The 115,343-nt window shown below is 61.7% G+C and carries 95 protein-coding genes and 1 tRNA gene (1 of these 96 running past the window's edge); 56 read left to right on the top strand and 40 right to left on the bottom strand.

From position 1 onward, the window contains the following. Positions 1-198, bottom strand: partial view of a polysaccharide biosynthesis/export family protein gene (locus NKI59_RS18945; RefSeq protein WP_352706001.1) — the start only. It extends 1,794 nt beyond the left edge of the window; the window shows 198 of its 1,992 coding nt (coding positions 1-198); its start codon is at positions 196-198; its stop codon lies off the left edge, out of view. Between the two features lie 1,111 nt (positions 199-1,309). On the opposite strand from NKI59_RS18945, the gene NKI59_RS18940 reads away from it, so the two are divergent. Beyond that, positions 1,310-2,128 carry a LuxR C-terminal-related transcriptional regulator gene (locus NKI59_RS18940; RefSeq protein WP_352623056.1) on the top strand — a complete coding sequence of 273 codons (819 nt, stop codon included), beginning with the start codon at positions 1,310-1,312 and terminating at the stop codon, positions 2,126-2,128. A 336-nt stretch (positions 2,129-2,464) separates the two neighbouring features. Continuing rightward, complete coding sequence (locus tag NKI59_RS18935; RefSeq protein WP_352623057.1) at positions 2,465-2,731, top strand: hypothetical protein; 267 nt, start codon at positions 2,465-2,467, stop codon at positions 2,729-2,731. Positions 2,732-2,845: 114 nt separating this feature from the next. On the opposite strand, the gene NKI59_RS18930 is transcribed toward NKI59_RS18935, so the two are convergent. The 4 genes from NKI59_RS18930 to NKI59_RS18915 all read right to left on the bottom strand — a co-directional run bounded on the left by NKI59_RS18930 (position 2,846) and on the right by NKI59_RS18915 (position 7,166). Then, on the bottom strand, positions 2,846-3,604 hold the full coding sequence (locus tag NKI59_RS18930) for a LuxR C-terminal-related transcriptional regulator (RefSeq protein ID WP_352623058.1): 759 nt from the start codon (positions 3,602-3,604) through the stop codon (positions 2,846-2,848). 550 nt (positions 3,605-4,154) lie between these two features. Further along, entirely contained in the window at positions 4,155-4,811 is a 657-nt protein-coding gene (locus tag NKI59_RS18925) for a Crp/Fnr family transcriptional regulator (protein WP_352623059.1), read from the bottom strand. A gap of 329 nt (positions 4,812-5,140) precedes the next feature. Further along, on the bottom strand, positions 5,141-6,097 hold the full coding sequence (locus NKI59_RS18920; protein WP_352705998.1) for an FAD-binding oxidoreductase: 957 nt from the start codon (positions 6,095-6,097) through the stop codon (positions 5,141-5,143). Between the two features lie 211 nt (positions 6,098-6,308). Further along, positions 6,309-7,166, bottom strand: coding sequence for a LysR family transcriptional regulator (locus NKI59_RS18915; protein ID WP_292653663.1), 858 nt, complete (start codon positions 7,164-7,166; stop codon positions 6,309-6,311). Between the two features lie 133 nt (positions 7,167-7,299). On the opposite strand from NKI59_RS18915, the gene NKI59_RS18910 reads away from it, so the two are divergent. The 6 genes from NKI59_RS18910 to NKI59_RS18885 all read left to right on the top strand — a co-directional run bounded on the left by NKI59_RS18910 (position 7,300) and on the right by NKI59_RS18885 (position 14,113). After that, positions 7,300-8,382 carry an amidohydrolase family protein gene (locus tag NKI59_RS18910; protein WP_352591395.1) on the top strand — a complete coding sequence of 361 codons (1,083 nt, stop codon included), beginning with the start codon at positions 7,300-7,302 and terminating at the stop codon, positions 8,380-8,382. An 11-nt stretch (positions 8,383-8,393) separates the two neighbouring features. Then, complete coding sequence (locus NKI59_RS18905) at positions 8,394-8,747, top strand: Rieske (2Fe-2S) protein (protein ID WP_352591398.1); 354 nt, start codon at positions 8,394-8,396, stop codon at positions 8,745-8,747. Positions 8,748-8,859: 112 nt separating this feature from the next. Beyond that, positions 8,860-10,467 (top strand): ABC transporter substrate-binding protein, encoded by a 1,608-nt coding sequence (locus tag NKI59_RS18900; RefSeq protein WP_352705996.1) that lies wholly within the window; start codon positions 8,860-8,862, stop codon positions 10,465-10,467. Between the two features lie 100 nt (positions 10,468-10,567). Beyond that, positions 10,568-11,614, top strand: a complete 1,047-nt coding sequence (locus NKI59_RS18895) for an ABC transporter permease (RefSeq protein ID WP_352705994.1) — start codon at positions 10,568-10,570, stop codon at positions 11,612-11,614. Next, on the top strand, positions 11,611-12,495 hold the full coding sequence (locus NKI59_RS18890) for an ABC transporter permease (protein WP_352449149.1): 885 nt from the start codon (positions 11,611-11,613) through the stop codon (positions 12,493-12,495). The genes NKI59_RS18895 and NKI59_RS18890 overlap by 4 nt, the downstream gene beginning before the upstream one ends. Beyond that, a complete protein-coding gene (locus NKI59_RS18885; protein ID WP_352706033.1) occupies positions 12,485-14,113 on the top strand; it encodes an ABC transporter ATP-binding protein in 1,629 nt (542 codons plus the stop codon). The genes NKI59_RS18890 and NKI59_RS18885 overlap by 11 nt, the downstream gene beginning before the upstream one ends. A gap of 209 nt (positions 14,114-14,322) precedes the next feature. Here NKI59_RS18885 and NKI59_RS18880 read toward each other — a convergent pair whose 3' ends face one another. Beyond that, the gene (locus tag NKI59_RS18880) at positions 14,323-15,363 is read right to left on the bottom strand and encodes an EscU/YscU/HrcU family type III secretion system export apparatus switch protein (protein ID WP_352705991.1); all 1,041 of its coding nucleotides are present in this window, start codon (positions 15,361-15,363) and stop codon (positions 14,323-14,325) included. Positions 15,364-15,447: 84 nt separating this feature from the next. Between NKI59_RS18880 and NKI59_RS18875 the strand changes: the two genes are divergently transcribed. Continuing rightward, entirely contained in the window at positions 15,448-16,251 is an 804-nt protein-coding gene (locus NKI59_RS18875) for a tetratricopeptide repeat protein (RefSeq protein ID WP_352705989.1), read from the top strand. Positions 16,252-16,334: 83 nt separating this feature from the next. Here NKI59_RS18875 and NKI59_RS18870 read toward each other — a convergent pair whose 3' ends face one another. From NKI59_RS18870 to NKI59_RS18840, 7 genes are all read right to left on the bottom strand, one after another. Next, entirely contained in the window at positions 16,335-16,784 is a 450-nt protein-coding gene (locus tag NKI59_RS18870) for a hypothetical protein (protein ID WP_352705987.1), read from the bottom strand. A 12-nt stretch (positions 16,785-16,796) separates the two neighbouring features. Beyond that, on the bottom strand, positions 16,797-18,155 hold the full coding sequence (locus tag NKI59_RS18865) for a type II and III secretion system protein family protein (RefSeq protein WP_352705984.1): 1,359 nt from the start codon (positions 18,153-18,155) through the stop codon (positions 16,797-16,799). Between the two features lie 44 nt (positions 18,156-18,199). Beyond that, on the bottom strand, positions 18,200-20,368 hold the full coding sequence (gene sctV, locus NKI59_RS18860; protein ID WP_352705982.1) for a type III secretion system export apparatus subunit SctV: 2,169 nt from the start codon (positions 20,366-20,368) through the stop codon (positions 18,200-18,202). Further along, positions 20,365-20,676, bottom strand: coding sequence for a tetratricopeptide repeat protein (locus tag NKI59_RS18855; RefSeq protein WP_352705979.1), 312 nt, complete (start codon positions 20,674-20,676; stop codon positions 20,365-20,367). The genes sctV and NKI59_RS18855 overlap by 4 nt, the downstream gene beginning before the upstream one ends. A 4-nt stretch (positions 20,677-20,680) precedes the next feature. Next, complete coding sequence (locus NKI59_RS18850) at positions 20,681-21,136, bottom strand: hypothetical protein (protein WP_352705977.1); 456 nt, start codon at positions 21,134-21,136, stop codon at positions 20,681-20,683. Continuing rightward, positions 21,133-22,152 carry a SctD/MshK family protein gene (locus NKI59_RS18845; RefSeq protein ID WP_352705974.1) on the bottom strand — a complete coding sequence of 340 codons (1,020 nt, stop codon included), beginning with the start codon at positions 22,150-22,152 and terminating at the stop codon, positions 21,133-21,135. The genes NKI59_RS18850 and NKI59_RS18845 overlap by 4 nt, the downstream gene beginning before the upstream one ends. Positions 22,153-22,273: 121 nt before the next feature. Continuing rightward, a complete protein-coding gene (locus NKI59_RS18840) occupies positions 22,274-22,456 on the bottom strand; it encodes a hypothetical protein (protein WP_126092905.1) in 183 nt (60 codons plus the stop codon). Positions 22,457-22,640: 184 nt separating this feature from the next. On the opposite strand from NKI59_RS18840, the gene NKI59_RS18835 reads away from it, so the two are divergent. Together NKI59_RS18835 and NKI59_RS18830 are read left to right on the top strand one after the other, a co-directional pair. Next, the gene (locus NKI59_RS18835; protein WP_352705971.1) at positions 22,641-23,531 is read left to right on the top strand and encodes a MurR/RpiR family transcriptional regulator; all 891 of its coding nucleotides are present in this window, start codon (positions 22,641-22,643) and stop codon (positions 23,529-23,531) included. Positions 23,532-23,607: 76 nt separating this feature from the next. Further along, positions 23,608-33,516 (top strand): LysM peptidoglycan-binding domain-containing protein, encoded by a 9,909-nt coding sequence (locus NKI59_RS18830; RefSeq protein ID WP_352705969.1) that lies wholly within the window; start codon positions 23,608-23,610, stop codon positions 33,514-33,516. Here the strand turns inward: NKI59_RS18830 and NKI59_RS18825 are convergent. Together NKI59_RS18825 and NKI59_RS18820 are read right to left on the bottom strand one after the other, a co-directional pair. Continuing rightward, on the bottom strand, positions 33,500-34,465 hold the full coding sequence (locus tag NKI59_RS18825; RefSeq protein ID WP_352705966.1) for a LysR family transcriptional regulator: 966 nt from the start codon (positions 34,463-34,465) through the stop codon (positions 33,500-33,502). The genes NKI59_RS18830 and NKI59_RS18825 overlap by 17 nt on opposite strands. A gap of 3 nt (positions 34,466-34,468) precedes the next feature. Beyond that, positions 34,469-35,191 carry a L,D-transpeptidase gene (locus NKI59_RS18820; protein WP_352705964.1) on the bottom strand — a complete coding sequence of 241 codons (723 nt, stop codon included), beginning with the start codon at positions 35,189-35,191 and terminating at the stop codon, positions 34,469-34,471. A gap of 288 nt (positions 35,192-35,479) precedes the next feature. Here NKI59_RS18820 and NKI59_RS18815 point away from each other — a divergent pair, with 288 nt between their 5' ends. The 12 genes from NKI59_RS18815 to NKI59_RS18760 all read left to right on the top strand — a co-directional run bounded on the left by NKI59_RS18815 (position 35,480) and on the right by NKI59_RS18760 (position 44,532). Then, a complete protein-coding gene (locus NKI59_RS18815; RefSeq protein WP_352705962.1) occupies positions 35,480-36,070 on the top strand; it encodes a type III secretion protein in 591 nt (196 codons plus the stop codon). Between the two features lie 17 nt (positions 36,071-36,087). After that, on the top strand, positions 36,088-36,717 hold the full coding sequence (locus tag NKI59_RS18810) for a hypothetical protein (RefSeq protein ID WP_352705959.1): 630 nt from the start codon (positions 36,088-36,090) through the stop codon (positions 36,715-36,717). Between the two features lie 22 nt (positions 36,718-36,739). Further along, positions 36,740-37,567 (top strand): type III secretion system inner membrane ring lipoprotein SctJ, encoded by an 828-nt coding sequence (sctJ, locus tag NKI59_RS18805; RefSeq protein ID WP_352705957.1) that lies wholly within the window; start codon positions 36,740-36,742, stop codon positions 37,565-37,567. Beyond that, entirely contained in the window at positions 37,564-38,184 is a 621-nt protein-coding gene (locus NKI59_RS18800) for a SctK family type III secretion system sorting platform protein (protein ID WP_352705955.1), read from the top strand. Before sctJ ends, NKI59_RS18800 begins: the two co-directional genes overlap by 4 nt. Positions 38,185-38,189: 5 nt before the next feature. Beyond that, positions 38,190-38,804 (top strand): type III secretion system stator protein SctL, encoded by a 615-nt coding sequence (sctL, locus tag NKI59_RS18795; protein WP_352618689.1) that lies wholly within the window; start codon positions 38,190-38,192, stop codon positions 38,802-38,804. Further along, positions 38,801-40,159: a FliI/YscN family ATPase gene (locus NKI59_RS18790; protein ID WP_352705953.1), complete on the top strand. Its 1,359-nt coding sequence runs from the start codon at positions 38,801-38,803 to the stop codon at positions 40,157-40,159. The genes sctL and NKI59_RS18790 overlap by 4 nt, the downstream gene beginning before the upstream one ends. Beyond that, positions 40,146-40,628, top strand: coding sequence for a hypothetical protein (locus NKI59_RS18785; protein ID WP_352705951.1), 483 nt, complete (start codon positions 40,146-40,148; stop codon positions 40,626-40,628). Before NKI59_RS18790 ends, NKI59_RS18785 begins: the two co-directional genes overlap by 14 nt. Before the next feature lie 20 nt (positions 40,629-40,648). Continuing rightward, the gene (sctQ, locus tag NKI59_RS18780) at positions 40,649-41,770 is read left to right on the top strand and encodes a type III secretion system cytoplasmic ring protein SctQ (protein WP_352705949.1); all 1,122 of its coding nucleotides are present in this window, start codon (positions 40,649-40,651) and stop codon (positions 41,768-41,770) included. Then, positions 41,763-42,416: a type III secretion system export apparatus subunit SctR gene (gene sctR, locus NKI59_RS18775; protein WP_352454246.1), complete on the top strand. Its 654-nt coding sequence runs from the start codon at positions 41,763-41,765 to the stop codon at positions 42,414-42,416. The genes sctQ and sctR overlap by 8 nt, the downstream gene beginning before the upstream one ends. 17 nt (positions 42,417-42,433) lie before the next feature. Further along, positions 42,434-42,703, top strand: coding sequence for an EscS/YscS/HrcS family type III secretion system export apparatus protein (locus tag NKI59_RS18770; RefSeq protein WP_352454247.1), 270 nt, complete (start codon positions 42,434-42,436; stop codon positions 42,701-42,703). A gap of 9 nt (positions 42,704-42,712) precedes the next feature. After that, entirely contained in the window at positions 42,713-43,528 is an 816-nt protein-coding gene (gene sctT / locus NKI59_RS18765; protein ID WP_352705947.1) for a type III secretion system export apparatus subunit SctT, read from the top strand. A 203-nt stretch (positions 43,529-43,731) separates the two neighbouring features. Next, entirely contained in the window at positions 43,732-44,532 is an 801-nt protein-coding gene (locus tag NKI59_RS18760) for a D-glutamate cyclase family protein (protein WP_352705945.1), read from the top strand. A gap of 300 nt (positions 44,533-44,832) precedes the next feature. Here the strand turns inward: NKI59_RS18760 and NKI59_RS18755 are convergent, their stop codons facing one another. Beyond that, positions 44,833-45,633: an IclR family transcriptional regulator gene (locus NKI59_RS18755; RefSeq protein WP_352591475.1), complete on the bottom strand. Its 801-nt coding sequence runs from the start codon at positions 45,631-45,633 to the stop codon at positions 44,833-44,835. Positions 45,634-45,872: 239 nt separating this feature from the next. Here NKI59_RS18755 and NKI59_RS18750 point away from each other — a divergent pair, with 239 nt between their 5' ends. The 4 genes from NKI59_RS18750 to NKI59_RS18735 are packed head-to-tail and all read left to right on the top strand — an operon-like array spanning position 45,873 to position 50,382. After that, a complete protein-coding gene (locus NKI59_RS18750; RefSeq protein WP_352470927.1) occupies positions 45,873-46,925 on the top strand; it encodes an ABC transporter substrate-binding protein in 1,053 nt (350 codons plus the stop codon). A gap of 18 nt (positions 46,926-46,943) precedes the next feature. Then, a complete protein-coding gene (locus tag NKI59_RS18745) occupies positions 46,944-48,452 on the top strand; it encodes a sugar ABC transporter ATP-binding protein (RefSeq protein WP_352591478.1) in 1,509 nt (502 codons plus the stop codon). Then, positions 48,449-49,414, top strand: coding sequence for an ABC transporter permease (locus NKI59_RS18740; RefSeq protein WP_352705943.1), 966 nt, complete (start codon positions 48,449-48,451; stop codon positions 49,412-49,414). The genes NKI59_RS18745 and NKI59_RS18740 overlap by 4 nt, the downstream gene beginning before the upstream one ends. Continuing rightward, a complete protein-coding gene (locus NKI59_RS18735; protein ID WP_352705940.1) occupies positions 49,411-50,382 on the top strand; it encodes an ABC transporter permease in 972 nt (323 codons plus the stop codon). Before NKI59_RS18740 ends, NKI59_RS18735 begins: the two co-directional genes overlap by 4 nt. Here NKI59_RS18735 and NKI59_RS18730 read toward each other — a convergent pair. Then, the gene (locus NKI59_RS18730) at positions 50,356-51,297 is read right to left on the bottom strand and encodes an amidohydrolase family protein (protein ID WP_352705938.1); all 942 of its coding nucleotides are present in this window, start codon (positions 51,295-51,297) and stop codon (positions 50,356-50,358) included. The genes NKI59_RS18735 and NKI59_RS18730 overlap by 27 nt on opposite strands. A 77-nt stretch (positions 51,298-51,374) precedes the next feature. Here NKI59_RS18730 and NKI59_RS18725 point away from each other — a divergent pair, with 77 nt between their 5' ends. From NKI59_RS18725 to NKI59_RS18700, 6 genes are all read left to right on the top strand, one after another. Beyond that, on the top strand, positions 51,375-52,694 hold the full coding sequence (locus tag NKI59_RS18725) for an alanine racemase (protein ID WP_352705936.1): 1,320 nt from the start codon (positions 51,375-51,377) through the stop codon (positions 52,692-52,694). Positions 52,695-52,743: 49 nt separating this feature from the next. Then, positions 52,744-53,088 (top strand): RidA family protein, encoded by a 345-nt coding sequence (locus NKI59_RS18720; protein ID WP_352591491.1) that lies wholly within the window; start codon positions 52,744-52,746, stop codon positions 53,086-53,088. A 9-nt stretch (positions 53,089-53,097) separates the two neighbouring features. Continuing rightward, positions 53,098-54,105 carry a succinylglutamate desuccinylase/aspartoacylase family protein gene (locus tag NKI59_RS18715; protein WP_352576835.1) on the top strand — a complete coding sequence of 336 codons (1,008 nt, stop codon included), beginning with the start codon at positions 53,098-53,100 and terminating at the stop codon, positions 54,103-54,105. Positions 54,106-54,160: 55 nt separating this feature from the next. After that, positions 54,161-55,339 carry a hypothetical protein gene (locus tag NKI59_RS18710; protein WP_352705934.1) on the top strand — a complete coding sequence of 393 codons (1,179 nt, stop codon included), beginning with the start codon at positions 54,161-54,163 and terminating at the stop codon, positions 55,337-55,339. A gap of 368 nt (positions 55,340-55,707) precedes the next feature. Continuing rightward, entirely contained in the window at positions 55,708-55,860 is a 153-nt protein-coding gene (locus NKI59_RS35110; protein ID WP_502896956.1) for a helix-turn-helix domain-containing protein, read from the top strand. Beyond that, positions 55,860-57,167, top strand: a complete 1,308-nt coding sequence (locus NKI59_RS18700; protein ID WP_352705931.1) for a type II toxin-antitoxin system HipA family toxin — start codon at positions 55,860-55,862, stop codon at positions 57,165-57,167. The genes NKI59_RS35110 and NKI59_RS18700 overlap by 1 nt, the downstream gene beginning before the upstream one ends. A 288-nt stretch (positions 57,168-57,455) precedes the next feature. Here the strand turns inward: NKI59_RS18700 and NKI59_RS18695 are convergent, their stop codons facing one another. Next, positions 57,456-57,899, bottom strand: a complete 444-nt coding sequence (locus NKI59_RS18695) for a MarR family winged helix-turn-helix transcriptional regulator (protein WP_352705929.1) — start codon at positions 57,897-57,899, stop codon at positions 57,456-57,458. 97 nt (positions 57,900-57,996) lie between these two features. Here NKI59_RS18695 and NKI59_RS18690 point away from each other — a divergent pair, with 97 nt between their 5' ends. After that, complete coding sequence (locus tag NKI59_RS18690; protein ID WP_352705927.1) at positions 57,997-59,598, top strand: FAD-dependent monooxygenase; 1,602 nt, start codon at positions 57,997-57,999, stop codon at positions 59,596-59,598. A 232-nt stretch (positions 59,599-59,830) separates the two neighbouring features. Here the strand turns inward: NKI59_RS18690 and NKI59_RS18685 are convergent, their stop codons facing one another. After that, a complete protein-coding gene (locus NKI59_RS18685; protein ID WP_352705925.1) occupies positions 59,831-60,304 on the bottom strand; it encodes a phosphatidylglycerophosphatase A family protein in 474 nt (157 codons plus the stop codon). 273 nt (positions 60,305-60,577) lie between these two features. Here NKI59_RS18685 and NKI59_RS18680 point away from each other — a divergent pair, with 273 nt between their 5' ends. After that, entirely contained in the window at positions 60,578-61,204 is a 627-nt protein-coding gene (locus NKI59_RS18680; protein ID WP_352591510.1) for a CDP-alcohol phosphatidyltransferase family protein, read from the top strand. Between the two features lie 59 nt (positions 61,205-61,263). Here the strand turns inward: NKI59_RS18680 and NKI59_RS18675 are convergent, their stop codons facing one another. From NKI59_RS18675 to NKI59_RS18650, 6 genes are all read right to left on the bottom strand, one after another. Further along, complete coding sequence (locus NKI59_RS18675) at positions 61,264-62,283, bottom strand: LLM class flavin-dependent oxidoreductase (protein ID WP_352591513.1); 1,020 nt, start codon at positions 62,281-62,283, stop codon at positions 61,264-61,266. A gap of 154 nt (positions 62,284-62,437) precedes the next feature. After that, positions 62,438-62,644, bottom strand: a complete 207-nt coding sequence (locus tag NKI59_RS18670; RefSeq protein ID WP_352591516.1) for a hypothetical protein — start codon at positions 62,642-62,644, stop codon at positions 62,438-62,440. A gap of 18 nt (positions 62,645-62,662) precedes the next feature. Then, positions 62,663-63,805: a DegT/DnrJ/EryC1/StrS family aminotransferase gene (locus tag NKI59_RS18665; protein ID WP_352705923.1), complete on the bottom strand. Its 1,143-nt coding sequence runs from the start codon at positions 63,803-63,805 to the stop codon at positions 62,663-62,665. 253 nt (positions 63,806-64,058) lie between these two features. Next, positions 64,059-64,982, bottom strand: a complete 924-nt coding sequence (locus NKI59_RS18660) for a carbohydrate kinase family protein (protein ID WP_352591522.1) — start codon at positions 64,980-64,982, stop codon at positions 64,059-64,061. Continuing rightward, positions 64,979-65,425: an RbsD/FucU family protein gene (locus tag NKI59_RS18655; RefSeq protein WP_352591525.1), complete on the bottom strand. Its 447-nt coding sequence runs from the start codon at positions 65,423-65,425 to the stop codon at positions 64,979-64,981. The genes NKI59_RS18660 and NKI59_RS18655 overlap by 4 nt, the downstream gene beginning before the upstream one ends. A gap of 2 nt (positions 65,426-65,427) precedes the next feature. After that, positions 65,428-66,657 (bottom strand): ROK family transcriptional regulator, encoded by a 1,230-nt coding sequence (locus NKI59_RS18650; protein WP_352591528.1) that lies wholly within the window; start codon positions 66,655-66,657, stop codon positions 65,428-65,430. A gap of 267 nt (positions 66,658-66,924) precedes the next feature. Between NKI59_RS18650 and NKI59_RS18645 the strand changes: the two genes are divergently transcribed. The 10 genes from NKI59_RS18645 (at position 66,925) to bglA (ending at position 82,939) form a co-directional block, all read left to right on the top strand. After that, positions 66,925-67,902: a sugar ABC transporter substrate-binding protein gene (locus NKI59_RS18645; RefSeq protein WP_502896960.1), complete on the top strand. Its 978-nt coding sequence runs from the start codon at positions 66,925-66,927 to the stop codon at positions 67,900-67,902. Positions 67,903-68,056: 154 nt separating this feature from the next. Beyond that, positions 68,057-69,118 (top strand): ABC transporter permease, encoded by a 1,062-nt coding sequence (locus NKI59_RS18640; protein WP_292653631.1) that lies wholly within the window; start codon positions 68,057-68,059, stop codon positions 69,116-69,118. Positions 69,119-69,120: 2 nt separating this feature from the next. Then, positions 69,121-69,903: an ATP-binding cassette domain-containing protein gene (locus tag NKI59_RS18635; RefSeq protein ID WP_352470952.1), complete on the top strand. Its 783-nt coding sequence runs from the start codon at positions 69,121-69,123 to the stop codon at positions 69,901-69,903. Positions 69,904-70,077: 174 nt separating this feature from the next. Beyond that, on the top strand, positions 70,078-72,546 hold the full coding sequence (locus NKI59_RS18630; protein WP_352705920.1) for a glycogen/starch/alpha-glucan phosphorylase: 2,469 nt from the start codon (positions 70,078-70,080) through the stop codon (positions 72,544-72,546). 146 nt (positions 72,547-72,692) lie between these two features. After that, positions 72,693-74,906 (top strand): 1,4-alpha-glucan branching protein GlgB, encoded by a 2,214-nt coding sequence (glgB, locus tag NKI59_RS18625; RefSeq protein WP_352692674.1) that lies wholly within the window; start codon positions 72,693-72,695, stop codon positions 74,904-74,906. 35 nt (positions 74,907-74,941) lie between these two features. Continuing rightward, positions 74,942-76,207, top strand: a complete 1,266-nt coding sequence (gene glgC / locus NKI59_RS18620; protein ID WP_352490794.1) for a glucose-1-phosphate adenylyltransferase — start codon at positions 74,942-74,944, stop codon at positions 76,205-76,207. 3 nt (positions 76,208-76,210) lie between these two features. Beyond that, a complete protein-coding gene (gene glgA, locus NKI59_RS18615) occupies positions 76,211-77,656 on the top strand; it encodes a glycogen synthase GlgA (RefSeq protein WP_352705918.1) in 1,446 nt (481 codons plus the stop codon). Positions 77,657-77,659: 3 nt separating this feature from the next. Continuing rightward, entirely contained in the window at positions 77,660-79,288 is a 1,629-nt protein-coding gene (locus NKI59_RS18610) for an alpha-D-glucose phosphate-specific phosphoglucomutase (RefSeq protein WP_352591541.1), read from the top strand. Then, positions 79,288-81,321, top strand: coding sequence for a glycogen debranching protein GlgX (gene glgX / locus NKI59_RS18605; RefSeq protein WP_352591544.1), 2,034 nt, complete (start codon positions 79,288-79,290; stop codon positions 81,319-81,321). The genes NKI59_RS18610 and glgX overlap by 1 nt, the downstream gene beginning before the upstream one ends. Continuing rightward, on the top strand, positions 81,314-82,939 hold the full coding sequence (gene bglA / locus NKI59_RS18600; protein WP_352624584.1) for a beta-galactosidase BglA: 1,626 nt from the start codon (positions 81,314-81,316) through the stop codon (positions 82,937-82,939). The genes glgX and bglA overlap by 8 nt, the downstream gene beginning before the upstream one ends. Positions 82,940-82,955: 16 nt before the next feature. On the opposite strand, the gene NKI59_RS18595 is transcribed toward bglA, so the two are convergent. After that, complete coding sequence (locus NKI59_RS18595; protein WP_352591550.1) at positions 82,956-84,740, bottom strand: pilus assembly protein TadG-related protein; 1,785 nt, start codon at positions 84,738-84,740, stop codon at positions 82,956-82,958. 1 nt (position 84,741) lies between these two features. Then, complete coding sequence (locus tag NKI59_RS18590; RefSeq protein ID WP_352454277.1) at positions 84,742-85,221, bottom strand: TadE/TadG family type IV pilus assembly protein; 480 nt, start codon at positions 85,219-85,221, stop codon at positions 84,742-84,744. A gap of 381 nt (positions 85,222-85,602) precedes the next feature. Between NKI59_RS18590 and NKI59_RS18585 the strand changes: the two genes are divergently transcribed. The 4 genes from NKI59_RS18585 to NKI59_RS18570 all read left to right on the top strand — a co-directional run bounded on the left by NKI59_RS18585 (position 85,603) and on the right by NKI59_RS18570 (position 91,015). Further along, positions 85,603-87,195 (top strand): peptide ABC transporter substrate-binding protein, encoded by a 1,593-nt coding sequence (locus NKI59_RS18585; protein ID WP_352454278.1) that lies wholly within the window; start codon positions 85,603-85,605, stop codon positions 87,193-87,195. Positions 87,196-87,359: 164 nt separating this feature from the next. Further along, on the top strand, positions 87,360-88,283 hold the full coding sequence (locus tag NKI59_RS18580; RefSeq protein ID WP_352705915.1) for an ABC transporter permease subunit: 924 nt from the start codon (positions 87,360-87,362) through the stop codon (positions 88,281-88,283). Then, the gene (locus NKI59_RS18575) at positions 88,276-89,394 is read left to right on the top strand and encodes an ABC transporter permease (RefSeq protein ID WP_352591559.1); all 1,119 of its coding nucleotides are present in this window, start codon (positions 88,276-88,278) and stop codon (positions 89,392-89,394) included. Before NKI59_RS18580 ends, NKI59_RS18575 begins: the two co-directional genes overlap by 8 nt. Position 89,395: 1 nt before the next feature. Next, positions 89,396-91,015 (top strand): ABC transporter ATP-binding protein, encoded by a 1,620-nt coding sequence (locus NKI59_RS18570; RefSeq protein WP_352705913.1) that lies wholly within the window; start codon positions 89,396-89,398, stop codon positions 91,013-91,015. On the opposite strand, the gene NKI59_RS18565 is transcribed toward NKI59_RS18570, so the two are convergent. Next, on the bottom strand, positions 90,990-92,015 hold the full coding sequence (locus tag NKI59_RS18565) for a site-specific integrase (RefSeq protein ID WP_352705911.1): 1,026 nt from the start codon (positions 92,013-92,015) through the stop codon (positions 90,990-90,992). The two genes, NKI59_RS18570 and NKI59_RS18565, sit on opposite strands and share 26 nt — an antisense overlap. 502 nt (positions 92,016-92,517) lie before the next feature. After that, positions 92,518-92,594 (bottom strand) — tRNA-Pro (locus tag NKI59_RS18560). 205 nt (positions 92,595-92,799) lie between these two features. Here NKI59_RS18560 and NKI59_RS18555 point away from each other — a divergent pair. Then, positions 92,800-94,314, top strand: coding sequence for a phosphomannomutase/phosphoglucomutase (locus tag NKI59_RS18555; protein ID WP_502901078.1), 1,515 nt, complete (start codon positions 92,800-92,802; stop codon positions 94,312-94,314). Positions 94,315-94,331: 17 nt separating this feature from the next. Further along, positions 94,332-96,602 (top strand): AGE family epimerase/isomerase, encoded by a 2,271-nt coding sequence (locus tag NKI59_RS18550; protein ID WP_352705906.1) that lies wholly within the window; start codon positions 94,332-94,334, stop codon positions 96,600-96,602. Here NKI59_RS18550 and betB read toward each other — a convergent pair. Genes betB through betI form a run of 5 tightly spaced genes read right to left on the bottom strand, consistent with a single transcriptional unit; the run spans position 96,566 to position 102,868 of the window. Then, positions 96,566-98,029, bottom strand: coding sequence for a betaine-aldehyde dehydrogenase (gene betB / locus NKI59_RS18545; protein ID WP_352705904.1), 1,464 nt, complete (start codon positions 98,027-98,029; stop codon positions 96,566-96,568). The two genes, NKI59_RS18550 and betB, sit on opposite strands and share 37 nt — an antisense overlap. Before the next feature lie 59 nt (positions 98,030-98,088). Next, positions 98,089-99,741 carry a choline dehydrogenase gene (betA, locus tag NKI59_RS18540; protein ID WP_352705902.1) on the bottom strand — a complete coding sequence of 551 codons (1,653 nt, stop codon included), beginning with the start codon at positions 99,739-99,741 and terminating at the stop codon, positions 98,089-98,091. Positions 99,742-99,744: 3 nt separating this feature from the next. After that, positions 99,745-100,752 (bottom strand): threonine/serine dehydratase family protein, encoded by a 1,008-nt coding sequence (locus NKI59_RS18535; protein WP_502897384.1) that lies wholly within the window; start codon positions 100,750-100,752, stop codon positions 99,745-99,747. Continuing rightward, positions 100,752-102,281: a choline-sulfatase gene (betC, locus tag NKI59_RS18530; protein ID WP_352705899.1), complete on the bottom strand. Its 1,530-nt coding sequence runs from the start codon at positions 102,279-102,281 to the stop codon at positions 100,752-100,754. The genes NKI59_RS18535 and betC overlap by 1 nt, the downstream gene beginning before the upstream one ends. Beyond that, positions 102,278-102,868 carry a choline-binding transcriptional repressor BetI gene (betI, locus tag NKI59_RS18525; RefSeq protein WP_352449081.1) on the bottom strand — a complete coding sequence of 197 codons (591 nt, stop codon included), beginning with the start codon at positions 102,866-102,868 and terminating at the stop codon, positions 102,278-102,280. The genes betC and betI overlap by 4 nt, the downstream gene beginning before the upstream one ends. A 224-nt stretch (positions 102,869-103,092) precedes the next feature. Here betI and NKI59_RS18520 point away from each other — a divergent pair, with 224 nt between their 5' ends. Then, positions 103,093-104,259, top strand: coding sequence for an acetyl-CoA acetyltransferase (locus NKI59_RS18520; protein WP_352705897.1), 1,167 nt, complete (start codon positions 103,093-103,095; stop codon positions 104,257-104,259). 26 nt (positions 104,260-104,285) lie between these two features. Next, positions 104,286-105,290 carry an asparaginase gene (locus tag NKI59_RS18515; RefSeq protein WP_352705895.1) on the top strand — a complete coding sequence of 335 codons (1,005 nt, stop codon included), beginning with the start codon at positions 104,286-104,288 and terminating at the stop codon, positions 105,288-105,290. Here NKI59_RS18515 and NKI59_RS18510 read toward each other — a convergent pair. Beyond that, positions 105,283-106,659, bottom strand: a complete 1,377-nt coding sequence (locus tag NKI59_RS18510) for a TIGR03808 family TAT-translocated repetitive protein (RefSeq protein ID WP_352705893.1) — start codon at positions 106,657-106,659, stop codon at positions 105,283-105,285. The two genes, NKI59_RS18515 and NKI59_RS18510, sit on opposite strands and share 8 nt — an antisense overlap. 153 nt (positions 106,660-106,812) lie before the next feature. Then, on the bottom strand, positions 106,813-107,508 hold the full coding sequence (locus NKI59_RS18505; RefSeq protein WP_352705891.1) for a TetR/AcrR family transcriptional regulator: 696 nt from the start codon (positions 107,506-107,508) through the stop codon (positions 106,813-106,815). A 51-nt stretch (positions 107,509-107,559) separates the two neighbouring features. Between NKI59_RS18505 and NKI59_RS18500 the strand changes: the two genes are divergently transcribed. Next, positions 107,560-108,438 carry a class I SAM-dependent methyltransferase gene (locus tag NKI59_RS18500; RefSeq protein WP_352705888.1) on the top strand — a complete coding sequence of 293 codons (879 nt, stop codon included), beginning with the start codon at positions 107,560-107,562 and terminating at the stop codon, positions 108,436-108,438. Positions 108,439-108,579: 141 nt separating this feature from the next. Further along, entirely contained in the window at positions 108,580-109,053 is a 474-nt protein-coding gene (locus tag NKI59_RS18495) for a GreA/GreB family elongation factor (protein WP_352501759.1), read from the top strand. Here NKI59_RS18495 and NKI59_RS18490 read toward each other — a convergent pair. The 4 genes from NKI59_RS18490 to NKI59_RS18475 all read right to left on the bottom strand — a co-directional run bounded on the left by NKI59_RS18490 (position 109,050) and on the right by NKI59_RS18475 (position 113,293). Further along, the gene (locus NKI59_RS18490) at positions 109,050-109,439 is read right to left on the bottom strand and encodes a type II toxin-antitoxin system death-on-curing family toxin (protein WP_352468519.1); all 390 of its coding nucleotides are present in this window, start codon (positions 109,437-109,439) and stop codon (positions 109,050-109,052) included. The two genes, NKI59_RS18495 and NKI59_RS18490, sit on opposite strands and share 4 nt — an antisense overlap. Further along, positions 109,436-109,657, bottom strand: coding sequence for an AbrB/MazE/SpoVT family DNA-binding domain-containing protein (locus tag NKI59_RS18485; RefSeq protein WP_095496758.1), 222 nt, complete (start codon positions 109,655-109,657; stop codon positions 109,436-109,438). The genes NKI59_RS18490 and NKI59_RS18485 overlap by 4 nt, the downstream gene beginning before the upstream one ends. Before the next feature lie 73 nt (positions 109,658-109,730). Further along, a complete protein-coding gene (gene scpA / locus NKI59_RS18480) occupies positions 109,731-111,854 on the bottom strand; it encodes a methylmalonyl-CoA mutase (protein ID WP_352705886.1) in 2,124 nt (707 codons plus the stop codon). Then, entirely contained in the window at positions 111,851-113,293 is a 1,443-nt protein-coding gene (locus tag NKI59_RS18475; RefSeq protein ID WP_352705884.1) for a methylmalonyl-CoA mutase subunit beta, read from the bottom strand. Before NKI59_RS18475 ends, scpA begins: the two co-directional genes overlap by 4 nt. A 275-nt stretch (positions 113,294-113,568) precedes the next feature. Between NKI59_RS18475 and NKI59_RS18470 the strand changes: the two genes are divergently transcribed. Next, positions 113,569-115,104 (top strand): helicase HerA-like C-terminal domain-containing protein, encoded by a 1,536-nt coding sequence (locus tag NKI59_RS18470; RefSeq protein WP_352705881.1) that lies wholly within the window; start codon positions 113,569-113,571, stop codon positions 115,102-115,104. The last annotated feature ends 239 nt before the right edge of the window (positions 115,105-115,343 follow it).

Below are 115,343 nucleotides of genomic sequence, written 5' to 3'. Positions count from 1 at the left end.
GGGTCGGGAGACTTCCTTGACCTGTGCCACGGCTCTGGAAACAATCTCTAGTGCCCCTAAGTTTTTGGCCGCGGCCCCGCCTAAGGCGGCGACCCCGGAGAGCCCGAAGACAAGCAGGATGGCCTTCAATCCCCTGCGCTGGGCCGCCTGTGACGAGGGAGCGACGGGCTCGCAATTGAATTCTGTATTAACGGCCATGGCGTGTGGCTTTCTGTTTCGATGGTGGCCATCCCGCCCGATGCGTCCGATCCGGTCGAGCAAGGCTCGACCGGATCGTGACCCTTCACCGCCGGCAGCACAACTGTCCCTTTGTGGGCACTCCATTCGGATAAAGGAGAATCTGGGGCAAACTCGTCCAACCGGATTGCTGCGCTCCAGGAGAGCTTCCTCGATGGTGACAGGACAAACGCGATCGAACGAAACGGGGGGCCGGAAACTTGGTTTGCCGACGTGCGTCTCTGTGGCTCCGACATGCATTGGCAGGATAGCTGGGCCGTTTCCCACTATGTTGTCCGGGCCCAGAAGAACGACGCGACGAAGCCGTCAGTCTTGGCAATCCTATCGGGTAATCATAGCGAAACTGGCCGCATCGCGTTTCTTTCGTCGGCTCTCACGTCTGGCTAGAATTCCGGCCCCGACAAAGCAAGATCCCTTGCAGCGTTACCCTAAATCGGCCGCGGCAGGCAACGCGTCCATTGCGGGCCGCAGGGGTGCTGCAAAGGAGCGACTTGGCAGACTTCCCCATTTTTTTAAGCCGAAAAGCATCTGCGCTGTGTGTCAGTGCTGCGTCGCGCGCTTGACTCACACCCAGTTCGCTTCGCCACGGCCGGCCGCGGCACGCATTGCCTCAGCTGCTGAAGCTCGGCGTGTGCGGCGTGTGCTCAGATCAGCGTGCCCGCGTCAGTGTCGGCTTCACCCGGCCCTGCGCGACATCCCCGAGTGGTCGACTGCCGCGGGGCGGCTCGCCTGAGCCCGCCGCTCGCCGCATAAACCGCGACCCTCTCCCGCCAGATCGGAGGCACCACCACGCCCACCGGAAAACAAGCCCTGGCAATCCTCACGGCCGCGCAGTCCTTTGCTACGATGGCCGCCTCCCTGAGCTGCTGAAACCAAGAGCTCGTGCCCTTGACCAAAAGCCCCAGGTTGAAGAATTCGGATACGCCTCGATGATGCTGCCCTACGCCTAAAGATGGTATTTGGGTGTAAGGGTTTCCGAGCGTAACATTAAGAACACAAGAAACTGTGCGGCTGGCGCTTTGGAGCATCCCAATCGACATGTGTATCCCAATCGCGCCGAGCGAGAGCGATAATGACAAGAAAATCTTTCATAACGGTGCTTGTCGAGCCGAGCGAGTTGCTTCGAGAAGCGCTTAGTCGAACCCTGAATGCGGCAAATTTTCGTATTCTTTTCTCCGCGGCGACTGTTCACGATCTTCTGCAGAAGCCGCTACCCCAGCACCGTTCCATCTTGCTCATCATAGATGTCGGCGATACTGATGCGGATGCTGAGTTCGCACAAATTGCAGACTTTAAAGCGATCTACCCGACCAGCCATGTCGTTGCGCTAGCCGATCACTGTCGAACGACCAATATAATCTCAGCTTTTCGTGCCGGGGCTAACGGGTATCTGACAAAGGTCGCTGCTTACGACACGTTCATTAAAGCTCTCGAATTGGTTACGCTAGGGCAAATCGTGTTGCCTACGGAAACTTCGATGGTAATTGAAGATTTCAGACAAGGGTTGAGAAATGATGCTGTAGCTGCTGAGTTACCGAGCGCTGCAGTTAAAGTGGAGATTGAAGGTGAAGAACTAGTGATTTTGTCAAATCGGGAGAAGTCCATTCTGCGTCGCTTGATCGGAGGGGAATCCAACAAAGTCATCGCGCGCGAGATTAATATCGCCGAGGCTACAGTGAAGGTACACGTCAAGGCCATCCTTCGAAAGATTCGGGTTCGCAACCGAACACAGGCCGCAGTTTGGGCAATGAAGCATGGTATGGTTACTCCAGCGTCTGGCGACGGCCCGACGGGGAACGACACGATAGAACCTCAGTCAGCTCACCATCCGCATGACCTGCCTGAAGCACAAAACGGATACCTCTTTCTCGATGATGATCATCCAATATGACCTGCGATAGATCTTCGTTCGGGCTGGCGCATCCATGTGCCAGACTTCGTTGCCGATCAACAAGGCATAGGGCTCAAATCGTTCCCGGGCTGGGCGAAGGAGCGCGGTGGAGACCGCACGCATCATGCGGACGGCGCCGATGTGACCACGACCCGGCCCTTTGTATTGGCGGCGGTCGTCTCAGATCCGGTTTCGTTACGCGTTGTCGCCTGTACTCAATAGCGTCGATTGCCGAATTAGATCGCCTCAAACGGCTCGAACTCACTGCGTGATTTGACAACAAATTGCAAAGCTCACGGATTTTATTGCCATTTTGAATCTGAGGAATTCATCAAAATGGGCGAAGCGAAGACTGTTTCTGGATTGTCATTCAGCGAAGTCCGGATCGGAACGGTTGAAGGCGGAGAATCCGGGGTGCTGGTGTGGAAACGCGACCAATTGGTGGCGGTCCTTACCCAAATCGACGAGGAAGCATATTCCACGAAAGGCAAATGGTTCCTCGAAACGGGATTCGGGCTGCTGAGCGGGCAGCACAAGAATTTCGATACGATCGAGGAGGCCATAGGATGGGTAGGAAGCCACACCTTCCCCGAGCCTGCTTAGACAGCCGATTAGCCGCCGATTCCGCCCTTCGACTTTCACAATACATGTTTGATAGGGCAAATAGCCGAACATGGCCACAGGATTCACCCAAGGTGGGCAGTGTTATGCTTGGGCTCACTCTTCAGGCAGAGTTCCTTCTGAGAGAAGATCGTTGACCTTGCAGGCGACTTCCGTGCGGTTGGTCGCCTTTAGCTTCTTCATGATATTGCGGATGTGGACCTTCACCGTGCTTTCGCGCAAATTCAGTTCGTAGGCGATGATCTTGTTCGCCTTGCCGCGCCGGAGCGCTAGCGCAACCTCGGCCTGCCTAAGCGTGAAAATGCCCGCCAAAGGCTCCGTGTCGCGGCGGCCCGACTCTATCAGGTGCCGCATAGCAAGGACACTGCTCGCCGGCACGAAGATGCCTCCCGCTGCCGCGAGGTTGATTGCCTCGACACAGACATCGATTCCAACAGAGGTCGGAATGTAGCCGCGTGCACCGCATTCGAGAGCGGTCAGTATCTGGGCAAGGTCTTCTGTCTCGGCCAGGACGACCACAGGGACCGATTTGAACTCGGATGAAATGTGCCTGATCTCGTCAGCGAGGCCATAATCTGTAACCTTCCGACTGCCAAGGTTGAAGAGTATGGCTGCAAGGGGAGGGGCAGAGCTCTTTCCGACGCGCCATTCCTCGACGGAACGCCACGCGGTGACATCCATACCGAGTTCGTGGTCCACGAGAGCCGATGCGAGACACTCGCGGTCTAGTGCCCTTCCGTCCAGAATGAGGAGGCATTCCCTGCCTGTCTGCCCGCGGACGGTTTCCGTTCCACCGGACGGGACTCCGGATCGATTTGCCGAAGTGTAATTGTGCAGTCCTGCTGTGGAGCCCATATCAATACCCGCTCTTCCACACAAGCCGCCTTGCGCCGGCCGATATGGTTTCCGCATTCTCTGGCATTGAAAAACTTGGTATTGCGCCTTGTGAAACGTCGAGGCTCGATTACTCCATTTGCGTCCTGTTTAGTTCCCGACCCAGCAGACACCCAACTTGGGTAAGTGTAGGGTTTATTTATAAGCAGTCTCTAACATAGGTTGCTTTTTTCATAATTTTCAGGGAACCGACGCCAACCCGGACCAAAAGGGCTGCAATCCGCCTGAAGACGCATGCACAGGACCACTTGGCCATCTCACCTAGCAGGCAGCCGAATGTTGATCGGCTGGTACCTGCGGCGATTCCCGTGGTAGACCAGAACTCCTGAAGGTGCCGTTGACATGGTTAGCGCACAGCGCTGATAGCCATGGCTCAACAATTTAGCTTGAGCCCCACCCCAGGATCTGCCGCAGTAAAAGGGGCTCCGCGCATATTTCAGCAACACACCGGCCTCGGTGCGACAGGCCGAGTTGCCGCCCGTCATGATAATCTCTTCAAGAGAGATAGCCGCTACCTGAGATACTCGCTGTCGAATCCGGCTGTTTCGACCAGCTTCTTGCGATTGATCACTTCTACATGGCCTGACTTGAAAGAGACGAGATCGGCCTTGCGGAGCTCCCTTAACGTTCGGTTGACGTGAACCGTGGTCATGCCGAGTATGTCGGCCAGTTCATGCTGGGCAAGAGGACACTCATACCTTCCATGCGCCGACAGCCCAACCCTGGAGAGCCTCACCTCCAACTCTAGCAGGAAGTGGGCGGTACGCCTCATCGCGTTCCGCCGCCCGGTATTCATGAGATGTTCGGCAAGGATGGCGTTCAGGCGCGCCAGGGAGCAGGCGATCTTCTTCCCGATTCGGCCTTCCGACAGGATGGCCTCGACCAGTTCCTTACTGGAAATTTCATAAACAGCTAGTTCGGTTATGGACGCCAGCGACGCAAGACGGGGTCCGTCCAAGCCACGGAAACCGACGACATCCCCCTTGAGGGGAGTGTCTATGATCTGCCGCTCTCCGTCCGGCAGTGCCTGATAAAGTATGCCCCAGCCCGATTTTACAATGAATATCTCACTGTTGTCGTCCTCCTGGCGGCATATCACCGAATGGGGTTTATAGATTTTTGCGGTAACACCGAGAAAATTGTTGTTTCCCCACTCATTCTTCGACAACGTCCCCCCTATGGGATGAGAGCACATGAACTGCAATAGTGTCTGCATGGAGGATCGCAAGTTTGCTTCCGTTTCCGCAAGACTGACAATAGTATCCCCCGTATAGAATCGACAGAACGACCTCTTACCCTAACGGCGGGTTGGCCTACTGTCCTCGTCTGTTTGAATGAGGTAACTGCCTCTAACTTAGAGTGTTCGGGGGCGGTCAAGTCTCCGGGTAAGGCCGGACAACATGCTCCGAAATGCCAATCACTTGCGGCGCAGCAGTGCGGCTTGATTGTGCAACGCAAAGGCTGATCCGATTTGTCCCGCGATGCGGTATGTGACAATTAGAGATCAAGCAAAACGTCGCCTTGCGGCCGGCTGCAGCACGCCAGGACGTAGCCTGCCGATTTGTCCTCCAAGGTCAGCCCGCCTACGTCATCCATGACGACTTCGCCGGACAGCTTGGCGATCCGACAGGTCCCGCAAACTCCCTGCTGGCAAGCGGTCGGGACGTAGACGCCACATTGGCGCGCCGCTTCGAGCAAGGTCTCTCCGGGCGCGCAGTCATGCGCAATGCCAGACCTGACGAAGCGGACCGAAGACGAAACCTTTGAAGCCGGTACCGAACGCGAACTGTTGCCGCCTCCGAAGCTCTCCTCATGATACTGTGAACGGGCGAGGCCGATTGCCTCCAGGCAGCCGCGTGCCGTCTTCATGTAGGATTCCGGCCCACAGGCGAAAATGGTGCGGCTATGGAGATCGGGAACCAGGTTCAGGAGCATTTGACTGCCAATGCGTCCAGTTGGACCCCTCCATGCCGCGTCTTCCTGACTGCAAATGCAAGTCACTTTAACATTGGGAAAGCGAGCGGCAAGTGCGTCCAGTTCAAGCCGAAAGATGATGTCTTCCGGCGTTCTCGCACTGTGAATGAAGCGGATATCCTGGTCGGCTGCGCGGTCGGTAAATGCGCGCAGCATCGACATGACGGGAGTTATCCCGCTGCCACCTGAAAGGAAGAGGGACTTTGCATGCGGCAGATCGTCGAGATTGAACGAGCCGAGCGGCCCTTCGATCTCGATCCCGTCGCCCGGCATCAAATTGTCATGCAGCCAATTCGAAACGAGCCCGGCCGGCGTCCGTTTGACGGTGATCTGTAGGTCGAGCGGTCGCGTCGGCGGTGACGAAACGGAGTAGGAGCGCGTCACCGCGGCACCGTTGATCCTAAGGTGTACCAGAACATACTGGCCAGCGCTGAAGCAGAACATCCGATCTGAAGTGGGTGTGAGAACGAATGTTTTCACATCGTGCGTTTCGTCGATCACGCGCCGGCAGAGCACAGGCTGCGGTGTTGTCTGTGCCCAATGCCGGTGACGCTTTGTTGGGACGAAGCCGGAGGCTGCAAAGGCCGCGTATGCATTCATCAGTCAACTCGGGTTTGAAGTCGAGCCAAGATGCCACGTCAAACCCCGCTGAACAGCCGCGCAATCCTGCCTTTATGATCGGTAATTTCGATTAGACTTCCAGTGACATTACAGCAACCTGGAGAGCTCGGATGCCTTTGCGAATAATTGGTTCATGTTTGCGGCGCGCGAGTATCGCGGTGTGGACTGGCTGGTGCAGCGTCGGCGCTCCCTCGACGAGAAACGATGGGAGCTCGGCCGTGAACCGGCGCGCATCGTCGCTACGCATATAGCAGGTGCCGCCCGTTCGTCGGAGCATGATCTCCGCCAGAGTTTCCGATCCCGTCGAAAGCCGACAGATCGCCAACTCGGCCAGCAGCTCTGCGTGCGTCTTTTCCAGCACGGCGGTGTAGCCCGGGCGAATGTAGGTTTCAGGGTCGACGTCGGACAGCGTTCTGGCAGCCGTCGAAACCATCACATATTCCTCGACCATCAGATGCTCGTAGGCGATCTCAGGCAGGTAACGAGGCGCATAAAGCACGGCGATATCAAGATTTCCCATGCTTAGGTCGCTGACCATCTGGTTCGAATAATCCGACTCGACATGGATCGAGGATTTGGGAAGCGCCTGGCACAGTGTCTCGACCCATCCCGGCAGGACCGAACGGGTCATGCCTACTTGAGCGGCGATGCGCAAGGTGCCCTCGAAACGGTTGAACGCTCGCACGTCGTGGCGAGCTTGCGACCACGTCGACAGCAGGGATCTGGCGTACGCTTCGAACCGCCGCCCTGCGGCTGTCGGCTCAGCACCGGCACGCCCGCGCTGAAAGAGCTCCGACCCGATCGCACTCTCCAGATTCTTGATGCGGGTGCTGATCGTCGACTGGGTCAATCCCAACCGATCGGCGGTGCGATTGAAGTTTCGCGACTCGATAATGTCGAGAAAGGTTTCGATGTGATCTAGCTGCACATGACCTCCGATCGAAAAAGTCGATCATATTGGGCCGGATCATAAGCTTGATCAAACAATACTCAAGGCGGAAGCTGCACACGGTGAAATCGGCCGGCAGATCGACCAGGCTGAAGCTACGGAGCTGAGCAACGTGTTCATAGTCGACTGCGATTGTCACAATTACTGGTCAAGCGCGACCGTATTGGAGCCTTACCTTTCCGGCCTATGGAAGGACATGTTCGTCGAAGGCGAGAAGACAGGTCCCGTTGGCGCCTTCCCGCATGGCCATCGTCCCTGGTTTCATCCGCAGGACTTCTCCCGCAAGGACGTCCGTCCGAAAACAGAAGCCGACAACTATCTCATCATGAAGGAAAAACACCTCGACAAGTACAAGGTCGATGTGGCGATCCTGACCGGCGACGAGCCGATCGAGGCTTCCACCCTCGCCAATCCCTATTATGCCAGCGCCCTCGTCAGCGCCTACAATGACTATCAGATCGACCACTGGCTGCCGAAGGACGATCGCTTCATGGGCTCGATCATCGTCGCGCCACAGGATCCGAAGCTCGCGGCCGCCGAGATACGCCGTCTGGGCAATCACCCGCGCATGGTTCAGGTTCTCGCTTCGCAAGGCTCCGTCAAGCCCTATGGCGATCCGTTTTACCATCCAATTTATGAGGCTTGCGCCGAGGTGGGGCTGCCCTTTGCCATTCATCTGGGCGGCCATGGCGGCGTGAATTCGACCGCGATTGCTCCGGCCCCGACGACATTCTTCTGGGAGACCCATGCCATCCTGCACATGTCGGCGATTTCACATGTCGCAAGCATGATTGCGCATGGCGTCTTCGAGAAATGGCCGGATCTCTACTTCGTAGTCATCGAGTGCGGCGTCGCCTGGGTGCCGTCGGTATTATGGCGCCTGGACGCCGATTACAAAGCTCTACGCAAAGAGACGCCATGGCTGAAGATGCTGCCGTCCGAATACTGCCGGCGCAACATCCGCTTTTCCACGCAGCCGCTGGAGCAGCCCGCAAATATTCAGCATCTCTGGTCCACTCTCGAGGCGATGGACGGCGAAAATACGCTGATGTTTGCCTCCGATTATCCGCATTGGGATTACGACGACGCCAACACGCTGCAAATCCCTCCCGCCTGGAAGAGCAAGATCATGGGGCTGAATGCGTTGGAGGTCTACAAACGCATCCCCCGCGCGCAAGCGGCGAATGCCGCCTGAGGAAGCAGACGATGCCTGAGAAGACATATATTTGCCGTGTCGACGAGATCGAAACCGGATCTCCCTTCATCACCAAGATCCGCAGCCTTTCGGTCGGGGTTTTCCGCATCGGAGATTCATTCCACGCGCTGCTGAATGTTTGTCCGCACCGCGGCGCTCCGCTTTGCGAGGGGCCGCAATGCGGAACAACTGCACCGGTCGAAGGGGCGCAATTCATCTATCACCGCGAAAACGAGATCGTGCGCTGCGCCTGGCATGGCTGGGAATTCGACATCAAATCAGGCGCGGCCCTGGTCGATCCGTCCGTTCGCGCGCGCACATTTCCAGTCACCGTCGAGGCGGGCAGCATCTATGTGACAGCCTGATCGAGGTGCGGATTTGAGCGGTCAGAAGAAAGGGTGATCGCGGCTGACGAGCAGATTTCTTCACAGGTGCTTGACGAACAATAACGCGGAAAATCCGCAATGGGAGAGTCAAATGTCAGAATCTGAATACAAGCTTGGTATCGCTCAAAGCCAGACTGGCCGCGGCAAGATTTCCCGTCGCGACTTCATTCATCTTGGGCTGGCCGCTGGGCTGACGCTTACCGCTGCGGACAAGCTCTTCGTCAGCACGGCCCGGGCCGAACCGCTGCAGGGCGGCTTCGCCAAGCTCGGCATGGCACATGGGGCAACAACGGATTCGATCGATCCGGCCGGCTACCCGGACACATTCACACAAACCGTGTTCTCGGGCTCGATGTCCAACAGCCTCACCGAGGTCGACGCCAAAGGCAACGTCCAGCCGGACCTTGCCGAGAGCTTTGAATCGTCGGATGGCGCCAAAACCTGGGTCTTCAAGCTGCGCAAGGGCGCAACCTTCCACAACGGCAAGAATGTGACGGCGGACGACGTCGTGACTTCGCTGCGCTACCATATGGGCGACGAAACCAAATCGGCGGCGAAGCCGCTGCTTGAACCGGTCGCCAGCATCAAGGCGGACGGCCCGGAGACGGTTGTCTTCACGTTGAAGAGCGGCAATGCCGACTTCCCCTACATCATGAGTGACTACCATCTGGTCATCATGCCGGCCAAGGACGGCAAGGCGGATTGGGGATCGGGCGTTCGCACCGGTGCTTTCGTGCTTGAGAACTTCCAGCCCGGAGTTTCGGCCAAGCTCAAGCGCAATCCGAACTACTTCAAAAATGGCAAACCCTATCTCGACGAGGTGGAGTTCATCGCCATCACCGATCTCGCCGCTCGCATGGCCGCATTATCGACAGGGGAGGTGGACTATATTGGCCGCGCCGACCTCAAGACCCTCGGCATGTTGAAACGCAATCCCAAGGTGGAGATCGTCGAGGTCACCGGCTATGGCCACTATACCTTGCCGATGAATGTCACGATGGCGCCGTTCGACAATCCGGACGTCCGAATGGCTTTGAAATGGGCGATCAATCGTCAGGAGATCGTCGACAAGATCTTTCTCGGCCACGCCACCGTGGCCAACGACAACCCGATCGCGCCGGCAATCAAATTCGCCACGAATCCGCAGCCGCAACACAGTTTCGATCCGGAGAAAGCCAAGCATTATCTGAAAAAGGCCGGAATGGAAAAACTGAAGGTGGATCTCTCGGTCGCCGATGCCGCTTTTGCAGGCGCTGTGGACGCGGCTGCGCTCATCCGCGAAACGGCAGCCCAGTGCGGCATCGACGTAAACGTCGTGCGTGAGGCCGAGGACGCCTATTGGGACAATGTCTGGCTCAAGAAACCTTGGTGCGCTTCCTATTGGAGCGGTCGCGCGACCGCCGACTGGATGTTCACACAAGCCTTCGCCGCGGACTCCAGCTGGAACGAGTCGTTCTGGAAAAATCCTCGCTTCAACGAGTTGCTTGTCCAGGCGCGCGCCGAGACGGACGATGCCAAGCGGTCGGCAATGTATGCCGAGATGCAGCAACTGACCCATGATGATGGCGGCAGCATCGTGCTGGTCTTCAACAATTTCGTCAGCGCCAAATCCAATAAGCTCGCACATGGCGAGGTGGCGCCGAACTGGGAGAACGATGGACTGAAGATGGCCGAACGCTGGTGGATCGCCACTGCGTGAGAGTGCGGGCCGGACCCGCGATGGTTGCGAGGGTCCGGTTGGCCCCGGTGTGCCCTGCCGGATGTGGCAGGGCAGCGGCCGCAACGGGAAACGCGTGCAAATGAACCCCGTCGCAAGAACGGTTCTGCAGCGCCTTGGCCTCGGCCTGGTCACGCTGTTCATCGTGTCCATCATCATCTTTTCTGCGATTGCAATGCTTCCGGGCGACTTCGCCAAGGCGATGCTCGGGCAATCCGCCACACCCGAAACGGTCGCCGCCTTCCAGCGAGAAATTGGCATCGACCGTCCGCCTGTCGAGCGCTACTTCGTCTGGGTCGGGCAGATGCTCCACGGGGATTTCGGCTCTTCGTTCGCGAGCCGCACCGGGTATCGGCGCACTGTCGCCGAGATCATCGCGCCGCGCCTCTACAATACGATGTTCCTCGCATCGATGACCGCGCTGATCGCAGTTCCGCTGGCCCTGGGACTTGGCATCCTCGCTGCGCTCTACCGCAATGGCTGGTTCGACCGGCTGGTGAACGCAGTGACGCTGACAACCATTTCGTTCCCGGAGTTTTTCGTCGCCTATATGCTAGCCTACCTGGTCATCTCGCGCGACACGTTCATCGGATCCGAGTTCGCACAATCCCTGCCGCACTGGCTCGCAGTGTCACTGAACTGGATGCTCAACGCAGTTCCCAAGTTCCCGACATTGTCGAATGTGAACGACCAGACGCCATTCTGGGAGCATGTCTGGAGAGTAGCCTTGCCGGCAATCACACTTACGCTCGTCATCGTCGCCCACATGATGCGCATGACACGAGCCGCGATCATCAACATGCTGGCAAGCCCCTATATCGACATGGCGCGGCTGAAGGGAATGTCGCCCATGGCCATCGTACTCAGGCATGCGTTGCCCAACGCCTGGGCTCCGATCGTCACGGTGGTAGCGTTCAATCTCGCTTATCTGGTCGTCGGAGTGGTCGTGGTCGAAGTGGTGTTCGTCTATCCCGGCATTGGTCAGCTGATGGTTGATGCGGTCAAATCCAGGGATGTTCCGGTTGTCCAGGCCTGCGCCCTGATTTTCGCGGCGACCTACATCCTGCTCAATCTGACCGCCGACATCATTTCGATCGCCACCAATCCAAGGCTCTTGCATCCACGATGACCAGCTACGAACCCATCGCTCAGGTTCACAGGCTGAGGCGCTCGCGCGCCACCCGGGCCAAAACGGCGCTGAAGAAGGCACCCTTCAGTGCCTGGTTCGGCATCCTCGTCATCATCGGCTATGTCATCGTTGCGGTGTTCGCGCATTGGATCGCCCCATACGGCGAAACGCAGGTCTTCAGCGAAGCCTTCGCACCGTGGAGCCAGCAGTTCAAACTGGGAACCGACCAGCTCGGCCGCGATATGCTCACACGCTTGATTTACGGTGCACGCAACACCATCGGTATCGCCGTCGCGACCACACTGCTGTCCTTCGCCGTCGGCGTCTCGCTAGGCCTTCTAGCCGCATTGTACAGGGGATGGCTCGACCAGATACTGTCGCGTGCGGTGGACGTGTTGATGTCGATCCCAAGCCTGATCTTCGCCCTGGTGCTGCTTTCGATCTTCGGGTCGTCGATCACCAGCCTGATAATCATCATTGCGCTGCTCGATTCCACCCGTGTCTTTCGGCTCGCACGCGCCGTCGGGCTTAACGTGGCAGTGATGGAATATGTCGAAGTGGCGCGATTGCGCGGCGAAGGCCCGAAATGGATCATCGCCAAGGAAATCCTTCCCAACGTGATGCCGCCGCTGGTCGCGGAGTTCGGCTTGCGATTTTGCTTCGTATTCCTCACGATCGCGGCACTGTCCTTCCTGGGCGTCGGTATTCAGCCGCCGACCGCTGATTGGGGGTCGATGGTGCGCGAGAATGCAACCCTGATCACCTACGGCGATGTCACGCCGCTGCTGCCGGCCGGCGCGATTGCCCTCCTCACGGTATCCGTCAATTTCGTCGTCGACTGGTTCCTGCACGCAACAAGCGGGTTGCGGGATGAAAGGTAGCGGTCCGGCCTCGCGCGAAAAAGGCAAGGATCTACTTCAGATCCGCAATCTCCATGTGGAGGGCTTCTCGGACGAGCGATGGCATCCCATTGTCCGCGGGGTCGATCTGGCGCTGAAGCGGGGGGAGGTTCTTGGCCTGATCGGCGAGTCAGGCGCCGGCAAATCCACCATTGGCCTCGCCGCGATGGGTTACGCCAAGCCGGGCTGCCGTATCACACAGGGCTCGATCCTGTTCGACGGGATCGATCTTCTGGCACTCAGCGAAACAGGGCGGCGTCGCCTCAGAGGCTCCCGTATCGCCTATGTCGCACAAAGCGCCGCGGCCTCTTTCAATCCGGCCCACCGGCTCCTCGATCAGACTGTCGAAACTGTGGTGGCGCATGGGATTGCCAGCCGAGAGAAAGCGAACCGGAGTGCCGTCGATCTTTATCGGCGTCTTCAGCTTCCAGACCCGGAGACCATCGGCTTTCGCTATCCTCATCAGGTTTCCGGCGGACAGTTGCAACGGGCAATGACCGCTATGGCGATGGCCTGTCGTCCGGACCTCATCGTCTTCGACGAGCCAACGACGGCGCTCGATGTGACGACGCAGGTCGAAGTTCTCGCCTCCATTCGCAATGTCGTGGAGGAATTCAACACGGCTGCAATTTATGTGACGCATGATCTGGCGGTGGTGGCGCAAATGGCGGACCGCATCATGGTTTTGCGCGATGGACTTACCGTGGAGGAGGCTGAAACACGCCAGATGCTCGCCTCGCCCAGCCAGGAATATACCAAAACGCTCTGGGCCGTGCGCAAGCTCGCCAAGCCCGAAGTTCCGGCCGATGAATATCTGCTTACGATAGACAACGTCACCGCGGCTTACGCGCGGAGGGTCAAGGTGCTCCAGGATGTCTCCATCAAAGTTCCACGTGGACGAACAGTGGCTGTGGTCGGCGAATCCGGTTCCGGGAAATCGACGCTCGCTCGCGTCGTTACCGGCCTGTTGCCGCCGCTTTCGGGGTCGATTTCCTTTGCCGGCCAGGCCCTTTCCAAGACCCTGGAGACCCGCCCAAAAGAGATTCTGCGTCGCATACAGATGATTTATCAAATGCCCGACAACGCGCTAAATCCGCGCCAGACGGTCGAAGAAGTCATAGCTCGGCCGCTTGAATTCTATCTTGGCCTCAAGGGAGCGCAGCGGGATCGGCGGATCGGCGAACTCATGCACATGGTCGAGATGAGCGAAACTTACTTGGATCGTCTGCCGGCCGAACTGTCGGGGGGCCAGAAGCAGCGCGTTTGCATCGCCCGGGCGTTGGCCGCCGATCCGGAACTCATCATCTGCGACGAAATCACATCCGCCCTCGACCAGATTGTGCAGGAGGAAATCCTGAAGCTCTTGATGCGGCTTCAGCGCGAGCTCGCCATGAGCTACATTTTCATCACCCATGACATTGCCACCGTGCGAGCGATCGCCGACGAAATTGTGGTCATGCACCAGGGGAAAGTCGTTGAGCAGGGATTGAAGAGCGAAATTCTCACGCCGCCGCATGCCCCCTATACTGAACGGCTTTTATCCTCCGTGCCGGAAATGGATCCGGATTGGCTGACAAGGCTGCTGGCCAGCCGGGGCTGAGGACGCATTGTTATTCAACGCGAATGAACGCCAAGCTGCGGATCGGGCGGCATGACAGGTCCACCGAAACGCCCTCATTGAATCGGCCTGCTCGGTCTTCCGCCGTGCCGCCTTGACGCTGACGGATGCGCGACCAGCGGACTTCCGCTTCGCTTCCACCAGCCGACAGGGCTAGACTGGCATAGAACGACAATCGCAGGATTTTGGCTTCAAGTGAGCCCGTGCCGGACGAGGTGGCGAACGACCGGGGAAAACATCTGCTGGCCGATATAAGACCCGATGTTCGCATCTTCGAAGATCGCTTGGGCGGTGACGGCATCCTCGACTATGGGGATACCTGCCTCGCGCGCTTGAGCCATCATATCTTCGGCCGCACGGCCCTGACCCTTGCCGACAATTGTCGGCACAGGCGTTTCGCCCTTGACGTAGCGCAACGCCACGGCGCGCTCGCCTGACACCAAGACGATGACCGCGTTTTTCACACCCAGCTTCGCAGGCTGCATCACTGCTTCGCGCCGCTGTCGCTGCTGTTCACGGCGGATCAACGGATCGCCTTCGAGATCCTTGTGTTCGCGCTTGTATTCGGTTGTCGTCATGCGCATGTCCCGTAGGAACAGCCAGCGCTGAATAGGAACATCGATCAAGCCGATGACGATAAAGGCCAGGGCGGCGGCAGTCCCGAGAGGTGTCATCACCGCCTTGATGATCGGCTCCAGGCATGTCTGACCACAGCCTGGCGCATCGAAGAGAGGCTGTAGCCAGGCGATCAGGATGAATACGAAAAGGCTTGCCAGGAACACCACCTTGACGAGGCCCTTGGCGAACTCGATGACATTGCGGAGCGACAGGATCTTCTGAAGGCCCTTCGCCGGGTTTATGCGATCGAACTGCGGCTTGAGCGGCTCGAACGAGAAGACCGGCCCGAACGTGGCCAGCATGCCGAAGGCTACGGTGAGAACCACAACGATGCCGACTAGCGGCAATGTGGCAAGCATCAGCAATGAGAACGAGTGGTGGATGGCCCGCAGGCTGACCTCCTCGAAAGAGCCGCCGGGCACCGTCACAGTCTGCACGAGTTCCGAAAGATATTTGAAGAGCAGCGGCCAGCAAAAATAGAGATAGCCAAGCGCTGCGAAAAGAGTGAAGCCGGATACCAGGTCGCGGCTTTGCGAAACCTGGCCCTTGCGGCGGGCGTCACGAAGCTTCTTGTCGGACGCCGGTAATTTCTTTTCCTCAGCTTCTTCGGCCATGTTGCAATCTTACCGCACTATCGTGGTTCCAGTCGGCCGATGCCCTGTGTAAGGTGGGACAGGCTTGAATACGGAGAGGTGGATTTGCGGTTGCGTGTCGTATTCATGCCAGTCGTCGTCGCGCTGGCGCTGAGCGGTTGCCAGACGACCCAAACCGGCTCCGTGCAGGCCAAGGCGCAGGGCCCATCGTCTCAATCCGAGCGCCTGATCAAGCTTGCCGATGATATTGATGCGCGCGGAGAAAGTGATACCGCCATCGCGCTCTACCAGCGCGCCGCAGCAATGCCGGGCGCTAAGGCGAGCGCGTTCGTCAAGACAGGCGACGCTTACATGCGGGCAGGCTATCCTGCCGATGCCGCCAAAGCTTATCGGGCCGCGCTCGCCAAAGCTCCCAATGACGGGGGAGCAATGCTTGGGCTTGGCTCGGCGATGATGGAGGTAGGCGATATCGATGCAGGCATGCGCGCGCTTGCGCAGGCAGCGCCGCTGGTCAACACCAGCGGCGCCTACAACCGATTGGGCGTTGCGCAGACTTTCGCCGGGCAGACAGGGCAGGCGCAGGAGACTTTCGCCCAGGCGTTGAGACTTGCGCCGGGCGATCTTGACGTCGAGACCAACATGGCATTGGCGGCAGCCCTCGAAGACAATTCCGCTGCGGCGCTGCCGCTGGTGCAGAAAATTGCCGCCGCTCCCAATGCGCAATTGCACCACAAGCGCAACATTGTGGTGGTGTACGGGCTTCTTGGCCAGGCCGACCAGGTCAAGGCCTCGCCGCCAATCGGGCTGACGACCAAGGAGGTGGCCACCCTGCTTGCCCGCGCAAGAACCATTCGGCTGAAGGGCAGCACTCAGGCCAAAGCGAAGGCGCTCGGCTCCATCCTCGGCTAGCGAATCGGGCCGGAGGGCCTGAAGCGATCTTCCGCCAAGCGCGACGCGTAGGGTGACACTACGCGGGCGAATACCGCGCCGGCTCACTCGACTGGGAGCGTTGTCTGCGGCACCGACGGCGCGCTGTTGGCGCCGCCTATCGGAGCCTCCTCGCCATCGAGGTAGCGACGGGCCGCGCGCGCGGTCGGTGCCGCCGCCGCCGGGCCCATGCGGCGGCCTTCTACGAGGTCACGCTGGCTTTCGGACATCCGCTGAAGATTGAAGGCATTGGCGCAACCGGGCGGCAGATGGGAGCCGACGCCGGAGACGATCGTCAGATTCGTCTTGGCAGCAGAGTTGTCGTCGTCGGCTGGCTCGGCCAGACAGGCATCGGGAGCAAGAACTGAGCCGCCGATACCTTTCTCCGAGCCGCCTGCATCCGTCGAAACATAGTTGTAGCCAGGCGAATAATCCTGCCGCTGTTGCGGGCTGCTCGCGCAGCCGGCCAGAACCAGCGCTGGAACAACGCAGAAAAATGCGATGGGGGGTGTCATATCCGGTCCTCGTTACTTGATGATCAGACCCGTCGCCGACGCGTCATTGGCGTGCTTGCGGCTGCGGTGCTTGGCTGCCGGACGATCAAGCGGCGTGGCGAGGCTGTCGCGCACCGGTTCCACCAGATAGGGCGTAATCAAAATGACCAGTTCGGTCTCTTCGTGCTGGAAACGCTGTGATTGAAAAAGCGGCCCAAGCACCGGTACATCGCCCAGCACCGGAAACTTTTCCAGATTGCGCGAAGTCCGCTGCTGGAAAAGGCCGGCGATCGCAAATGTCTGACCGCTCGCCACTTCGACCGTGGTGTCGGCCTTGCGCACGACGAAACTCGGCATGGCGAAACCGTTGGCGCTTACGGATCCGGTCTCAGATAGAGAACTAACTTCCGGTTGGACATGGAGCGCGATGCGATTTCGGCCGATCAGCGTCGGGGTGAAGCCGAGGGACACGCCGAAGGGCTTGTATTGGACGGTGACGACGTCGGTTCCTTGCGGGATCGGAACCGGAATTTCGCCACCGGCGAGAAAGCTTGCCGTCTGACCGGTCATGGCCGTCAGGTTCGGTTCGGCCAGTATCTTGACGATGCCGTTGCGTTGCAGGGCTTCGATCAGAATGTCGAAGTTCAGGCCATGCGCCTGGTCCATGTTCAAACCGAAATTCCCGTTGCCCGAGGGCACACCGTTGTCCTGGAACATGTTGAATTCGAAGCCGCCGCTCCTGTAGCCGACGGACCAGTCGACTCCGTAGGACTGCAGTTCCGTGCGCGAGACCTCGGCGAAGCGAACCCGAATGTTGACTTGCTGTGAGCCCTGCACGGTCATGTTGTTCAGCGGCGGCTGTTCCGGTGGCGAGAAGGTCCGGGCGACATTGTCCAGATCCGTTGCCTCATCGACGCCTCGCGCCTCGCCTGTTGCAACGATACGGGTCCCGAAAATGTGGAGATTTGTCGCCGAACTCGGCTGCATTGCTTGTTTGGCCTCGGTAGCAGGCGTGACATCGGGGGTGACGCGGAACTGGGCCGTTGCCTCGATCCGTTCATCGGCCGTGATCGCAATGAGGTTGGTCAGGCCGGGTTTGAGGCCGAACACATAGACCATGCTCGGCGACACGACCTGAAGGTCCGCGATCGTGGTGTCGGCAATCAGCACGGATTCCACCGGTTCATTGAACCGCAATAAGCGTCCTTGCCCGACCGGCAAGCCGACCGTTGGTTTGCTCGGCAACGCTGATATGTTCTGTGCCGTCGCATCGGCCAGTGGGAGCAACAACGCCAGCAGGACGCCAATCGTCGCGATAGCGAGCCGGCCTAAATCTGCCCGCCGGGCGAAAGCGGCTGATCCTATCCCTGCCGCGGTGTTGTGGATGGTCATGCCATTTCTCTCCTGAATCCCCAATGTCGTCCGTCCGGCTGGCGTCAGGAGGGCGCCTCCTGCGCGGCATTCGCCTGAGCCGACGGGAGCGAATGGGAGACGACGCGCGCGCCGGCTTTGCCGGAGCGGACGGCGATCGTGGCCAGCGGCTGGACGTTGAATTCGTGTGCGAGTTCCTGGAAGGATAGGACCGGAAGCTCGATGCCATTGTGTGCGAGCAGGCTGCGCATGTGACGGCGCACATCCATCGCGGCGAGGACGACCGGTGAAACATCGGTGGCGTTCTGCGACCGGGCTCGCTCGATTTCGGTGACCAAAGCCTGCGCATCATCGTCCGACAGATTCAGGAAGGTGCCGGTCGATGTGCTTTGCACCGCGTTTCGCAGGATGCCTTCGGCCGACCGCTGCAGCACATAGGCCGCGATGATGTTGTTGCGGCCGGCAAAGCGGAAGCTGATCTGGCGCTTCAAGGATGTGCGGACATGTTCCGTCAGCAAGAGGACGTCCTGTTCGCGTGGGCCCCATTCGATGAGTGCCTCGAGGATAAGGCGCAGATTGCGGATCGGGACGTTTTCCCCGACGAGCCGGCGGAGCACTTCCGCGATCTTCTGGAGCGGCACGGTCTCCTGCGCCTCCCTGACCAGATCCGCATAATCCGGTTCCATGTCCGAGAGCAGCCTGCGTGTCTCCTGAATCCCGACGAAATGGCCGGCATAAAGACGAAGTGCATGGCCGGTCCATTTGGTCGCTATTTGCACCGGCGTTGAGAAGACGAACCCGGCTCCCTTCAGTGCTGACAGGTAGCTGTCATCGGCCCATACGAATTTACGCAGACCGGCAATCGGAGAACCTTTTTCGTAAGGTATTTCGAGCAGATCGAGATGCGTCGTGTCCGCTTCGACAAGAACACGGTTGGCAGGAATCTCAGCATCCAGGATGGGCGCACCTTCCAGATCGACGCGGACGCTTCGTTGCGAAAGCATCTCGTCGACCTGCATGCCGATGGCCGGAACGTCGACACCGAGATCACCGAAGAGTTCACGGCGCACGCCGTCGGCGAGCGCGGCAAATTCGAGCTCCGGGACTAAGTGTGCGAGCTCGGTTCCGAAGCGCACGAGGACGCGGTAGGATGGAGACAGTGTTGCGGTGGAGATTGCCGAAAGCGACGCGGAATTCCCCCGCTGTGCAGGCGAGGCGGTATGGCCGATGTCTTGAGGCTCGGACTCCTGGGCGGAGCGGCGATTGATTGCATAGGCGCCGGCGCCGCAGCAGCCACCAAGGACCAGGAAGGCGATGGAGGGGAAGCCTGGCACCATGGCAAGGCCGACCATGATCACGGCTGCGAGTGCGAGCGCGCGGGAGTCGCGCAGCAGCTGGCTGGTTATTTGCTGGCCAAGATCGCCCGTTCCGTCCGCGCTGCCGACGCGCGTCACCATTGTGCCGGCGGCCACAGCGACGAGCAATGCGGGTATCTGCGCCACCAGGCCATCACCCACGGTGAGCAGCGTGTAGGTCGCAGCCGCGTCGCCGAGCGACATGTCGTGCTGCAGCGTGCCGACTGCGAAACCACCTATCAAGTTGACCAGAATGATCACAATGCCTGCAATCACGTCTCCCTTGACGAATTTCATGGCGCCGTCCATTGCGCCAAACAGCTGGCTCTCGCGCTCCAGCTGCTGGCGCAGATGGCGTGCCTCCGCCTGGTCGATGTCGCCGTTGCGCAGCTCGGCATCGATGCTCATCTGCTTGCCCGGCAGCGCATCGAGCGTGAAGCGCGCGGCCACCTCGGCGACGCGTTCGGCACCTCGCGCAACAACGATGAACTGCGCAACGGTGATGATCAGGAAGATGACGAGGCCCACGGCAATGCTGCCGCCAACGACGAAGGTGCCGAAGGCGGTAATGATCTCGCCTGCGTCGGCCTGGAGCAGGATCAGTCGCGTGGTCGTGATCGTGATCGCCAGCCGGAACAAAGTGGCGATGAGGATGACCGACGGCAGTGACGAAAACTGCAGCGGATGAGAGACGTAGAATGAGGCCAGCAGAATAAGCACGCTGATGGCGATGTTTGCAGTGATGAGACCGTCGACGAGAAACGTCGGCAATGGAATGAGCATCATTACCACCGCGACGAGCATCAGAATGGCAATGACCAGATCACTGCGGCGTGACAGCCTGGCAAGGAATTGCATCAGGCGTTCCGAGACGGTCATCGGATGCCTCGTTGCGACAGGAAGCTAAGCAAGGCACTGCGCGCCTCGGTCTTGCGCCCGGCCACGAGCAAGGCGCGGCTCTTCAGCAATGTAAGCACCGGGTGATCCATTCCTTCCAAGGTCTCCAGCCTGGCAATCGTGGCAAGCGCCTTTTCCGCCTCGCCATCGAGTATGAGAAGGTGGGCCAACGTTCTGAGGACGCCGGCATTTCCCGGCGAGAGCTGTGCAGCAATAAGCAGGTAGGCCGCGCCCCGCTTTGCCTGCCCGTGGCACCCGTAGAGATAGCCCAGGACATGCAAAAGATGCACGGTGTCACGCGGGTCGGTCAGAGTTCGATCCTTCCTGCATGCGACCAAGCAGATCGCGATGACACTCGATTTCATCCTCCATCAGCGTTTTGGCGAGCGTCTTGAGTTGCTCTCCGCCCTCCAGGCTTGGGACCAGGTGCGTTACAAGATCCTGGAGAATGGGCACGGAGCGACGCAGGATGGCCGGTTCGGGAATATTGGGCATGACGAAATTGGCGAGTATCTCATCGAGCGACTCGCCGGCCGCACCTTGAGAAGCCTGGAATTCCGCCGTTTCCGGCCCTTCTGCACCAGCGGCTGATCTCGCCCCCTGAGTACCGTTGGCTGCTTTTTTGCCGACCCCGTTTGTCCGTCGGCGGCTGATGGCCTGGCCACGCACGCTTTCCGCCTGCCGCGCCTCGCGGCCCGCCGTGTCAATCCGTGCCGTGTCGAATCGTGCCGCTTCAAGCCGGCGGTTCACGGATATTTCAGCGCGACCGTGGCGCCGCCCTTGGTCAGGAGAAGTTCGGTTTCGCCGATGTGTTTGACGGCCCAGCCGTCGTCGGTGAATGCACCTTCGTGATAGCGCGCGCCGTCGGTTGCGATGACGTAGGGCCGCTCGCCGTACCAGATCGCCTGCAGCCTCAGCCGCGGCGCCTGCGGCGCATTGCCAACCATGACGTTGGAGATGAGGGGAAGGTGAGCGCCGAACGACTGATCGAACCAGGATTGCGTTTGTGCCCAGACATCACTCTTGTCATTCGGGATCATACCCGAGACCACGAGGCGTCCATTTGATTCCAGAACCGTTAATGTGCTTATGCCGGATTGCTCGAGGCGCAGCTTGAGCTGCCTTTCCACTTCTGCGGCAGTCTGGATTTGTGCTGGCGATGAAGCATCCAGGACTTTTTTCCCTGCCTGACCGGCCAAAGCCACTCTGATTGGTTGCTCGTCTTGAGAGGAAGAGGACGCCTTTGCGCCAATCTCTTGCTTGGCGAAAGAGAACCCGTTCGCGGCGACGGAAACTGCCAGGACCGCACAGAGAACGCTGCTCGCGACCAGCAGCGGGCGATTGGCAAAAGACCCAAAAGACCAGCGATTGGATGCGCTGCGCAGGCTGATCAGCCGGATCCGCGCTTCGCCTAAGCTTATGGCGAGCGGCAGCCTGCAGCGGCTGCCATGTCCCTCACGGATGGTCTCGCCCGTGGCCAACATGACATCGCCGCCGACGGCTTCGATTTCAACTTGGGCGCCCTTGCGCCGCAGCCTTGCATGAATCGGTGCGATGCCGGCATCCCGCAGGACAATGTCCGACTCAGTGCTGGAGCCGATCGTATATTGCGGCTCGACCAGACTGACTTCGGCGCCGGCGTGAAATCCGTGGGTCACGCTCAGCGCTATGGAATGACCGGTGTCCGGGGAGGGGGCGATGATCGATCGAAGTCGGCGCGCCGGCACTGCTGCTTCCGGATATTTGCTGATAGGACGAGCGGTCATGCCACTTCATCTCCCGCCGAATGACCATTTCCAACCCAGCCTGATGACGGCTCTGAAAATTGCGCCGTGCAGGTACGCCGCCGGGTGCTTGCGGCGGCGCATGGTTCGAGAATCCGACGCCTTAGGCCTTTTCAGCCGACTGGCCGAGTGTCCTGGCGGTGCTCATCAGCATGTCATGCTGGGATTTGGCGATTTCTTTCGTGATCTCCAGGCCAAACATGCGCTCCTGGTGCTTGATCATCTTGTCCAGGTTCTGTTCCGGCGACCCTGCAGAGCCGGACGTAATGGGAGGGGTAGCAGCCATCATTGTCTCCTTGAGGGACTATCCAAGTTGCAAACTCCGGACTCACATCGCTGCAGTCCGGAGGGTTGCGAAGGCAGCTTAAAGCAGCATGGCCGAAAATGAAAGTCCAGTTGGAATATTTGAGACACTTCGGTTCCAACTGTTGCGTCGCCTGGGTTCAAGGAGTACCTTGGCAGGTGGGTGAATGGGGTATTTCAGAATGGAAAAAGGTCCTTTGGCCGAGCTTTTGGTCGAACGGTTCGAGACTATGCCACCGCAGTTGCGGGTCGCCGCACGTTTCGTGCTGGATCATCCCAAGGATGTCGCACTGATGTCGATGCGCGAGCAGGCGCACCAGGCCGGCGTTTCGCACAGCACGATGATGCGGCTGGCGCGATGGATTGGCCTTGAAGGCTACGAAGATATGCGCAGCCTTTATGCGCGCGCGCTGCGCGAGACCATCGCGGGCGAGCCGGCGCGACAGGGTATCGGACAGCATGGCGGTCCGGGATATTCGACTGCCGGCGTCGTTGCCGACACGCTCGCCGCCCAGATCTCAAGCCTTGGCGAATACGGCAACGCCATGCAGTTCATCGCGGCAGCCGGTCTGCTCGCCCGGTCACGCGATCTGTTCGCTGTCGGCTCGCGCGCCGCCTATCCGGTCGCGAGCCACTTCGTTCACATCATGTCCTTGCTGGCTGGCACCGACTGCAAGGTGACGCTTGTCGGCGAGATGGCCGGACCGGGCCTGGATGCCCTCCAGCACGCGGGACGCGGCGCGGTACTTCTTGCGGTGGGCCTATCGCCCTACGAGCGCACGACGATCGACGTTGCGCGCCAGTCGGCTCGGCAGGGCATCGGCGTGGTGGCGATCACCGATAGCAGCGTGTCGCCGCTGACACAGATCGCGCGGGAAACAATTGTCGTTACGTCAAATTCGCAGTCGTTCTTCCGAAGCATGGCGCCGGCGTTCGCCGCCGTCGAGATTCTGGCGGCGCTGGCGGCAGCGCAGTCTGAAACGAACGCCGCAGAACGGGTAAAACAGTCGGAAGAGCAGCTTGCTGCTTTCGGCATTTATTGGAAGCCCCCTCGATAACATCCGAAAGGTTGCGATCGGGCGGGCGTGACGGCAGCCAGGCTGCCGGCAACGTTAATTTCCGGAGGTCGTCCTCATGGTTCGCCCGATAACGCCCACCAAGCCGCCGGTCCAGCCGCAAAAGGTCAATGCCAAGGCAAACGCCGCGCAGATAGCGCGGCTGGAGGCCCAGGCTGCCAAGCTGCGGGAGCAGATCAGGCTTGCCAACAGGATGGGCGAGCGGGATTGGGCGGCACAGGCCCGCCAGGAACTGGCCCATGTTGACGTGCAACTGGATTCGCTTCAGTCGCCGCCGGTTGCGGCTTCGGCAGCGCCGAGGGTCAACGTCGTCAACGCCAGCAACGCCACATCCGTCAATGGCAGGACCGTGACGCCGGCTCTCTACACGCAGACCGATCTCGCGGCACTGGCCGCGACACCGGTGAAACTGGATGGCAGCACGCCCGAAGACAACGCCGCGGAAGCGACAGCTGCGCGCAATATTGTCAGCGACGTTACCGGCGGCAAAAGCATCGACCAGATTGCATCTGCCCGGGGCATGACGCGCGAACAGGTTATCGCCGCGCTCAGGTCCGGCGGGATGACCGTTTCGGCCGCTGACCCGAGCGGCAATGGCGACGTGCTGACGACGAAAATCACGGATGCCAGCGGCCGCACCATCACGCAATATTACGACTACCAGCACGACAGCTACTACACGAGCGTGGAGCAACCCAACGGCACGGCAACCACCACGCCGATCCGGGATGGGCTCGGCCGCAAGGAAACCAGCAGCTATAATCCCGACACCGGTGCCATCACGACGCGTTACGAAGACGATCTGGGCACCGGAACCGTCACCGAGCGGACCACCTTGCCGAACGGCGCTTCGGTGGAAACCGTTACACCCGGGAACGGGCCGGCCTTGCCGGTCACGACCGTCAACGGTCCAGATGGTCGCAAGACCGTCCTGGCTGCATCTCAGGATCCGGGCGGGGCAACCACCCAGGGCATCAAGGATGATCTCGCGGACGGCAAGAGCATCGAGCAAATCGCGCAGGAAAGGGGTCTGACCAACGAGCAGGTGATCGCTGAGCTGAACGCCGCGGGCTATCAGGTCACGACGCGCGAACCGACGAGCGACAATGGTGACGTGCAGTCGGTTGAAGTCGTCGATCCGCACACCGGCGTCAAGACCGTCTACTATCACGACTACCAGCATGATGAGCGCACCGTCGTGACGACGTCTGACGGCAAGGAAACGACGGGGTCGGAGGACGGGAACGGCAGGACGCGCAATAGCGTTCGCAACACCGAAACGGGCGAGACCACAACCACAATCGTTGATCCGAAGGCCGGAACGGAAACCACGATCGTCACCGACAAGGACGGTCGGGTGACGACAACGACCACCGAGGAGATCAATGGCGGCGAGCCCGTCGAGTACGAGGTCAAGCCAGGCGACAATCTGACCCTGATTGCGCAGCAATATGGCGTGTCGATGGACGATCTGAGAAGAACGAACCCCGAGCTCTTCAATTCGCCTCGTGACCCCGACATCATTCACCCGGGCGAAAAGGTTACCATCGAAAACGGTGCCCGCACGACCGTGGAAGTCACCTTCAACGGTTATACGCTGACCACGAGCCCTGATGGCAGCATGACGCTGCACAACAACACCACCGGGACCGACCTGAAGATCGAAGCAGGAAGTACGCAGGAGGCGTTGGCCAGGACGCTGTTGGCGGTGAACCCCAACAGCAGTGATGCCACGGAGGCAAAAGAGGGCGAGGTCGTAAAGACCTTCATTGAAGGGCTGCTGGCGGGTGAAACCTTGCCCAGTCTCATCGACGCGGCAGAAGAAGCCGGACAAAACAAGCAGGACCTGATCGAGAGATATGGTCTAGGTACCGTCGCCACGCCCAAACTGGACGGCGAGAACAGGGTTGTCGATCCATTCGGCGATCCGCCGCAGGGTAACGCACCCTCCGGCGGAAAGTGGACGCCGATGAAGATCGATGGCGTCTGGACCTGGGTCCATCCCGAGGTCGCCCAGGCCATCATTGCTGAGAACATCGCGCTGTCCCAAATTACTGAAACGCGAGCTCTGGCCGGTCAGCGGCAGGAACAGTTCAACGTCTATATGCTCGACCCCGCCTACAAGGATGCTGTTGATGGGGCGCAGACAGTTATAAACGAGGCGTTGGCACCCCATGGTCTGCAATGGACCCCGCAGAAACCGGAAGGCACGCTTGCCGATGCGCAGGAGCGGCTTACCAAGGCCAACACCTTGCTGCAGAACGCGCAGGATGCCCGTGGCGAATATGAGACTGCCGGGCGGATTCTTGCCGACGCCATCACCCAGCAGAGCGAACTTGCGCCGCTGATTGATCCCAATGCAGACGTTGCATCCGCGCAAGGGCAGCCAGGTCCCAATCGGCAAACGCAGTATGCGCAAGGCCTCGCGGATCATGCAGCTGTCGATCAGCTGTTCTCCGAAGTCGGCCTGCATCTGAGCAAGGGCGACAAGCTCACCATCGACTTCCTGGTGGGGCAAGCCGAGCTTGACGGCATTCCGACCGACTCGAAGGAATATCAGGACCTCAAGGCGCTGCAGACGACAGCAGGCAATCAGCTCGAATTGGCCGAAGCCTATCAAAGCTACTTCAACGCCCATGCCGATGCCACGCAAGTAGGTGCGCAGCAGACAGACCTCGAGCAGAGACTGCTCGCCGAATACAATAGCGAGCACCAGTTTCTGTTCGAACAGGGAAAGAAACATCAAAGGGTCAGTGGCGATTATCTGGGTCTCTTCCAATCGCAAAAACTTGAGGTCCGCGACGGCCAGCTGTGGGTGGTCAACCAGTTCGAAGAGGGCACCACCGAGCAGCAGCTCACCTACAATCTGAGCGAAACGAACGTCAGGGATGAGTACCGCGATCGGCAACTCAACAAGGACTGGCAGCAGCTTTTGGGCGGCAGCAGTTCCACCGGGCCGGTGTGCACGGCAAATGGCCTGGAAGCGGTGAGGGCCAGCGAGGCGCAGGCGGCGCAGAATCTCAACGATGTCCTGGATCGGCAGCTCGGCGACAGCATTGAAGACCTGAACTCCGAGCTGTCAACGCTGCAGACCAACTTCAACAATGCGTTGACGGAGCACGGGCCAGGAACAGTCGATGCTCCTGAAGGCACCCTGCCCAATGGCGTGCAGCCTGTCGAGATCAACGTCGGCGGACAGACAATCAAGGTGGCGCCGGAGGTTGCCCAGACATACAACGAGATAGGGATCGATGCGTTGACCCAGAGCGGGAAGGCAGTCTGGATCGACCTGGATACAAAAGATGACGATGCCAGCGGACGCTGGGTTGATCCCGAACTAGCGGTCGCCAAACTCAAGCTGGACGCGACAAGGCTTCAGATAACGCAGGCCGAGGAGCTGCGCGGGCTGGTGCAAGGCTTCAGCGACTATCATGAGCTTCGGTCCAGCGATCCCTCGTTGCTGGTTGACCGCAACAGCACGGTGGATATGACCTATCTAGACGAGCATGAGCAGCAGACGCTTGACGGCATCTATCAGCCGAAGTTCCAGCAACTGCTCGACAGCGGCTACGACAACGAGTTCCGTGAACAGCGCGGCACGGCCCTTGAGGAGACGGTCGCCAGAACGCTCGGCATAGATCGTTCGACCGAGGAAGGTCGCGAGGCGATCGAGAATGTGACGGAAGAGATCCGCGATATCGGCGGCGACAATCCTTACGTGCGCAGCGTGCCGATTTTCTATGTTGACGATGAGGTCGGGACACAGCAGGTCGCGCTGTTTGCTGTGCGTGACGGAGACGGCAACACTCGCTATGTCGACGTGACCGGCAAAAAGTTCGACGACCTCGGAGATTTCCAGGACAACAACAACCAGTTCGGCGAAGATGGCAAGCTCGTCGTCCCCAAGGGTCTGGAGATGAAGGCCGGAGATGACGGCAGGATCGAACTGGAAGTCGTCAAGTCGCGCAATGTTTCTGCTTGGGACAAGGTCGTCGATCCGCTGGTTGGCATCGGGACGGGTATAGCCACCATTCTGTCGTTCACGCCGGCCGCGCCGATTGCAGCACCCTTGGCCTATACGGGCGCTGCCTATCTCGGCACCCGAGCGGTCATAAATCAGGTCAACCATCTGGAACATGGCGGCGAGTGGGACGATACCGAGTCGCTGATGAATGTCGCCAGCGTGGCAACCACGGTTCTGCCGATGGCTTCCAGCGGTCTGCGCACCATTGGATTAGCAGGAAGGGAAATGACGGCCGCCGGATTGGCGGGAAAGGAAATGACGGCCCTGCAGGCCTTCCGTGGCAGCATAGGCGCAACACGGTCCAGCTCGCCCCTGGCGCTCGAAACCCGAACCTACATGCAGTCGACCGCCGGCCTGAACAAGCTGGCGTGGGGAATGGATGTCGGCTCCGTGATTGCCGGTGCGCCTTTGCTGGCGACATCCGCCTATGATCTCGCCGTCAACGGAGACCAGATGAACGGTCTTCAGCTTGCCAACGCGCTTACGGGCCTTGGCACCGGCATTGCCGGCACGGGCCTCGGCATTCACGGTCTGCGGACACTGCGACCTGGAACGGGCACGCAGGCAAGCGCCAATGGTCCCGGCGCCAACCAGCCACCGGGCAGCGGCGGACCGCACCAGCCGCCGCCATGGTCCGACGGCAGAGGACCACGGCAGTCGCCTCCGGCGCTGGAACCCGGCCCCTCCGGACGTCCGATGAATGTCTATGAAATTGGCGCCGACGGCGTCTACAGGCCGACGGGGGAGCGGGTCTTCCAGGATCCTAACCATCCTGTGATACCCGGAGAAGTGATCAAGACCAGCGATGCCAGCGGTGACGGTCCGACGATGCTGCCGGGCCGCGATCCGCATGGATCGACCGGGCGCAATTCAGGGCATCCCGCTGATAGCGATCCCATCATTGTGCCGAACAAGCCGGCAGGAAAAGACGACACGATGCGCCTCGTCTGGGATCCGGAGACGCGCAGCTTCACCGGCATGCCGGAACCCGACACAAGCGGGCACATCTACACCAGTGGCAAGGATGCCAAGACTCCCTCAGCCTATCTTGACGGGCTGAGCGTCGAGCAGCTTGTAGCGCGATACAAGGCAGAAAAGAGCTATTATTCGAACCGCGAGTTGGCCGAGCGCTACGGCCCGGATGGCGTTCAGATACCGCGCACGCCGCTCCGCGACATACTGCCCGACTTCCGCATCGGCATCACATTCCGGACGCGCTTGAATACGGGCCAGGCCTTCGACATCGGCTCGCCGACGGTGGCGGCCGTCGGCTTCGGTATTGGGACAAAGACCGATTTCGGCATGATCGGATGGTCGGTCGTCGACAGCATCAGCCAGCGCAGCCTGACGCCATTGACGGATGCGCTCGGCACTCAAGGTGTCGTATCCTACCGGGCACGGGAATACAGGAACATCACCGGCCTTCAGGCCGGCGTCTGGCCGGTGTCCAATCAGACCGCTTTCCCGGTTCGCGCCAGCGATCTTTCGGCGGCTGCGAGCAAGGCGCTATTCAGCGATGCGACTGGCTACAACGCCAAGCCGCTGGATGCTGCCATCGTCGGCATGACGCCAGACGGCGAAGGCACCGTGATCGAGATGACCTACACGCCTTCGCTCGAAGGCCAGGAGGCCACGCTCGTACCTGGCCAGCACGATTTCCTTGGCGTGCCGGCGGAAAACAGCGCTGGTCACGTCAAGCTGGAAGGCGCGCTTCCCTTCGACCGTGTCATGACCGAAACAAAGGTCGGACTGCGGCTGCCGATCGTGGCCAATCATGTCGGGGCGGTCGACCAGATGCCGCGCGTCGGCTTCGAGAAGCGCCCAGAAGTGCCCGTCAAGGACACGCTCCAGCCGGGTGACATCGTGTCGAAGCAGACCTACGATCAGATCCGGTCCGCTCTCGGCTCGACAAGCCTGAAGATCCAGTTCGCGGTCAAGGATCCGACGAAGGCGTCCGAACTCATCGCAGCGATCGGACAGGGTGATGGCATCCGGTCGATCCGTGACCTCGTCAAGTCTGGTCAGATTGATCCGTCGAACACAGTTTCGTTTGTTGATGAACCGACGCTAAGCGGATTGCGGCTTTCAGCGGTACCGGGCAAGGCGCCCACGGCAGACATCGTTTTGCTGACCGGTGAGAAGGCACGCGTCGTCAATCCCGAGGCGATGCTGGTCGACATCATCTTCAACGACCGCAACAGGCTTCCCGGTGTGCTGGGTTTCAATCCCGACCGGACGGCAACTTCAGCGGCCTACAAGGTGAAATCGACGGTACAGTCATGGCTGCCGGCGCGCTTCAGTTCCGACGGGACGCCGCAGCCCCGTTATATGCCGAGCGCCGGCAACATCTATCAGAACCTGTACGGTTCGCACGGCACGCCGGCGACACGCTACACGCTTTCACTGTCGACACCTCCTCTGCCTGCCGGGGCGGTGGCTTTCAGTGCTGAAGTGAGAATCCAGTACAAGTCCAAGGCTGCCAAGGTCGCTCCTTCAATCGCCAAGGATGAAACAGCGACGCTGACCTTCGATCGAGCCGATGGACAGAATGAAACGCTGACGGTCCCGGCCTGGCTTGCTCATGCCTTAGAAACCTCGCGTGACGGCGCGACGACAGCCATTCCGAAGGGTGGCAAGGCCTCCCTGGAGCAGTTCCTCGGCGAACTGGAGAAGAAGGCGAGACCCGACCAGCGCGCGGCGATAGAGCAATTCCGGACGGAATTCGGCCCGTCGATCGTCGATGGCGGCTTCATGCGCCCGAACGTTGCCGACGGCGTGCTGACGTTGCTCTCCTCGCAGGTGGGCAGCCGCCGAAGCGGACCGATCCAGATAAGGGACGAGAACGGGCAGTCCGTGACGGCAACCCGTTACGGACCGCTGCCAAAGAGCCCGGAGAATGTGTATGTGCCGCCTGCTGATGCTCCGACAGCACGGGGCGACGAACCGGAGTTGATGCACAAGTCACATATTCTGTTCCGGGATCGGGAAACCGGAGAGCCCTATGTTCTACCCTGGATACGTGGTGCTTCCGACGACCATGTGCCGGGCAGTCCGGGACAGCCGGAGGGAGAAGCCGTGCCTCCGGAGGCAACGCCAGCCAGGAAGGCGATCGAAGCTGCCCCGCCAACCACCTACTCGCTTCAACAGGTCCGCAACATGCGGCAGCCTGAAAAGTGGAAAGCCGGCGAGATCTACACGCGCGAACTCAATGGTTCGACCGGCGAAGCCCATTTCCCAGTCGCTGCCGATCCCACGGGTGTTCACCCCGTCCTTGGCGAAGGTGGACGATACGTGGACGCGCCGGTGTTCAAGAGCCAGGACGAGATCGAGGCGATCGAGGTCAAGACCTACCATCGCTGGACGACGATCAACGGCGTTGCCCAGATGCGCGAAGTACCGCTCACGTCGAAATTGCAGGAGCAGATCAACAAGGATGTGGCGCTGCGAAATGAAAACCCGGGCTACCAACCGCGCTGGGTTTTCCTCGATGCCCCGCCTTCTGCGGAATTGCAGCGGGCGCTCGACGATGCGGGAATTGTCGGCAACATTTTTGGACACAACAAGCCAGCCACGGCAACACCTCAACCTCAGGCGACATCAAACGAGGTCGCTCCGGGTCGAACCTTGCGTCTCCAGGACAAGAACGGCGAGGTGATCGTCGCAGCAATGCTGGGCACCGAACCGAGGAGTCCGGAACAGGTGTATGTGCCGCCTTCCGACGGACCGCGCGCGCCGGCCGATGCGCCGGAGGTGGCGGACAAGACGCACATACTGGTGTACGACCCCAATACGGGCGAAGCCGTTGTCCTGCCCTGGACTCGCGGTGCTTCCGACGGCCATGCGCCGGGGAGCCTTGGGCAACCGGAGGAAGGCAATCGGCCTGTCGCCGCGGAACCAGGATATGCGGAACCGGTGCGGGCGCCGACGGGGCCGGAGGTCAGGGCGCTTTCAGCCGATCAGATTTCCGAACTGACCGGCACGCAATTGCACGCCATCAAGCCGGAGCACATCGCCAAGCTGGCGCCTGAGCAGGTTGCTGCACTGAGCCCCGAGCAGACCGGGCAGCTGACGTTTGATCAACTTGCGGCGCTTCGACCGAAGCAGTTGCGGGCGCTGAGTGCCGAACAGCTCCAGGCGATCAGGCCAAGCAGATTGCAGGCCGTTGCCCCTGGCCGTATCAGCGGTTTGCGACCGGATCAGGTCGCTGCCTTTTCACCCGAGCAGCTTGCTGCCTTGACCATTGAGCAAGTGCGCAAGCTGACACCCGACCAGATCGCCAAGCTCAGTGATGAGCAGCGCAATGCGCTTACGTCGGAACAAGTCGCCGCCATGAGACCTGCCCAATTCGGCCATCTCGATGCGACCCAGTTCGCGGCGTTGGACCCTGATCTCGTCGCAGCACGCGATCCCGCGGCAACCGCAAAGCTGTCGCCGGACCACATCTCGGCGCTTACGCGGGAGCAGCTTGGCGCTCTGACCATTCATCAGATCGAGGCGCTGACGAAGCAACAGATAGCGGCGCTGACGCCGAAGCAGCTTGGCGAGTTAAGCCCCGGCCAGTTGCGCAAGTTCACGCCTAAGCAGTTTGCCTGGATGCCGACGGAGCAAACGAACGCGTTTTCCGTGCTGCAACTGACGACCTATCGGGCGACCCATAAAAGGGCGATGACGCCGGATCAGGCCACCAGCGTCGATCTGGCCCTCAGCCATGCCAGGATGCGGGAAAACGCTCAGGCGCTCGCCACCTTCGGCGGCATGTCGACCACCTCCTACGTGTTGTGGAGTTCGTTGCCGCCGACCTGGACCGCCACCGCCGGGGCTGTTGCATTTGGGGTGCGAGGTTTCGTTTTCGGCGCGCAGGCGCTCTTGCCCAACGCAACCGCAAATCACAAGCCGTTCGGGCGATTCCTCAACGCGCTCGGCGGGGCCACATTCATTGCCGCAGCGCCAGGTGCCGCAACCGGGATGATCCAGGGCAAGGATCTTGTCGTCAACAGCACGTTCACGCTGGGCAACGTCGTCTACGGCACGAAGTCGATGCTGCAGTCGTTCACCGGCAGACCGGTGATCCGAAACCTGGCCGAATATCTGGCTGGACCGGGCTATGTGCTTGGCTGCGCCGTCTATACGGTGCACTCCTGGCCGGCGCCGATCGCCACAGTCGCCGGCACCATGTTCACCTTCGGCTGCGCGGAATTCTGGGCGTCGGCCATAAGGACGGACCGGATGAATCGCCGTTCAGTGCCGCGAACCGATGCTGATATGGCGGCGGCGGAAAAGTCCGACAAGAGATGGGCTGCATGGGATCGGTGGACTCTGGGCATCACCTTCGGTGTTGGAATGCTTCTCTTCTCGCTGGACGCCCTGCTCGCGGAGCCTTGGGAGGGCGCGAAGACGCCCCCTGCACCCGGTCCGAAAAAACCGGATGGCGATGCCTCGTCCCAGCAATCCGATGATCCTTCGGATGATCCAGGTGGGCCGCAGACCCCGGTGGAAGATTTCCCGCAACTGGTCGTGGTCACCGATGATGGCCTGAATTTGCGGACCCGGCCTGACGGGGATTCGACCGTGGGAACCGTTCTGCAATCCGGCACATTCGTCCAACAGACCGCGAAGCCGTCGGCCGATCCGTCAGGGGAGACCTGGATACCTGTCCAAGGTTTCGGACCGGACGGCGAAATGCATAGCGGCTGGGTTTCCGGCGACTATGTCGAGGCTCATGCCGAGGGCAGCAGCAATCCTGAGGGCCGCACGAACCCAACGCTGGAGAAAGACGGTTATCAGTGGGTCGAGGTCAGGGATGGCGACAGCATTCGCCTGATAGCCAAGACCCATTCTGCGGATGTGGCGGACACGGTTGTGCTCAACATGGATCATATTCTGAGCCCGGACGTGATCTTCTCAGGCGACCGCGTCTATCTGCCGATCACCTCGATCGGCTGAGAAACCGCGGGCCGAGCCTATCGTCCATTGACTCCTGCGCCTTGTCGGTTCTCGCGGCATACGCGTTTGCGACACTGGCGGCGAGTTTTGCCGCCCGCTCAGCTGCCGGATTGGACGGTTCGGAGGAGTAGGAGGCGGTAAACTGCAGATCTGACGGATGCCATTCGCAGTCGACAATGCGCAGTTTACCGCTTGCGGTATAGTCCTGGACGACTTCCTCAGGGAGAGAGGCGATGCCGATACCAGTGAGTGTCATTTTGATGGAAGCGGCCAGCGAATTAGCGGGAAAGATACGCGGCGTCTCTTCCAGTTCGCCGGTCAGCTTGCGGTAAAGTTCGCTGTAGGGTCTGGTGGTCCGCGCATAGCTGATGATTGGGAATTGCATCAGATCAGTCAGCGTCAGCTTGCGCCGCGGAGGCAGTTTCAGGTGCGGCGAGCAGACCCACACGAGGGGAAAGGACGGCATCTCGATGTTCTCGATGCTATGTTCCAAAATTGGGCCCATCAGCACCGCAAGATCGAGTCGGTGCGACATGAGTTCGTTGCGAAGGGTGGTCGTCGCATCAACGACGATATCGGTATCGACAAGCGGATAGTTTGCTTGCAGCTCCCGGAGGAAATCCGGTAGCCAGGTGTGAACGATCGTTTCGGCAACCCCGAGCCTAAGCACCCCTGCCGTCTCTGAAAGCGAGCTGGCCGTCAGTTGCAGCCGTTCCGCTACCCGCAGGACCCGTTGAGCAGACGGCAGAAGCCGTTGTCCCTGGGCTGTCAGCCTGACATTGCCGCTCTGCCGCTCGAACAGCTTGGCACCTAGCGCTTCTTCCAGCCCGGCAATTCGGTTGGATACTGCGGGCTGCGTGGTGTTGAGTCGTTCGGCAGCCTTTCGAAAGCTTCCGAAAGTCGCCACCAGTAGAAAGGTTTCGAGCTGCTTGATGTTGAAAGGGATCACAATTCAATGCCGGACAATAATCTGAGCGCCGACCTTTACGCGGTCATACAGGTCAATGACGTCTTGATTGGTCATGCGAATGCAACCAGAGGAGTTGGCTTGTCCGACGGTCCACGGCTGATTGGTGCCGTGGACGCGATAAAGCGTGTTTCCGATATACAGTGCCCGTGCGCCCAAAGGGTTGTTCGGGCCTCCGGCCACGTGCGCAGGCAAGATACGGCCTTTTGATGCTTCTCTGGATCGCATTTCGGCCGGTGGCCGCCAATCTGGCCAGTCCTTCTTTTTCGAAATCGTGTCGCGACCGGACCACTCCAGCCCCTCCTTGCCGACCCCCACCGCGTATCGTAGCGCTTTGCCGCCCCCCAGCATGTAATAGAGACGCCGCTCCGTGGTGTTGATCACAATCGACCCCTTCGGCTGAGCCTCGCTGAATGTCACGACCTGCCTGGGAATCTCTGACTCCTCGGGCGTGAATTCTCCGCCCGCCGTCAGGCCGGAAGCGCTAGGCGAGACCAGTACATTTCTTCCCCGATCGTATGTCCAACTTCTAGGGTCATAACCGCTGTTCGATTGGGCCTGCGCCGACGCGATTGCGGCAATCGAGGCCACCGCGACCAGAACCGATGCACTCAATGCGTCGATGAGACGCGTTGCCGCAAACCTCTTGCCTCGAGCAACGCCTGCGGGCACGTCCAACTTCGCGAGCAGGCTGTTGGTTTCCGTCACCGAGACCACTCCTTTCCACATTGAACCAATGACCCCGAACCCGGTGGCAATCGATTCCTACCCGCACTGTATCGTCTTGCGGTTCATTCGCAACATTTGGCACAGCTCGTTGATATGAAATCCAATTGGACTTCCCCTTTTCGAGTGTCCACGATAGAATGACATCAGCGGACAAGCTATGAAGCAAGCGAGGCGGGGCATTACTCGTGGGTCGCTTTCGATAGGACCAATGTGACGGGACCCAGTATCAACCATGCTGATCGGTTATCTGGAGGCAGAGCTGCCCTTGTGGCCTGCCGGCTTGCCGTCGTCCTGGCGCTCGGCTTTGGCTCCCAGCCTGCGTTTGCTGCCGAACCGCGCTGGCCCCCTGGCCCTTACAAATACATCACGATCGATCAGTCGGTGACAGACGCGCTGGTTGAGCTCGGCCGCAACATGCGGGTGCCGATGCGTGTCAGCAAGCTGGTAAAGGGGCGCCTGAGCGCCGGCATGCCGGTCGGAACAGCCCGCGAGTTCCTCGAAGAGATATGCAATCGATACGGATTGATCTGGCATTTCGACGGCATCGTCATGAACGTCGCGACCGAAGCCGAAGTCCAGACGGAAATGATTCCGCTTGATGCCAACATGGCTGCTGGCGCGGAAGACAGGCTTTCACGGCTGGGCGTCAGTGACCCGCGGTTTCCAATAAAGGTCTCCAAGCAAGACGATGTCATCTCGGTATCGGGTCCGCCATCCTACATCGAGCTCGTCAGGAGAACCCTCGGGGTGCCTGCCACGCCGAGCGCCAAGCAGGAGACCGGCAAAGCTGTGTCGGTTCGCGTTTTCCGCGGAAAGCAGGCGGAGGCGCAGATTGTCCCCTCCGTCAAACCGAACTAGGACAGGAGGGCAGATTCTTGCAAATCGCACCGATTGGAGCCCTCGAGGCTACGCTTGCAAACTTAACCACCAGCATAAGTTCGCAGCAGCAAATCACCGTCGGCGCGGCAGCCCAGCCCGGCAACCGAATGGTGGGCGCCAAGCAAGAAAAGCACGATGCCGCGAAGGTCAATACACCTGAGCGCAGTGATGTCGCCACGCGGGCAGGTCAGCAGGTGGCGCAGACGCCCGGCGCCAATCCGGCAATAGGCGGCCAGGCTTTCAAGCCGGAGAAGACCGAGCCAATCCTCGAGCACAAACTCTTCGACTACATGGCCGAGACGGAGAAGGCTGCAGGTGGGGTGTTCACGGATCCATCGGCCCTTTTCGGTTCTGCCGTCAAGTCGCTGGAAGGAACCATGCAGCAGGTACAGAAGGCTCTTGGCCAGGCTAACGCCCCCGAAAGTGCTGAAACGGCCGCCGCGCAGGATCGCGCCGACAAGATGGCTCTGTCCGGCAAGGAAGGCGAAGACTCCCGAGCCAAGAATGCAGAGCAACTCCTGGAACGATCGATTTCGGTGATGTGGGCGGCCGCCAATCTCGAGGTGGTTACGAGCAGCGTGACGGCTGTCACGTCGTCCACCAGCACGCTGATCAAGCAACAGTAAGCGCCGCGGAGTGTTCGCGCCCATGCCAACCTCGCTGCGGCGTTTAACGCGATTGGATCGATGCGGCGCCAGGTTTCGCGTTGCGCTCGTTGTCATGGGTATGCTTGTGCTCCAGGCGTGTTCGGTGGAGTTGTATTCCAACCTCAACCAGCGGCAGGCCAACGAGATCGTGGCCACGCTCATGCGTCACGGGATTCCAGCCCAACGCGAGGCAGGCAAGGACGGCAAGATGACGGTTTCGGTACAGAAGGGCCGCTTCGCCGAAGCTATGGCAATTCTCGACGAGAGCGGCTTGCCCAAACAGGAATTCCAGACGCTCGGCGAGGTGTTCAAGAGGGATGGGCTTGTATCCTCGCCGGTGGAAGAGCGGGCAACGATGATCTACGGCTTGAGCCAGGAGCTGTCGCAGACGATCTCGGACATCGACGGCGTGCTTTCGGCTCGCGTTCATCTCGTCCTGCCCGAAAACGATCCACTGAGGCAGCAACTGCTACCGTCGTCCGCCTCCGTGTTCATCCGGCATCGCGCATCCGTTCCGATGAATGAGCTCATCCCGCAGGTCAAGATGCTGGTGGCCAAGGGCATCGCCGGACTGACCTATGACAATGTTTCGGTCACCCTCATTCCGGTTGCAGCGACGGCTCCCAACCAGGAAACCGGCGAGGCCGGTCTCACCACCTTCCTCGGCCTGTGGCTGCATCCAGACAGCGTCGCCGCCGCGATGTCACTGTTTTATGGCATGGCGGCGGCCATATTCGTGCTGGCTGGTCGGTTGGCCTACATGCAGTGGTATCGACGGCCCGGCGTCTACGCGCTCGATGCTCCCGCAATGCCGGTGAAGAAAACATGACCCAGCCCGGCTCGGAGCAAACTGCCAGCCCGGAATGGCAGGCATTCATCTCCAAACCCGCGTCCTATGTGGATGCGGCTTGGCTCGCGGAGTGCTTTGACGGCGCGGTCGGCGAGGCTGCCTGCGAGCGCATGCTGCGCTCGCAACGCTTGCAGGAGCGACTGTCGAAGCTTCTGCTCGATCGGCATAGGCTCTCTCCAGTGGTCGAAGAGCCGGCCGATGAGGTGGATCGAGCGATCGCCTTGTCGTCTGGCGAAGAGCTGGAGGAACTTGCACTTCGCTCGGGCGCGATCTACTGGGCTGGGAGTCTGGCCGCTGTCATTGTGGGGCGCGAAGCGGCCGCATTGCAGGCGGCGCTTGGGGCTGATCTGTGCGCTTTCGCCCTCGCCAACCGCGATCTGGCCGGCCCGATTGAGCGATTGGGGCCGCTGGAAGACATTTCCGGTCGCGTCTACGGCGACGGCCTGAGTTGCCTTGGCGCCTGGTGTCAGATCATGCCGGGCGATACGAGCATGCGGGTGCGTCTCAAGCTGGTGCCGCAAGAGCTCATCCACCAGCCGTCAGCCGAACAATTTGCCGAGGTCGGCCCCGCAATTGTTCGACGAGCGATGAGCTAGACGAGATGATCGAATCGGGCAAAGCGTCGGAAGCTCTGAGGCGTCCCTACGCTCGGATCCTGCGGGCCGCCGAGGTGCGCGCTCTCCAGGATGGGCATGCGTTTCTCGATGAAGCAAGGCGTGATGCGCAGCAGTTGCGCGACGCCGCTCGGCGAGCCTATGCGGCCGAATATGCGCAGGGCTATGACGACGGCAAAACGCAAGGCGATGCCGAGGCCACGCGGCTAGTCAGCGAGACGGCGGTCAAGGTGGATCGCTATTTTGGTGGGCTGGAATCCGAAGTCATTGGCCTTGCCGTCGATATCGTCAGGCGAATTCTGGGAGAATTCGACGTCGGCGCGCTTGTCGCCAAAGCCGCAAGACAGGCGGTGACTGAAATCCGCCGCGCCAAGTACCTGAAACTCCGAGTTCATTCCGCGTCCATCGAAAGGGTTCGTGATGAGCTGGACGCAGTCTTGCGCGAGAGTGATCTGGCGATGACGGTTGAGATCGACGCGGATGACGCGCTGGCTCCGGACGCCTGCATCGTTTCGACCGACTTTGCCGTCGTCGACGCGAGCATCGACGCGCAGCTCAAAGCCATAGCTGCCGCGATTGCGCCGAAGACGGAGGTCCGATGACCGCGCCCGCCGCTGATATCGAAAGCCGTCTGGCCTCCATCATTCCGAATTTGCGTTCGGGCCTGCGCGACGATACCGGCCGGCCCAGGAAGGGGCGTGTACGGCGTGTCGCCGGCACCGTCATTCATGCGACTGTGGAGGAGGCCCGTATCGGCGAGATATGCGAACTCGTCGACCCTAGGACCGGAAGGGTGACCAAGGCGGAAGTCGTCGGCCTCATGGACGAAATGGCGATCCTTGTTCCGCTGGGCGATTTGGCCGGTCTTTCAAACCTGACTGAGGTCGTGGCGACCGGAAAAGACCAGCAGGTGCCCGTCGGCCCCAGCCTTCTTGGTCGCGTGATCAGCGCGCTTGGCGAGCCATTGGACGGCAAGCCGCTTTCGCCGGACGGCATCGCCGGCAGCTATCCGGTCAATGCCTATCCGCCATCTCCGCTGGAGCGCGGCTTGATTTCCCAGCCGATCCAACTCGGAATACGCGCGCTCGATGCGCTGCTCACCTGCGCGCGCGGCCAGCGCGTCGGAATCTTTGGCGAACCGGGCGTGGGAAAGTCGATCCTGCTTTCCGATATCGTCAGCGGCACCGATGCCGATGTCGCGGTGGTCGCCCTTGTTGGAGAGCGCGGACGTGAGGTACGCGAATTCCTCGAACAACAGCTCGGGCCCGAGGGCAGGGCGAGGGCCATTGTCGTTGTTGCGACCTCCGACCGTCCCGCCATTGAGCGTGTCAAGGCTGCCTATGTGGCGACCAGCATTGCCGAATATTTTCGCGACCAGGGCAAACATGTGTTGCTTGCAATGGACAACCTAACCCGGTTTGCCCGTGCGCACCGAGAGATTGGCCTGGCCGCGGGCGAGCCGCCGACGCGTCGCGGCTTTCCGTCTTCGCTGTTTGCGGTCTTGCCCCGTCTGCTCGAGCGGTCAGGCACGGGTCGCGTCGGATCCATCACCAGCCTCTACAGCGTTCTTCTTGAAGGCGACGGTACGCTGGACCCTGTCGCCGAGGAAGTTCAGGCCCTCCTTGATGGCCACGTCTTCTTGTCGAGCGAGCTTGCGCAGCGCAACCATTTCCCGGCCATTGATGTCCTGCGCAGCCGAAGCCGCCTCATGGATGCGGTTGTGGCGCCGGAACATCGGTCCGACGCCGGCCACCTGCGTGAACTGCTTGCCCGCTACGCTGACATCGAGCTTCTCCTGCGCGTCGGTGAATACGAAAAAGGCAGCGATCCCGTGGCGGACGAGGCAGTGGCGAAGATCGATGTCATCAACGCCTTTCTGCGTCAGGCGTCCGCCACTCATGAGTGCCTGGAGAGGACACGCCAACTCATGCGGGAGATCGTCGGTGAAAGATCGTGAGATGATCACTCGATTACGCGAGCTCAGACGCCGCCGTGAGGACCGTGCAAGGGAAGAGGTGATCAAACGGCACGCCGCTTTGGACCGGGCCGCGAGGGAGGGTCGGCAGGCGGCCAGTGCGGTCACGGAGCACCTGCAGCGCACGGTCGATGCCGAATATGCAGCGTTCGGCTCGCTTATTGGGCATCCGATAAAAGCTGCCAGCCTTCACCAGCTACAGGGCCGGTTTGAAATCGCCGCCAGAAAAACCGAGCAATTGCGTGAAAACGAGAAGATGGCCGGCGTCGCCGAGCAGCAACGGCAAGCGGAACTGTCGGCAGCTCGCAATGATCATCGTGAGGCCATGAAAGCTCTGACGAAGCTGGACGGGGTATTGGAGCATCTGATCAACCGCACCGCACGACGTTGCCTGGCGCTTGCCGAGCTTTCCGAGGAAGAAGAGCGCGGTCCAACGCGCCTGCCCACATAGCCCATTTTGTGATCGTGAATATGGATGTGATGCCCCAAGCCTTTGCGTCGGGAAAAACGAGAGCGCAGGTAAAGCCGGCAAAACGCAAAGCCTCACGGTCGAGCGTTGGCGAGCGGCTGGTGCTGAACTCTGTTGCGTCTGTCGACGTTGAGGCATTGAACGCCTTCTACCGCCGGCGCGCGCACGCGGAAATCACGATCGCGGGCAGGGCGGTGCCGATTGCCGCCGTCTGGCCGGCGCCGAACCCTGCGGGCCAGCGGTGGTACACCATTGCGTTCTCCGTCGGAGACACGATGGGCAAATTGCGCCTGCCGCTTTCCGTGGTCGAAAGAGGCTTCGCCAGGGCAGACGAACTGGTCGACATGAAGCGGCTGGCCCCCGCCCACGCCGCACTGCTGCTGGAATCCGCGTTTGAAGAGGATCTCGAATGGATTGAGGCCAAGCTGGGCGACACTATCGCGCTCACCTCGGTCACACAAACAGAAGCAGTTTCGGTTTCGGGCGAGACCCCGTTGGCTTTTGTCCTGACCGACAGCCAGGAGACGATTGACTGCGTCTTGAACACGAGTGACGCCAGCCTGGCGGTTCGGATCGGCCGTCTTTTTGACGAGATCGCTAAGGCCAGACCGCCGATCCCGGCCGAATTTCCTTTGCCGATCTGCCTTCGGCGTGGCGCACTCAAAGTAACCCTTGGCGAGCTGAAAAGCCTCCAGGCTGGCGACGTGGTGCTTTTCAGGAATGAGGCGGAAGAACGCAACGCGGCACTCATCATTGCCGAGCACCTTTATGCATCGGTGGCCCTGACTGCCGCCGGGCCGCAATTGCTTGCCGCGCCGACCCCCGTCGCCGGATCCAATTGGGAGTGGACCATGAATCAGAACTCGCCGCCGTCAGTTGGCCAGACCTTGGAAGAGTCAACTCTGGACGAGTTGCCGGTTGTACTCGCTTTCGAAATCGGCCGCACGGCAATGCCTCTCGGAGAGGTGAGGCAGCTTGCGCCCGGCGCCATCGTTCCGCTCGCCGATGTAACGGAGGCGATTGTCGACATCATCGCCAGCGGTAAACGTGTTGGCAGTGGCGAGATCGTGCGGATTGGGGAAAGCCTGGGCGTGCGGATCCTTCGTATGTTCGATAATGCTTGAGAATTCGCCCAATCTCCTTGGTATTCTGATCGCCGTCGGCTTCGTCGGGTTGCTGCCTCTGGCGGTGGTCACGATGACGGGGTTCTTGAAGATTTCGGTCGTGCTGTTTCTCATCCGCAATGCACTCGGCGTCCAGCAGATGCCACCCAATCTGGTGCTGTACGGCATAGCGCTTGTGCTCACCGTCTATGTCACGACACCGTTGCTGAGCGAGATGTCTGGCCGACTTCAAGAAGGGCAAGTTCAGTTCCAGACGACCGATGACCTCGCCAGGGCAGCGCAACTGGTCAGGGAACCACTGCAGCGACACCTTATGAAATTCACTCAGCCGCAGGAGCGGCAGTTTTTTCTCGATGGAACGAGCCGCCTTTGGCCGGAACAGGCGCGGCAGAACCTGAAGGACGACGATCTCTCGATCCTTGTTCCGGCCTTTGTTGCGTCCGAGCTTACCCGAGCCTTCGAGATCGGTTTCCTGCTTTACCTTCCTTTCCTCATCATCGACATCGTTGTCGCCAATATCCTGATGACGCTCGGCATGATCATGGTCTCGCCGGTCCTTATTTCGATTCCCCTGAAACTGTTCCTTTTCGTCGCCATAGATGGCTGGTCGCGCCTGATGCATGGCCTGATCCTGAGTTACGGCTGACGACATGGCGGGTGCGCATGAACAATGACTTCATCCTGGCGAAGGTCCAAAGCGCGCTTTTGACGGTGCTGTTCGCGTCCAGCCCAGCGATCATTGCGGCACTGGCGGTCGGCATCCTCGTCGGCCTTGCCCAGGCGCTGACACAGATTCAGGACCAGTCGCTGCCGCAGACGATCAAGCTTGTCGTGATCCTGCTGGTCATCATCGTCTTAGGTCCTGTGCTTGGCCAGCAGATCGCGCAGCAGGCATCGACGGCTCTGGACGAATTCCCCGTCGTCACACGTTGAGGCACGCAGGTGCCGGTCGAACCACTCTTCGCGTCTGTCAAAGACCTTCAGGTCTATCTCTTGGCAGGCGCTTTCGCGCTCGCACGCGTGGGTGGTTTCATGCTTCTGATGCCGCTGTTTTCGCGTGTGCCGCTATCAGGGCTTCTGCGCAATGGCGTGGCATTGGCGCTGGCAGTTCCAATCTTTCCAATGGTCGTGAGCAAGCTGACGAACAGCGACATCACGACCACGATGATCGCAGCCTACATTCTCAAGGAGGTTGTGGTCGGTGTAACGCTCGGGCTGTGTATGGGGATACCGTTCTGGGCAGCAGAGGCTGCCGGTGACATCCTCGACCTGCAGCGGGGCTCTACGATGGGGACGCTGATCGACCCTATGATGACGCACGAGACGAGTGCTACCGGCACCTTGCTCGCGGTCATCATGGTCACAATCTACCTGGCTGCCGGCGGCCTGCAGCTTTCCCTGACCAGTCTCTACGAGAGCTACGGCCTGTGGCCGATCGACAGTCTTCTGCCTGTATTCAGCAAGGATGCTGCGGGAATATTTCTGCGTCTGCTGAATCGCATCATCGCGATGGCGCTGACCCTCGTTTTCCCGCTCATCATCAGCATGCTCCTGTCCGACATTGTGCTGGCTTTCCTGGCGCGGGCCTCTCCGCACCTGAATGTTTTTGCACTGTCGCTGATCGTGAAGACGCTGGTGTTCAGTCTCGTCTTTGTACTCTATGCGGCTTTCCTGCTCTTCTACATGAACCGCGATCTTGGTTTCCTGCATGAGGCAAGCCGACAGATAGAAGCGATCGGCTGCCGCGAGTGTCAATGAGAATAAATATGAGCAAAAGCTAATAAAAAGCGCCATCCTTCGCCGGCCAATAAATACGATTTATCAATGAGGAAAGATTCTGATGATTTGACAAGCGGCAGACCTGCCGATGATCTTACGCGCTCTCGACGTGTCGTTGAAACGCGCATCCGTTGGAAGCCATGGCTCGCCCGATCACTTTACCGATCTACGAGGATTTGCGAATGGTCGATGCAGGCAGATTGCGCAGACTCGTCAGGATGGGTGCCTATGAAGGGCATACAGGAGGGCTTGCGCGCGGCAAGCTCCAGGCCAACGTCGTGATTGTGCCGCGCAGCTTTGCCGCCGATTTCTATCAGTTTTGTGTCCGCAATCCGAAACCCTGCCCTTTGGTCGGTGTGAGCCGTGCGGGCAGCCCATTTCTGCCTGCGCTGGGCGATATCGATATCCGGACCGATGCACCACAGTACAGCATCTATCACTTCGGCGAGATGATCCGCCAGACCACAGACATCATCGACCTGTGGCGAGATGACTTTGCGGCCTTCGCGCTCGGCAGTTCGCTCACCGTCGAGGCCGCACTTGTCGAACGAGGCGTGAAACTCCGGCGTATCGGCCGTGGAAAAACCGCCCCCAAGTTCCGCACCAAGATCGAGACGTCCCAAGTCGGACCGTTCGGTGGCGAAATGGTCGTCTCCATGCGTCCGATACGGCATAGCGAAGTCGACAAGGTTCGCGTGCTCACCGCGCGCTTTCCGCATGCGCACGGGTCTCCCATCCATGTCGGAGAGCCCACGACGGTCGGCATCCGAAATTTGATGGCTCCCGACTGGGGTGATGCTGTCGAAGTCTTGGACGGGGAGATCCCTGTATTCTGGGCGAGCAGCCTGACCGCCCAAGACGCTCTTGCTCGTGCCGAACTCGCGATCTCCATCACAGTCTCGCCGGGCCATATGCTGATCACGGACGTGGATGCACGAGCGCTGTCTTGGATTAATTTCGAACTTGGCGCGAGCTTGCAATGATCGTGCTCAAGTCGGAGCTTGCCTGATCCAACGGCTCCGAATCACTTCGACTGCAGGGCGGACGCGAGGATAGCTACCCTTTGCCGCCGGATTCTGGACCTCGCATCCGTCGCGACCTCGCCCGACTGAAGATACTCATTAGGAGGTCAATGTTGTCGGGCGACCCGTACTAAATTAGAAGATCTGGTAGCAGGAGCGCGCTGCCGCCTTTGCCATACTCACCGGAGTACCAGTTCCGGCTTCGCTGCTGCGGCTGAACGAACGGAGCCTAATCCCGGATCTTCGCGTGCCGATTTTTTACTAGCTTCCCGCCAACGACAACCCACGGGCGCGCTCGCATAGCAGGGCAAGCAATTCGCTGCGCCGCGCTTCCGGTGTGTCGACGGGCAACACGAAGCAAAGCGTCTTGTTGATGGCCCCGTTGCCGTCGCGGATGGGCGCGGCCATGCACCACGTGAAGCGGTCGGCCAGAGCAGCCGTCTCGCTGAAACCTTGCTGGCGCGCCAGAGCGACATCGCCGAAGAACTCGGCTGGCGCAATGACGCGGCCGTCGGGAAGCGTGTAGTCGCCAGGCGGAATGAAGTCCCGTATTTCCTGTTCGCTCATATGGCCGAGCAGCAGCCTTCCGGACGCCGTCCACGGTATCGGCACCTCGACTCCGACATCGCTTGAAATCCGGAACGGGCCAGGCGAGTCCCGGCAATCAAGGACGACATATTTGGTCCCGCGCAGGCCGCACAGTTGGACGGTCTCGCCCGTCTCCGCGCCTAGTCTGTCCAGGGTTTCGATGATGCGCCGGTAATGGGCATTATGATGTGAGTAGGCCCAGCCGAACAGATGCATCGCCTTTCCGAAATAGACATAGCCTTCCGTTCCGACGTTCTCGAGCATTTCGGCTTCCAGCAGGCTGTTGACGATTTCATAAGTGGTTGAACGCGGCGCGCCGATCATCTTGGCGATGTCGCCGACGCGCATCGGCGCGCGGTGCCGCAGAAGGGCCTCGAGTAGCATGATGACGCGGTCGATCCCGCGACGCCGTTCGCCATTGCGCGGCTCGGCGCCGGCTTCCGTTTCAATTAGACCAGTGACGCCATCGCTCATGTAGGCCGCACCCGCGCAAAAATCATTCGGCCCTCGTCTCAAGACGCTTGAAAGATGTCAAGGCTCAGTCTAGCATCCCATTTGTCCGATATATAGGCCTATTGTCTGAAATATCGGACAATAACGAGCCAAGCGCAGTAAGTCCTGACGAGAAAAACGGGCGGTTTCCGATGCGGCAACCGGCGGGTTTTCTCGTCCCGACCCCGCACGTCCAAGCATAACTTCAGAAGGGAACAATCATGACGAAATCATCGTTTTTCGCATCCGCCAGTGCCCTTTGCCTCGGCCTTCTCCTCAGCCTCGGCGCCGGTTCGCAAGCCAACGCCGCCGCTAAATGCATCAAGGGCGATCGCAAAGCACCATATACGATCGGCTGGGCCAATATCTATTCAGTGCCGACCTGGATGAAGCAGACACAGGGCACGATAGAAGCCGAAGTCGAGACTTTGAAGAAGCAAGGCTTGGTCGACAAGCTCGTCGTGACCGATGCCCAGGGCGACGCCAACGTCCAGATTCAGCAGATCCAGTCGATGATCGATTCCGATGTCGATGCCATCATCTTGATCGCTGGTTCGTCGACCGCGCCGGCGCGCGTGCTGGCGGACGCCTGCGCCAAGGGCATCGCCATCATCAACTTCGACAGCCTCGTCGATACCGACCAGGTGACCGCCAAGGTCAACACCGATTCCTCACAGTGGGGCGATCAGGCGGCCAAGTTCTTGATCGACGCCATCGGCGGCAAGGGCAAGATCCTCATCCTCAATGGCCCAGCCGGCGTTTCGGTCAGCGACGACCGGCGCAAAGGCGCCGATGCCGAGCTTAAGGCCCATCCCGATGTGAAGGTGCTTGCCGAGACGAACACGCCCTACAATGTCGCGCCCGCCCAGGAGGCCGTCACCAGCCTGCTTTTCGCCAACCCCGAAATCGATGGCATCCTGTCGCTGGGCGGCGCGTTGTCGGCGGGCGCCGTGCTCGCGCTCGACAAGCAGGGCCGCGACCAGGTGCCGATCACCGGCGAGAATGCGCGCCAGTTCCTCGAACTGTGGAAGGAAAAGGGCCTGAAGAGCTGGGCGACGATGCAGCCGAACTGGCTCGGCGCCTTCGCCACCTACACCGCCGTCCAGGCACTGGAAGGCGAGGATGTGCCGGCTTTCGTCAAGATCCCGTTGCCGGTGATCGACAATTCCAACATCGACGAATACCTCGCCCGGGCGAAGGATTTCCCGGCTGACGGGTATATCTATTCGCCGTATGATGAGGATCTATTTAAGAAGCTGCTGGCCCAGAAATAAGCCTGAAGGGTTGTAGCATTGACAACCACGGCTCCGCTTCTCGCCGCGCGGGGGGTGTCGAAGTCCTTCTTCGGCAACCCCGTTCTGCGCAACGTTTCCATCGCTCTCCAGCCGGGCCGCGTGCATGCGCTGCTGGGCGAGAACGGCGCAGGTAAGTCGACACTGATCAACCTTTTGTCCGGCGCCTTGCGCCCGGACGGCGGGGCGATCGAGGTCGATGGGCGCCCGGTCTCGCGCATGACCCCCGCTAATGCGCGACAGGCCGGGATCGCTGTTGTCCAGCAGGAACTGAGCCTGACGGCCAGCTTGTCCATTGCCGAAAACATCGGGCTCGGTGCCTATCCCAAACGGTTCGGCTTGATCGACTACAACGAGCTTGCCGTCCGGGCCAAAGCCGCATGCGATCTTGTCGGGCTTTACGAACCGCTGTCTACGCCGGTGGGGCACCTGTCCCTCGGCCGCCGGCAGATGGTGGAGATCGCCAAGGCGCTTTACCGCCGGCCGCGCGTGCTCATTCTCGACGAACCCACCTCATCGCTATCGGCAACTGAGACAAAAATCCTCACCGACCTGCTGGAGAGGCTTCGGGGCGAGGGCATCGCTATTCTCTACATCTCACACCGACTGAACGAGGTGATGACGCTGTGCCAGCATGTCACCGTGCTCAAGGACGGGACCTGCACGGCGGACTGCTCGCTGGAAGGAACCGATGCCGCCGGGCTGGTACGGCTGATGGTCGGCCGCGACCCCGGCGATCTCTTTCCACGATGGCGGCCTTCGCCATCGCCGGCCGACGCCATCTCGGTTCGTAAATTTTCGGCCGGCCTGATGCGCGACGTCGATCTCGACATCAGGACGGGCGAGGTGCTTGGCATTGGCGGCCTGGTCGGGCAGGGGCAGGAAGATCTGCTGCTTGGCCTCTACGGCGCGATCCCCGCCAGGACGGTATCCGCGACGGTTAACGGTGTTTCGGGTTTGCCCCGCGGCGTGCCGAACGCCAATGCGCTCGGCCTCGCTTATGTCCCGGCTGACCGCAAGCGCGAAGGCTTGCACCTGATCCATCCCATCATCACCAATATGATGCTGCCCGCCTTCGCAAGGCTGCCGGCGCTGAAGCTGCGCAGCCGGCGTGCCGAGCGCGATATGGCAAAGGGTCTCGCCGCCCAGCTTGCCATCAAGGGCGACCTCGACCGCCCGGCGCAGGCACTCTCAGGTGGCAACCAGCAGAAGGTCGCGCTGGCGAAATGGATGCCACACGAGCCGCTTGTGCTTCTCCTCAATGACCCGACGCGCGGCGTCGATGTCGAGACCAAGCGTGAGATCTACATGATGCTTCGCAAACTCGCCGCCGCCGGCAAGGCGATCGTGCTGCTCAGTTCCGACACACCCGAACTGGTGCACCTTTGCGACCGCGTCGGCGTGGTCCGCGAAGGCCGCATCGTGGCCATGCTCGAGCGCGAGGCACTGAGCGAGGAAGCCATCGTTTCCGCCGCAATGGGCGCCGAACAGCAGAAAGTTGCGGCATGAGCGCGGTTGCATCCTCAAGCCAAGCCGGCGCGCTCTACTGGCCGGTTCAGCTGCGCCGCAATGTCGGCGTGCGCAGCCTGTTCGCTGTGGTCCTGGCGTTCGTCATTGCCTACGGTTCCCTGTTTCCCGGCCTCTTGACAGCGTCCGGTTTCGCCAAATTCACCCAGAGCTGGTTTCCGCTGGCGCTGGTCGCCATGGCCCAGGCGATCCTCATGCTCACCGGCGGCATAAGCCTGGCCGTCGGCGCCATGGTCAGCCTGGGCGCGGTGATCGCTGCGACGACGATGACTGGGCCGCTGGGCGTAGCCGGCGGTGCCGCTGCGGTGGCGCTGACCGGTCTCGGCATGGGTGCCGCGATCGGGTTCATCGTCGTGAAACTTCGGTTGCCGGCAATCGTGGTGACGCTCGCTGGCTCCTTCATTATCGGCGGCGCTGCGCTGCTCATCCTGCCGAGGCCGGGCGGCGCCATACCCGAGTGGCTGTCGGACCTGCTTGCCGGCAACACGCCGGCGGCATTCGTGCTGCTGGTACTCATCGTGCTTTTGTGGAAACTCTATCTCGCCACGCCGCTTGGTTTGAGCATCTATGCTGCAGGCGAAAATCCCGTCGGCGCCTACCGCTCCAGCGTGCCGGTCGACGGTGCCCGGATCGCCGCCTACGCGATTAGCGGCCTGCTTTGCACAGGCGCCGGCCTGTTCATCGCCGCGCAAACGGGTTCGGGCGATCCAGTCATCGGCACGGCGTTCACGCTGAATTCCATTGCCGCCGCAGTGCTCGGCGGCATCGGTTTCCTGGGCGGCCAGGGTACCATGCGCGGCGCTCTTGCGGGCAGCCTGCTGCTCAGCCTGATGATCAGTGTCATGTTCTTCCTCGGCTTCACGCCGGTCGCCCAATATGTCGCCCAGGGCCTCATCATCATCGGGGCGGTCGCCATCCCGCAATTCCGCAAGGTGCAGCAATGACAGGACGGAAAGACAGCGTGAGCGGCAGGCGCGCACTGACGATTCTGCGCAGCCGGCCCTTCCTTACGATCGCTATAGTTGCGGCGGTATGGATCGCGGCGAGCTTCGCTTCACGTGGCTTCGGCGCTTATGGGCATTTGCGCTATTTGGTTGAATTGGGCGCGGTGATCGGCCTGGTCGCGGCGGGCCAAACTTTCGTGGTGATTGCCGGCGGCATCGACCTTTCCGTCGCGGCGATCGTCACGGTTAGCGCTGTCAGCCTGCCGCTGCTTTCGTGGCAGGCGGATCCGACAGGGCTCACCGCCGTTCTTGCAGTTCTCACGTTGACGAGCGCAATCGGTCTGGTGAACGGGCTGGGCGTGGCGCTGTTGCGCGTTCATCCAATGATCATGACACTGGCGATGGCGACATTCCTGCAAGGTCTGCTGATCATCATCGCCGGCGGCAGTGCCGTGACCGCCGAGAACCCGCTGGTCCGCTGGCTCGGCAATGCGCGGCCGGTCGGTATTCCGGCAGGCGTGCTTTTGTGGATGGTCATTTCAGTGATCGTTCTGACCACGATGCATGCGACATCCCTTGGCGCCCGGATATTCGCGATAGGCGCCAATCCGCTCGCCGCGGCGCTGTCCGGGGTTCCCGTCGCCTCGACCACGCTGGCGGTCTACGGCATCAGCGGCTTCTGTGCGGGACTTGCCGGTGTGTTGGTCCTCGGCATGAACGGACAAGGCTATGTCGGTATCGGCGATCCTTATCTGCTCGCCTCGATTGCCGCCGTGGTGCTTGGCGGCACCTCGATCCTCGGCGGGCTCGGCACCTATGCCGGCACCATCCCCGGCGCCATCCTGCTGGTTACGATCACGGCGCTGATCACCGTGGTCAACGCATCCCCCGGCTGGCGCAGTATCCTGTTCGGGTCGCTGATCCTGGGGCTGCTGCTTCTCTCAGGCAGAGAGCAGGCCCGCCGATGACATATCGTCCAGTCGATAAATGCGCCGTGCATTGCCGTAGAACAGTGCCGTCTGCTCGTCCGCGGAAAGCTCTCCTGCAATGGCCTTGAAGCTGTCATACACCGCATCGAACGATGCATGCAGGCCGGCGACCGGAAAGTCGCTGCCGAACATCGCGCGCCGCGTACCGAAACAGTCGATGCAATGCATGACAACCGACCTTAGGCTGTCGAGCGTCCAATCATGATCGTAGGCGACCAGATCCGATATCTTGATAGCGACGTTCTCGCGCTCCGACAAAAGCCGCAGCCCTTCGCGCCACACCCGCATCCCGTCCGCATCGCGATCGACCGGGCTGCCGCAATGGTTGAGAACAAAGAGCTGGTCCGGAAAGGCCGCTGCGAGGCGCGCCGCGCCGGTGAGCTGGCGCGGAAACACCATCAGGTCGAAAACCAGCCGGCGGCGCCCAAGCAGGGACAGGCCGGCACGCCAGGCCGGATCGTCCATGATGCCGTCGCGGGCGGCAAAACGACGGGCGGGATTCGGATCCCAGCTCAATATGTCGCGTACGCCGACGACACGGTCGAATGCCGCCTGCGCCTGGACCAGCGCCGGCGCTTGGCGGTTCGCCAGAGGTACGTGAACGACGTAACGGGCGGCCACGCCGCGCGACTTGTCGAGGGTTTCAAGCCACCGCGTTTCACCGACGCAGTCATCCCCGGCCCAACCGGCTTCAACATGGACGGTGGCGACGACACTGTGCTGGCCGGCGTCGCGCAAATAATCTTCAGGAAGGTAGTTTCGCCGCAAGGGGCCAAGCTCGCCCAGACCGCCGCGTTCGCCAGCCGTGGGCGTGAGCCAGGGATGGCGGCCGAGGCCGAGATCCCAAAGGTGATGGTGGGCATCGATGATCGGTCCGCAGTAACGCTTTGGCACGTATCTCTCTCATGGTGTGGCCGGCATCGGAAATCGATCCGGACTTCATCCTGCGAAAGCGAAAGGACTAGCATCGGATGACCGAAAACTCACCCGTACTGTCGCTCGCGACCCGTGAAAATTTCCTGCTCGACGATCGTATCCGCGGCGTGCCGCCTGGCACCCTCGGGCTGGACAGCAGCTTTGTCGCATCTGAGCGCTGGCATCCAGCGCATGGACGTATGTCGTTGCCGGTGTTGACCCTCGACGAGGAGGCCTTCATCGCCAATCGTGACCTGTTCCTGGGGTATGCGCGAGAACAGGGCGCCGTGATCGCCCCGCATGCCAAGACCCCGATGGCGCCTGACCTTGCCCGGTCGCTGATCGAGGCCGGAGCATGGGGCACGACCGTCGCCGACATAAGGCAGGCCACAGTGATGCTCAGAGCCGGGCTCTCTCGGCTGATCATCGCCAATGAGGTCGGCGGACCAGGTGGTGCGAACCGACTTGCTGTCCTTGTCGGCGCCTGGCCAAGCGCCGAGTTCTACGTTTTTGCCGACTCTTTCGACGCAGTGAATGCGCTTGCTGAAGCTTGGCGCGCCAATGCGACGCTGCCGCCATTGCGCGTGCTCGTCGAACTTGGTGTGGGGAGGGCAGGCGCCCGGACCACCGGCGAAGCCGAGGCGATCGCCGACGCGATTGTAGCAGCCGGAGGGCGGCTGCTGATCGCCGGCGTCGCAGCCTACGAAGGTGCCGCGGCGCAAGCCGATCCTGGCCGCACCGATGAGGCGATATCCGCCCTGTTGGCAATAACAGCCGATATGTTCCTGCGGCTCCGCGCCCGCGTCGGCGGCGACACCCCGCTGATCGTCACCGCCGGCGGCTCGGTGTACTTCGACAAGGTGGTCGCAGCGCTTTCGCCCCTCGTCTCCAGGGACGGCAATGCCACGTTGGTGCTGCGCAGCGGCGCCATCTTCTTTCACGACCATGGCGTCTACGACAGGTCGCTCGGCGCACTCGATGCCCGCGACGGTTTTGCGATCGGCGGCGTCAGTGCTTCCGCACGAAATTCCTTCCAACCGGCTTTGCGCCTGTGGGCCGAGGTACTGTCGCGGCCGGAGCCCAGCCTTGCTATCTGCGGTATGGGCATGCGCGACGTGTCGTTCGACCAGGGCTTTCCGAAGGTCGTGACCATCTTTCGTGCCGGCAAGCAGCTGCCGAAAGCGCGTGCCGAGGTGTTCAAGCTCAACGACCAGCACGCCTTCCTTACAATTGCGTCGGGCGACGATATTGCCGTTGGTGACGTCGTTGAATTCGGCATCTCGCACCCCTGCACCTGTCTCGATCGCTATCGCGTGATTTTCGGCGCCGACGCGGACGGGTATGTCCGCCACGCCTTTCCCACCTATTTCGGCTGACCAGATATCGCGGCCACTTCCAAAAAAGAGAACCTCGAAAGGATCTGATATGATCAAGTACTTCCAGTCCGGCTCCCGCATGTCCCAGGCGGTCGTCTATGGCGGCCTCGTGCACATCGCAGGCCAGGTGGCAGACGACCGCAAGGCCGGCATCGAGGGTCAGACGCGCGACGTACTCTCCAAGGTCGAGGCGCTCCTCGTCGAGGCCGGCAGCAGCAAGTCGAGGCTAGTGGCGATCAACATCTTCCTGCCGCAGATCGCCGACTTCGATGCCATGAACAGCATCTACGATGCCTGGGTGGATCCTGCGCGCCTGCCGGCGCGCGCCTGTGTCGAGGCGCGTCTCGCCGATCCCGACCTCCGCATAGAGGTCACTGCGATCGCAGCTGTCTGAGCCGCCGCCATGCACACCGGCCTCAGCCATACGCTCGACTTCGACCGGGACGGCAAGACACTCGGCCATCTCAGCATTCCGTTTTCGATCGACCGTTCGCCCTATTTCCAGGTCAAGGTCCCGATCTGCCTTGTCCGCAACGGCGAGGGCCCGTCGGTGCTTCTGATGGCCGGCAATCACGGCGACGAATACGAAGGCGAGCTGTCGCTCGCAAAGCTGGTGCGCCGGCTCGATCCCAAGCGGATCAAGGGTCGCGTCACCATCCTGCCGATGGCGAACGTGCCGGCGGTGATCGCCGCAAAGCGCTGCTCGCCACTCGACGGCGGCAATCTCAACCGCGCCTTTCCGGGCGACCCGTCAGGCACGCCAACAAGCCGGCTTGCCAATTTCCTGGAGATGGAACTGTTTCCCCGCCACGACGTCATCTTCGACATTCATTCTGGCGGCACCTCGATGGAGCATCTGCCGACCGCGCTTGTCGAGCACAATACCGATCCCGACCGGCACCGGCGCGGTGTAGAGCTAATGCGGACGCTCAGCATGCCATATGGGTTCGTGGCCGACAACGGCCAGGCCTCACCGACCTCCATGGGTGCGGCGCGCCGGGCCGGCGCCATCGGCGTCAGCGGAGAGTTCGGCGGCGGTGGCACTGTCACGGTCGATACGATGGAGATTACAGCCCGCGCACTCGACGCCCTGATGGCCGCCTTGGGAGTGGTTGAGGCGCCGGTTCTTGCACCCGCAACCGGGCCTTCGGCGCCGACGCGGCTTCTTTCGTTGTCTCGGCACAGTCAGGGCCTTTATGCCACAAGCCGTGGTTGGTTCGAGCCGGCAGTCAGGCTGGGCGACAGCGTGACTTCAGGCCAACTGGCGGGCTGGTACCACGACCTCGAACGGCTCGACCTCGCCGAGCAAGCCCTGCACTTTGTCGAAAGCGGCATTGTGCTTTCGCGGCGGCTGCACACGATGTGCGAGGCGGGAGACTGCCTCATGCAGGTCGCCGAGCCGGTCGACTGATAAGAAGCCCTCCCGACCATACGCCAATATCGGGATCAAGACTGAGGATAACCGGATGCAACTGTCCATGTGGACCTATCCTTGGGATGTCCAGGATCTGGGCTTGGAGACGGTCGAGCGCGATCTTGTCAAGCGTGCCGGGCTCAACATGATCAGTCTGGCGACTTCCTATCACGCTGGCCGGTTCCTGCAGCCGCGCAGCCCGCGCCGGAAAGCCTATTTTCCGGAAGACGGAACCATCTATTTTAAGCCAGATGCGGCACACTGGGCCGACCTTGCCATCCAGCCCAAGGTGGCGGACGTGATCATGGAAGGCGGCGATGTGCTTGGCGACCTTGTGCGCCGGCGCGAGGTGGGCGGGCTCGGCGTTTCGTGCTGGACGGTCTGCTTGCACAACACCCGGCTCGGCATGCTTCATCCGCAGGCCGTAACCCGCAACGCCTTCGGCGATGCCAACTACTACAATCTCTGCCCATCACATCCGGAAGCACGCGCTTATGTCCGCGCGCTGATCGCCGATATCTCGCACAGCTACAGGCCGGACCGGATCGAGCTTGAAAGCCCGTCCTTCATGGGCTTCGCCCACGAATACCATCATGAGAAAGATGGTGTCGGGCTGACGCCGGAAGACGATTTTCTGTTGTCGATCTGTTTCTGTCCGTCTTGCCTTGCGCGCGCGGCCGAGGCCGGCGTTGACGGCGAAGTAGCGCGCAAGCTCGTCGGGCAATGGATCGTCGAGACCTGCGAGCGCGCCGTGCCCGAACGGCGCTTTCCAGACTTTCCGAGGAGCGGCCCCGACACTTTTTTGCCATGGCCGGAACTCCATGGCTACCTGCTGTGGCGGTTCGAACCGGTGACCAGCCTGGTCGCCGAACTGCGCGATGTGGCCAATCCGGCGACCCGCGTTGTCATCATCGATTTGAAAGACGGTTGGCTTGGCGGCTGCGATCTCGCGGCGCTCGGCAAGGTCTGTGACGGGGCGATCCTGTGTGCCTACGACATGCAGCCCGGCGATGTCGCCAGCCTGATGGCGGCCGGACGCGCAGCCCTTGGCGTGGAAAACTTCCTCGGCGCCGGCTACCGGCTGTTCTATCCGGAAATGGCAAGCCCCGACATCCTCACCGCCAAGGTGAAAGCTGCGACGGCGCCGGATGTCGACGGCATCAATTTTTACAATTATGGCCTTGTCCCTGCCGCACGACTCGATTGGGTGAGTGCCGCAACATCCGTTTGAAAAACCGATCCGTTGCCGCAGTCTGCTAGGACTGACCTCACTTTGCCTTGGAGCTTTATGAGCATGCCGACTATTCGCTTCGGTCACATTGGCCGGCGGCGGCCGGACAAGCTGAAAGCATGGCCATGACGGTCCATGCGGATCGAAGATCATACGCCCGACCATATTTGCTGCATATACGCTTCCGAGTATACAGAGTTTGATACGGAAAAGCGTATATTGAAATTTATCTGCGCGAGCGTATAATACCATGGCCAGAGAGGTACGCTGTGGACCAAATCGCCCGAACACCCAAGCAGATTGGAGATGCCGTCCGCCGGCAGCGTCGCAAGCTCCGCCTGAACCAGACCAATGTCGGGGACCAAACGATGCTGCGTCAGGCGACCATCTCGGCCGTCGAGAGTGGCGCGCCTGGGACCCAGCTCGGAACGCTTTGCGACATTCTCGCAGCGCTCGACCTCGAATTCGTCGTCCGCCCTCGGACCAAGGCAAAGCCGGCCGAGATCGAGGACATCTTCTGATGGCTCGTCCGCGGCGGCACATCCCGCTGAATGTCTTCTTGAACAGCCGTCTCGTCGGGCGGCTGAATAGACAATCCAGCGGCGCGATCGATTTTCAGTACGATCCGTCCTGGCTTGCTTGGGAGCACGCGCTGCCCGTCTCGCTATCACTGCCTCTGCGTGAAGATCGTTATATCGGTTCGCCCGTCATTGCTGTCTTTGACAATCTCCTGCCCGACAACGTCCCCATTCGCCGCCGTATGGCGGAGCGTGTTCATGCTCAAGGAATAGACGCCTACGACCTGCTTGCCGCTGTCGGACGCGATTGTGTCGGCGCATTGCAATTCCTGCCGGATGGTGCCGAGCCAGGCCCCGCTGGTATTGTCAACGGCAAACCCGTTGACGATACCGAGATTGCTCATCTTCTCCGCAATCTGGCATCGGCTCCCCTTGGGCTTGGCGAGGACGAGGACTTCCGGATCTCGATCGCTGGCGCTCAGGAAAAGACTGCGCTCTTGTTCTGGCAAGGACGTTGGTACAAGCCGCTGGCGACGACTGCCACGACGCACATCCTCAAACCACAGATTGGACGGTTGCCAAATGGCATCGACCTTTCCTTCAGTGTCGAGAACGAATTTTTCTGCCTCAAGCTGACAACCGCCCTAGGGCTCCCGAGCGCCGTCGTCGCAATCGAGGAGTTCGAAGGCAATCACGTGCTCGCGGTCGAGCGGTTCGATCGCCGATGGACCAGTGACAATCGTCTCCTGCGTTTGCCCCAGGAAGACTGCTGCCAGGCCCTTTCTGTGCCGCCGTCACTGAAATACGAATCCGACGGCGGGCCTGGCGTTCCGGCTATCCTCAATTTGATGAAGGGAAGCGACCAACCGGAGGTAGATCAAGCTGCGGTTTTAAAAGCCCTGGTTGCCTTTTGGCTTCTCGGCGCCACAGATGGGCACGCCAAGAATTTTAGCGTCTTTCTTTCTCCCGGCGGCCGGTTCCGCATAACGCCGCTCTATGATGTGATTTCAGCGCAGCCCAGCCTTGATGCGGGACAGATCAAGCACAACAAAATGAAACTGGCGATGGCCATTGGTGACACACGCCACTACCTCGTCGACAGCGTCATGCCACGCCATTTTATCCAGACCGCCGCCAAAGCAGGGATCGGTCCGAAACCCGTCAAGGCGATCTTTGATGAGCTGCGCCAACAGGCGCTAGCGGCGGTCGAACTGGTTTCTGCATCGCTCCCAAAGGATTTTCCTGCGGAAGTCGCTGATGCCATCGGCAATGGGGTCAGGGCTCGTGTACGCAGACTGGAAGAGGCGTGATGCTGAAAGTCGAGACGCAACCAGACTGACGTCGCCATTGCGACAACGTTCAAATGGTCTTCTTCAGCAGCAGCAGCATCCCGGCGGCCACGGCCGCCGCTGCGTCGTCCAGCATGATGCCGAACCCATCCCTTACCTTCTCATGCGCGATAGTATGGGCCAAGGTTTGACCACGTCAAAAAAACCGGAAAGCAAGGAACCTGCCGATTACCAGAGCGGCTCGAGCGGCAGCATGGAAAGTGTGACGCGGCGCTACCCGATCCTAGCCAGTGCCTTTCCGGGATAGGATCAACTCACGGATTTGCCAGCCTGTAACTTTCTGACCAGGCCGACCAGCTGATCCAGATCCGCGCGTGTAAGCGCAAGCATCTCGGCAGGGGGCTTGTGATATTCCCTTGTCAATTCCTCAATGGTTGCAGCACCCTTGGCCGTAAGCTTGACAAGTTTGACACGGCGATCGCTTGGCGACGGAACACGTGCGGCGAGCCCCGCCTGCTCAAGCCGGTCGACCAGCCAGGTCGCCGTCGATGGATCGCACTGCCATTGAGCAGCCAATGCGCCGATCGGCTTGCCCGCGTCTTTGTCGAGGGTGAAGAGGGCGCGGGAGTCGTTGGGCGTCAGGCCCAATTTCCGCTGGATCTCCAACCGGTCCGGCGCGGACCGGATCAGGAAATCAAACATCAGGCGCCATGCCTCGGTGGCGTGCTGCAAGCGATCTTGGCTCGGTCTCATTCCACGCTCCTTCGAGTCTTGACACATACTTGGACCAATCATATGATTTGATCAATCAAAATGTTTTTGTGGTCAAAGCAATGAGAGGAGATCCGAGATGACCAATACCACGGTTCTCGTCGTCGGAGGCGGCCTGAACGGTCTGACGGCGGCCGCCCTATTGGCTCACAACGACATTACGTGTGTCCTCGTCGAGCGTCATCCCGACACGTCAATCCAGTACAAGTTTGCCGGCATCTCCCCGCGCAGCATGGAGATTTTCCGAAGCCTCGGCCTCGAGGAGGAGATTCGTACAAATCGGACGGGGGACCAGCGGGCAGGCGCTATTGCGCGCGCCAGGAATCTCGCCGATCCGGAGATTCAATGGGGCGGACCGGCGTGGCCGGATGCAAGTGCCCTCAGCCCCACGCAACCGGCGACGTGTAATCAGCACGTCCTGGAACCGATTCTGCGCCGCTACGCCGAGCGGAACGGTGCAGACGTGCGTTTTAGCACGGAGTTGGTGACTTTCGATGAGGACGAGACCGTCGTCCGCGCGGAAATTCGCGATATCGCGACTTACGCAAAGGAGGTCATCTCGGCCGACTATCTGATCGTCGCGGACGGTGCGAACGGTTCCCTGCGAGAGAGGCTGGAGATCAGCCGCAGCGGGGCAGGCGGCCTTCAGAACTGGATGAATGTAGTCTTTGACATGGACATGCCTCCGACGATAGGCGGCAAGCGCTTCACGTCGTGCTTCGTGACGGACCTCAACGGGACCTTCACGCCCAGGGAGGGTGGACGATGGCTTCTGGCGCTCCAGTACTTTCCCGAAAAGGGCGAGAAACCACAGGATTTTGATGAAGCCAAGTGCAGGGAACTGATCATACGAGGTGCGGGCCGGTCGGACATCACGACGAGGCTTGTCGATGCGCGCTCCTGGGAAGTGGCCGCCCTCACAGCGCGCCAATTCCGCCGAGGCCGCGCGTTTCTTGTGGGGGATGCCGCACATGTGATGCCCCCAACAGGCGCTTTCGGTGGCAATTCAGGTATCCACGACGCCCATAACCTTGCCTGGAAGCTTGCGATGGTAGCACGCGGGCATGCCGATCCCTCGTTGCTGGATAGCTATGACATGGAGCGCCGGCCGGTCATCGAGGCTACGTTGGCGCAAGCGCTCGCCCGCCTACAGAAATGGTTCGACGATCCGTCGAAGCGGTTGCCTCCTCCTGTTGCGATCGTCGAGGATTACGACGTGGTATTTGGCCAACGCTACACTGCAGGCATCGTGGCTCGGGAATCCACACCGGACGATCACCCGTTCCAAAAATCCGCCGAGCTGTCGGGTCGCCCTGGCACGCGTTTACCGCATTTCGCGGTCGGGCGCGCCGGCCAGCGGATTTCGAGTCTCGATTTGTGCGATCGCGATCTTCTTCTCCTCTGCGCCGACGAAGCATGGTGTCAGGCCGCTGACGCCGTAAGCCAACGCCTCCGTATGCCGCTGACCTGCCACGCCTTGGGTGCCAATGGGGATCTGATTGACTTGGACCATCGGTGGCCTTCCGCGCTCGGGGTTGAAAGCGGCGGTGCCGCCTTGGTCAGGCCGGACGGCTTTGTCGCGTGGCGGTCAATGCACGGTGTGCCTGATCGCGTACAGGTGCTGATCGAAACACTTGACGGGTTTGGTTTCCGTACGCAGGCACACGAACACCATCGGTGAGCGGCGGCGAGTGCGGATGCCTCCTGCGTTCTGGCACGCCGATGTCGTCGCCGGGAATGCGGGCGATGCCAGGGCGCAGACGGCCAGCGCACGAAGCCCGGCCGCTACGACTCCCTTGCCGATCCCATCGCCTGGAATGGCCGCGATCCTGTGGCTTCGCATCGGTCCGGTCTTCCCTTGTGGCGCTAAACTCCGATGGACCACCGTGGCCTTGGCAGACCGAATGTCGCCGTTACCGCAAATGGTTAATCAAACCGTTCAGCAGGAGCAGCAACGCCCCAGCGGCGACAGCCGCGGCCGCGTCGTCCAGCATAATGCCGGCCCCACCCCTTACCTTGTCATGCATGATACGGATGGGCCAAGGCTTGAGGACGTCGAAAAACCGGAAAGCAAGGAAGCCTGCTGCCCACCAGAGTGGGTCGATCGGAAGCATGGAAAGTGTCGCGGCGGCGCCGAAGGTCTCATCGATGACGACGATCTGCGGATCCTCCGTCCCGGTACGGGAGATAACATGCGATGACGCCCATACGCCAACGGCGAACAGGGCCGCATAGGCAAGCACGGTCAGCCAAGGCGATGCAGGTATCAGAGCTGCGGCAACCGCCACTCCAACCATTGCGCCGACCGTGCCCGGCCATATTGGAGATAATCCCGCGCCAAGAGAGGTCGCGAGCAGGTAGGCAAACTTGGGTGAAAATTTATTCATCGAGTTTCGGCCGGCTTCCGACGGATGGCAAGCAATCATAGTCACATCGTTCGGGTGCGGCCGCCAGACCGCCGGCCGATTTGCTCCGTCAGCTTGGCGAGCGCCTTATTCCGCCGGCCGCATTCGTCGAAAGAAATCGCTGTTGCGGCGAGTTGAGAATGTTGCTGAGCCCGGTCTCGGCCCGCTTTGACCAATTGGAACGTTAGCGACGGTGGAACAAACCCGCAAATTGCTGGTAAAGCTCGGTGAAACGACATCATCAGAGGAGCCGCCATGATCGCCGGTCTCATGAAAAGTCGCATCGACCCGCTATGGGAGCAGGCCGCCTCTCCGCTGATCGGGATCGGCATGACGCCGAACCAGGTTACGGCTAGCGGGCTCGTGCTCGTCGCTTTGTCCTCGGCCGCCTATGTCTATCACCATTCAAGTCTTGCCTTTGGCCTTTGCCTGGCGTTTGCCTTCACCTTCGATGCGCTGGACGGTGCGGTAGCCCGCCGGACAAATATGAGCACCAAGGCCGGTGGCTATTTCGATGCCGTCGTCGACCGTTATCAGGAATTGGCCGTCTTTGCGGCAATCGGCTGGGTCGCCGATCTGTGGGCGATCGCAATGTTCGCGTTCGCCGGCGGGATCCTGACCAGTTACGCCAAGGCGCGGACGGCGCTGGAAATCCCTGTGGAAAACCACGGTTGGCCGGATTTCTTCGAGCGGATGGAACGACTGGTTTTCATTTGCGTGCTGCTCGCCACGGACGGAGTCGCGACCGCCATGGGCGCGGCTTCGCCCTGGATTCTGGCGGGTGGGTTCGCGCTGTACGCAGTGCTGGCCAACGCCACAGCGCTGCAACGGATCAGTCGCGCATTTGCGATGCTGAAACGAGCCGACGGGAAGCAGCCGTGAGACCGCTAGAACGCGAGCATCGTATCGACCGCCGTGGGTTTTTCCAACAAAGTCGCGCGTCAGCGCCAGCCCAAGCCAGGGGCGACATGGGTCAGGATCGCCTCGATGACATGGGCATTGTAGTCGACGCCGAGCTGGTTGGGGACGGTAAGCAGCAGCGTATCGGCCTCGGCGATGGCTTCGTCGCCCTTTAGCTGCTCGATCAGGACGTCCGGTTCGGCGGCATAGGAGCGGCCGAACACCGCGCGTCTGTCTGCCTCGATGTAACCGAAATGATCTCCGCTCTGGTTGCCGCCGAAATAGGCCCGGTCGCGATCGTCGACCAGCGCAAAAATGCTCCGGCTCACCGACACCCGCGGCTCGCGCGTGTGTCCGGCCGCCTTCCAGGCCTCACGAAAAGCCCTGATCTGTTCGGCCTGCTGGATGTGAAACGGCTTTCCGCCTTCGTCGAATTTGAGCGTGGAACTCTGCAGGTTCATCCCCAGCTTCGCCGCCCATTCGGCGGTGGCGTTTGTGGCGGCGCCCCACCAGATGCGCTCGCGCAGGCCCTCCGAGTGCGGCTCGACGCGAAGCAGGCCAGGCGGGTTGGGAAACATCGGCCGCGGGTTGGGCTGCGCAAAGCCTTTGCCCAGCAACACTTCGAGCAGCACTCCGGTGTGTCTGCGGGCCATGTCGGCATCGCTCTCGCCCTCTTGCGGGGCGTAGCCGAAGTAGCGCCATCCCTCGATCACCTGCTCCGGCGAGCCGCGGCTGATGCCCAGCTGCAGACGCCCTCCGGCGATTAGGTCGGCGGCGCCGGCGTCCTCGGCCATGTAGAGCGGGTTCTCATAGCGCATGTCGATCACCGCCGTGCCGATCTCGATTCGGCTGGTCTTCGCCCCAACCGCTGCCAGCAGCGGGAAGGGCGAGGCGAGCTGGCGCGCGAAGTGATGCACGCGGAAATACGCGCCGTCCGCACCCAATTCCTCGGCCGCGACGGCCAGCTCGACGGACTGCAAAAGCGCGTCGGCTGCCGTCCGCGTCTGCGATTGCGGCGAGGGCGTCCAATGCCCGAACGAGAGGAAACCAATCTTCTTCATGAAAATAGCCAGCCTAGAGGGAAAACAGGTGCAGACTATGCTTCGGCGCAGAGCAAAGCATCCCGAAATCGGAACCGACCGCCCCAGTTTGAGGTGAACGGTCCGTTGTTGATCAGCGATGCCGTCAATGGCGAGCCTGTTGCCGGCGCCGCATCTAGGAAGGTGCCGCGAACGCGAGCACTATCGCGATGAGGATCAACAGCGGCCCCATCCATTTAAAATGGGTTCCAAAGTTGGTCCACCATGCCTGCTGTTGGCCCGGGCGAGCTTGAGAGGGGTCCGAGAAAAATCCGAAGCCGACGCCAGCCATCCACAACCCGGCGCAGAACATGATGAACTCGTCGATGTATTCCGCGACCACGCTTCGAAACTTTCGAATTTATGCCGCCGCTACATGCGCCGAATTCGAGCCGATATAGTTACGGATCGTTTCGATGATCCGGTCCTGGTCAGCCTCGCTCAGATAGGGATGCATCGGCAGGCACAGGATGCGCTTCGGCAGCTCTTCCGAAACGGCAAGGCCGGTCGGCGTGCGCGGATAATCGCGATAGGCAATCTGGCTGTGCAGCGGTTTCACATAGTAGATGACCGACGGAATGCCCTTTTCACCGAGATGTGCCTTGAGCCCGTCGCGTTTCGGCGTTTCGATGGCGTATTGCGCCCAGGCCGAGCGGCCGCCGTCCAGATTGCGCGCTGCCTTGACGATATCGCCGAGACCTTCGGCATAGCGATTGGCGACCGCTTGCCGCACCACCATCTCGTCTTCGAGAATGGCCAGCTTCTCTATCAGGATCGCCGCCTGCAGCGTGTCGAGCCGTGAATTGATGCCGACGCGGACATTGTCGTATTGCGTTTCGCCCTTTCCGTGAAAGGCGAACGAGCGCAGCTGTTCGGCCAGCGCATCGTCATTGGTGAACATCGCACCGCCGTCGCCATAGCAGCCGAGCGGCTTTGCCGGATAGAAGCTGGTCGAGCCGACGGTGCCGAACGAGCCGCACATCTTGCCGTGAGCCGAGCCGCCGGTCGCCTGCGCCGCATCCTCGATGACCATCAGGCCTTCGCGATCGGCGATGGCCATGATCGCCTCGTAATCGGCGGCGAGGCCGAACAGGTCGACGGGAATGATTGCCTTCGGCCTCAGCCGGCCCTCCGCCTTGATCATGGCGATTGCCGCCTCGAGGCTGGCGATGTCGATATTGTAGCTGTCGGCATCGACATCGACGAACACCGGTTCGGCCTTGGTCAGCGCCACCACTTCGGCCGTGGCGGCGAAGGTGAAGCTCGGCACGAACACCGCGTCGCCCGGGCCGATGCCGGCGGCAAACAGCGGCAGCAGCAGCGCATCGGTGCCGTTGGCGCAAGCGACCACATGCTTGGTGCCGATATAGGCGGCGAGCTTGTTTTCGAGTTCGGTGACCTGAGGTCCGAGAATATAGCGGCCTTCGTCGACAACCCGGTCGATTGCGGCTTTCAGCCTGTCGCGGATGCGTTCGCGCTGCGCGCCAAGATCGATAAACTGCATGTCGGCCTCAAACGGTTTTAGCCAGATAACCGGCCGCTGGTAGCAGACTTGGCACGGCCGAGAAAGCCGCAGGGCAAAACCCTGAATTGCTCAAGTGTCGCAGCCTGTTACCTCTGATTTCCGATCTGCCCTCTTAAACGCGGGGAAATCCGGGCTTCGGCCGGCCTGATACGGGCTTCGCATCCCGCCCGCCAGGCTGGACGAAACATAAAGTGATCGCCGGTGAGCAGTCCATGGGCTGCGCACCAGCCGGTCAAGCGAGTTCATGCCGCCATGGCGGATTGGCGCCGGCCCGCGATACCGTCACCGCCGCGGCCTTGGCGCCGAGCGTCAGCGCCTTTTGGATGGCGCCTTCCGGCAAACTGGAGATTGCCGTCTTCGAGAGCAGACCCTGTTCGTGCAAGGAGGCAAGAATGCCGGCATTGAATGTGTCGCCGGCGCCGACCGTATCGACCACCTCGATCTTGTCCGGCACGACGGTGACCCGGTGCTGGCTGCTGTAACCGACCGCGCCCTCGCTGCCGTGGGTGACGACGATCAGCTTCGGACCGCGGTCCAGCCAGTTGCGGACTACGTCCTCATGCGAGCCGGCTTCGCCGAACCAGTTCAGATCCTCGTCCGACAGTTTCACGATGTCGGCCATCGCCATCATGTTGCGGATGCGCCTGAGGTGCTTGGCCTTGTCGGGAATGAAGTTTGGCCGGATGTTGGGGTCGAGCATCATCACGCGGCGCTCATGCTCGCGTCGCATGAACTCTTCATAGGCCGACCCGGCCGGCTCCGAGATCAGGCTGATGGCGCCGAACAGCATGGCCTCGATCTCGCTGCCGAGTTCCGGCAAGTCCTCGATGGTCAGCATGCGCCCGGCGGTGTTCTCGTCGTAGAAGGTGTAGGTCGCCTGGCCGTTGTTGAGCCGCACGAAGGCGAGAGTAGTCGGACGCGGCGAGGTGTGCGCATAGGTGGAACTGACCTTGCTGGCCCCCAGCGCCTCCCTGAACTGCCCGCCGAACAGATCGGACGACAGGCCGGAGAAGAAGCCGGCCGGCGCTCCGAGCCGGCCGAGCGCAATGGCCGAGTTGAAGACGGCACCGCCGACATAGGGCGCAAAGGCCGGCTCGCCCTCCGTCGTGGTGCGCGGCAGCATGTCGATCAGGGCTTCGCCGCAGCAGAGAATCATGAAGTTTTGCTTTCCGGCGGATAGATCACGCCCTTGCGAATGATGATGTTGGCATAAAGCCGCGGCTCGCTTGTCGCGACGATCGCGTGCGCGGCCTTGACCCGTGCATAGAAGTCGGCGCCGGCAAGCGCAACCACCGTGCGGCCCGGCGCACGCCTGGCGCAGATCGCTTCCATCTCATGGTGAACCGGATCGGCTAGCAGGGGATCGCCTTTGGCCGAGGCGCGAAACAGCGCGTGCGGCACGGCGTCGTCGACCGGCAATACGCTCAATACCGCATCGAGCACGGGGACGAGATGATGACCGTCGGCGCGGATCAACCGTTGTGCCTGTTGCTCGGCCGGGTAGTTGCCGTCGACCAGCGCGATCTCGTCGCCATGGCCCATTGCGCGCAATATCGCCAGAAGCTCCGGGCCGAGCAGCGCCGGGATGCCGATCAGCATGCTCAGAAGCTCCGGGAAATCGTGGTCGAGCCGATGAGGAAGCGCTCCGATAGCGGCAGGCTGGCACCACCCAGCGCCCGCGCATGGATGCCGACCGTTCCCTCGCGAACGGTCGGAAGCCGCAGGCCTTCGCCGTCGATCCTGCCGATTGCCTGGATGACCGCATCAACAAGCCGCCTGCGCACGGCAAGCGGCATCCATCCGTCGATCACCGCGGCTTCGAAATCGATGACGGAGGACGCCGCAACAATGGCATAGGCGAGCGCCTGCGAGGCGCTTGCGATCCAGTCGTCGAGCTCGGCGCCGATCTCGCCCCAGTCCTGCGGCGAGGTCCACAGATGCGACGCCTCGACGCCACGCGCGTTGAGCGCCTTTTCCAGCGTGGCGATCGAGGCCACGTCGATCAATTGCGTCGGCTTGCCGTCCGGCCCGGGCACCGGCATCGAGCCCAGCGCGCCGGCATTGCCGGTTGGGCCGCCAAAAAGCCGGCCGTTCAGCACGATGCCGCCGCCGGCAAAGGCGCCGATGTAGAAATAGACGAAATCGCGCGCCGCACCCGCCGCCTGGCCGAACACGAGCTCCGCGCCGCAGGCCGAGGTGGCATCGTTCTGCAGATAGACTGGAAATTCGCATTGCGCCTGGATGTCGGCGCGAATATCGCGATGGCGCCATTCGTCCATTATTTCGAGCGGCGCGCCGGCGGTGTCGGCCCAGTTCCACAGTTCGAACGGCATGGCGATGCCAAGCCCGGCGATGCGTTTGTCCTGCGCCGGGGTGAGTTCGCCGCGCATCTTCTTCATGCCGCTCGTGACGAATTCCACCGTCTCGCGCGGCGCCGGATAGCGGTAGGAATGCTGCAGCATCGAGCGTACGTTGCCGAGGAAATCGATCAGCACCAGTTCGGCGCTGCGGCGGCCGATCTTCAGGCCGATGAAATAGGCGCCGTCGGGATTGAGCGCCATGGGTATGGAAGGCTGGCCGATCTTGCCGCGCAACGGCGCCTGGCGGACGAGCAGGTCGTCCTCCTCCAGCTCGCGCATTATGACCGAGACCGTCTGCGCCGAAAGGCCCGTCATGCGCGCAATGTCGGATTTGGCCAGGCTGCCGTGCTGACGCACCAGCGACAGCACCAGCCGCTCATTGTGGTCCCGCATGCCGCTTTGATTGGTGCCGCGGTGCAGACGGCTTTCGGCCGCATCGGGCGAACCGTGCCTCGTAATGCCGGTCTCCACCCTGTTCCTCCCGTCGGTTCCCCTCAATGCTTTTGGTCTAGAGTGAGTGAACAATCCTGCGTTGTCAATAATAAATAAGAGTGATTTAATTATTGACAGTGCTGGCGGACTGGTGTCTCTTGCGATCGGCGTCGACACTGGGAGATTTCGTCGGACGCGCTGCAGATGCCGGTTGGCCGGCATCCTAAATGGTTCCATGGGAGGAAAATCGTGACCACGTCAAAACTGTTGAAATCCACCGTGTTTGCCGCGGCCGGACTGAGCCTGATGGCCTTTGCGTCGACGGCATCGGCCGCCGGGGTCGGCGCCTGCTTGATCACCAAGACCGACACCAATCCCTTCTTCGTCAAGATGAAGGAAGGTGCGACGGCCAAGGCCAAGGAGCTTGGCGTCGATCTCAAGACTTACGCGGGCAAGATCGACGGCGACAGCGAGAGCCAGGTGGCTGCAATCGAGAGCTGTATCGCCGACGGCGCCAAGGGTATCCTCATCACCGCGTCCGACACCAAGGGCATCGTGCCGACCGTGAAGAAAGCGCGGGACGCCGGGCTGTTGGTGATCGCGCTCGACACCCCGCTTGATCCGATCGATGCGGCTGACGCGACCTTCGCGACCGACAATCTGGAAGCCGGCAAGCTGATCGGCGCATGGGCCGCCGCGACGCTTGGCGACAAGGCCAAGGATGCCAAGATCGGCTTCCTCGACCTGACGCCGTCGCAGCCCACGGTGGATGTGCTGCGCGACCAGGGTTTCATGACGGGCTACGGCATAGACGTGAAGGACCCCAACAAGATCGGCGACGAGGACGATCCGCGCATCGTTGGCCACGACGTGACGAACGGCAATGAAGAGGGTGGTCGCAAGGCGATGGAGAACCTTCTGCAGAAGGATAACACCATCAACGTCATCCACACCATCAACGAGCCCGCAGCTGTCGGCGCCTACCAGGCGCTCAAGGCCGTCGGTCTCGAAAGCCAGGTGCTGATCGTCTCGGTCGACGGTGGCTGCCCCGGCGTGAAATCGGTGGCCGAAGGCGTGATCGGCGCTACCTCGCAGCAATATCCGCTCCAAATGGCGGCGCTCGGCATCGAGGCGATCGCCACTTTCGCCAAGGACGGGACGAAGCCGAAGCCGACCGAAGGCAAGAACTTCTTCGATACCGGCGTCAACCTAGTCACCGACAAGCCCGCCAACGGTGTGAAGTCCATCGACACCAAGGAAGGCCTCGCCAAGTGCTGGGGCTGAGCCTGGCCTGACCGGCAACAGATCGCGGTCGGCCGGGGCTTGATCCCCGGCCGCTCCGGGTGGACGATGTGCCGATCTAAACGCAAATAGTGCCGGCGGCAGACCGGAAGGCGTGGATGGCGTCGGCGGTTGGCCGAAGCCCAGGGGAGGAAACATGGCTCAAGCACAAGAATTCGAAAAAGTTCTATCGAGCAGCGACACAAGCGTCGCCGCGTTCGACGAGCATAAATCGGCCGTCAAGCGTGCCCAGCATTTCCTGCATTCCACGCCGGCAGCGGTGCCGCTCATCGTGCTGGTTCTGGCGATCATTATTTTTGGCATCACCATCGGCGGGCGTTTTTTTTCATCCTATACGCTGACGCTGATCCTTCAGCAGATCGCGATTGTCGGCATTCTGGGCGCCGCGCAGACGCTGGTGATCCTGACCGCCGGCATCGACCTGTCGATTGGCGTGATCATGGTGATTTCGGCTGTGATCATGGGCAATTGCGCGGTCAGCTACGGTATGCCGGCCGTGCTCGCGGTGGCGATCGGGCTTCTCGCCGGTGGCGCATGCGGCCTGCTCAACGGTGTGCTGGTCGCCTACATGAAGCTGCCGCCCTTCATCGTGACGCTCGGCACCTGGAACATCGTCATGGCCACCAATTTCATCTATTCGGCCAATGAGACGATCCGCGACACCGACGTCGACGTCCAGGCGCCTCTGCTGCACCTGTTTGCCCTCAGCTTTAAGGTCGGCACGGCCGTGTTGACGCTTGGCGTCATTGCCATGGTCGTTCTCGTGTTGGTCCTCTGGTACGTGCTCAACCACACCGCGTGGGGCCGCCATGTCTACGCGGTCGGCGACGATCAGGAGGCTGCGAAACTGTCGGGCATCCAGACGAAGAAGGTGCTGATGACCGTCTATGCCCTTGCCGGGCTGATCGCCGCCTTCGCAGCCTGGGTCTCCATCGGCCGCAATGGCTCGATCTCTCCTTCCGCCGCGGTCACCGACTACAATCTTCAGGCCATCACCGCGACGGTGATCGGCGGTATTTCTCTGTTCGGCGGGCGCGGCTCGATCCTCGGCACGCTGTTCGGCGCCATGATCGTCGGCGTCGTCTCGATGGGCCTCAACATGCTGGGCGCCGACCCGCAGTGGAAGGTGCTGCTCACCGGCGTGCTGATCATCGGCGCCGTGGCGATCGATCAATGGATCAGAAAGGTTTCGGCATAGCCATGACCCAGGAACCCATCCTCATCGCGCGCGGTCTGGTCAAGCGCTATGGCCGCGTCACCGCCCTCGACAACGCCGATTTCGACCTCTATCCGGGCGAAATCCTTGCCGTCATTGGCGACAACGGCGCCGGCAAGTCGTCGCTTATCAAGGCGATTTCCGGCGCGGTCGTGCCCGACGAAGGTGAGATACGACTTGAAGGCAAGCCCGTTGCGTTCAAGTCGCCGATGGAGGCCCGGGAGGCCGGCATCGAGACGGTCTATCAGAACCTGGCTCTGTCGCCGGCGCTGTCTATCGCCGACAACATGTTCCTCGGCCGGGAGATCCGCAAGCCGGGGTTCCTCGGCGAATGGCTGCGCATGCTCGACCGCCCGGCGATGGAAAAGCGCGCCCGCGACAAGCTCACGGAGCTTGGCCTGATGACCATCCAGAACATCAGCCAGGCCGTGGAAACGCTTTCCGGCGGCCAGCGTCAGGGCGTGGCGGTGGCGCGCGCCGCCGCCTTTGGCAGCCGGGTGGTGATCATGGATGAGCCGACGGCCGCGCTCGGCGTCAAGGAGAGCCGCCGCGTCCTCGAACTGATCCTCGACGTGAAGAAGCGAGGCCTGCCGATCGTGCTGATTTCACACAACATGCCGCATGTTTTCGAGGTGGCGGACCGCATCCACATTCACCGGCTCGGCCGTCGCCTGTGCGTCATCGATCCGAAGCAGTATACGATGTCCGACGCGGTCGCCTTCATGACCGGCGCCAAGGTGCCGCCGGAAGCGGCGCTGGCGGCTTGAGCAAGAACTTGAGGCCCATCGCCGAGGGCCCAAACGCGCTGTTTCCAAATGCCAAATTGCCGCAGGGCAACCCGGCTTGCGATCACCCGAATCGATTGAACATCCGGTGGGATGCACTAGCATTGGCAGAGATGGTGAAAGCCGCATGATCCTGGCAACGTCACGAGAGGCAGCATGACGCGCGCGATGACAACCGAAGCTCCTCTGCCCACGCTCAAAAACCCGGATCCCAAGACGCTCGCCGAGGAAGTCTTGCAAGCCCTCAAATACAGGGTCGGCAAGGGCACCAACGTTGCAACCCAGTACGATTGGCTCACCGCCTCAATCAAGGTTGTACGCGACCGCATAGTCGATCACTGGATGCAGGCGACCCAAGAGGCCTACGCCCAGCAGGAAAAGCGCGTCTACTACCTGTCACTGGAATTCCTCATCGGCCGCCTGATGCGCGATGCCTTCTCCAATCTCGGCCTGATGGACAATATGCGCGAGGCGCTGTCGTCGCTTGGCGTCGACCTCGACATCATTGCTACGCTCGAACCGGACGCTGCCCTTGGCAATGGCGGTCTGGGCCGGCTCGCCGCCTGCTTCATGGAAAGCATGGCGACCGTCAATATCCCCGCGCATGGCTACGGCATCCGCTACGCCAACGGCATGTTTCGGCAGGAGATCCATGACGGCTGGCAGGTGGAGCTGCCCGAGACATGGCTCGATCACGGCAATCCCTGGGAGTTCGAGCGCCGCGAACGCTCCTTCGAGGTCGGCTTCGGCGGCTCGGTGGAATCGGTCACGTCGAACGACGGCCGGCTCGAGCGCCACGTCTGGAAGCCGACCGAACATGTTCTGGCAGTCGCCTATGATACGCCGGTTGTCGGCTGGCGGGCCAACCGCGTCAACACGCTGCGTCTGTGGTCCGGCATGCCGGTCGACCCGATCCTGCTCGACAAATTCAACGCCGGCGATCACATCGGCGCGCTCGCCGAAAGCAACAAGGCCGATGCGTTGTCGCGCGTCCTTTACCCGGCCGATTCCCACAAGGCCGGCCAGGAGCTGCGGCTCAGGCAGGAGTATTTCTTCTCCACCGCCTCGCTGCAGGACATCGTCCAGCGTCATCTCAGCCAGTATGGCGACCTGCAATCGCTGCCCGACAAAGCGGCGATCCATCTCAACGACACCCATCCGGCGATCGCCGTAGCCGAGCTGATGCGCCTGTTGATGGATGTCCACGGCATGGATTTCGACCAGGCCTGGAGCATCACCAAGCGCACCTTCGGCTACACCAACCACACGCTGCTTCCCGAAGCGCTGGAAAGCTGGCCGGTGCCGCTGTTCGAGCGGCTGTTGCCGCGCCACATGCAGATCGTCTACGCCATCAACGCCGAAGTGCTGCTCGAGGCGCGCGCCTCCGACCAGTTCTCGGACGAGCAGATCAGCCGCATCTCGCTGATCCAGGAAAATGGCGATCGCCGCGTGCGCATGGGCAATCTGGCCTTTGTCGGCTCGCACTCGATCAACGGCGTCTCTGCCCTGCACACGGAATTGATGAAGGAGACGGTGTTTGCCGACCTCCACAGGCTCTACCCGGATCGCATCAACAACAAGACCAACGGGATCACACCGCGGCGCTGGCTGATACAGTGCAATCCCGGCCTCACTGCACTCACCCGAGAGGCGATTGGCGACGGCTTCCTCGAGGACATCGACGAGATAAAGCGGCTTGATCCTTTCGCTGAGGACGCCGCCTTCCGCGACAAGTTCGCCGCCGTCAAACGGGCGAACAAGGCGAGGCTTGCCAAGCTCGTTGCCGACCGGCTCGGCATCAAGGTCGACCCATCGGCGCTGTTCGACATCCAGGTCAAGCGCATCCACGAATACAAGCGCCAGCTCTTGAACATTCTCGAAGCGGTCGCGCTTTACGACCAGATCCGCTCGCATCCGGAGCGCGACTGGATGCCTCGCGTCAAATTCTTCGGCGGCAAGGCGGCGCCCAGCTATCACAACGCCAAGCTGATCATCAAACTTGCCAATGACGTCGCCCGGGTCATCAACCGCGACCCGGCGGTGCGCGGCTTGCTGAAAGTGGTGTTCGTGCCGAACTACAATGTCAGCCTTGCCGAGATCATGATTCCGGCCGCCGATCTTTCGGAGCAGATATCGACCGCCGGCATGGAAGCGTCCGGCACCGGCAACATGAAGTTCGCGCTGAACGGCGCGCTGACCATCGGCACGCTCGACGGCGCCAATGTCGAGATCAAGGAATGCGTGGGCGACGACAATATCTTCATCTTCGGCCTGACCACCGATGAGGTCGCCGAGCGACGCAACAATGGTTACGATCCGCGCGCTGTGATCGAGGGATCGCCTGAATTGGCGCAGGCGCTGGCCGCGGTTTCATCCGGAGTCTTTTCACCTGACGATCCGGACCGTTATCGCGACCTGATCAACGGTCTTTACCAGAGCGACTGGTTCATGGTCGCCGCGGATTTCGATGCCTACGCCGCCACCCAGCGCGACGTCGATGCCGTCTGGCGCAACAGCCCGGACTGGTACGCCAGAGCCATCCGCAATGTCGCGCGCGTCGGCTGGTTCTCGTCCGATCGAACGATCCGCCAATATGCGAAAGACATATGGCACGTGCCCGCCTGATATGATTGCATGAGGCCACGAACAATGTGGTCCTAGTGGAGTGGATTTGACCCTCGCATCCCTTGGAGGGTTAGGCGGCATGCGAATGTCGAATTCAAAACTCCACTAGAAACATACACTTGGTGCCCGGGGAGGGTCACTGCCTGATGAGCAAGCCGCGCGCGACCGTTGCGACAAGCGGGCCGGACGGACTGGCGCCAGCCGGCGATGTCGCGGCGATTGTCGCCGGCACGCACGGCGATCCGTTTGCCGTGCTTGGCGTGCATGAGGCGGGAAAGGGCTTTGTCGCCCGCTGCTTCGTCCCTCATGCCGAGTTCGTCACCGCCTATACGCTGACCGGCAAGAAGGCCGGCGAGCTGTCGAGACGCGACGACCGCGGTTTCTTCGAAGGCAAACTGTCGCTGCGCAAACGCCAGCCGCTGCGCTATCACGCCAGGAATTCCGGCGGTGACTGGTGGCTGACCGATCCATATTCCTTCGGTCCCGTGCTCGGCCCGATGGACGATTATTACATCGCCGAAGGGTCGCATCTCAGGCTGTTCGACAAGCTCGGCGCCCATCTCATCGACCATGAAGGTGCATCGGGTGTGCATTTTGCGGTGTGGGCGCCCAATGCAAGGCGCGTCTCGGTGGTCGGCGACTTCAACGAGTGGGACGGCCGCAGGCATACCATGCGCGTCCGCCGCGACACCGGCATCTGGGAGCTGTTCATTCCCGACATCGGCGCAGGCCGCCCATATAAGTATGAAATCATCGGGCCGGATGGCGTGAGATTGCCGCTCAAAGCCGATCCGTTCGCCTTCAAGTCCGAACTGCGCCCGGCCACCGCCTCGGTGACGGCACTGCCGCCGGCGCATGAATGGGGTGACGAGGCGCACCGGAACTACTGGCGCAATGCCGACCACAGGCGCGAGGCCGTATCGATCTACGAGGTCCATGCCGGGTCATGGCGGCTTCACGACGACGGCAGCTTCCTGTCGTGGGATGAGCTCGCCGACAGGCTGATCCCTTACGTGGTCGAGACCGGTTTTACCCACATCGAATTCATGCCGATCTCCGAACACCCTTATGACCCGTCCTGGGGCTACCAGACGACGGGTCTTTATGCGCCGACTGCCCGCTTTGGCGATCCGGACGGTTTTGCCCGCTTCGTCGACGGCGCCCACCGTGCAGGCATCGGCGTCATCCTCGACTGGGTGCCGGCGCATTTCCCGGTTGACGAACACGGTCTGGCAAAGTTCGACGGTACCGCGCTCTACGAACATGCCGATCCGCGCAAGGGCTTCCATCCCGACTGGAACACCGCGATCTATAATTTTGGGCGCCGCGAAGTGATTTCGTTCCTGGTCAACAATGCGCTGTTCTGGGCCGAGAAATATCACGTCGACGGACTGCGCGTCGATGCGGTCGCCTCGATGCTTTATCTCGATTATTCTCGCAAGGCCGGTGAATGGATTCCCAACGAGAAGGGCGGGCGGGAGAACCTCGAAGCGGTCAGCTTCCTGCAGCGTATGAACAAGGAGGTCTACGGCCACCATCCAGGTGTGATGACCATCGCCGAGGAATCGACCTCGTGGCCGAAAGTCTCGCAGCCGGTGCATGAAGGCGGACTGGGCTTCGGTTTTAAATGGAACATGGGCTTCATGCATGACACTTTGGAGTATTTCTCCAAGGAGCCGATCTTCCGCAAGCATCACCACAACGACATCACCTTCGGTCTGGTCTACGCCTTCAGCGAGAATTTCGTGCTGCCGCTGTCCCATGACGAAGTGGTGCACGGCAAGGGCACGCTGCTCAACAAGATGGCCGGCGACGACTGGCAGAAATTCGCGACGCTGCGCGCCTATTACGCGTTCATGTGGGGTTATCCCGGCAAGAAGCTGTTGTTCATGGGCCAGGAGTTCGCACAGCGCCGCGAGTGGAGCGAGGGGCGGGCGCTCGACTGGAACCTGCTCGATTTCCGGCTCCACCGCGGCGTCTGGCAGACGGTGCGCGATCTCAACTATCTCTACCGCTCGCGCCCCGCGCTGCATGCCCGCGACTGCGAGCCGGAGGGCTTTTCCTGGCTGATCGTCGACGACAGCGCGAACTCAGTATTTGCCTGGCTGCGCAGCGCGCCGGGCGGCAACCCGATCGCGGTCATTTCCAACTTCACGCCGGTGCCGCGCGACAATTACCGCGTGCCGTTGCCGCACGCCGGAAAATGGCGCGAGATCATCAACACCGATGCCACGGATTATGGCGGTTCCGGCAAGGGCAATAGCGGCGGCGTCGAGGCTCAGGCGGAAGGAGGAGGCATTTCGGCGACGATGCTTTTGCCGCCGCTGTCGACGATCATGCTCGAATTCGTCCCGGACTGAGCTATGTCTGGAGCATCTAACCTGGGAGGATAGGAATGGCTGAAATAAAACGAACACAGCCGCTGGCACGCGACGCCATGGCTTATGTGCTGGCCGGCGGCCGTGGCAGCCGGCTCAAGGAACTGACCGACCGCCGCGCCAAGCCGGCGGTCTATTTTGGCGGCAAGACCCGCATCATCGATTTCGCGCTCTCCAATGCGCTCAATTCCGGTATCCGCCGCCTCGGCGTCGCCACCCAGTACAAGGCGCATTCGCTGATCCGCCATCTGCAGCGCGGCTGGAACTTCCTGCGGCCCGAGCGCAACGAGAGTTTCGACATCCTGCCTGCCAGCCAGCGTGTATCGGAAACGCAATGGTATGAGGGCACCGCCGACGCCGTTTACCAGAACATCGACATCATCGAGGCCTACGGGCCGGAATACATGGTCATCCTGGCCGGCGACCACATCTACAAGATGGACTACGAAATGATGCTGCGCCAGCATGTCGAGGCCGGCGCCGACGTCACCGTCGGCTGCCTCGAAGTGCCACGCATGGAAGCCACCGGCTTCGGCGTCATGCATGTCGATCCCAAGGACACCATTATCTCCTTCATCGAAAAGCCCGCCGATCCGCCGGGCATTCCCGACAAACCGGATTTCGCGCTCGCCTCGATGGGCATCTATGTGTTCAAGACCAAATTCCTGATGGAGCAATTGCGTCGCGATGCGGCGGAGCCCGGCTCGAGCCGCGACTTCGGCAAGGACATCATCCCCTACATCGTCGAGCACGGAAAGGCGATCGCCCATCGTTTTGCCAAATCCTGCGTGCGCTCGACCGCCGAGAACGAGGCCTATTGGCGCGACGTCGGCACGGTCGACGCCTATTGGGAGGCCAATATCGACCTGACCGACATCACGCCGGAACTCGACCTTTACGACCGCGATTGGCCGATCTGGACCTATGCCGAGTTGAAGCCGCCGGCAAAATTCGTGCATGACGAGGATGGCCGCCGCGGGTCGGCCGTGTCGTCTCTCGTGTCGGGCGATTGCATCGTTTCGGGCGCTTCGCTGAAGCGAAGCCTGATCTTCACCGGCGCCCGCATCAATTCCTATTCGACGCTGGAGGAGGTCGTCATGCTGCCGGACGTCCATGTCGGCCGCAACGCCAGGCTGAAGCGCGTGGTCATCGATCACGGCGTCAGGATCCCGGAGGGTCTGGTGGTCGGCGAGGATCCCGTCCTCGACGCCAAGCGTTTCCGCGTTTCGGAAAAAGGCATCTGCCTCGTCACGCAGGACATGATCAACAGGCTGGGATCGTAGTGCATGCAGGTTCTGTCGGTGGCGCCCGAGATCTTTCCGCTGGTCAAGACGGGCGGGCTCGCCGACGTGACCGGCGCCTTGCCCGTGGCATTGGCCGGCAAGGGCGTCATCATGCGCACGCTCGTCCCCGGCTATCCTCAGGTGATGGGCGCCTTCAGGAAAAAAAAGCCGGTTCAGCAATATCCGTTGCTGCAGGGCGGCAAGGCCTCGGTGCATGCCGTCCAGATCGCCGGGCTCGACCTGTTCGTGCTTGACGCGCCGCATCTTTTCGACCGTCCCGGCGGCCCATACGGCAACGCGACCGGCGCCGACTGGCCGGACAATTGGCGGCGGTTCGCGGCCTTGAGCCAGGTAGGCGGTGATATTGCCGGCGGCGCAATCTCGGGCTACCTGCCCGATATCGTCCATGCCCATGACTGGCAGTCGGCAATGACGCTCGCCTACATGCGCTACGGCAAGGCGGTCGGCACGCCGTCGATGATCACCGTGCACAACCTCGCCTTCCAGGGTCAGTTCGGCGCCGGCATCTTTGGCGAGCTTGGCCTGCCGGCGGCGGCGATGGCGCTCGACGGCGTCGAATATTACGGCGGCGTCGGCTTCCTCAAGGCCGGCCTGCAGGCGGCGTGGGCGATCACCACGGTCAGCCCGACCTATGCGCAGGAAATCCGCTTGCCCGAATTCGGCATGGGCCTCGACGGCCTGATCAACATGCGCTCCGTCGATCTCCATGGCATCGTCAACGGCATCGATACCGAGATATGGAACCCGGAAACCGACAAGCATCTGGTTTCCAACTACACCGCAAAGACGCTCAAGGCACGGATGCCCAACAAGGCCGCGGTCGAGGACCGCTTCAGCCTCGATCGCGATGACAGCCCGATCGTCTGCGTCATCAGCCGTTTGACCTGGCAAAAGGGCATGGACATATTGGCGGCGGCCGTCGACGGCATCGTTGCAAGAGGTGCGCGGCTGGCGATCCTCGGCTCCGGCGATGCCGGGCTCGAAGGCGCATTGCTTGCCGCCGCAGCCCGCCATCGCGGCCGCATCGGCGTCGTCGTCGGCTATGACGAGGGACTCTCCCACACCATGCAGGGCGGCAGCGACGCCATCATTATCCCATCGCGCTTCGAACCTTGCGGGCTGACACAGCTTTACGGCCTGCGCTATGGCTGCGTGCCGGTGGTCGCGCGCACCGGGGGCCTTGCCGACACGATCATCGATGCCAACGAAGCCGCCATCTCTGCCGGCGTTGCGACCGGTTTCCAGTTTGCGCCCGCCAATGCCGGCGCCTTGCTGCACGCCGTCCGCCGCCTTGTCGAGGCGCATGCCAATCCCGCAGTGTGGACGTCGATGCAGCGGCAAGGCATGAAGGCCGACGTTTCGTGGGACAAAAGCGCCGAAAAATATGTCCAACACTATCGCTTGCTGCTTTCGAAAAGGGCTGCCTGACTGATGATCCGCACCGTCGCCACCAAACCCTATCCCGACCAGAAGCCCGGCACCTCCGGGCTGCGTAAAAAGGTCCCCGTGTTCCAGCAGGAGCACTATGCCGAGAACTTCATCCAGTCGATCTTCGATGCGCTGGACGGGTTCGAGGGCAAAACCCTGGTGATCGGCGGCGACGGCCGCTTCTATAACCGCGAGGTCATCCAGAAGGCCATCGCCATGGCCGCGGCAAACGGCTTCGGCAAGGTGATGGTCGGGCAGGGCGGCATCTTGTCGACGCCGGCCGCTTCGCATGTCATCCGCAAATACAAGACCTTTGGCGGCATCATCCTGTCGGCCAGCCACAATCCGGGCGGCCCGCATGAGGATTTCGGCATCAAATACAATGCCGGCAATGGCGGCCCAGCGCCGGAAAAGCTGACCGACGCGATCTTCGAAAAAACCAAGGCGATTTCAAGCTTCAAGATCGCCGATATCGGGCAGGTCGACATCGACACGATCGGCACGGTCAAGACGGGGGACATGACCGTCGAAATCATCGATCCTGTCGCCGACTATGCCGAACTGATGGAAAGCCTGTTCGATTTCGACGCATTGCGGGCGCTGTTCAAGTCGGGCTTCCGCATGCGCTTCGACGCCATGCATGCGGTGACCGGCCCCTACGCCAAGGAGATCCTCGAAAACCGGCTCGGCGCGCCCAACGGCACCGCCCGCAATTTCATTCCGCTGCCGGATTTCGGCGGCCATCATCCCGATCCCAATCTGGTGCATGCAAAACACCTCTACGACGAGATGATGGGGCCGGATGCGCCAGACTTTGGCGCCGCCTCGGATGGCGACGGCGACCGCAACCTGATTATCGGCAAGGGAATTTTCATCACCCCGTCTGATTCGGTGGCGATGCTCGCCGCCAACGCCCATCTGGCGCCGGGCTACAAGGCTGGGCTGAAAGGCATCGCCCGCTCGATGCCGACCAGCGGTGCTGCCGACCGGGTCGCCGAAAAGCTCGGCATCGGCATCTACGAGACGCCGACCGGCTGGAAATTTTTCGGCAATCTGCTCGATGCCGGCATGGCAACGATCTGCGGCGAGGAGAGTGCGGGGACCGGCTCCAACCATGTCCGCGAAAAGGACGGCCTGTGGGCTGTGCTTTTATGGCTCAACATCCTTGCCGTGCGCGGCGAAAGCGCCAAGCAGATCGTCACCCAGCATTGGGCGGCCTATGGCCGTAACTATTATTCGCGCCACGACTACGAGGAGGTCGAGATTGATCGTGCCAACGCGCTTGTCGACGAGCTGCGCGCCAAGCTCGGCTCGCTGCCTGGCACCAGCGTGCGCGGCATGACGATCGCCAGCGCCGATGATTTCGCCTATCACGATCCGGTCGACGGCTCGGTCAGCAAGAACCAGGGCATCAGGGTGTTGTTCGAAGGCGGCTCACGCGTCGTCTTCCGCCTGTCCGGCACCGGCACCTCGGGCGCGACGCTGCGGCTTTATGTCGAGCGCTACGAGCCGGACAAGAACCGCCACGATCTCGACACCCAGGAGGCACTTGCCGATCTGATCGTGGCGGCCGACGACATTGCCGGGATTCGCCGCCATACCGGCCGCGCCAAACCGAGCGTCATCACCTGATGTCGTCGGGACTATCCGCCGGCTATCGTCCGCGATTTGGCGGGCTTGCCGGGGAGGGCGGCATCCGCTTCGCCGCATGGTCCTCGTTGGCTCGGCGCATCTGGGTTTCGATTTTCGACGAACACGGCAACCGCGAAATCGACCGGCTGGAACTCCAGTCGGAAGGCGAGGGCGTCCACGCACTTTTTGTTGCCGGTCTCGCCGCTGGCACCCGATACGGGTTCCGTGCCGATGGCGACTACGCGCCGGAACACGGTTTCTGGTTCGATCCCGACAAGCTGCTGGCCGATCCCTATGCCGTCGAGATCGACAGGCCCTATGCCTATGACGGCCGGCTAGCCGCGCGCCGGGGTGAGGGGGCCGACACGGCGCCGCTGATGCCGAAAGCCATTGCTGGCGCCTTGCCGGAACCCTTGCCTGCCTTGCCGCCTCTGTTTCGGTCCGGCGGCCTCATCTACGAAGTGCCGGTACGCGCGTTCACAAAGCTGCATAAGGACATTCCCGAGAAGCAACGCGGCACCATTGGAGCGCTCGCTCACCCCCTCGTTGTCGAGCATCTGCAAAAACTCGGCGTGGCAGCCATTGAGTTGATGCCGGTGACTGCATCGATCGACGAACGGCATTTACCGCCGCTCGGTCTGCGCAACGCCTGGGGTTATAATCCCGTGACCTTCATGGCGCTCGATCCGCGACTGGCGCCCGGCGGTCTGGCCGAGTTGCGCGGAACGGTCGCCGCGCTGCGCGAGGCCGGCATCGGCACCATTCTCGACCTGGTGTTCAACCACACCGGCGAAAGCGACCGGCTCGGCCCGACATTGTCGCTGCGCGGGCTCGACAATCGCGCCTATTACCGGCACGAGGCCGACGGCGCTCTGGTCAATGACACCGGAACCGGCAATACGCTCGCCTGCGAACATCCGGTCGTCCGGGAAATGGTCCTCGACACGCTTCGCCACTTTGTCCAGCGCGCCGGTGTCGACGGATTCCGCTTCGACCTGGCGCCGATCCTCGGCCGCGTCGACGGCGTTTTCGACGCCGATGCGCCGCTGCTGAACGCCATTCGCAAAGATCCTGTTCTTGGCGACCGGGTGCTGATCGCCGAGCCTTGGGATATCGGACCGGATGGCTATCAGCTCGGCAATTTTCCGCCACCCTTCCTCGAATGGAACGACAAATGCCGTGACGATATCCGCCGTTTCTGGCGCGGCGACGGCGGCATTATCGGTGCCTTGGCGACGCGGCTTGCCGGTTCGTCCGATGTCTTTGCCAAACCAGGCCAGACAACGAGCCGCAGCATCAACTTCATCGCCGCGCATGACGGCATGACGCTGGCCGATATCGTTGCCTATGAGCACAAGCACAATGAGGCCAATGGCGAACAGAACCGCGATGGCCACGACGACAACCTGTCCTGGAACAATGGCCTCGAGGGCGAGACCGGCGACCAGTCAATCGTTACGGCCCGTTTCGATGACCAGTGCGCGCTGCTGGCGACGCTCTTTGCCTCGCGCGGCACGATCATGCTGACGGCCGGCGACGAGTTCGGCCGCACGCAGCGCGGCAACAACAACGCCTACGCGCAGGACAATGACATCACCTGGCTCGACTGGGCCGGGCGCGACCGGGCGCTGGAGCTGTACACGGTTCTGCTAGCCAAGATGCGTCGTGCCGTGCCGGCGCTTTTGGACACAACATTCCTGACCGGAGAACCGCCTGCGGGCTCGGAAATCCCAGACGTAGCCTGGCTGACGGAAACCGGCATGCCGCTCGACGAGGCCGCCTGGCACGATGCCAGGCGGCACCGGCTGGTCATGGTTCTCGGGAGCGGTGAGAACAGTCGCCTTGCGGTGGTCATCAATGGCGACCGCCGGGCCTGCATGTTCACGCTGCCGGAACGGGCGGGTTTTCATTGGCGCCCTGCCATCGAAACGGATACTGGCGACATCTCACGGCCGGTGCCTGGGCGAACGGTCATGTTCATGATCGAACGCGGGGCCGCGCGGGTGGGCGCAGGGGAGAGCCACGATGGCTGACAATGCCGAATGGTGGCGCGGCTGCGTCATCTACCAGATCTACCCGCGCTCCTACCAGGACACGACAGGCGACGGCAGCGGCGATCTCAGCGGCGTCACCTCGAGGCTGGCCCATGTCGCATCGCTGGGTGTCGACGCGGTTTGGCTGTCGCCTTTCTTCAAGTCGCCAATGGCGGATATGGGTTACGACGTTTCGGATTACTGCGCCGTCGATCCGATGTTCGGCACATTAGAGGATTTCGACGCACTGATTGCAGAGGCGCACCGGCTCGGCCTGAAGGTGATCATCGATCAGGTCTTGTCGCATTCGTCGGATCGGCACGAATGGTTCGTCGAAAGCCGCACGAGCCACGACAACCCCAAGGCCGACTGGTACGTCTGGGCCGATGCGAAGCCCGACGGCACCGCCCCCAACAACTGGCTGTCGCTTTTCGGCGGCCCGGCCTGGGAATGGGACGCAACGCGCAGGCAATATTACCTGCACAATTTCCTCGCCTCGCAGCCGGACCTGAATTTCCACAACCCAAAGGTGCAGGACGCCTTGCTGGAAACGGTGCGGTTCTGGCTCGAGCGCGGCGTCGACGGTTTCCGGCTGGATACGGTCAACTATTACGTCCACGACCGCTGGGTGCGCAGCAACCCGCCTTTGGCGGAAAGCGTCGCCGGCACCAATACGGCAACCAGCCCCTATCTCTATCAGGAGCATCTGTTCGACAAGAGCCAGCCGGAAAACCTTGCTTTCCTCAGGCGCTTCCGGGCCTTGCTTGACGAATATGAAGGCCGCGCCGCTGTCGGCGAGATTGGCGACGAAACGCGTTCCTTGCAGACACTCGCCGCCTATACCGGCGGTGGCGACAAGCTCCAAATGTCCTACACGTTCGACCTGCTCGGCCCGCAATTCTCGGCGTCGCATGTGCGTGGCTGTGTCGAGGCCTTCGAGAGTACGGTGTTCGACGGCTGGGTTTGCTGGGCGTTCTCCAACCACGATGTCGTGCGCCATGTCAGTCGATGGACAAGGCCGGGCGGCGATCCGGACAGGGTGGCGAAATTCTCGATCGTGCTGCTTTCCTGCCTGCGCGGATCGATCTGCCTCTACCAGGGCGAAGAACTCGGGCTGGAGGAGGCCGAACTGGCGTTCGAGGATTTGCGCGATCCCTTCGGCATCCGCTTCTGGCCGGCAATCAAGGGACGGGATGGGTGCCGAACGCCGATGGTCTGGGAGGCTGGCGCCGACAATGCCGGCTTTTCGACCGGCAAGCCGTGGCTTCCGGTCCCGGCAAGCCATCGTGCCCAGGCGGTCGACGTCCAGGACGGCGAGCAAACCTCCGTCCTGGCGAGCTACCGGGCGATGCTGGCCTTGCGCAAGCAGCATCCGGCGCTGGCTCGAGGCTCGATCCGGTTCCTCGATGCCGAAGGCGACGTCCTTGCTTTCATTCGCGAAGGCGGTGACGAAAAGCTGCTCTGTGTCTTCAATTTCGCCGACGAGCCGGCCGGCTGGCAATTGCCACCGGATCTGGAAGCGATAGAGCCGATAGACCTTGGCGGTGCTGCCGGCGTCTTGCAGGAAAGAACTCTGTCGCTGCCGCCGCTGGGCTGCTTCCTCGGCCGGATCGGCTGAGCTCTATTTCATTATCTCATTGAACGAGCACGGAGCGCCCGCAAGTCGCGCCGACAACCCGCACATCGGCCTCGCCGACATGCACGCCGACAGCTGCAAGCACGTTATAGACCAGTTCGTCGACCGGCGCCGTCACGCCGTTCAGAACCGTTACCACCGCCGGCTTAACCGTTCCGAGCAGGGCCGTCACGTCCAGCCCGAGGCCCAGTGCATTGACCGAGAGCGAGAGGCCGCTGACCAGCGATGTCGTGAGTGATTGCGTCAGGTTTTTTGTGGCGACAGTTTTTATCGTCTTGTTGGCGATATCGGTGCTGTCGAACGTCAATGCGGTCGGATCGTTGTTGGTGATGGCAAGTGATGACGAACCCTTCACATCGAGCAGATTGAGGGTGAGCAGCAGAAGCTTTACGCTTACCTGTGCAATCGTGGCATCGGAGAACGATTGCGGATTGCTGAAATCGGCGAAGGCCGATGGGTTGTTGTCGGCGTCGCTGGTGGCAAGGTGCAGCGAGGCCACGCCAGGCTGCGCGGCGATCGAGACCTTGATGCTATCCGGCCGGCCCGTCGGGCAGCTGATGTCGGTTAGCTTGGCTTCCGCATAGGCGACTTCGACATGCAGAGGCAGGTTGACGGACAGCAGACTGATGCCGCCGCCGAGATTGGAATTGCCGATGCCAACTGTGGTGACCAGCTTGATGCGCGTCTGCGCGGTGCGCACCACGGTGCCTTTTTCCCCGACGGCCAGCCAGGGTGAATATTGCATTGGCTCACCGATGGCGATGGCGAGTGTGGTGGCGGTAAGTCCCGGAATAGTGGCGCCGAGATCGACCTGGACCTGGTTTGAGCCATTGGCCAGCGAGGCGGCGGCACCCAGCATGCCCATCGCGCTTGCGTCGACGGAAAAGCCGGGAGACTTTTGTCCGAGGCCGAGCTTACCGATCGAGCCAAGATCGATAAGATGACTGAGGGGTATCTTGACTGTGTTGGTGGCCCTCGACGCGATCGTCTGCAGCACAAGTTTGCTGGCGCTGCCCGACCCGGACGCATTGGCCATGGCGGTCGCGATCTGGCCTACCGTCGCTTTTGACGCCAGCACGTCGGAATAGCTGACACCTGTCAGTTGCAACTGTACGGCAAGGGCATCGACGAACGAAAGCACGTTTACATCGGCCGAGATCAGCGCGTTGTAGTCCATGACGCTGAGCGAAATGTTGGCGCCCAGCAACTTGCTGAGAAGCGCGTTGAGGATGCCGCCATTGACGCTGAGGAGCCTGGACCCGACCGAGAACATCGCTTGCGGGGTCACACTGGCAATGGCTTCGGTGCCGACAACCGGAGTAGGGATGAGCGAACTGGCGAAATACCGGGCGGGGATTTTTTGCAGAGTGACGCGAACGGCGTTGTAAGGCGCTTTACCGGCTTCGAAGCGCTTGTCGACGCCAATGGAGGACGCCGCTGAGTATCGGCCGCCGGTCACCGACACGACGGTTTTGCCAACCGTGGGAACGATTGTCTGACCTGGCTTTTGAACAATGATGCCGGGCATTCGGTTGTCACTGAGCGTGGTTACCGCCGCGGCTTCCATATCTTTGATGTTCGACGCCGCGGTGATCGCCGCCAGGTCGGTCATCGCCTGGGCCTCCCTGCGCTCCGTGTAGATCGAACCTTCGTCGACAGCGAAGGCCGCCAGCCCCAGCGCGAATGGCGCTGTCAGCGCCGTCATGACGGCAAAGTTCGCCTTCTTGTCGCCAACCATCGAGCGAGCGATCCGCCCGATGCTCCTCAGCAAGAACTGCGACATTTCAAATGCCTCCAATCCTGATGGTAGATCTGCGCGAGATCGTGGTTTGCGGCATCGCAAGGCTTGGTAACAGGTTCCAGATCGGCAGGTTGCTGGCATCGTACTGGATTGACACGACAAACTGATTTCCGTCGGCCGTGCTGTCCGTCGCCTGGTAGGTCAGCTTGCCGGAATCGACGAACGGGTATCCAGTGGCATTGTTTTTGACGAAACTCGCCACCAGCGCCTGGCGCTCGGTTTGATTCAATCCGGCAATTGCGGTGCGGGCGGCATCGGCGGCGATTTGCTGCAAGGAGTTGCTTGCACCAAAATAGATACCATATGCAACCATTCCGAGCACGAGCAGGATAAAGATCGGCGAAAGCAGGGCAAATTCGACCGCGGAAGTTCCGGACTCATCTCCAATTTTGCGTAGATTCGCCCGTATTTGGCGCAATATTTTACGCTTTAATGCGACAGTGTTACTGTCTATCTTGTTCATTGCCCTTGCCCGTTGGAACTCAAGGTCGATGTGCCGATCCCATTGAAATTTGTAACCCTTGGTTGCCTAAGAACCAATTAATACATTCCGGTAAACTGAAATGATCGGCCAGATTATTTCCCAGATCGGCGTTCTGGCCAGGAAACCCAGTCAAACTCATGGCTTTGACCATTGATTGGCCGCTCGCAAGGCGACTGTCCCGGCCCCTTACTTTGCGTGACCCCGAGAGTCTGTTGAAATAAAAAATCTCCACGTTACTGTTTGGCCACCAGCTGCCGGAAAGGGAACCGGCTGCGCGCTCGAAAGGAACCAACCAATCGGTTTCGGGGGCGTCAACACTTAGAGACGTGGCCGAAGGGCGACGTCATTAGGGAGAACTCCATGCTGAAACATGTGCTGAAGGCGACGGTACTCGCCACGACCATGGTCTTGGCCGCCGGTACGTTCTACACGCCGGCTTTCGCCGAGACCGTCTACAACCGCGGAGCCGCCGCCGAAGCGGAGACGCTCGACCCGCACAAGACCTCGACGGTCTACGAAGCCGATATCATACGCGACCTGTTCCAGGGCCTCGTCATGCATGACCAGAAGACGAATCTCATTCCGGGCGCCGCCGAAAGCTGGACGGTGTCCGACGACGGCACTGTCTACACCTTCAAGCTGCGCAAGGACGGCCTCTGGTCGGATGGCAGCCCGGTGACGGCGGACGACTTCGTTTATTCGTTCCGTCGGCTGGAAGATCCGGCCACCGCTGCCGAATACGCTTCCATGCTCTATCCAGTGAAGGGTGCCGAGGAAGTCAACACCAAGAAGGGCAAGCCGGAGGATATGGGGGTCAAGGCGATTGACGCAAATACCCTGGAAGTCACGCTCAAGGCGCCAACGCCTTACTTCCTGGAGATGCTGACCCATCAGGCGACCTATCCGGTCAACAAGGCGTCGATCGAAAAGCTTGGCGCCGACTGGATCAAGGCAGGCAAGCTGGTCTCCAACGGGGCCTTTACAGCGGCAGAGTGGGTTCCCAACGACCATCTGAAGCTGGTCAAGAATCCGAAATTCTGGGATGCCGCGAGCGTCAAGTTCGACGTGGTCAACTACATCCCGACCGAGGATCGTTCGTCGGCGATGAAGCGCTTCGAGGCTGGCGAACTCGACAGCTACGGTGACCTGCCGACGGAACAGCTCGGCGACCTCAAGGCCAAATTCGGCGACCAGGTCCGTGTCGGGCCATATCTCGGCACCTACTATTATGCGATCAAGACCGATAAGGCGCCGTGGGACAATGTCGAACTGCGCAACGCCATCTCGATGGCGATCGATCGCGACTTCCTCGCCGAAAAAGTCTGGCAGAATTCGATGCTGCCCGGCTATTCGATGGTGCCTCCGGGGATCGAGGGCTACACGCCGGCACTGGCCAAATACGCCGACATGCCGCAGATCGACCGGGAGGATGAAGCCAAGAAAATCCTGGAGAAGCTCGGCTATACGCCCGAGCATCCGTTGAAGATGGAAATCCGCTACAACACCTCGGAAAACCACAAAAACACCGCTGTCGCCATCCAGGAACAGCTGAAGCCGCTTGGCGTCGAGATCACGTTGCTCAACACCGATACCAAGACCCACTACTCTTTCCTCGAGCAGAAGGGCGACTATGACGTCGCGCGTGCCGCCTGGATTGCGGATTACAAGGATCCGGAAACTTTCCTTGGCATCTCCCGCAAGGCTAGTGGCAATAATTACTCGAACTACAACAGCCCGAAATACGAAGAGGCCATGGACAAGGCCGCCGCCGCCGGCGGCAAGCCCGAAGAGCGCATGAAGGAGCTCGCCAAGGCCGAACGCATCCTCGTCGATGAGGTCGGCAACATTCCGATCCTCTACTATAGCTACCACGACATCGTTTCCTCGAAGCTGCATGGCTTCGACGACAATGTGATGGACATCCATCCGTCCCGCTTCATCAGCAAGGACTGATCCCTTAGCCAGGCCGCCGCGCAACTCAATGCGCGGCGGCGCTGGTTTGCCATCGCATCGGCCCGGGAACCGGATTCGATTTTCGACAATGTCGGTGCGAAGATTTGAAGGCTAGAGCGCAATCGTCCAGCCGGACGCGCTGCTCTGGATCAAGCGGGGCATCGATGCTGCGTTACGTTTTCCGGCGGCTTCTGACCGCCATTCCGACGCTGTTCGTCATCGTGACCATGGCGTTCTTCCTGATACGCGTCGCACCGGGCGGACCGTTCAACCAGGAGCGGGGCCTGAGTCCCGAGATCAGAGCCAATCTCGAAGCCCAGTTCGGCCTCAACGACCCGCTCTGGCTGCAGTACCTCCATTATCTAGGCAATCTTCTGCGCGGCAACTTCGGTCCCAGCTACAACATGCCGGATTTCACCGTCGGCGAGCTGTTCAGGGAAGGCCTGCCGATCTCGATCCAACTCGGCGCTTCGGCGCTCGTTCTGGCGCTGCTCCTGGGCACCGTGCTCGGCACTGTTGGCGCGCTCAACCAGAACAAGCTTGCCGACTATTCGGTGATCGCGCTGGCGACCGCCGGCAGCACCATACCGACCTTTGTCATCGCCCCGGTAATCCAGCTTGTATTCGGATTGACCTGGAAGCTGCTGCCGATCGGTGGCTGGGGCGATGGAGCCCTCATCAATAAGGTCGGCCCGGTGCTGACGCTCGCTCTGCCGCAGATCGCCATCGTTGCCCGCCTGATGCGCGGCTCGATGATCGAATCGCTGCACTCGCATCACATCCGCACCGCGCGCGCTCTCGGCCTGTCCGACTGGTCAGTCGTCGTCAAGCATGCACTGCGCGGCGCCATCCTGCCGATCGTCTCCTTCACCGGTCCGGCAGCTGCAGCCCTTCTCACCGGCTCGATCATCGTCGAGACCATCTTCTCTATCCCGGGCATCGGCCGCCATTTTGTCGTTGCCGCGCTCAACCGCGACTACACACTGGTGATGGGGACGGTGGTGGTCATCGCGCTCTTCACCATCGTTTTCAACCTGATCGTCGACGTCCTCTATGGGGTCGTCGATCCGAGGGTGCGCTATGACTGATATCGCAGTTGCCGCACCGGTCGTCGGCCGGTCCCTGTGGGGTGACGCCTGGGCGCGCCTCAAGGCCAATCGCGCGGCCATGTTCAGCCTCTATTATCTTGCCTTCATCGCCGTCATCAGCGTGTTTGGGCCCTATTTCGTGCCGCACCAATACACCACCATCTATGCCGACTATGTCCGTACGCCGCCGAGCTTCTCGGCCTATCCGAAGGCCGACATGATCGAAGGCGCCCTCGATGAGGCGATCAGGCGTATGCGCGTCGACATCAAGGAGTGGCGGCAGGAGGACAGCCGTGTGTTCGTTACCGTCAAATCGTCCAAGCCGATCGATGACCGCAACATTCGCTACCTTGATCGTTCCGATACTTTTGATGACACAAAGATCGAGAGCAAATCGCCGGACGGTCTCGAAATGGTCATGAGTGCCTCGATCAAGCAGCAATATTTCCTGTTCGGCACCGACAATACCGGCCGCGATCTCCTGTCCAGAACGCTGATGGCCGGGCGCATATCGCTAGCCATCGGCCTGCTTGCCGGCATTGTGGCCGTGCTCATCGGCGTGCTCTACGGCGCCACCGCCGGCCTTGCCGGCGGCAGGGTCGACGAGGTGATGATGCGTGTCGTCGACGTGCTTTATTCTTTGCCGTTCATCTTCTTCGTTATCATGCTGGTGGTGTTCTTCGGCAGGAACTTCGTGCTGATGTTCCTGGCGGTCGGAGCGGTGCTGTGGCTCGACATGGCGCGCATCGTGCGCGGACAAGCGCTGTCGATCCGCCGGCAGGAATATGTCCAGGCGGCGGAGGCGATGGGCGTCGGCCAGCGCGGCATTCTGCTGCGCCATGTGATCCCCAATTTGCTCGGGCCGGTTGTGATCTACATGACGCTGCTGGTGCCGCAGGTCATTATCCTGGAGAGTTTTTTGTCGTTCCTCGGGCTCGGTGTCCAGGAGCCGATGACCAGCTGGGGCGTGCTGATCTCGGTCGGCGCCCAGAACATCGGCTCGGCCAACTGGCTGCTTCTGTTCCCGGCCTTCTTTCTCGTCTCCACGCTGTTCGCGCTGAATTTCGTCGGCGACGGCCTGCGCGACGCGCTCGACCCGAAGGATCGTTGAGATGGCCGCTTCCGAAGCCATCCTCAGCGTCAAGGACCTTCGGGTCCGCTTCCGCACCCTCGACGGTGTAGTGGAGGCGGTGAAGGGCATCAATATCCACGTCAAATCAGGCGAGACCGTCGCCGTCGTCGGCGAATCCGGTTCCGGCAAGAGCCAGACGATGATGGCGGCGATGAGCCTGCTCGCCTCGAACGGCGAAGCCACCGGCACAGTCGATTATCGCGGCCGCAATCTTTTGACCTTGAGCAAACCCGAGCTCAACAAGATCCGCGGCCGCAAGATCAGCATGATCTTCCAGGAGCCGATGACGTCGCTAGACCCGCTCTATTCGATCGGCAACCAGCTGATTGAGCCGATCCGCAAGCATCGCGGACTTGGCGCCGCCGCGGCGCGCGAGGAGGCGCTCAAGCTGCTGCGGCTGGTCCATATTCCCGATCCGGAGCGGCGGATGAAATCCTATCCGCACGAGTTGTCGGGCGGTCAGCGCCAGCGCGTCATGATCGCCATGGCGCTGGCCAACGACCCCGACATACTGATCGCCGACGAGCCGACGACCGCGCTCGACGTCACCATCCAGGCGCAGATTCTCATGCTGCTCGCCGAATTGCAGCGCAAGCTCGGCATGGCGATCGTCTTCATCACCCACGATCTCGGCATCGTCCGGCGCTTTGCCGATCGGGTCTATGTGATGCGCTATGGCGAGGTGGTCGAGGAGGGCGAGGCGGAAGCGATCTTCGCCAACCCGCAGCACGGCTACACCAAGATGCTACTTGCCGCCGAACCGACCGGCACCAAGGCGCCGCCGCCTCCGAATGCCCCTGTCCTGCTTGAAGGCAGGAAGGTCGAGGTGACCTTCAAGATCGGCGGCGGATTTCTTGGCGGCGAGCCGCTGCTGCTGCGCGCTGTCGATCGCATTTCGATACGGCTGAAGCGCAACCAGACGATCGGCATCGTCGGCGAATCCGGATCGGGAAAATCGACGCTCGGCCGCGCCTTGCTGCGGCTCCTGCCCAGCGACGGCATCATCCGGCTTGGCGACCGCGACATTTCCCACGCTGACCGCCAGGCGATGCGGCCGCTGCGGCGCGAATTACAGCTGGTCTTCCAGGATCCATTCGGCTCGCTGTCGCCACGCATGACCGTCGGCCAGATAATCACCGAGGGGCTTCTGGTCCACGAGCCCAATCTGTCGGGCAGGCAGCGCGATCTCCGCGCGGTCGATGCCTTGCTCGAAGTCGGGCTCGATCCGAACACGCGCAACCGCTATCCGCACGAATTCTCCGGCGGCCAGCGGCAGCGCATCGCCATTGCGCGCGCCATGATCCTCAAGCCGAAAGTGGTGGTGCTGGACGAGCCGACCTCGGCGCTGGACCGCTCGGTGCAGAAGCAGATCGTCGAATTGCTGCGCAAGCTGCAGGCCGACCACGAACTGTCCTATCTGTTCATCAGCCACGATCTCGCCGTTGTGCGCGCCATGGCCGACTACATCATCGTCATGAAACAGGGCAAGATCGTCGAGGAGGGGCCGGCCGAGGCGATCTTCAGCAACCCGCAGGCAACCTACACACAGACACTGATGGCCGCGGCCATCGATGTCACGCGATTTCGCCTGAGCGCATAGCCTTGCTGGCGATCCGCCACATGTCGACGTCGCACAGCACAGGCCACATGGCGCGGGTGTAGCGAAGCACATTCGGGGTGACATCGTCGCCGAGCCCGGCTTTCACGCGGCAGGTGCGGAACGCCTTCTCGATGCGCTTTGTCGGTTCGCCCAGGCTGTCATGGACGACCGGCCCGCAGTCGCAATCGATACGCTTCCAGCGGCGCATATGGGCGATCAGCCGTGACGGCAGTCGCGCCGGCGGACGCCATTTCTTGCTTTTTTTCGCGTGCTGATCTTTGCAATAGAGCACGCCGCGGCCTAGGTCCGGCCAAGCTTGTGCGGCCTCGCCATCCCAATTGAGTTGCAGGATTGAACGATGTCGGCAGCCAGTGTAGAGCCCCACAATGATAAAGCGGCAGAGATGAGCGTACTGACCGTGCTTCCGGCGCAGCCGCAATGCCGCGCGCAGCAGTCCCGCTGCTTCCTCGCGCGTCAGCCAGCGCTCGCGCGCTGCTGGTTTGTCTGGCAAGGTGACGGACGGCTTCGGATCGAGACCGTATTCCTTGGCCCAAAAGTTGATCGCCGAGCGGAGGTCCTCAAGATCGCGACGCGGGCCTGATGTAAAGTCCTTGTCTCGCCACGCCGGGAGTAACGCACGGCGGGTCTCCATCGCCGCGGCGTTGAGCTTGGCGATTCGCTCACGCTCTACCCGATTGCGCTCGCGCGAACGGTGCTCGACATAGGCGCGGCAGCGATCTCCATTGATGCTGGCGACCGGCTCGGTGCCGAAGAATTCGTTCAGAAAACGCATCCTGGCGAGAAATTCCTTGCGACCGGCAATCTTGGCCTGGCGTCCTTCGGTATAGGCGGCGAGGATGTCACCGACAGTCAGGCGGCGGGCATCTGCCCTGGAGATCGGGGGCTGATATTTGCCGGCGGCGGCAGGCCCGAGTTGAGGGCGCAGCATACCTGAAGCGCTAGACACCGCTGCCGTGCGGGCATGATGATGGGTCGTCACAATGGTCCCCTTTTTTTTGCTCCGAAGTTGTTCGTCCTGCGGACGGGGATCACTAGAAGAGGCAACAAGACCGGCTCTGCAACAAGCAAAATGGGCGATAGTGCCGTGAGATACAAAGACTTGCGAAAGGCGGCGCAGAATCGCGCCGGCTTGGCTTTCCCGCCGGACGACGAGTCTTGGTGCATTCCCGGAGGGTAGCTGACAGCCGCATCAAAATGGTGGCTCGGGCTATCCCATGTTGCGGTTACAACTGAGGTGTAAATCTCACGCCGGCCTTCACGGGACGATTTGGCATTCCGAAGCGGGGGAGGTTTCGGGTGCCTTGGAAAGTCGCTTTTTGTCGGTGACGAACATCCGCTCGCGTCGGCATTAGCCGCGATCCGATGCCCCTGCGGGCACCGCTTAGCCTCTCCTCGGCCAGACCTGCCTTCTTGTCCGAATGTATCAGGGCAATTTGGAAAGAGCGCCTACGGGCTCTGAACCGGGATGGACGTATTTTTTCTGGTCGGAGTGGCAGGATTTGAACCTGCGACCCCATCGTCCCGAACGATGTGCGCTACCAGGCTGCGCTACACTCCGTGACCAGACCGCGGGCTTATAGCCGCCGCATTTGGTTACTGCAAGCGCCAATGGCAGCGCTTCTGTCGCATTTCTTTCGCTTTCGCCGCCACGTCATACAGGTTTCAGTTTCCTGTCGCACAAACACGGCTTAAAGGGCTTCTGGATAACCGTCCACTTGCCTCGAAGCACCTGATTCAGCCACCTGGAGTTTGCAGCTTTGTCGATGAAGATCGTTAGCGATGTCAGACCAAACACATTCGAGTTTGAAACCTCTGCGTTGATCAAGCCGTCCGGGTTTCGCGAATATGATGCGCGCTGGTGGTTCGGCCATCCCGGCTCGAACGAAACGCCGGAACTCAATCTGATCGGCGTCCAGGCGCTCGGCATGGGGCTCGGCACGCTTATCCGCCGTCTTGGTGCCGGACCCGACATCGTCACCGGTCACGATTTCCGCTCCTATTCGCTTGCCATAAAGCTGGCGCTGGTTTCCGGGCTGATGGCGGCAGGCGCACGGGTCAAGGATGTCGGGCTGGCCCTGTCGCCGATGGCTTATTTCGCCCAGTTCGCGCTCAACACGCCGTCCGTTGCCATGGTCACTGCCTCGCACAACGAGAATGGCTGGACCGGCGTCAAGATGGGCGCGGCGCGCCCGCTGACTTTTGGTCCGGAGGAGATGAGTGCGTTGAAGGCGATCGTGCTGTCCGGCGATTTCGATCTTGTCGGTGGCGGCTCCTATGACTTCGTTGCGGACTTCCGCAAAACCTACCTTGACGATCTGACAGCGGGAAAGCGTATCTCGAGGAAGCTCAAGGTGGTGGCCGCCTGCGGCAACGGCACCGCCGGGGCTTTCGCTCCCGAAGCACTGGAAAGGATCGGCTGCGAGGTGATCCCGCTCGACGTCGAGCTCGATCATACGTTTCCCAATTACAATCCCAACCCCGAAGACATGCAGATGCTGCACGCCATTCGCGACAAGGTGCTGGAAACGGGCGCCGATGTCGGGCTTGGCTTCGACGGCGACGGCGATCGCTGCGGCGTGGTCGACAATGAAGGCAGCGAGATTTTCGCCGACAAGGTCGGCGTCATGCTGGCGCGCGACATTTCGCACCTTTATCCCGGCTCGACTTTCGTTGTCGACGTCAAGTCGACCGGATTGTTCATGACTGACAAGGTGTTGCGGGAAAATGGCGCGGTCACCGACTATTGGAAAACCGGACACTCCTATATCAAGCGGCGGGTGGCCGAACTCGGCGCCGTTGCCGGTTTTGAGAAATCGGGCCATTTCTTCTTCAATCCTCCGATCGGCCGCGGCTATGACGATGGCCTGGTCACGGCAATCGCCATCTGCCAGATGCTGGATCGCAGCCCGCAAAGCAGCATGGCCGACCTCTATCGCGATCTGCCGCTGACCTTCGGCACGCCGACCATGTCGCCACACTGCGCCGACGAGCTCAAATACGGCGTCGTCGAGCGCGTCGTAGGCGACTTTCGCAAGATGAAGGACGAGGGCACGGTCTTCGCCGGCCAGAGGATTGCCGAACTGATCACCGTCAACGGCGTCAGGGTCGTGGCGGAGGATGGTACCTGGGGGTTGGTGCGCGCATCATCGAACAAGCCGGAGCTTGTGGTGGTGGTGGAGAGCCCGGTATCGTCCGAGCGGCGCCGGCAGATGTTCGAAGCCGTCGATGCGGTGCTGCGCCGCAGCCCCGAAGTCGGCGCCTACAATCAGACCTTTTGAGCACGAGGCTTGTTTTCATGACCGAACGGATCGTCAGTTTTGTGATGAGCGGCGGCGTCGGCTCGCGGCTGTGGCCGTTGTCGCGCGAGGACAATCCCAAGCAGTTCCATGATTTCTCCGGCGACGGCTCAATGCTGGCCAAGACGCTGCGCCGGCTGACCGCGCGGCCGGAAGGCGAAACGCCGGTTTTCCTGATTGCCTCGGAAAGGCATGCCGACCGCGTTCATGCCGACATTGCCGGTCACGAGCTTTCCGGCGGCGGCCCGCTGTTCGAGCCGACCGGACGCAACACCGCCGCGGCCGTCGCCTTGGCAAGCCTGCGCACGCTGTCGGAATTCGGCGACAGCCTGGTGCTGGTGGTGCCGTCCGATCATGAGATCGCGACGCCACAGCAATTCTGGCGGAGCATCGAGGCCGGCACGGCGGCGGCGCGCCAAGGCAGGCTGGTGGTGTTCGGCATCAAGCCCGCCCAACCCGAGACCGGTTACGGCTACATCGAGGTGGCCGGCGAGCGTGATGGCATCTGCGATGTCTCGCGTTTCGTCGAAAAACCCGATCTCGCCACGGCGCAGAGCTATCTCGAGGCCGGCAATTTCTACTGGAACACCGGCATCTTCCTGTTTCGCGCCAGTGCCATGCGCGACGCGTTCATGGCCTTCCAGCCCGACATCTGGAGCGCCACAGAGGCTGCCTACCAGGCTGCGACATCGGATCTTTCCGGCCTCTACATGCCTCTGGAGCTCTATGCCGCCATCCCATCGACATCGATCGACTATGCGATCATGGAGCGCGCCAGCGGCATCGCCATGGTGCCGGCCGGCTTTCGCTGGAACGATCTCGGCTCCTGGCAATCGCTGCTCGACGTCGGCCCCTCCGACACGCAGGGCAATGTCATCGTCGGCGATGTCGTCGCCATCGATTGCGAGAACTCCTATATCCGCAGCGACGGCCGCCTGCTGTCGGCCATAGGCCTGAAGGACGTCGCCATCGTGTCGACCGCCGACGCCACTTTCGTCGCCCCGGTCAGCCACAGCCAGAACGTCAAGAAGATCGTCGAGCAGCTCGAAAAAAGCGGCCGCCTTGAGACCAGGTTCACGCCCGCCGACGACCGCGTCATCGAAAGCGGCGCCTGGCAGCGCCGCGTGCACCATTGGCTGTTCGAGGAGACGGTGCCGTTGTGGTCGACGGTCGGCGTCGATGAGCGCCATGGCGGGTTCCACGAGGCGCTCGGCTTCGATGCCGCCCCGCTGATGAAACCCAAGCGCATGCGCACGCAGGCCAGGCAGATCTACGCCTTCGCCGTCGCCAAGGCGCGCGGCTGGAACGGCCCGGCCGATCGGCTGATCAGCCACGGCCTCGAATTCATGGCCAGGCACGGACGTACCGACAATGGCGGCTGGGTACGCACGCTCAACGTCGACGGCACCGTCGCCGACGCCGCCGAGGATGCCTATGACCATTCCTGCGTGCTCCTGGCGCTGGCGCATGCCCATATGTGCGGCAATCCCGATGCGTTTCGGCTTGGCCAGGAGACCTTTGCGTTCATCGACGCGCATCTCGAGGACGAACGCCTGACCGGCTTCCGCGAGACCTCGAGCGGCGAGGGCGAGCGCCGCTCCAACCCGCACATGCATCTGCTCGAGGCATTCCTGGCCTGGCATCAGGCGACCGGCGAGCGCGCCTATCTTCGTCGCGCCGCGCGCGTCGTCGATCTATTTCGCAGCCATTTCTTCGACCCGGAAAGCTGGACGCTGGGTGAGTATTTCGACCATGAATGGCGGCCGGCCCCTGGCGGGAAGGGCACGTGGACCGAACCCGGCCATCATTTCGAATGGGCCTCGCTGCTGGTCGACTTCGCCGGCCGCAGCGGCCAGAGCGGCTTGACCGGCCTTGCCCGGAAGCTTTACGCGTCGGCGATTGCCAATGGCCTGAACCGCGCCACGGGCCTCGCCTACGGCGCCGTCTCGCGGCAAGGACTGCCGCTCGACCGCGTCTCGCGCAGCTGGCCGCAGGCCGAAGCGATCAAGGCCGCGATCGCGCTGGACGGTTCGGGCGGTCCCGACCTGAAGCCGGAAATCGAGGCGCGTGTCGGCCGGCTGTTCCGCTGGCACATCAATCCGGCACCGCTCGGCCTGTGGATCGACCGCATCGACGAGCGTGGCCGCTCCTTGGCGAGCGAGGTGCCGGCCAGCATCTTCTATCATCTCGTCTGCGCGCTGACGCAGTATCTGGACGGCACGGCGCCCAAGGATCAGTACGGGCTGGCGACATCACCCGTCTCGACGTAGACCGACTTCAGCTGCGAATAAAGCGCCAGTGCCGCGAGAGAATTCTCGCGGCCGATGCCGGACTGCTTGAAGCCGCCGAAGGGGATTTCGACCGGCGTCAGATTGTAGGCGTTGATCCAGCAGATGCCGGCCTGCAGTTCGGCGATGACACGATGGGCGCGCGCCAGGTCGCGCGTGAACACGCCGGCGGCGAGGCCGAATTCGGTGTCGTTGGCGCGATCGATCACCTCGTCCTCGCTGTCGAATTTCAGCACGCTCATGACCGGCCCGAAAATCTCCTCGCGGGCGATGCGCATCGTGTCGACGACACCGGTGAACACCGTCGGCTCGACGAAGAAGCCGCCCTGAAAACCCTGCAGCGAAGGCACGTTGCCGCCGCAGGCGAGCACCGCGCCATCCTGCTTGCCGGCCTCGATGTAAGAGACCACCTTGTCGTGCTGCGCCTTCGAGACCAGCGGCCCCATCTGCGTGTCCGGATCGAGCGGATCGCCGATGCGGATTTTCTTCGTCCGTTCGGTCAGCCTCTCGACGAAACGGTCATGGATGCCGCTCTGGACGAAGACCCGCGTGCCGTTGGAGCAGATCTGGCCGGTCGAATAGAAATTGCCGAGCATCGCGCCGCCGATGGCATTTTCGAGGTTGGCGTCTTCGAAGACGATCAGCGGCGACTTGCCGCCGAGCTCCATCGTTGCGTGCTTCATCTTCGAGCCGGCGAGCGACAGCACTTTGCGGCCCGTCGGCACCGAGCCGGTCACCGAGACCTTTGCGACAACATCATGGCCGACAAGGCCGGCTCCGACATCGCCAAAACCCTGCACGACGTTGAACAGCCCGTCGGGCAGCCCGGCCTCGGTGTAGATTTCGGCGAGCGCCAGCGCTGAAAGCGGCGTGTTCTCCGACGGCTTGAACACCATCGCATTGCCCATGGCGAGCGCCGGAGCGGATTTCCAGCCGGCGATCTGGATCGGGTAGTTCCAGGCGCCGATGCCGACGCACACGCCGAGCGCCTCGCGCCTGGTATAGGCAAAGGGTCCGCCGAGATCGACGGCCTCGCCATTGAAGGCGGCGACGGCGCCGCCGAAATATTCCAGGCAGTCGGCCGCCGACGGGGCATCGGCGACCAGCGTCTCCTGGATCGGCTTACCGGTATCCAGCGTCTCGATGCGCGCCAGATCGGCATTGCGCGCGCGCAAAATGTCGGCGGCGCGGCGCAGGATGCGGCCGCGTTCGACCGCCTTCAGCCGCGCCCAGGCCGGCTGTGCCGCACGCGAGGCCTCGATCGCGAGTTCCAGCACGTTCGGCGTCGCCGAGCGCAGCATGGCGATGGTCTCGCCGGTTGCCGGATAGATAACCGGTAGCGCTGCGCCGCGCTCGTCGTCGATATAGCGGCCGTTGACATAATGCGATGCCGTTGGCTGGGCGTGCATGACTGTTCTCCAAATCGTCTTGTCGCGGCATGCGGAATATGCGTCCGCCGGATCATGGCCTATCTGTCCGACACCTGCCAGCGCGGATTGATCCATGGTTCCTGGTTGGAAGGTGGCAGCGGCGTACGCCCGAGAATGTGGTCGGCGGCCTTCTCGCCGGTCATGATCGACGGCGCGTTGAGATTGCCGTTGGTGACACGTGGAAAGATCGAGGAATCGGCGACCCGAAGCCCTTCGACGCCAATGACGCGGCATTCCGGATCGACGACGCTCATCGCATTATCGGCACGGCCCAACTTGCAGGTGCCGCAAGGGTGGTAGGCGCTTTCGGCGTGGTCGCGAATGAAGGCGTCGAGCTCTTCATCCGATTGTACATGCGAGCCCGGCGACAGTTCCTTGCCTCGGTACGGATCGAAGGCCGCTTGCCCGAAGATCTCGCGGGTCAGCCGGATGCAGTGGCGGAACTCCGTCCAGTCGTCCGGATGCGACATGTAGTTGAAGCGGATCACCGGCTTCGATTTGGGATCGGGCGAGCGCAGCGTGACCGAACCGCGCGACTTCGACCGCATCGGCCCGACATGCGCCTGGAAACCATGCGCTTTGGCCGCCGCCTTGCCGTCATAGCGGACCGCGGCCGGGATGAAGTGATACTGGATATCGGGATAGTCGACGCCGGCGCGCGAGCGCACGAAGGCGGCCGCCTCGAAATGATTGGTGGCGCCGAGGCCGGATTTGAAGAACAGCCATTGTGCCCCGATCAGCGCCTTCGAGAACGGGTTCAAGACGGAGTTCAGCGTGATCGGCTTTGTCGATTCCTGCTGGATGTAAAGTTCCATATGGTCCTGCAGATTGCGACCGACGCCGGGCCGGTCGGCAATCACCGGGATGCCGTTCTCCCTAAGGTGCTGGCCGGGGCCGATGCCGGACAGCATCAGGATCTTGGGCGAGTTGATCGAGGACGCGGCAACGATCACCTCGCGCCGCGCTCTGACCACCTGAATCCGTTTGCGCACTTCGATCTCGACGCCGGTGGCGCGTTGATTCTCGATGATTACCCGCCGGGCGAAACCCTTGACCAGGCTGACATTTTTCCGCCTCAGCGCCGGCCTCAGATAGGCGCTCGCGGCCGACCAGCGACGGCCGCCGCGGATGGTCTGCTCCATCGGCCCAAAGCCTTCCTGCTTCGCGCCGTTATAGTCGTCGGTCAGCTCGAAACCGGCCTGACGGCCTGCCTCGACGAAGGCGCCGTAGAGTGGGTTCGTCCTCGAGCCGCGCTGCACAGTCAGCGGGCCGCCGTGGCCGCGCCAGCCATTCTCGCCGCCATTGCTGTCCTCCATGCGCTTGAAGTACGGGAGCACATCGGCAAAGCCCCAGCCGGTCGCGCCCTGTTCGGCCCAATGGTCGAAGTCGCGGGCATGGCCGCGCACATAGACCATGCCGTTGATCGACGACGAGCCCCCGATGACCTTGCCGCGCGGCGTCGCCAGCACCCGGCCGCCGAGGTGCGGCTCCGGCTCGCTGGCAAAGCCCCAGTCGTAGAGGCTCATATTGAGCGGGATCGACAGTGCCGACGGCATCTGGATCAGCGGGCCGATATCGCTGCCGCCATATTCGATGACGATCACCGAATGCTTGCCGTCCTCCGAGAGCCGGTAGGCCATGGCCGAACCGGCCGAGCCGGAGCCGATGATGACGAAATCCGCTTCAAGCATGGTTCATGCGCGCCCGTGGTTCATATGCGCAATGAAATCGGCCAGCGAGACGTTGCCGCCGGTTGCCATTACGAGAACGGTCTTGCCGGTGACGTCGACCTTGCCGCCGAGCAACGCCGCCAGCGAAGCAGCGCCGGATGGCTCGAGCACCAGCTTCAGCCGCTCGAAGGCGAGGCGCATGGCGCGCCGCACCGAAGCATCGTCGACGGTGACGCCGCGAACGCCGGCGGCCTTCACCGCTGCGAACGGCGCGTCGCCGGGCCGCCGCGACATCAGCCCGTCGCAGATCGATTTCGGCCCGATCGGCATGGTTTCGATGGCGCCATGCGCCAGCGACGAGCCCATGCCGTCAAAACCTTCCGGCTCGACGCCGATGATCTTCGTGGCTGGCGACAGGTAGTGAAAGGCCAGTGAAACACCGCCGATCAGGCCGCCGCCGCCGACCGAGCAGAACAAGAGATCGGCCTCCGCTTGCCTGGCGGCGATCTGGTCGAGTGCCTCCAGCCCGGCACCGGCCTGGCCGGCGACGATCTCCGGATCGTCGAACGGGTGCAGCAGCGCCAGGCCTTCGCTCGCAGCGATCTCGCGCGCCTTGGCGGCGGCGACTTCCTCACGCGCGCGCTCGCCATGGTCAGTCAGCACCACGCGCGCGCCGTAGCCCAATGTGGCGTCGCGCTTGGCGGCCGGCGCGTCGATCGGCATGACGATGGTGACGGGAATGCCAAGCGCTTGGCCAGCTGCCGCTAGCCCCTGCGCAAAATTGCCGGAGGAGTAGGCGACGACGCCCTTTTTGGCTTCGTCAGGCGAGAGCTTCTTCAGCCGCCAGTAGGCGCCGCGCACCTTGAACGATCCTGCCCATTGCAGCGATTCGGCCTTGACGAAGACGCGGGCGGCGCCGGTCTCGCGCGCGAGTGCCGCCGATTCCAGCAGCGGCGTGACCTGCGTCGCCTTGGAGGTGACGGCATAGGCCTGCCTGAGATGGTCGAGCGAGGGGACGAGACTATCTGCCATCATTCGCCTCGCGGAAAGCGCTTCTGCTCTTCGAGCAGGTCGAGGTTCATGTGGTTGCGCATGTAGCGCTCCGATGCCTTCTGCAGCGGCTGGAATTCCCAGGGATAATGGGTGCCGTTGCGCAGCGCCGGGTAGACCACCCAGCGGCGTGCCTGGCTGGCACGCACCGCCGCGTCGAAGGCCGCCATGTCCCAGCGCGCCCGCACCTTGTCGGTGAAAGCGGCCACCAATGCCGCATTGGCCGGATCGGCGGCGAGATTGGTCAATTCTTGCGAATCCGATTCAAGATCAAACAGTTGCGGCGGATCGATCTCGCAATGGATGAATTTGTAGCGGCCCTCGCGCATCGCCACCATCGGCGCGTTGGAGCCTTCGGCGGCATATTCCATCAGCACCGGCGCGGAGCGTTTCTTTCCGTTCAGCAACGGCAGCAGCGACTGGCCGTCAGTCCACGGCGCAATCGCGCTGATGTCGATGCCGGCGAGGTCGCAAAGCGTCGGCGTCACGTCGAGATTGGAGACCGGCGTGTCGATCAGGCCGGCGGCGATGCCCTTGCCGGCGACCATCAGCGGCACCCGCGCCGAACCTTCGAAGAAGCACATCTTGAACCACAGGCCGCGCTCGCCGAGCATGTCGCCGTGATCCGAGCAGAACAGGATGACCGTGTCGTCGAGCATGTGTGTGTGCTCGAGCACCGACATCAATTCGCCGAGCTTGTCGTCGAGATAGGAGATGTTGGCGAAATAGCCGCGCCGTGCGCGGCGTATCTGCTCAGCGGTGATGTCGAACCTGTCATAGTCGCTGGCGCGGTAGAGCCGCTGCGAATGCGGGTCCTGCCTGTCGTAAGGAATGAAGCCGACCTCGGGCTCGAGCGCCGGGCAATCCTCGTAGAGGTCCCAGTATTGCCGCCGTGCGACGTAAGGATCGTGCGGATGGGTGAAGGAAACCGTCAAGCACCAGGGCCGATGTGCGGCATCGTCGGAGACGCGGGCAAAATCATAGAGCTTCTGCACCGCATGGAAGGCGACCTCGTCGTCATATTCCAGCTGGTTGGTGATCTCGGCAGTACCGGCGCCGCTGACGGAGCCGAGATTGTGATACCACCAGTCGATGCGCTCGCCGGGTTTGCGATAGTCGGGTGTCCAGCCGAAATCGGCCGGATAGATGTCGGTGGTCAGCCGCTCTTCGAAGCCGTGCAACTGGTCCGGACCGACGAAATGCATCTTGCCGGAAAGGCAGGTGTGATAGCCGGCGGCACGCAGATGATGAGCAAAGGTCGGGATCGACGAGGTGAATTCGGCGGCATTGTCATAGACCCCGGTGCGTGACGGCAATTGGCCGCTCATGAATGCGGCCCGGCCTGGCGCGCAGAGCGGTGACGCGGTGTAATTGTTGCAAAAACGCGCCGAACGCGCGGCGAGCGCCTTTAGATGCGGCGCGTGCAGGAAGTCTGCCGGCCCGTCTGGAAATAGCGTTCCGTTGAGCTGATCGACCATGACGATCAGGATGTTGGGTCGCTTGGATGTCACTGCTTCTGCCGTCCGCTGAGCTTCGTTTCGAGATAGTCCTCGACCAGTGCAATCGCGGTCGCGGCATCGGGAACACCGTCCTTCAGCGCGCGCCTGATATAGAGCCCGTCGATCAGCGCCGCGGTCGCTTCGGCGACCCGGTCGGCCTCGCTTCTCGGCAGGATGCCGGCCAGCCCGCTGAGCAGATTGGAATGCAGCCGGCGCGCATAGACCTTGAGCAGCCGGCGGAGTGCTGCCGATTTCTGCGCCTCGACATAGAAGGCGAGCCAGGCGGCGATCGTTTCGGGCTGGAACTGGATGTCGGAGAAGTTGACCGCGACCACCGCCGAGACGCGCTGGCGCGCCGTGCCGGCCGCGCGAAGTGCACGGCGCGTATCGGCGGTGAGCTCGCTCAGGATGTGCCGCATCGTCGCCAACAGCAATTCGTCCTTGGCGCCGAAATAATGGTGGGCAAGCGCCGAGGACACGCCGGCGCGGCCGGCGATTTCCGACATCGTCACATCAAGCGAACCGCGCTCGCCGATCGCCGAGATCGTTGCGTCGATGAGCGCCCTGCGGCGCAACGGCTCCATTCCGAGTTTCGGCATTCCTGCTCCGGCCTGTTGCGACAAGATTATTTTTTATTGACGCATCAATCAACAAAAATCCGGCCTGATTTGCTGGCAAAAGCCAGGCACTATGACCAGATGATCAAGATCAAGCGATTGTGCGGTTCTGGCCCCTTCACGAGGCCGGCGAAACGGTTCATGCTTGAACAATGCTGATGCGCGCGCAGTATCGCGTAGCCCGGGTCCACAGGATGGAGATCGCCATGACAGCATGCATCGTCGGTTGGGCGCATTCGCGCTTCGGCAAGCTCGAAGGCGAGACGCTGGAGGGCCTGATCACCAAGGTGGCAGTCGAGGCGCTCGATCATGCCGGCATCGGTGCGGATGACGTCGACGAGATCGTGCTCGGCCACTTCAACGCCGGGTTTTCCGGCCAGGATTTCACCGCGAGCCTGGTCCTCCAGGCCGATGACCGACTGCGCTTCAAGCCGGCGACCCGCGTCGAGAACGCCTGCGCCACCGGCTCGGCGGCGGTCAGGCAAGGCATCCGCGCCATCGACGCCAATGCCGCCCGTATCGTGCTGGTGGTCGGCGCCGAGCAGATGACGACGACGCCCGGTCCCGAGATCGGCAAGAACCTGCTCAAGGCCTCGTATCTGCCGGAGGACGGCGATACGCCGGCTGGCTTTGCCGGCGTCTTCGGCAAGATCGCCCACGCCTATTTCCAGCGCTATGGCGACCAGTCGGATGCGCTGGCGATGATCGCCGCCAAGAACCACAAGAACGGCGTCGACAATCCCTACGCGCAGATGCGCAAGGATTTCGGCTACGAGTTCTGCCGGCAGGAAAGCGAAAAAAACCCCTTCGTCGCCGGTCCGCTGAAGCGCACAGACTGCTCGCTGGTGTCGGACGGTGCCGCCGCGCTTGTCCTTGCCGACACGGCCACGGCGCTGAAGATGCGCCGCGCCATCGCCTTCCGCGCCAATGAGCATGTTCAGGATTTCCTGCCGATGTCGAAGCGCGACATTCTCGCCTTCGAAGGCTGCGAGCAGGCCTGGAACCAGGCGCTGAAGAAGGCGGGCGTGACGCTCGGCGACCTGTCCTTCGTCGAGACGCATGACTGTTTCACCATCGCCGAACTGATCGAGTATGAGGCGATGGGCCTGGCCAAGCCGGGCGAGGGCGCCAAGCTGGCCCTGGATGGCGAGACGGCGAAAGATGGAAGGCTGCCGGTCAATCCGTCTGGCGGGCTGAAGGCCAAGGGCCACCCGATCGGTGCCACCGGCGTATCGATGCATGTGCTGAGCGCCATGCAGCTCGTCGGCGAAGCGGGCGGCATCCAGGTGCGGGGAGCAAAGCTCGGCGGCATCTTCAACATGGGTGGTGCCGCGGTCGCCAACTACGTTTCCATTCTCGACCGGATCAGATAAACCCGCCCGCATTTGCGGGAGGTGACATGACAAATTCGGTTCTGGTCGAAGTCTTGCGCGGCGGCATCGTCGAGAGCACCCATCGCGGCGCTGTTGCCGTCTTCGACGCCGACGGCAAGCCCGTCTGGGAGATCGGCGACACGGCACAGCCGGTGTTCCCGCGCTCGGCGGTCAAGGCGATCCAGGCGTTGCCGCTGGTCGAGAGCGGCGCTGCCGATGCCTACGGCTTCGGTGACCGGGAGCTGGCGCTGGCCTGCGCCTCCCATTCCGGCGAGCCGCCGCATGTCGAGCTGGCGCGCGCCATGCTGGCGAAAGCCGGCCTCGACGAGACGGCACTCGAATGCGGCGCGCATTGGCCGTCGAGCCACGGGGCGACGCTGGCGCTCGCGCGCGCCGGCCGTGCGCCGAACACCTTGCACAACAATTGTTCCGGCAAGCACTCAGGCTTCCTATGCACCTGCGTTCACAGCGGCATCGCCCATCGTGGTTACGTCAAGGCTGGCCATGCTTCGCAGGAGATGGTGCGCGAAGCGATGCAGGCGGTGACCGGTGCTGCCCATGACGCCGATCACCGCGGCACCGACGGCTGCTCGATTCCGACCTATGCCGTGCCGTTGCGCAGCTTTGCCCTTGGCTTTGCCCGCATGGCGACAGGTGCCGGCTTCGAGCCGGTGCGCGCCCGGGCGGCGAAGCGGCTGCTTTCCGCCTGCATGGCCGAGCCGTTTTTCGTCGCCGGCACGGGCAGGTCCGACGTCGCGATGATGGAGGCCGCCCCCAGTCGGATTTTCGTCAAGGGAGGCGCCGAAGGTGTTTTTTGCGCCGCCCTTCCGGAGCTTGGCCTTGGCATCGCGCTGAAGTGCGACGATGGCGCCGGCCGCGCCGCTGAAGTCATGGTCGCGGCCGTGCTGGCAAAGCTTTTGCAAGCCGACCAGACGCTCGCTGCGAAACTGACCGAACAGGCAAATCCGCCCATCGAAAGCCGGATCGGCGCCAAGGTTGGCGCGCTCCGGCCGACGGCCACCCTCAACTGACGTGGTTGCGCTCGACGGTCAAATGCGCGTAGCCGGCGTTGCCTGATGCGGCGAGGTCACCGGTCACTCGCTCGGCCCAGCGTTGGCCGACGATCGCGCCGTTCTGGACTCGGTCAATGACATTGTCGGAGATGATTGCCGTTCCGGCACCTTCAACGACGCTGACGACAATGCCGGTTCCGGCCTTGCGGACGATGTTTCCCGTGGCGACCACATTGCGCATGAACGGTCCCCAGCCGATCTGCATGCCGTAGAGCGGCGCATTCTCGATGACGTTGCCGGAAACGGTGGTGTCTGCCTCGACGCTGATGCCGACGCCGAAGCCGGGCGCATCGGCAGGGTAGGGGCCGCTGGTCGCCAGATTGCGGACGATGTTGCCGGAGCACACGCCCATGCGGCCGCCTTCGTTGAAGTTGACGATCGAAATACCATTGGCGGCGCCATCGACGATGTTGTTGCCGATGACGGCGCCTTCGAACGAGAATTCGGAATACACGGCCGTTTCGCCCGCGCGCGAGCAGGTATTGCCGATGACCTGCAAATTGCTGGCACTGTTGGCGCGGATCGCCGAAAACGCGCAGTCCGAGACAATATTGCCGGAGATGATGACGTTGCCGGCGCGGAAGGCATTGATGCCATTGCCGTTCTGGCCGGTTCCGCCGCTGCGCGCCTGGATGCGTTCGATGCGGTTGCCGCTGACGATGGTGCCGTCTTCCGCTGCCTGCCAGCGGTGCACGAGGATGCCGCCATTGGCGCAGTCGGAGACGCTATTGCCTGATATTTCCAGGCCATCGGCCTCGACCGAATAGATGCCGGCATCGGCCGCACCGGATATCTCCGAGCGCTGGATGCGGCCCGAGGCGTGTTCGAGCGCCAGACCGTTCTTGCCACTGCCGGTCATCTGGCAGTTGTCGACGACCAGATGGGCGATGCGGCGCAGATCGAGCAGGCCTTGCGTGTAGTCGCCCATCCAGCGATCACTGCCGTCAAACACCAGCCCGCTGAGTTCGATATGCTCGGCCTGTTCCGCCATGATGAGATGGCCATTGCCGCCATAGACGATCCGCGATGCGCCCGGCACGCCGGACAGGCGCACGCGGCCGGGCAGTGACAGGTTGGAAACGCTATAGGTCCCCGGCGGCAGGAACACCGGCATGTCGCGGTCGTGCGCATCGCGCAGCAGCTTGGCGAAAGCCTTGCTCTGGTGGTCAAGCGCGCCTGGCCGGACGCCGAGCTCGGTCGCGTTGATCGCCCCGCGCATCGCGGCTTTCTCGATGCCGGGAGGGTTTTTCGCCGCTGCCTTGCCGAGCGAAAGCCCCATGACGGCAAAGCCGGCGGTCTGCGCAAGCAGCGTTCGTCTGTTCAACATCGGCACAGATTCCTTGCGTTCAACGGCCACGCCGCAGGATTCGTGCCAGACTAGCCCGGTCGAACTCGTGGTGAAAATCTGAAGCTTGCCAGGCAGGACGGAATATCGCTTTCGGCCCTTCTGTGGGCGATCAAACGAAGCCCCTTTTGACCTCTATTCGATCCTCGTTGGCTCGGCGAACACCGCATTTACCCCGTTGAAGGCAAGTTGCACGAATGTCTGGTCGATCTCCGCGGGGGACAGCTTCGTATCCCTCTCAAGCCACCAGTGCATCACTTCAAAGAACGCACCAACGATGAAGCGTGTGGCGATCTCAAGTCTGGCCCCGCCTTGATCACCTTGGATATTCTCCAATTCATGGCGAACCTGCCTGCTTATCCAGCCGCGGATCTCTTCTGGCATTTCGCGCTTTTTCCCGCCCATCAGCGCACCGTGCATCTCACGCGTGGCATGAGCATGCTCGAACACCGGACCGCTGAAGGAAAAGCCCTTGGCGTTTCGCTGCGAATGGCGTTCGGCACCGTGTGCCTGCAAGGTCTTCAGATGGTCGTCGATCGTTGCTTTCCTCAAGCGGTCCTTGTCGGGATAGTGTGTGTAAAAAGTCGAGCGGCCGACATCGGCTTCCCTGCAGATATCCTCGACCGTGATCGCCGTATACCCCTTCTCGGCGGTCAGTCTGAAAAGCGCCTGCTGCAGTCGGCTGCGGGTCCTGGCGACCCGACGATCGATCGATCCGGCTGGCATCGGCAACGTCCTTTTCCGGTCATAGGACACCAAACCGTCCAGTATTGGGCACGCCGGTGCGACGTGGCCAGTAAAACTGATACTGGACACACTGTCCAGTATCATATGCTCTTGCGGAAGGCCCCAGCGCCGGGCCGGCTGACAGGAGATAAAGCAATGCACCAACGCCTTTTTGGAACAATAGTTGGCGGGCATGCACTAGTCGCGCTCGTCAAAGTGGCCGTGGTGCTTGCGGCATTTTTCTCGTTGGGACAGGCAAATGCGGTCTTTTCCTTGGGAATTCCCGTCCTTCTGCTTCATGCTGGTGTACTCGTCGTGATCGCAAGCCTATTGATATGGCAAAGCGCTCACGGGCGGCTGTCCGCCATGGTCCGCATCCCGGCCGTCAGAGAGGAGAAGGCGCCGCATGTCGGCATCACGCTCCATTCCGCCGCCCTGTACGACACGCTCGCGTGGCTTCTGACCTTCGGCCGCGAACGTGCTTTTCGCGAAAGGATATTAAGCTTTGCGAAGCTGAAACCGGGAGAAGTGGTCCTGGATGTCGGGTGCGGCACCGGCACCACCGCGCTCCTCGTCAGACAAAAGGTGGGGCCGGAGGGGCGTGTGGACGGCGTCGACGCCTCCGCCGAAATGATTGCGCGCGCAACGGCAAAGGCCCGGCGGGCAGGGTTACAAGTCGGGTTCTCGACCGCCACCGCTCAGGAACTGCCTTTCAAGGATGGGGAATTTGATGTCGTCCTCAGCACGCTGATGTTCCACCATCTTCCAAAGAAGGGCCGCGAGGAATTCGGCAGAGAAGCCTTCCGCGTTCTGAAGCCGGGCGGTCGTCTGCTTATCGTCGATTTTGCAAAACCGCCACGCCGGAAGCGCACCTTTCGGCTCCACCGGCACGGTTACGTCGATTTGGACAAAGTTGCAGCGGATCTCGGCCGGCACGGGTTCAATATCGTTGAGCGAGGCGACGTCGGAACCAAACGGCTCCGCTATCTCGTTGCGCGACCGGACCTTAGCCTTGCGGGCCTCGAAGGGCGATAGGTATGTCAAGTTGGGCCATTTTTTGAATGGTCAGCTTTCCACCCCAAACGGAGGTCTAACCTTGGGTAGCTTAGATTCCGTCGCCTGCCTCTTCTTCAGCAATGGCTTGTGGAGTCGTCATTCGAAGCCTAAGTTCGTCGGATGAGCAGGGCTTTCACCCGCGAGGAAGACAGCGAAAACGCCATCGCCGGCATCGGCGAGCGGCCGATCAGTCATCACCGCAATCTGGTGACGGAACGCGGCCTGACGCTGATCGATGCGGAGGTGGCCGCTCTGCGCGACGAACTGGGCAGAGCCGAGAAGAGGGCCGACCGCGAGCGCATCGCGCTGGTGTCGCGTGATCTCCGCTACTGGACGGCGCGGCGCGAAAGCGCCGAGCTTTCGGTGCCGGAACCGGGCAGCGACATGGTTCGCTTCGGCATGGGCGTCACGCTGGAAAGCCACGACGGCAAGAAGGTGCACTGGAAGATCGTCGGCGAGGATGAGGCAAATCCCGCCAAGGGGACAATTTCCCATATGTCGCCGATGGCGATGGCGCTGTTCGGCAAGAAGGTCGGCGAAGTTGCCGTGGTCAATGGCAAGGAATGGGAGATCGTCAAGCTCTCCGACAGTTAGTCTTCGAGCTTGACGACATGATCGCGGAAGAACGCCGCGGCGCCGGCCTCGTCGATTTCGCCGGCGGCGACGCCCATGACGAATTCGTAAAGCATGCCGTCATTGGCCGACAGGGCATAACCATTCACAATCAGAAATGCGCCGGCCGCGACAATGGCCGTGCGTTTGTTGCCGTCGACAAAGGCATGATTTCTGGCAATGCCGAAGACATAGGCGGCTGCGAGTTCTTCAACCGACGGGTCTCCGTAGTTGGCCTTGTTCTCGGCGCGGGCGAGCGCCGATTCAAGGGCATTTTCATCCCTCAAGCCTTGTGCTCCGCCGTGTCGGCGCAACTGCTCCGCGTGCATCGCTTCGACTGCACGCCGCGTTAGAAACTCCCAGCTCATTCGGCGAGCTTCTGAAGCGCGACCTTGTATTTGTCCATCACCTCGCGGGCGGCTTTCATTTGCCGCTCGAAGCTGTCGTCCACCGGCTTCAGCGCAAGGCCGTCACCTGTTTCGACGATTTGAAGCTGGTCGCCAGCCTTCAGGTTCAGGCGGTCGAGAAGCTCCCTCGGCAGGATCACGCCTTCGGAATTGCCGATCTTGCGAATGGTCGTGTTCATGGAGAGGCATCCTGTTGCAACGCTAATTTTAACTCAGCGTGTTTCTTGTTGCAACAGACATTATAACAAAGCGTCAGCCGGCCTGCAGCAGCCGGTCCATCAGCCGCTCAGCCGCTTCCGGAATGACCGTGCCGGGCGGGAAGATTTCAGTGGCGCCTGCCTGCCGGACTGCGTCGTAATCCTGCGGTGGAATGACGCCGCCGGCGACGATCAGCATGTCGTCGCGGCCGAGCTTCTTCAGTGCATGCTTGAGTTCGGGAATAAGCGTCAAATGGCCCGCAGCCAGCGACGAGGCGCCGACGATGTGCACGTCATGCTCGACGGCCAGCCTGGCGATCTCGTCCGGCGTCTGGAACATCGGCCCGACGGTGACGTCGAAGCCTAGGTCGGCAAAGGCGGTGGCGATCACTTTCTGGCCGCGATCATGGCCGTCTTGCCCCATTTTGGCGACCAGAATGCGCGGCTTGCCGCCGGACTTCTCCTCGAACGCGACGATCTTGTCCTGCAGCCGGTCGACCACCGGATTGTCTCCGAGCGCGTTGCGATAGACGCCGGAGATCGTCTGCACCGAGGCGACATGGCGGCCGAAAACCTTTTCCAGCGCCAGCGAAATCTCGCCGACCGTGGCGTTGGCGCGTGCGGCCCGGATGGCGAATTCCAGCAGGTTTGCGTTACTCCCGGCAGCACGGGTAAGCGCATCGAGCGCGCTCTCGACGGCGGCGACGTCACGCGTGCCTTTCAGCCGCTGCAGCTTCGACAATTGCCGCGCCCTGACTTCGGCATTGTCGATCTTCAGCACGTCGACTTCGATGTCCGTGCCGGGACGGTGAGCATTGACACCGACCACGATCTGTTCGCCTGAATCGATGCGCGCCTGGGTGCGCGCGGCAGCCTCTTCGATGCGCAGCTTCGGTAGGCCCTTTTCGATCGCCGCGGCCATGCCGCCGAGGCTCTCGACCTCCTCGATATGTGCAAGCGCACGCGCCGCCAGATCATGCGTCAACCGTTCGACATAGGCGGAGCCGCCCCACGGGTCGATGATGCGCGTCGTGCCGGATTCCTTCTCCAGGATGAGCTGTGTGTTGCGGGCGATGCGGGCCGAATGGTCGGTTGGCAGCGCCATTGCCTCGTCGAAGGAATTGGTGTGCAGCGACTGCGTGTGGCCTTGAGTGGCGGCCATCGCCTCGATCATGGTGCGGATGACGTTGTTGTAGGGATCCTGCGCCGTCAGCGACCAGCCCGAAGTCTGGCAGTGGGTGCGCAGCGACAGCGAGCGGTCGTCCTTCGGCGAAAAATTCTTCAGCATCAGGCTGGTCCACAAAAGGCGCGCTGCTCTCAGCTTCGCGACTTCCATGAAGAAATTCATGCCGATCGCCCAGAAGAACGAAAGGCGCGGCGCGAAACGGTCGATGTCGAGGCCGGCCGCGACGCCGGCGCGGGCATATTCGATACCGTCGGCAATCGTGTAGGCGAGCTCGAGATCCGCCGTCGCACCTGCCTCCTGCATGTGGTAGCCGGAGATCGAGATCGAATTGAACTTCGGCATGTGCTTCGACGTGTAGGAAAAAATGTCCGATACGATCCGCATCGAAGGTTTTGGCGGATAGATGTAGGTGTTGCGCACCATGAACTCTTTCAGGATGTCGTTCTGAATGGTCCCAGTGAGATCCTTCTGCGCAACGCCCTGTTCCTCCGCCGCGACGATATAGAGCGCCATGATCGGCAGCACCGCGCCGTTCATCGTCATCGATACCGTCATCTCGTTAAGCGGGATGCCGTCGAACAACTGGCGCATGTCGAGAATGGAATCGATGGCCACGCCGGCCATGCCGACATCGCCGGCGACGCGCGGATGGTCGCTGTCGTAGCCGCGGTGCGTGGCGAGATCGAAGGCGACCGACAGGCCTTTCTGGCCGGCGGCAAGGTTGCGCCGGTAGAAGGCGTTGGACTCTTCGGCCGTCGAGAAGCCGGCATATTGCCGGATCGTCCAGGGTTGCTGGACATACATCGTCGGATAGGGGCCGCGCACGAAAGGCGGCAGGCCCGGATAGGTATCGAGATGTGGCAAGCCCTTGAGATCGCCCTGGTTGTAGAGATGCTTGACGGCAATGCCTTCCGGCGTCATCCGCTGGCCTTTGACCTCGACCGGCGCCCGCCGTGGCGGCGACCACGCTATCTGGCTGAAATCCGGGATCATGGCGCGGCTCCGATCGACTGATCGATGCGGATCGGAAATAGCGGCTCGCACACCGCAACGCCTTCGGTGAAGGCAGGCCGCCGCTCCGCCGCCAGCGTTTCGACCGGACGCTCGGCCTTCGACGGGTGCAGCGTCGTGCCGACGATCGCCCGTTCGCCCGCCTGGTAGGCTGTGTTGCGGCGGGCGGAAGCTGCCTGGACGCGCCTCTGGATGTGGCCTTGCTCAAGGCTGGTCAGCACGCCGCCTTCCGCCTCGATCTGCTGGAACTCCTGCCAGGCCGCCGCGCAGAGCTCCGCAGTCAGCGCTTCGACGGCGCCCGAACCGCAAACCGGATCGGCGACGTGGTCGATGTGGCTTTCATTGGCCATGATTAGTTGCGCGTTGCGGGCAACGCGGCGAGCAAAACCCGCGGGTAGGCCGTGCGCGATCGTGTGCGGCAGGATGGCGATCGAATCCGCGCCGCCGGCGGCAGCCGCGAAAGCGGCGATGGTGGTGCGCAGGATGTTGGTTTCCGGATCGGCCGCCGTCATCATCCGGAAGGAGGTTTCGGCATGGATGCTGGCGGTGGAGGGCGGTATCGAGCAGGCCTCCTGGACACGCGCCCACAGCCTGCGCAACGCCCTGACCTTGGCCGTCGAAACGAACTGGTCCTGGTCGACGCTGAGCGCAAAACCGATATGCGGCGCCGCGTAGACGAGCGGCTGGCGCGCCTTCTCGAACAGCCTCAAATAGGAGACGGCCGAGGCGAGCATGGTGCCAAGCTCCTGCGCCTCGGTGGCGCCGGCATTGTGGAATACCCGCCCGTCGGCCTCCAGCAGCACGCCGGGCACACCCATCGAAAAGAAATGCGCCAGCGATTGCGGCATCGAAGCCTGTAAAGCCTCGATCGACATGCGCAGCCTGCCGGTCCCGGCAAAGATCGCCGCCGGATCGATGCCGAAGGAGAGGTTGAGCTTTGCCGGGTCGGAGCGGCGCTTGGTCAAAAACGCCACCAGCCAGTCGGCCACGGCACGGCTCCAGGGATGGGCGTCGATGCGGATCTGGATGCGGTTGAGCGGCACGCCGTCGAGCACGCCCTCCAGCGCCTCCGCCGTCCTCGGCAAGCCATAGCCGAAGGCGTTCGGCGCACCCTCGAAGACAAGCGACAGTCCGGTGGCACCCTGCGCGACGTCTTCCAGCGCCTGCGCACTGGCGCGGCCTATGTCCGGATCGTCGATGCGCTGGCTGACGATCCACGGTGATCCCGGGTTGGCGCGCACGACAGGCTCGGCGGTTACCGAACGCTCGTAGAGCGGCTCGATGCGGATGGCGTCGTCCGTAAGCGAGACGAGCTTTTCCTCGAAGGAACCGCCGGCCAGCGCCTTCTCCGCCAGCGCCAGCCATCGTTGCCGGTCGACGTTCGGAAGTTCGGCATCCTGGGTCAAGGCACCGGCGCCCATCGGTTCTCCTCGTTCTAGCGGCCGCAGCGGCCGACTATGTCAGTCTACGGTCCCCGGCCCGATATCACAATGCAGCACACATGCCGTGCAACACGCCTTTCGTGACGGTGACCGTCAACCGATTGCCAAACATGGGCAGGTTCCGCAAGCTCCAAAAGCCATTTTCGACAACGCCCATTGTCGCTGCGCAATGGCCTCACTATACCTGCGGCGGGGCTCCCTTTTGTTCAAGGGATAAGGGCATTCAACCCTATAGGTTTGCGGAGACCGGACACATGGCCGACGATACCAGTATCTTCATAGGGGCCAGCCGCAAGCCGGACGACAGCTATCAGCGGCCCGAACAGCTTTTGCTGCAATATGGCAATCGTCACGGCCTGGTCACCGGCGCGACCGGCACCGGCAAGACGGTGACCCTGCAGATATTGGCCGAGGGTTTCTCCAATGCCGGCGTGCCGGTATTCTGCGCCGACATCAAGGGCGACCTGTCGGGTATCGCCATGATGGGCACAGCGCAGGATTTCCTGGTCAAGCGGGCCGAGCAGGTCAAGCTCGATCCCTATGAATTCCAGGAATTCCCGGTCATCTTCTGGGATCTGTTCGGCGAGCAGGGCCACCCGATCCGCGCCACCATCTCGGAGATGGGGCCGCTGCTTCTGTCGCGGCTGATGAACCTCTCCGAGGCGCAGGAAGGCATTATGAACATCGCCTTCCGCATCGCCGACGAGGAGGGCCTTTTGCTGCTCGACTTGAAGGACCTGCAGTCACTGCTGGCCAACATCGCCGACCGCGCCGAAGAGATCGGCGCCCGCTACGGCAATGTGACGAAACCTTCGGTCGGCGCGATCCAGCGCACGCTGCTGGTGCTCGAGCAGCAGGGAGCCGCGAATTTCTTCGGCGAGCCGGCATTGCGGATATCCGACATCATGCGCACCACGCGCGATGGACGCGGCGCCATCAGCGTGCTCGCGGCCGACAAGCTGATGATGAATCCGCGGCTCTATGCGACGTTCCTTCTGTGGCTGATGTCGGAACTGTTCGAGGAACTGCCGGAAGTCGGCGACCCGGACAAGCCGAAGCTGGTCTTCTTCTTCGACGAGGCGCACCTTCTGTTCGATGACGCGCCGAAGGTGCTGATCGACCGCGTCGAACAGGTGGTCCGGCTGATCCGTTCGAAGGGCGTCGGCGTTTATTTCGTCACGCAAAATCCGTTGGATATCCCCGAAACGGTGCTGGCCCAGTTGGGCAACCGCGTGCAGCACGCACTTCGTGCCTATACGCCGCGCGAACAGAAGGCCGTCAGGACGGCGGCCGAGACGTTCAGGCCCAATCCCGATTTCGACTGCGCAACCGTGATCACGCAGCTCGGCACCGGCGAGGCGCTGGTCTCGACGCTGGAAGCCAAGGGCGTGCCGTCCATGGTGCAGCGGACGCTGATCCGCCCGCCGTCCTCGCGCCTTGGCCCGATCACGCCCGACGAGCGCCGCAAGCTGATCACCGAGAGCCCGGTTGCGGAACAATACGATCAGACCATCGACCGCGAATCCGCTTTCGAGATACTGCAGAAAAAGGCCAAGGACGCCCAGGAGGCGCAGGCGCAGCAGCAGCAGGAGGCCGGCCGCTCACGCTGGACCATTCCAGGCTTCGGCAATGACGATCCCCAGCCGACCGGCGGCCGCCGCGCGCCGCGCCCCTCCAACCGCCAGACGGTGGCGGAGGCGGCGATCAAATCCATCGTGCGCTCGGTCGGCTCGTCGGTCGGACGGGCGATCGTCCGCGGGATTTTGGGGAGCTTGTCCAGGGGCAGGTGAGGGGCATCGGACCCGAAGGCGGGCATCGGTGTTGGCAATTCTGTCTTGGCATCAAGCGCCAGTAGCCAGATCTGGAGGACAGCGTACGGCGGCTATGCGCCAACGAACGAACCCGCTCGCGGGAGGGGCGCGGGGTTTGAGGCGTGAGCTTCGTTGGCAGCGTCGGTGAGGCTTTAATCGATCAGGGGTGACGGACGGCCATCGGCCTCCGAGCATGAAGTGTCAACCTTCAGCTTGAG

Origin of the sequence: Mesorhizobium sp. M0598 (assembly GCF_040320865.1) — a bacterium.
In the GTDB taxonomy this organism is placed as follows: Bacteria; Pseudomonadota; Alphaproteobacteria; order Rhizobiales; family Rhizobiaceae; genus Mesorhizobium.
Note: the sequence above shows the minus strand (reverse complement) of the source record. Positions and strands in the feature narration are given on the sequence as shown.

What these genes read in the sequence shown, in the direction of transcription:
- NKI59_RS18940 (WP_352623056.1), top strand. Translation starts at nt 1,310, where the DNA reads ATGACAAGAAAATCTTTCATAACGGTGCTTGTCGAGCCGAGCGAGTTG.
- NKI59_RS18935 (WP_352623057.1), top strand. Translation starts at nt 2,465, where the DNA reads ATGGGCGAAGCGAAGACTGTTTCTGGATTGTCATTCAGCGAAGTCCGG.
- NKI59_RS18930 (WP_352623058.1), bottom strand. Translation starts at nt 3,604, where the DNA reads ATGGGCTCCACAGCAGGACTGCACAATTACACTTCGGCAAATCGATCC.
- NKI59_RS18905 (WP_352591398.1), top strand. Translation starts at nt 8,394, where the DNA reads ATGCCTGAGAAGACATATATTTGCCGTGTCGACGAGATCGAAACCGGA.
- NKI59_RS18900 (WP_352705996.1), top strand. Translation starts at nt 8,860, where the DNA reads ATGTCAGAATCTGAATACAAGCTTGGTATCGCTCAAAGCCAGACTGGC.
- NKI59_RS18895 (WP_352705994.1), top strand. Translation starts at nt 10,568, where the DNA reads ATGAACCCCGTCGCAAGAACGGTTCTGCAGCGCCTTGGCCTCGGCCTG.
- NKI59_RS18890 (WP_352449149.1), top strand. Translation starts at nt 11,611, where the DNA reads ATGACCAGCTACGAACCCATCGCTCAGGTTCACAGGCTGAGGCGCTCG.
- NKI59_RS18885 (WP_352706033.1), top strand. Translation starts at nt 12,485, where the DNA reads ATGAAAGGTAGCGGTCCGGCCTCGCGCGAAAAAGGCAAGGATCTACTT.
- NKI59_RS18880 (WP_352705991.1), bottom strand. Translation starts at nt 15,363, where the DNA reads ATGGCCGAAGAAGCTGAGGAAAAGAAATTACCGGCGTCCGACAAGAAG.
- NKI59_RS18870 (WP_352705987.1), bottom strand. Translation starts at nt 16,784, where the DNA reads ATGACACCCCCCATCGCATTTTTCTGCGTTGTTCCAGCGCTGGTTCTG.
- NKI59_RS18865 (WP_352705984.1), bottom strand. Translation starts at nt 18,155, where the DNA reads ATGACCATCCACAACACCGCGGCAGGGATAGGATCAGCCGCTTTCGCC.
- sctV (WP_352705982.1), bottom strand. Translation starts at nt 20,368, where the DNA reads ATGACCGTCTCGGAACGCCTGATGCAATTCCTTGCCAGGCTGTCACGC.
- NKI59_RS18845 (WP_352705974.1), bottom strand. Translation starts at nt 22,152, where the DNA reads ATGACCGCTCGTCCTATCAGCAAATATCCGGAAGCAGCAGTGCCGGCG.
- NKI59_RS18840 (WP_126092905.1), bottom strand. Translation starts at nt 22,456, where the DNA reads ATGGCTGCTACCCCTCCCATTACGTCCGGCTCTGCAGGGTCGCCGGAA.
- NKI59_RS18835 (WP_352705971.1), top strand. Translation starts at nt 22,641, where the DNA reads ATGGGGTATTTCAGAATGGAAAAAGGTCCTTTGGCCGAGCTTTTGGTC.
- NKI59_RS18830 (WP_352705969.1), top strand. Translation starts at nt 23,608, where the DNA reads ATGGTTCGCCCGATAACGCCCACCAAGCCGCCGGTCCAGCCGCAAAAG.
- sctJ (WP_352705957.1), top strand. Translation starts at nt 36,740, where the DNA reads ATGCCAACCTCGCTGCGGCGTTTAACGCGATTGGATCGATGCGGCGCC.
- NKI59_RS18800 (WP_352705955.1), top strand. Translation starts at nt 37,564, where the DNA reads ATGACCCAGCCCGGCTCGGAGCAAACTGCCAGCCCGGAATGGCAGGCA.
- sctL (WP_352618689.1), top strand. Translation starts at nt 38,190, where the DNA reads ATGATCGAATCGGGCAAAGCGTCGGAAGCTCTGAGGCGTCCCTACGCT.
- NKI59_RS18790 (WP_352705953.1), top strand. Translation starts at nt 38,801, where the DNA reads ATGACCGCGCCCGCCGCTGATATCGAAAGCCGTCTGGCCTCCATCATT.
- sctQ (WP_352705949.1), top strand. Translation starts at nt 40,649, where the DNA reads ATGGATGTGATGCCCCAAGCCTTTGCGTCGGGAAAAACGAGAGCGCAG.
- sctR (WP_352454246.1), top strand. Translation starts at nt 41,763, where the DNA reads ATGCTTGAGAATTCGCCCAATCTCCTTGGTATTCTGATCGCCGTCGGC.
- NKI59_RS18770 (WP_352454247.1), top strand. Translation starts at nt 42,434, where the DNA reads ATGAACAATGACTTCATCCTGGCGAAGGTCCAAAGCGCGCTTTTGACG.
- NKI59_RS18760 (WP_352705945.1), top strand. Translation starts at nt 43,732, where the DNA reads ATGGTCGATGCAGGCAGATTGCGCAGACTCGTCAGGATGGGTGCCTAT.
- NKI59_RS18755 (WP_352591475.1), bottom strand. Translation starts at nt 45,633, where the DNA reads ATGAGCGATGGCGTCACTGGTCTAATTGAAACGGAAGCCGGCGCCGAG.
- NKI59_RS18750 (WP_352470927.1), top strand. Translation starts at nt 45,873, where the DNA reads ATGACGAAATCATCGTTTTTCGCATCCGCCAGTGCCCTTTGCCTCGGC.
- NKI59_RS18740 (WP_352705943.1), top strand. Translation starts at nt 48,449, where the DNA reads ATGAGCGCGGTTGCATCCTCAAGCCAAGCCGGCGCGCTCTACTGGCCG.
- NKI59_RS18735 (WP_352705940.1), top strand. Translation starts at nt 49,411, where the DNA reads ATGACAGGACGGAAAGACAGCGTGAGCGGCAGGCGCGCACTGACGATT.
- NKI59_RS18725 (WP_352705936.1), top strand. Translation starts at nt 51,375, where the DNA reads ATGACCGAAAACTCACCCGTACTGTCGCTCGCGACCCGTGAAAATTTC.
- NKI59_RS18720 (WP_352591491.1), top strand. Translation starts at nt 52,744, where the DNA reads ATGATCAAGTACTTCCAGTCCGGCTCCCGCATGTCCCAGGCGGTCGTC.
- NKI59_RS18715 (WP_352576835.1), top strand. Translation starts at nt 53,098, where the DNA reads ATGCACACCGGCCTCAGCCATACGCTCGACTTCGACCGGGACGGCAAG.
- NKI59_RS18710 (WP_352705934.1), top strand. Translation starts at nt 54,161, where the DNA reads ATGCAACTGTCCATGTGGACCTATCCTTGGGATGTCCAGGATCTGGGC.
- NKI59_RS35110 (WP_502896956.1), top strand. Translation starts at nt 55,708, where the DNA reads ATGCTGCGTCAGGCGACCATCTCGGCCGTCGAGAGTGGCGCGCCTGGG.
- NKI59_RS18700 (WP_352705931.1), top strand. Translation starts at nt 55,860, where the DNA reads ATGGCTCGTCCGCGGCGGCACATCCCGCTGAATGTCTTCTTGAACAGC.
- NKI59_RS18695 (WP_352705929.1), bottom strand. Translation starts at nt 57,899, where the DNA reads ATGAGACCGAGCCAAGATCGCTTGCAGCACGCCACCGAGGCATGGCGC.
- NKI59_RS18690 (WP_352705927.1), top strand. Translation starts at nt 57,997, where the DNA reads ATGACCAATACCACGGTTCTCGTCGTCGGAGGCGGCCTGAACGGTCTG.
- NKI59_RS18685 (WP_352705925.1), bottom strand. Translation starts at nt 60,304, where the DNA reads ATGAATAAATTTTCACCCAAGTTTGCCTACCTGCTCGCGACCTCTCTT.
- NKI59_RS18680 (WP_352591510.1), top strand. Translation starts at nt 60,578, where the DNA reads ATGATCGCCGGTCTCATGAAAAGTCGCATCGACCCGCTATGGGAGCAG.
- NKI59_RS18675 (WP_352591513.1), bottom strand. Translation starts at nt 62,283, where the DNA reads ATGAAGAAGATTGGTTTCCTCTCGTTCGGGCATTGGACGCCCTCGCCG.
- NKI59_RS18665 (WP_352705923.1), bottom strand. Translation starts at nt 63,805, where the DNA reads ATGCAGTTTATCGATCTTGGCGCGCAGCGCGAACGCATCCGCGACAGG.
- NKI59_RS18660 (WP_352591522.1), bottom strand. Translation starts at nt 64,982, where the DNA reads ATGATTCTCTGCTGCGGCGAAGCCCTGATCGACATGCTGCCGCGCACC.
- NKI59_RS18655 (WP_352591525.1), bottom strand. Translation starts at nt 65,425, where the DNA reads ATGCTGATCGGCATCCCGGCGCTGCTCGGCCCGGAGCTTCTGGCGATA.
- NKI59_RS18645 (WP_502896960.1), top strand. Translation starts at nt 66,925, where the DNA reads ATGGCCTTTGCGTCGACGGCATCGGCCGCCGGGGTCGGCGCCTGCTTG.
- NKI59_RS18640 (WP_292653631.1), top strand. Translation starts at nt 68,057, where the DNA reads ATGGCTCAAGCACAAGAATTCGAAAAAGTTCTATCGAGCAGCGACACA.
- NKI59_RS18635 (WP_352470952.1), top strand. Translation starts at nt 69,121, where the DNA reads ATGACCCAGGAACCCATCCTCATCGCGCGCGGTCTGGTCAAGCGCTAT.
- NKI59_RS18630 (WP_352705920.1), top strand. Translation starts at nt 70,078, where the DNA reads ATGACGCGCGCGATGACAACCGAAGCTCCTCTGCCCACGCTCAAAAAC.
- glgB (WP_352692674.1), top strand. Translation starts at nt 72,693, where the DNA reads ATGAGCAAGCCGCGCGCGACCGTTGCGACAAGCGGGCCGGACGGACTG.
- glgC (WP_352490794.1), top strand. Translation starts at nt 74,942, where the DNA reads ATGGCTGAAATAAAACGAACACAGCCGCTGGCACGCGACGCCATGGCT.
- glgA (WP_352705918.1), top strand. Translation starts at nt 76,211, where the DNA reads ATGCAGGTTCTGTCGGTGGCGCCCGAGATCTTTCCGCTGGTCAAGACG.
- NKI59_RS18610 (WP_352591541.1), top strand. Translation starts at nt 77,660, where the DNA reads ATGATCCGCACCGTCGCCACCAAACCCTATCCCGACCAGAAGCCCGGC.
- glgX (WP_352591544.1), top strand. Translation starts at nt 79,288, where the DNA reads ATGTCGTCGGGACTATCCGCCGGCTATCGTCCGCGATTTGGCGGGCTT.
- bglA (WP_352624584.1), top strand. Translation starts at nt 81,314, where the DNA reads ATGGCTGACAATGCCGAATGGTGGCGCGGCTGCGTCATCTACCAGATC.
- NKI59_RS18595 (WP_352591550.1), bottom strand. Translation starts at nt 84,740, where the DNA reads ATGTCGCAGTTCTTGCTGAGGAGCATCGGGCGGATCGCTCGCTCGATG.
- NKI59_RS18590 (WP_352454277.1), bottom strand. Translation starts at nt 85,221, where the DNA reads ATGAACAAGATAGACAGTAACACTGTCGCATTAAAGCGTAAAATATTG.
- NKI59_RS18585 (WP_352454278.1), top strand. Translation starts at nt 85,603, where the DNA reads ATGCTGAAACATGTGCTGAAGGCGACGGTACTCGCCACGACCATGGTC.
- NKI59_RS18580 (WP_352705915.1), top strand. Translation starts at nt 87,360, where the DNA reads ATGCTGCGTTACGTTTTCCGGCGGCTTCTGACCGCCATTCCGACGCTG.
- NKI59_RS18575 (WP_352591559.1), top strand. Translation starts at nt 88,276, where the DNA reads ATGACTGATATCGCAGTTGCCGCACCGGTCGTCGGCCGGTCCCTGTGG.
- NKI59_RS18570 (WP_352705913.1), top strand. Translation starts at nt 89,396, where the DNA reads ATGGCCGCTTCCGAAGCCATCCTCAGCGTCAAGGACCTTCGGGTCCGC.
- NKI59_RS18555 (WP_502901078.1), top strand. Translation starts at nt 92,800, where the DNA reads ATGAAGATCGTTAGCGATGTCAGACCAAACACATTCGAGTTTGAAACC.
- NKI59_RS18550 (WP_352705906.1), top strand. Translation starts at nt 94,332, where the DNA reads ATGACCGAACGGATCGTCAGTTTTGTGATGAGCGGCGGCGTCGGCTCG.
- betB (WP_352705904.1), bottom strand. Translation starts at nt 98,029, where the DNA reads ATGCACGCCCAGCCAACGGCATCGCATTATGTCAACGGCCGCTATATC.
- betA (WP_352705902.1), bottom strand. Translation starts at nt 99,741, where the DNA reads ATGCTTGAAGCGGATTTCGTCATCATCGGCTCCGGCTCGGCCGGTTCG.
- NKI59_RS18535 (WP_502897384.1), bottom strand. Translation starts at nt 100,752, where the DNA reads ATGGCAGATAGTCTCGTCCCCTCGCTCGACCATCTCAGGCAGGCCTAT.
- betI (WP_352449081.1), bottom strand. Translation starts at nt 102,868, where the DNA reads ATGCCGAAACTCGGAATGGAGCCGTTGCGCCGCAGGGCGCTCATCGAC.
- NKI59_RS18520 (WP_352705897.1), top strand. Translation starts at nt 103,093, where the DNA reads ATGACAGCATGCATCGTCGGTTGGGCGCATTCGCGCTTCGGCAAGCTC.
- NKI59_RS18515 (WP_352705895.1), top strand. Translation starts at nt 104,286, where the DNA reads ATGACAAATTCGGTTCTGGTCGAAGTCTTGCGCGGCGGCATCGTCGAG.
- NKI59_RS18510 (WP_352705893.1), bottom strand. Translation starts at nt 106,659, where the DNA reads ATGTTGAACAGACGAACGCTGCTTGCGCAGACCGCCGGCTTTGCCGTC.
- NKI59_RS18505 (WP_352705891.1), bottom strand. Translation starts at nt 107,508, where the DNA reads ATGATACTGGACAGTGTGTCCAGTATCAGTTTTACTGGCCACGTCGCA.
- NKI59_RS18500 (WP_352705888.1), top strand. Translation starts at nt 107,560, where the DNA reads ATGCACCAACGCCTTTTTGGAACAATAGTTGGCGGGCATGCACTAGTC.
- NKI59_RS18495 (WP_352501759.1), top strand. Translation starts at nt 108,580, where the DNA reads ATGAGCAGGGCTTTCACCCGCGAGGAAGACAGCGAAAACGCCATCGCC.
- NKI59_RS18490 (WP_352468519.1), bottom strand. Translation starts at nt 109,439, where the DNA reads ATGAGCTGGGAGTTTCTAACGCGGCGTGCAGTCGAAGCGATGCACGCG.
- NKI59_RS18485 (WP_095496758.1), bottom strand. Translation starts at nt 109,657, where the DNA reads ATGAACACGACCATTCGCAAGATCGGCAATTCCGAAGGCGTGATCCTG.
- scpA (WP_352705886.1), bottom strand. Translation starts at nt 111,854, where the DNA reads ATGATCCCGGATTTCAGCCAGATAGCGTGGTCGCCGCCACGGCGGGCG.
- NKI59_RS18475 (WP_352705884.1), bottom strand. Translation starts at nt 113,293, where the DNA reads ATGGGCGCCGGTGCCTTGACCCAGGATGCCGAACTTCCGAACGTCGAC.
- NKI59_RS18470 (WP_352705881.1), top strand. Translation starts at nt 113,569, where the DNA reads ATGGCCGACGATACCAGTATCTTCATAGGGGCCAGCCGCAAGCCGGAC.